The organism is Streptomyces sp. NPDC051563 (genome assembly GCF_044454225.1).
Lineage (GTDB): Bacteria > Actinomycetota > Actinomycetes > Streptomycetales > Streptomycetaceae > Streptomyces.
The window spans coordinates 110,371-211,146 of record NZ_JBITDL010000005.1 but is presented as its reverse complement, the minus strand read 5'-3'; the positions used below and the strand labels follow the sequence as shown (position 1 = coordinate 211,146).

Here is a 100,776-nt window from a genome sequence, read left to right as displayed (position 1 = left end):
CCCCCTCACCCCCGCCCGCCGCCCCCCCCCCCCCCCCACCCCCCCGCCCCCCCCCCCCCCCCCCCCGGGCCCCCGGGGGCCGGGCCCCCCCCGGGGGGCCCCCGGCGGTTGTCCGGGCCGACCGGGGAGGTCGGCCGGTCAGGCCCGGCCGCGGATCGGGCGCCGGCGGCGCATCACGTGGGCGCCGGCACCGAGGGCCGCCGCACCGACGAGGCTCGCGCCGATGGCGGTCTCGGTGGTGGACGGGCCGAGGGAGCCGCCGATGCCTCCCTGCGCGCCGCGGCCGTCCAGGATCGTGAAGCGGTGCGTGGCGACCAGGCTGTTGTCGTGGCACTTGACCGACAGCGTGTGGTGCCCGGGCGAGGCGTGGTTGAAGATCCGGACCGTCGCGAAGCCGATGGAGCCGGCGGACAGGTTCGTCTGCGGAAAGTTGTCGTGCGAGAAGACGATGCCGCCGTGGCCGCAGCCGGCCGCGCTGACCTGCATCGTGGAGCCCTGGTGCACGGAGTACGGGTTGACCGTGACATTGCTGGGCCCGCCGTTTCCTCCCGAGGGCGGTCCGCCCGCGGGCGGACCGCCCGCAGGGTTCGCGGAGGCGAAGGGGGCACTGAGGGCGATGGCGGCGCAAGTGGCCGCCGCGGTCACGGTAAGAGCGCGGAGAACACGCATGGTGGAACCTCCAGCGGGAAGCGCCCCGGAGCGGTGGCCCGGGCAGATCGACGAGAACGCCTCCCATCACGAACCCTCGGCCCGGTCCGCAACCAGCGCATTTCCGCCTTTGGGCCGCAAGGTTGAGCGACACGCCGATGCGTCGCCGCGTTCGCTGACGGATCCGCAGGTCACGACCCGTCAGGCTTTTATATGACGATTACCTGGATGGGCGCACCCCTTCCGGCCCCACCACCCGTTCGCCCTTCCCCGATCGCCGTCCCGGACGGACCGCCTTAGCGTGCGTGAAGTAGGGCGTGAAGGGGTGGGACAAGAACGCGGGTCGGGACCCCCGCGTCGGGAAGGGAGAACCATGCTCGAGGACGAGAGTGAGAGGCCACCGAGGAGACGCTCCCCCTGGGGGGCGATCGCGCTGGTCATGCTCACCGGCCTCGCCATGATGCGCAACGGAGCCGAGGCCGGCGGCGGACCCCCGCAGCCGGCCGCGGCGGCCGCGGTCAGTGCGCCGGCCGGGGCGACGGTCGGGTCACAGGCCGACCGGGCGCCCACCGAGCCGCCCGCGCCGCCGCCGGACATGGAGGTGCTGGACCACTCGTCGGTCCAGCGCATCCGGATCCCGTCGATCAGCGTGGACGCACCGGTGATGACGGTCGGGCTGGACGCGCAGGGATGGATCGACGCGCCGCCGCCCCAGGACAAGAACCTGGCCGGCTGGTACCTCAACGGCATCTCGCCGGGCCAGCAGGGTTCGGCGGTGATCGTGGGCCACGTGGACAACGCGCAGGGCCCCGCGGTCTTCTACGGGCTGGGCTCGGTCCAGAAGGGCAGCCGCATCGAGGTGGCGCGCTACGACGGCCGCACGGCGGTGTTCGAGGTGTACGGCGTGGAGGTCTTCTCCAAGAGCACCTTCCCCGGCTCCCGGGTGTACGGGGACACCGGACAGCCGGAGCTCCGGGTGATCACCTGCGGAGGCGGCTACTCGAAGGGGCACGGCTACGACGGCAACGTCGTGGTGTTCGCGCGGATGGTGGAGGCCCGCTGACCGCCCCGTGCGCGGCGGCGGACCTCGCCGCCGCGCACGGGGCACGGGCCTCCCGGAGGGGTACGGCGCCTCAGCGTGCCGGGAGCTCCGGCAGGGTCATCCGGAATCCCCGCCCCAGGAGTTGCGGCAGGTAGCTCACCAGCGCCTGCACGCTCTGCGCGCGGTTGCCGCCCGCGTCGTGGTTCAGCACGATCACCCCGGGCGCGGCCTGCTTGAGGACCCGCGACACGATCGCGGTGGTGCCCGGCTCCGTCCAGTCCAGGGTGTCCACGGTCCAGGCGAGCGGTTCCATGCCGAGCTCCGCGCCGATCTCGAAGGAGGCCCGGTTCCACGCCCCGTAGGGTGCCCGGAACCACGACGGTGCGCTGCCGACGGCCTGTTGGACGACCTCGCTCGTGCGGCCGATCTCGGAGGCCATCGCCGGGCGGCTGATCTTGGTGAGCTGGGGATGGGTCCAGGTGTGGTTGCCGATGACGTGGCCCTCGGCCACCATCCGGCGCAGCAGGTCCTGGTTGTCCACCGCCATCTCCCCGCAGACGAAGAACATGGCCCGGACGCCGTGGCGCGCGAGGGTGTCCAGGATGCCCGGGGTGTAGCGGGGGTCGGGGCCGTCGTCGAAGGTGAGGGTCATGGCGCTCGCCGTGTGCGCACCGGCGGGCAGTTCCAGGATCGGCCGGGTCCGTACGGCGGGCTTCGCCGCGGGCGGGCGCTCCGGGGCCCCTTCGGAGGTCATCGGTTCGAGCCGGTACGGCGCTCCGCGCGGGAACTGCTGCAGTCCGGCGGGGGCTCCGGTGATCGGCCCGGGCCCGGCGGCGCCGCCGGGCGCCGTCCCGGGGCCGGCGGCGGGGGTTCCCGCGCCCGGTGTCGGCAGATCGGTTTCGCCGCCCGTCAGCAGCCCTGCGGCGGCGGCGACCCCGAGGAAGACGGCGGAGCGCAGGAGCACGCGTCGCCCTACTGTCGGCTCGTCATTTTTCATTACTACTACGTATCAACGACATCGCCACAGATGTCGAGAGGCACGGACAGGACCCCCGCCGCTCACCCGCCCGGCGTAGTACCGCCCGTCGGCCCGTGCCCGCCGGGCCCCGTCAGCCCCGCCTCACCAGCGGGAACGGCAGGGTCTCGCGGATCGTCAGACCCGTGAGGAACATGACGAGGCGGTCGACTCCGATGCCCAGCCCGCCGGTCGGCGGCATCGCGTACTCCAGGGCGTCCAGGAAGTCGTTGTCGAGTTCCATCGCCTCCGGGTCCCCGCCCGCGGCCAGCAGGGACTGCGCCGTCAGTCTGCGCCGCTGTTCGACGGGGTCGGTCAGTTCCGAGTAGGCGGTGCCCAGTTCGGTGCCGAAGGCCACCAGGTCCCAGCGCTCGGCGAGCCTGGGGTCCTTGCGGTGCTGCCGGGTGAGCGGGGAGACGTCGGTCGGGAAGTCCTTGTAGAAGGTGGGCAGCTTGGTCCGCTCCTCGACCAGCCGCTCGTACATCTCCAGGACCACGTCGCCCCGGGTGTTGTCGGGCGTGTGCGGTACGGCCGCGCGGTCGCACAGCCGCCGCAGGACGTGCTCCTCGGTGTCGGCGTCGACCTCTTCGCCCAGTGCCTCGCTGATCGCCCCGTACATCGTCTTGACCGGCCAGGTCCCGGAGATGTCGTGGACGACGAGCTTTCCGTCCGGTCCGGCCTTGTGCGCGACCGGCGAGCCGAAGGCTGCCGTGGCGGCGCCCTGGATGAGCTCGCGCGTCAGGTCGAGCATGACGTCGTAGTCGGCGAAGGCCTGGTAGGCCTCCAGCATCGTGAACTCGGGGTTGTGCTTGTAGGAGACGCCCTCGTTGCGGAAGGTGCGGCCCATCTCGAAGACCTTCTCCATGCCGCCCACGCACAGCCGCTTCAGGTACAGCTCGGGTGCGATGCGCAGGTACAGGTCGAGGTCGTAGGCGTTGATGTGGGTGCGGAACGGCCGGGCGTTGGCGCCGCCGTGGATCTGCTGGAGCATCGGGGTCTCGACCTCCAGGTAGCCCCGGTCCAGCAGCCCCTGCCGCAGGGCCTGGACGGCGCTGGAGCGGGCCCGTACGACGTCGCGCGCCTCGGGGCTGGCGACCAGGTCGAGGTAGCGCCGGCGGACCTTGGCCTCCGGGTCGGCGAGGCCCTTGCGCTTGTCGGGCAGCGGGCGCAGGCACTTGCCGGTGAGCTGCCAGGAGGCGACGACCACGGACAGTTCGCCGCTCTTGCTGGCGCCCACCTCTCCGCTCGCGACGACGTGGTCGCCGAAGTCCACCTGGGAGGTGAAGGTGTCGAGCACGGAGGCGCCGGCCTCGTCGCGGGTGAGCATCAGCTGGACGTCGCCGGACCAGTCCCGCAGGACCGCGAACACCACGCCGCCGAGGTCGCGCACGACCATCACGCGTCCGGCCACGGTGACGGGCGAGCCGCTGCGCGTGCCGGGCGGGTAGCCGGGGTGCGCGGCCTTCAGCTCGGCGACGGTGTGGGTGCGCTGCGGGATGCCGACGGGGTACGGGTCGGTGCCGGCGGCCCGGATCCGCTCCAGCTTGTCGTGCCGGACGCGGACCTGCTCGGGCAGCCGCTCGGCCCGCGCGCCCTCGGCGTCCTCCCCCACGGCGTCGAGCCCGAGGTCTTCGATGGGCGGCAGCCCGGCGGTGGTGGCGGGTGCGATGAGCCCGCGCGGGTGGCCGTTGCCCCACAGGGTGCGCATGCGCGGCACGGAGACGAACCCCTCGGCGATGCCGGAGGCGAGGCTGACGCGGGCGAGCGAGCCGGCGTCCTGGAAGCAGAGGAACCGCGGGTACCACTCGGGGCCGTACTTGACGTTCGAGCGGTACAGCGCCTCCAGCTGCCACCAGCGGGAGAAGAACAGCAGCAGCTTGCGCCACACCTTCAGGACGGGACCGGCACCGATCCGGCCGCCCTCCTCGAAGGCGGAGCGGAAGACGGCGAAGTTGAGGGAGATGCGGCGCACGCCCAGGCCCGGGGCGGCCGCGCAGAGTTCCGCGACCACGAACTCCATGACCCCGTTGGGGGCGGCCCGGTCCCGGCGCATCAGGTCGAGGGAGATGCCGTCCTTGCCCCAGGGCACGAAGGAGAGCAGCGCGATCAGCTCGCCCTTGTCGTCGAAGGCCTCCACGAGCAGGCAGTCGCCGTCGGCGGAGTCCCCGAGCCGGTCGAGGGCCATGGAGAAGCCGCGTTCGGTCTCGGTGTCGCGCCATTTGTCGGCCCGGTCCACGATCGTGTGCATCTCGTCCTCGGAGAGGGCGGAGTGGCGGCGGATGACGGTGCTGGCTCCGGTGCGCTTGACGCGGTTGACGGCCTGGCGGGTGACGCGCATGTCGCGGCCGTCGAGGTCGAAGTGGGCGACGTGCAGGATGGCCTCGTCGCCGAGCTGGAGCGCGCCGAGCCCGGAGCGGGCGTACGCGGTCGCGCCGTCCTCGGAGGCGCCCATGACGGCGGGCTGCCAGCCGTAGCGGCGGGCGACGGCGAGCCAGGCGTCGATGGCCGGGGTCCACGCGGCGGGGTCGCCGACGGGGTCGCCGCTGCCGAGGCAGACGCCGGCCTCGACCCGGTAGGTGACGGCGGCCTTGCCGTTGGGGGCGAACACGACGGCCTTGTCCCGCCGGGTGGCGAAGTAGCCGAGGGAGTCGTTGCGCCCGTAGGCGCCCAGCAGCGCCCGGATCCGGGGCTCCTCGTCCCCGTGCAGGGCGGCGGTCAGCCGCTGGGAGCGGAAGAGGGTGGCGGCGGCGTTCAGCAGGGCGAGGGCGCCGAAGAGGCCGAGCAGGAAGTACAGGGGCCGCGCCGGGCGGCCGTCGAACTGCCGGGCCGAGAACAGTCCGCCGAAGACCTGCTTGGCGGACCAGTCCAACCACTGCCCCTTGGGCAGGGTCCCCGGGAACAGCGCGACCAGGCCCCAGCCGAGGAGGACGGCGGCGAGCAGGCCGAGGCCGAGCACGAGCATGGCCCGCCACAGGGCCCCCGGCCGGGAGGCGGCGTTGAACTCCTTGCGCGCGGCGATCAGGACCACGAGGGCGGCGACGGCGAGGGCCATGGAGGAGAAGCCCACCCAGTAGTCCTCGGCGGCCACGGTCAGCACGTCGACCAGGAGCAGCAGGGCCAAATAGGTGACGACGATCCACCAGGCGACCTTCTTGCGCATGCCGAGTGCGGCGGCGAGGAGGAAGAGGAAGACGGCGTAGGCGAGGTTCGCGCTGACCGGTACGACGATGGCGTCGAGGAAGCGCACGACGGGCCGCAGCAGGCGGCGCAGCGTCGGGGAGAGCGCCAGCAGGGCGCAGAACAGCCCGAGCGTTCCGAAGAACGCCCCGAAGGCGTCGGGCACCCGGTTCAGGAAGCGGCTGCGGCTGCCGCGCGTCCCGCGCGTCTCCTCCACGGTGGCACTCATGGTTCGCACTGTAGGGAGGGCTGCGCGCGTCCGCGCGGTGAGCGGGTTTAGCCTCGTAAGGGTGACAGAGCATGTGAGTACGGGATTCGAACGCGGTACGGACGGTCCGAAGGTGATCCTCGCCGGGGTGGACGGTTCGCAGTCCTCGCTCCGGGCGGCATCCTACGCGGCGGGGCTGGCCCGGCGGCAGAACGCGCTGCTGGCGCTGGTGTACGTCCAGCCGGTGATGCCGGCCGGGGCCTCGCTGGGGGTGCCGGTGTCGGAGGCCACGGAGGAGATCGCGGAGGGGCTGGTGACCGAGATCCGGGAGTCGGCGGAGCGGCTGAAGGGCGTCTACGACGTCCGCTGGCAGTTCCACACCTTCCGCGGGGACGCGTACGCCGGGCTGGTGAGCGCGGCCGAGGAGCTGATGGCGGACGCGGTGGTGGTCGGCGCCTCGGAGCAGGCCGGGCACCGGATCGTGGGCTCGGTGGCGATCCGCCTGGTGAAGGCGGGGCGCTGGCCGGTCACGGTGGTTCCGTAGCGGTGGGCGGCATCGGGCGGCCTACTTCGCCATCGTCAGGCCGTCCTTCGCCGCGCCGCGGCCGAGGACGGCTTCGGTGATCTCGTCGCGGGCGTTCTCGTAGTCCTCGCGGCCGGGCGACCGGTCGAGGGCGGCGGGCAGGTTGACGACCCGGCCCGCGCCGAGGTCCATCATCTGGGGGACGAACTCGGCCTTGGTGACCTGCCAGCGCTGCCCGGGGGCGGCCGGCGGGGCGAAGGTGAAGCGGCCGATGGAACCGTAGTTGCCGCGCATGTCGCGCGCACCGCTGTAGTTGAACATCTCGCCGGCGACCTGGTCGCCCATGCCGTAGACGATCCAGGTCCCGTTGACCTTCTCGTACGCCTGCGGGATGTGGGCGTGCGTACCGAGGATCATGTCCACGTCGGGGCGGCCGCCGGTCTGCGAGGCGGTCAGCGCCTTGCCGAGCGCGAGCTGCTTCTCGTCCGGTTCGGTCTGCCATTCGGTGCCCCAGTGGAGGCTGACGAGGACCACGTCGGCGCCCGCCTTCCGGGCCGCCCGGGAGTCCGCGACGATCTTCTCCTGCTCCATCAGGTTGACCGCCCAGGGCTGGCCCTCGGGCATCGGGTAGCCGTTGGTGTCGTACGTGTACGCGAGGTGCGCGACCTTCGCGGAGCCCGCGGTGTACATCGTCACGGTGCCCGCCTCGGCCGCCGTACGGGCCGACCCCGCGTGCTTCAGGCCGACCTTGTCGAACCGGTCGAGGGTGCGCTTGAGACCGGCGGCGCCGCCGTCCAGGGTGTGGTTCGAGGCCGTGGAACAGCCGTCGTACCCGGCGTCCTTGAGGCCGTCGGCGACCTCGGGCGGGGACTGGAAGGCGGGGTAGCCGGTGAACGGGCCGCCGTCCGGTCCGTAGATGGTCTCCATGTGGCAGAGGGCCAGGTCGGCGGCCGAGACGATCGGCTTGACCGCGGAGAACATGGGCCGGAAGTCGTGGCCGTCGCCGTCCGCGTCGGAGGCCGCCCGCCGGATCACCGACTCGTGGGGCAGCACGTCCCCGCTGGCGACCAGGGTGAAACCCTTCCCCGCCGGGGCCGTGGTGGACCCGGGGGCGCCCGAGGGCCCTTGGGCGGACGGGGAGCCGGCGAGGCGGGCCGGCGCTCGGTCCCCGCCGGCGGAGCAGCCGGCCACGGCCGCCAGCACGACGGCGGTCAGGAGGGCGAGGGCGTTGCGGGTGCGCGCGGTCATGTGTCCCGGCTCTCCTTGGTGAGCTCGATGAACGTGATGAGCTCGATGAGCTCCATAAGTACGACTACCTGATCTTCAGTCAATCCATAGAAAGAGACGCCTGAAGTCAAGAAACGGCTCCGTCGTCCGGCCGCCCGCTCACTCCAATGGCCGTTCGGCGTGCCGTTCGACCGTTCACCGCCCCGCGCGGCCGCCCACCGGATGACCCGGGTGCTTGGGCGCACCATCCGGGCGGGACGGTTCCCGGGCGGCCCGGTGCAGGTCAGGGTGGATCCGTCGACCCCGACCGCCCCCGCACCGACCCCCGGAAGGAGCCTCCCGTGCCCCTTGCCCCCACCCTCCGACGCACCGACCCCGAGGCGCTGGCCGAACTCCAGCGCGAACACGGACGGGCCCTGTTCGGTTTCCTGCTGGGCCTCACGGCCGGGGACGCACAGCGCGCGGAGGACCTCGTGCAGGAGACCCTCCTGCGGCTCTGGCAGCACCCGGAGGTCCTGGCCGGCTCCTACGCGTCCCTGCGGCCCTGGCTGTTCACGGTGGCCCGGCGGCTCGCCATCGACGCCCGGCGGGCCCGCCTGGCCAGGCCCCTCGAGGTGGACCCCGAGGGGCTGGACCAGGCGCCCGCGCCCGGGGACGCGGTGGCGGGCTCGGTGACGGCCATCGACGTACGGCGGGCCGTGGGATCACTGGGCCCGGAGCACCGGGACGTCCTGGTGCAGGTCTACTTCCAGGACCGCTCGGTGGCCGAGGCCGCGGCCGAGCTCGGCATTCCGGCGGGGACGGTCAAGTCCCGCACGTACTACGCCCTGCGCGCCCTGCGAAAGGGCCTCCAGGGCTACGGGTACGGGCTCGGCGCCTGAGGGACGGACGGGCGGGGGCCGGTGTCCGGCCGCGTGGTGAGTGCCGGGTGCGATGCCCGTGCCGGGTGCGTTGTCAGTTCCAGGTGCGTTGTCTGTGCCGGGTGCGTTGTCAGTGCCGGGTGCGAGGCTCGTGCGATGCCGAACTCCACGAACCCCGCCGCCATCACCGCCTATTGGGACACCGCCGCATCCCGGTTCGACGAGGAGCCGGACCACGGCCTGCGTTCCCCGCAGACCCGTGACGCCTGGGCCGGGCTCCTCGGCTCCTGGCTGCCGGCCGGACCGCTGGACGTCCTCGACGTGGGCTGCGGCACCGGATCGCTGTCCCTGCTGGCCGCCGGGGCCGGGCACCGGGTCACCGGGGTGGACCTCTCCCCGCAGATGGTCGGGCACGCCCGCGCCAAGCTGGCCGCCGCCGGCCTGAGCGGCAGGTTCCTGGTCGGCGACGCCGCCACACCGCCCACCGGTAAGCAGCGGTTCGACGTCCTGCTCTCCCGCCACCTGCTGTGGACCCTCCCCGACCCGGAGGCGGCGCTCGGCGCGTGGACCGGCCGGCTGCGCCCCGGCGGCACCCTCGTCCTCGTCGAGGGCCGCTGGCGCGAAGCAGCGGAGGGTGCGGCGGCGTACGTACCGGGCGCCGACGCCCTGCCCTGGGCGGGCGGCGTCACCGCCGCGGACCTCACCGCCGCCGTAGGACCGCTCGTGACCGCCCTGCGCGTCGAACCCCTCAGCGGCCGTGCGGACTTGTGGGGGCGTGCGGTGACCGACGAACGCTACGCCGTGATCGCCACGGTCTGACCGGCCCGGTCCGCGAAGGGACCCTCGGCCCGAGGGGCGACGAACGCGTCAAAGAATGGCCTGAACACCCCCGAAGCGGACACGAACCGCATCGAAACCGGCATCGGACCGTTCAAGTTGAGTAAACATGCCCCACTCTGCGAGCCGCGCACGGAAGGCTCGGCGCTGACGGTGGGACGACTCGACGCATGCGGGAGAAGGTGGAACGGTGCAGCCCGAGGGTACGAACGGCACCAGTGACGGTGGGCTCGCGGTGCCCATGGCGTGGCTCTACGCGGAGTACATCGCCGACGAACTGCTGCGCACGGGCCGGCTGATCCCGGTCAGCACCCTGGAGTTCCGCGCCGGACGCGACACGCTCGCGCTGACCATCTACCTCTCGGACGCCGCCGGCGAACTCTCCGGGATCCGGGTCGTCTCGCAGCTCGACGAGTGGATGTCGCTGACGGCGTACGGACACCCCTGGCGCGACTGGGTCCACACCCGGTTCCTCGCCCTGGGCGAGGAGGCCCGCGAGCGCGGGCAGGGGGAGGACCCCGACCTGGAACTGGCCCGGGCCGCGTGGCGCTGGCTCGACCACACGGAACTGTTCGCCACCAACCTCGACCCGGGACGGCACGGCCACGCCGACACCCCGCCGGGCCTGGACGAGAACGCCCGGGTCTGGACCCCGGCCTGGCAACTCGGCCTGCCCCTGGGACACTTGGCGATGCACCTGTTCTGAGCCCGAGCGGCCGGAACGGTCGCACCCCGGTCCGCTACTCCGGCCGGCGCGGACCCGGCAGACCCTGCGGACCCGGCAGACCCTGCGCGCCTTGCGGCTCCGTCGGGTCGGTGACCAGCCCGGTGAAATCCGCCTCGTTGCGCTCGGCCCGGATCACGTAGGCACGGGCGACGCACCACAGCACCGGGTACACCAGCACCCCGAGCGCGATCCAGACCAGCGGGCCCGACGCGACCCGCGGGATGAGGAACAGCAGCGGCAGCAGCCCCACCAGGAGGACGAGCGCGGCCAGGGCGGCGAGTGCGGCGCGCAACTGGCTGCGCATGAGGGCCCGTACGTAGGTGGCGCCCAGGGTGGTCTGCTCGGAGATCTCGGACCGGGCCGGCGTGTGCGCGGGGGGCCTCCTGCGGCTGCCGCGCGGGACCCCGGTGACGACCTCCCGCCGGGGCGCCTGCGGGTGCTGCTCCTCGGCCATGGCCCGGAGTCTAACCGGAGGCGCTCCGGCCCGGCCCTTCCCGGGCGGGGACCCCGCCTACTTCAGGAGCTTCGACAGCCTGCGGTCGGCGAGCGGTTTCCCGCCGGTCTGGCAGGTCGCGCAGTACTGGAGCGAGGAGTCGGCGAAGGAGACCGAGCGGACGGTGTCCCCGCACACCGGGCAGGGCTCGCCCGCGCGGCCGTGGACCCGCATCCCGCTCTTCTTCTCGGCCTTGAGCCGTCCGGCGGCCACCCCGCGGGCCCGCTCGACGGCGGTGCGCAGGGTCTCCTCGACGGCCTCGTACAGCTGGTCCACCTGTGCCTCGTCGAAGGAGGCCGCCAGTTTGAAGGGCGAGACCTTGGCATGGTGGAGGATTTCGTCGCTGTAGGCGTTGCCGATCCCCGCGATGACGCCCTGGTCGCGCAACACCCCCTTGATCTGCCGCCGTTCCCCGGCGAGCAGCGCCCCGAAGGCCTCGCGGCCGAAGTCCTCGGCGAGCGGGTCCGGGCCGAGCCGGGCGATGCCGGGGACCTCCTGCGGATCGCGGACCACGTACACGGCGAGTCGCTTCTGCGTCCCGGCCTCGGTGAGGTCGAACCCGCCGCCGCCCTCCAGGACGAGGCGCAGCGCGAGCGGCCCCTTGCCGGGGCGCGGCGGCTGGGCGGGCACGTTGTCGATCCAGCGCAGCCAGCCGGCCCGGGCGAGGTGGGTGACGAGGTGCAGTTCGCCGATCCGCAGGGCGAGGTACTTGCCGTACCGGGCCGTGGCCCCGGCCCGCTGTCCTTCGAGGGCGGTGAGCGGCGGATCGTACGTCTTGAGCACGCTCACGGCGAGCGGGAGGACGCGCTCGACCACCCGCCCGGCGAGGTGTTCGTCGAGGAACCCCCTCAGGGCCTCGACTTCGGGCAGCTCGGGCATGCCCCCAGCCTGCCGCGGCCTCAGGCGAAGCGCGAGCTGGGGACCGGGCCCGGGGAGCCGATCCGGTCCCGGGGGCCGGTCAGCCAGCCGGGTGCGAGGGCCGCGGCGTAGGCCCGGAAGGCCTCGTCGGTATCGGGCGGGGTCGCCCCGTCGCCCTCGTCCGCGGCGGGGTCGGCGGCGGCGATGTCGCGGGCGATCTCCTCCTCGGGACGGGTGTCGTCCTTCCACGGTTCCGTGACGAGCTGCGCCTGCAGTGCGCTGAAGTCGGCGCTGACCGGTGGCGGGCTGGTCCACCGGGTGGCGTGCTCGTACAGGATCTGCCCGTCGGCGCGCTCCGCGAGCCCGGGGTCCGCCTCGCCGAGGTCGTACGCGACGACGAGGGTGTCGGGCCGGCCGGGCTCGTACGGTACGGCGGGCAGCCCGAGTACGGTCGCGGCGGCGAGCCCCAGGATGCGGTCGGAGCGGCCGGGCAGCAGCGAGACCGTGGCGGGCCGGCGGCCGGCGGCGTCCAGGGCCAGTGCGAGGCGGGCGAGGCCGCGGCGGCAGGTCGCGTGGGTGTCCCCGAGGAAGGCGTACCGACCGGTCATGCCGGCGTCGTAGCCGTACGGGGAGAGGGTGCCGAGCAGGGTTCCGGTGAGCGCGAACTGCCAGCCGCGCAGGTCCGTGGAGTCCAGTGGCCCCGCGGTGGCGGCGAGTTCGGCGCGGGTGAGCATCCGGCGCTGGCGTGCATGGGCCCAGGCCCACGCCTCGTCCTCGGGGGCGGGCAGCCGGCCGGCGGCGGCGCGGGCGCCGGGCAGGTCCCCGGCGAGGAGGGTGTGGTGGACGAGCAGGTACGTCTCAGGCCAGGCGGGGAGCCGGTCTCCTCGGGCGGCGAGCAGGGCCGCGGCCTCGGCGTGCCGTTCCTCGTCCTCCAGGGCGGAGACGAGCTCGGTGAGCAGGGGTCGAGCGTCCGGGACCAGCGCGAGGGCAGCGCGCAGGGGGGCGGTGCCGAGGAAGGCGATGCCGTGTTCGACGCAGCCGTAGCCCAGGTCGTAGAGGGCCTGGGGATCCTCCGGCCGCTTGGCGGCGGCCTTGGCCGCCTTGGCCAGATCCCTGAAACCGGCGGCTTCGGCCAGTGCCCTTACGGCCCGGGCGAGTTCGGCGAGGGGAAGGGTCTCGGCGCGCGGGCGCAGCGACCGTACGGCGCCGGGCAGATCGCCGGACTTCAGCAGGGTGCGGACTTCGTCCAGGGTGTCAGTCATCGCCACCGATCATCGGCGCGTCCCCTGCGGCCCCGCAACGGACTTTCGGCCCGACCGGTGCGCCGTGGGGCCCCGACCGGTGCGCCGTGGGGCCCCTGATCGTGTGCCGTGGGGCCCCTGACGTTGCGCCGTGGGGCCCCTGACGGTGTGCCGGGAACCGTTTCCGGGAACCCGCAGCGGCTCACGGCATGGCGAACTCGCACCACACGCACTTGCCGCTGCCCCGCGATTCCACGCCCCAGACGTCCGCCAGCCGGTCCACCAGCATCAGACCGCGTCCCGAGACCCCGGAGTCGCCCGCCTCCCTGCGCCGGGGCAGGGCGCTGGAGCGGTCCTCGACCTCCACGCGGAGCCGGCGCTGGGGGCCGGCCAGGATCCGCAGGGTCACGATGGCGGGGCCGTCGGTGTGCATGAGGGCGTTGACGATGAGCTCGTCGGCGATCAGCTCGATCTCGTCGGCCCGGTCCCGTGCGCCCCACGCCCGTACCGCCGCGCCGATCATGTGGCGGGCCGATACGAGGGCCTCCGGGTCACCGGGGGCCACGTGCTGCTGGAGCCGGCCGCCGGCCTGCTGGACCTCTTCGGCGTCGCGGCGGAGCAGGAGCAGCGCCATGTCGTCGTCGCCGCCGCGGTCGTCCACGACCTCGCACAGCCGGTCCGCGAGCAGGGCCAGGTCGGCCGGTCCGGTGCGGACGAGGGAGGCGAGGAGCCGGATTCCGTCGTCGAGGTCGGCTCCGGGCTGTTCCACCAGGCCGTCCGTGCACAGCAGAAGCGTTTCCCCCGGTCCCAGCTCGACCGCGGTCACCGGATACTCCAGCACCCCGAACTCCGCGGACAGCCCCAGCGGCATCCCGCCCTCCAGCGCGAGCCTCTCACAGCCTCCGTCCCGGGTGCGCAGGAGGGGGTCGATGTGGCCGGCCCGGACCAGTTGCAGCACCCCGGTCGAGAGGTCGGCCTCGGCGTACGTGCAGGTGGCGAAGCGGTCGGTGTCCAGCTCGTGCAGGAAGACCGAGGCCCGGGCCATGACGGTGGCGGGCGAGTGCCCTTCGGCGGCGTAGGCGCGCAGCACGATGCGCAGCTGGCCCATGACGGCCGCGGCGTGGGTGTCGTGGCCCTGGACGTCGCCGATGACCGCGCCGACCCGGCCGCCGGGCAGCGGGATGACGTCGTACCAGTCGCCTCCGATGTCCTGGCCCATCTTGGCGGAGCGGTACCGTACGGCGATCTCGGCGCCCGGCACCGAGGGGATCCGGCGCGGCAGCATCGCCTGCTGGAGCCCTTCGGCCAGATCGTGCTCCTGTTCCAGCAGCATCGCCCGCTGGAGGCTCTGGGCGATGCTGCTGCCGAGGGCGACGAGCAGGTTCCGCTCCTCCTGGGTGAAGCCGTCCTTGTCCTGGTAGAGCAGGCCGATCGCGCCGATCGGGCGGGCCTGGGCGATCAGCGGCAGGTAGGCGGCCGCCGAGATGTGCATGGACGAGATCTTGGCCCAGAGCCCCGGGTACCCGGCGGCGAACTCGGCCGCGGAGTCCAGGAAGCGGGGCTGGAGGGAGCGCACCACCTCGCTCATCGGGTACTGCTCGTCGATGCGGGTGTAGCGGGTGCCGGGGACGAAGCTGCCCGCGGGGCCCTCGGCGACGAGGTGGATCCGGCCCGCTTCGACCAGCCCCATCACCATGCCCATGGATCCGAGCCGTTCCAGGCCGTGGGCGTCGCCGAGGGCGTCGATGACGTCCTGGACGGTCCGGGCGTGCGCGAGCGCGGCGGTGGTGCTCTCGACCACGGACGTCTGGCGGCGCCGCTCCTCGTCCAGCCCGAGGCGTTCCGCCGAGTGGCTGAGCTCCTCGGTGGCGTCGCGGACGATGCCGATGATCCGGTACGGGCGGCCGTCCGGGCCGCGCATGACCCGGCCCTGGGTGTGCGTCCAGCGCAGCGTGCCGTCGTGGCAGCGGATACGGAAGTAGGCGCCGTAGCTGTCGACCCCGCTCTTGAGGGCCGAGGAGACCAGTGCGTCCAGCCGGGCGCTCTCGGCGGGCGGGACGCGCGGCGCGAGGGAGGCGGGCCGGCCGTCGTACTCCCCGGCGGTGGTGTCGAAGACGTCGAGGGCCGCCGCGTCCATGTGCATGAGACCGGTGACCAAGTCCCAGTCGAAACTGCCCATGCGGTTCAGCGAGAGCGACCGGTCCGGATGTGCGGGCCAGTCCTCAGGCAGGGATACGGCGGTCGGCACCGGTCCACCATGACACACGGGCCGGTCAGGCGCTCTCCAGGTACTGGCCGTCGTACGGGGCCGGGGGCTGCTGCTCGGGGACGGAGTAGGGGTCGGCGTACGGGTCGGCGTACGGGTCCGCATGGGGATCGCTCGGCTGCGGCGACACCCCGTCGGGGCCCACCAGGGTGCCCGGGTCGCCCGGGGTCTGCCCGGGCAGGTCGGAGGGGATGTCGGTGGGGACCTCGGAGGGCTGGTCGGTGGCCGGCGGCGGGGCCGTGGGCGGGCCCGAGGGGATGCCGGACGAGGGCTGGTCGGGGGTCACCGGCGCGTTCGGGGTGTCGGGGGTGTCCGGGGCCGTCTGCGGGGAGCTCGGCGGGCAGTCGGCCGCCTTCGGTGCGGGGCTGCTCGGTGCGGGGCTGCTGCCGGAGCCGGGCGGGGCGGTGGAGGGCGGTTCGGTGCGGGCGAGGCTGTTGCTCTCCGGGGTCCGGCAGGGCTCCCCCGGCTCGGTGCCGGGCGGGGTCGCGGGCCCGGCGGGGATCCCGTCGGCCGGGTCGTAGGGGGGCGGCGTCTGCGGGACGCGGTCCTGTGCTCCGTCGTCCCCGGCCGTGCGCTCGATCCAGGTGTTGTCGGCGATGTTGACGATGACCAGGTTGTTGATCACCTGGATGGTCGGTTCGATGACCACGACCTGGGCGGGCTGGTATCCGCTCCAGGGCTCTCCCTTGAGCACCGGTGCGCCCCTGGCGGCGCGCGGAGCGAGCAGCGGGTTCCCGCAGGCGCAGCGGACGCGGGGCATTCCGTGGTCGTCCACGAGGACGGCGGTGCCGGCCTGGAGGACGGACTGGAAGGCGTTGGGCTGACCGCCGACGAAGCCGTGGTTGGTCACGCGGGTGTCGGCGCGCAGCACCACCGGGGTGAGGCCGCGCAGGAAGTCGGGGATCTGCGCCTGCTCCACCCGGGAGGCCTCGGCGAAGGCCCGGGCCTTGGCGTCGTCGGCGGTGAGGGACTGGACCTGCGCCTCCACGTCGCAGCTGCCGAGCCGCTGGGTTCCGCCGTACAGGCCGGGGGTGGCCGCGTTGACGGTGCGGATGCCCTGGCCGGTCGCGTTGGGCAGCGGGGGCTGGACGGGGGCCGATTCGGCGGTGGCGGAGGACGAGGTGAAGGGGTCCGGGCCCGCGGAGGCCACGGGCTGGAGGTGGACGTCCTGGCTCTCGGCGGCGGGGCCCTGGGTCCGTCCTTCCTCGGCGGTGGCTCCGCAGGCCGCGGCGAGGAGGCCGAGGACGGTGAAGAGGGCCGCCCGGGCCGGTGCGTGACGACGCGGCGCCTGACGGGGTGTCGGTGCGTACACGATGCATCTCCCTTTTCGCCCCGGTTGCTGCCTCTTGTCTGCCGTATGTACGGGGTGGCCGCAACCGGAGATCGCGCACCTGGGCCCTCTCTTGAACATGTTCAAGAGAGGGTCTAGGCTCACGAGCATGAATTGAACGCGTTCAATGCGTTCGTTCCGGAGGGGGTTCCGCTGTGACCGCGCTCGTGAATCTGATCGTCGCCCTGGGCATGCTCTACGTCGTCCCGGCCGGCCTGCGCCTGATCGATCCGGTCCGGTTCGGGCGGACGGCCCGGCTCTGGCCGCTGTTCGCGGCCCCCGGAGCGGTCTGCCTGTGGCTGCCCCGGGGAGCCCCGGCCACGGCCCTCGCCGCGGTCTACGCGGCAGCCACGCTGGCCCTCGCGGCACGGGCCGTCGTCCCGGCGGTACGCACCGCCGCCCCGGCGGTACGGGCCCTGCGCCCGGCGGTGCGGGGCGCGCCCGGGCGGGGTCCCGGACCCGCCGGGGTCGCCGTCCTCACCGCGCTGGTGGCGCCGTCGGTCGCCGGGACGGCCCTGGTCGCCGAACGCGCCGGACACCGGCTCTTCGGCTTCGACCTCGACATCCTGGCCCTGACCGTGCCGCACTTCCACTTCGCCGGTTTCACCGCGGCCCTGGTCGCCGGGCTGGTGTGCCGGGCCCGCGCCGACGGAGCCCTCGCGCGCTGGGCGGCGTACAGCGTCCCGGCCGGGACGGCGCTCGTGCTCCTCGGCTACTTCATCGACGACTGGGCCGAGCTGGTGGGCGCGGTGACGCTGACCGGCGGCATGTGGGCGGTGGCCCTGCTGACCTGGCGGGACCTGCGCCCGGGCGCGGGGGCCCGGGACCGGGTCACCGGTGCGCTGCTCGGGTGCTCGGCGGTCGTTCTGGTGGCCACCATGCTGCTCGCCCTGTGGTGGGCGCTCGGCGAGGCCACCGGGATCGTGCACCCGACCCTGACCTGGATGGCCGCGACCCACGGCCTCGGCAACGCCCTCGGCTTCGGCCTGTGCTCGCTGCTCGCCTGGCGCCGCCTGACCGCTGCGGCCGCAGCCGCTGCGCCGGGGGCGGGAGCAGCCGCGGCCGAACCCGTAGCCGCTGAACCCGTAGCCGCCGCACCCGTCACCGTCCTGCCCGACCGAACGGAGATCCCGGCATGACCCGCCTCATCAGCGAAGGCCGCAGCACCCTCAACTACCCCGACCGGGGCGCCACGGCCCGGCGGCCGCTGCCCGCCGGGTACAACATCACCCACCACCGCACCCGGATCGGGCACGGCCGGGCCGTCCTCGACGCCGCCGCCATCGCCGTCACCACCTTCCGCGCGCACCGCGACTCGGGGATGCTCGTCACCGCAGGACCGGCCCCCGTCCGGCAGGGCGACCGGGTGGTGGTCGGGATGGGCTTCGGCCCGCTGCGGATCGACGCCCCGTGCGAGGTGATCTGGGCGGTGTACGAGCCCCGGCGGACCGGTTTCGCCTACGGGACGCTGAGCGGGCATCCCGCCCGCGGCGAGGAGTCCTTCGAGGTGGAGATGGAGGCGGACGGTTCGGTCTGGTTCGAGGTCAACGCCTTCAGCCGCCCGGAACGCTGGTACGCCCGGCTGGGCGGCCCGGCCCTCCCCTTCCTCCAGCAGGCCTACGCCCGGCGGCTCGGGCGGTACGTGCGGCAGATCGCCACGGGCGGCCGGCCGGCCCGATACTGGAAGGGATGGACTGGTTCACGGCGCCCGGATACTGGCTGGGGCGGCTGATCTTCCAGCGGGCCCTGGCCGGTGTGTACCTCGTCGCCTTCGCCGGGGCCGCCCTGCAGTTCCGGGCACTGATCGGGGTGCACGGCATGCTGCCCGTGCCGCGCCACCTGCGGCACGTGCCCTTCCGGCGCGCCCCCAGTCTGTTCCACCTGCACTACTCCGACCGGTTCTTCGCCTGCTGCGCCTGGACCGGTGCCGCCCTGGCGGCGGCGCTCGCCGCGGGGGCCGGGGACGCGGTGCCGCTGGGTGCGGCGATGGCGATGTGGACGCTGCTGTGGGCGCTGTACCTGTCGATCGTGAACGTGGGGCAGACCTGGTACTCCTTCGGCTGGGAGTCCCTGCTGCTGGAGGTCGGCTTCCTGGCCGTCTTCCTCGGCAACGCGCGGGCCGGGCCGCCGGTGCTGGTGCTGTGGCTGCTGCGCTGGGTGGTCTTCCGGGTGGAGTTCGGCGCGGGGCTCATCAAGATGCGGGGCGACCCCTGCTGGCGGCGGCTCACCTGCCTGTACTTCCATCACGAGACGCAGCCGATGCCCGGCCCCCTGAGCTGGTTCTTCCACCATCTGCCGAAGCCGCTGCACCGGGTGGAGTGCGCCGCCAACCACGTGACCCAACTGCTCGTGCCCGTCCTGCTGTTCACGCCACAGCCGGTGGCCTCGTACGCCGCCGGGATCATCGTGGCGACCCAGCTGTGGCTGGTGCTGTCGGGGAACTTCGCCTGGCTGAACTGGATCACGATCACGGCGGCCCTGCCCGCCTTCGACTTCGGCGCGTTCGCGGGCGGCCCGCCGGCGGCCGCCTCCCGGCAGGGACCGCTCTGGTACGCGGTGCTGGTGTGCGCGACGACCGTGCTGGTGCTCGTGCTGAGCCGGCATCCGGTGGCCAACATGGTCTCGCGCGGCCAGGTCATGAACCGGTCCTTCGATCCCCTCCACCTGGTCAACACCTACGGGGCGTTCGGCACGGTGGGCCGGATCCGCGAGGAGGTGGTGGTGGAGGGCACCGCGGACCTCCGTCCCCGGGAGGGCGGCGGGTGGCGGGAGTACGGGTTCCGCGGCAAGCCGGGTGACGCGCGCCGGATCCCGCGCCAGTTCGCCCCGTACCACCTGCGCCTCGACTGGCTCATGTGGTTCGCGGCGCTCTCCCCCGGCTACGCCCGCGACTGGTTCGGGCCGTTCGTGGAACGGCTGCTGGCGGGCGACCGGGACACCCTGAAGCTCCTGCGGCACAACCCCTTCCCGGACGCGCCGCCGCGCTACGTCCGGGCGCGGCTGTACCGCTACCGGTTCACGACGTGGCGGGAGCTGCGCGAGACCGGGGCCTGGTGGCACCGCACGCTGGTGCGCGAGTACCTGCCGCCGACCCGGCTCGCGGAGGCAGCCCGGTCAGAGCCCGAGTAGCGCGGCCTCCTGCTCGGCGCTCATGCCCGGGGCGGGCCGGTCGGGGCGCTGCGGGGCGACCCTGCCCAGCTCCTGCAGCCAGGCCCAGGTGTCGGCGACGGTCTCCTCGACCGGGCGGCACTTCAGGCCCGCCGCGAGCGCCTTGGTGACGTCCGCTCCGTACATGTGGTCGTGCATCTCCCCCTCCGACATCCAGGCGGGCAGCTCCGTCCAGGGCTGTACGCCCACCTCCTCGATCCGGGCCGGATCGGTCCAGCGGAGCTCGGCGACGCCGCCGGTCACCGTCGCGCAGGCTTCCAGGAGGCTGCCGATCGTGGCGTGGCCGACCGGGGACACCAGGTTGTACGGGCCGCCGCGACCGGCCTCGGCGGCGTCCAGGGTCCAGTGCGCGAGGTCGCGCACGTCCACGTACTGGAGCGGGAGGCCGTGCGGTCCGGGGGCGGGCACCGGGCCGCCCCGGGCCGTGCGGTTCAGCCACCAGGGCAGCCGGCCGACGTTCTCGTACGGGCCGAGGATGAGCCCGGCGCGGACCAGCAGGGCCCGGTCGCCGAAGGCGTCCACGGCGGCGATCTCGGAGCCGCGCTTGTCCTCGGCGTAGGCCACGGAGGCGGCGTCGGGCGAGCCCTCGACCAGCGGGCCGTCCTCGTCCAGCCCCGCCGCGGCCGGGTAGGCGTGCACCGAGCGGCTGGATATGTACACGTACCGGCCGACCCGGTCCGCGAGCAGCCGGGCGCTGTCGCGCACGGCCGTGGGGGCGCCGCCCCAGGTGTCGACGACGAGGTCCCACTCCCCCTCGGCGAGGGCGGCCAGACCTCCGGGGGCGGTGCGGTCCCCGTGCACGGCCGTGGTCCCGGGCGGAGGCGCGTGGTGTCCGCGGTGGAACACGGTCACGTCCCAGCCGCGGTCCAGGGCGTCTTCGGTGATCGCGCGCCCGACGAATTCGGTTCCACCCAGCATCAGCAGCTTCATGCAGGTCAGCCTGCCCGCGAGCCGGGGTGCGCAGAACCCTTGATCGCCGACAGCGATGACGCCCACGGCGTACCGGTACGGGGAACTTCCCGGCACCGTCCGTCCAGGACGCCGCCCGCCGCCCCGGGCTGTACACCGGGGCGGCGGGCGGCGGTACCCGCGCGTCTAGTCGATGCCGGGCAGGATGTGCGGCTCCGCGAGGTCGTCCTCGTAGCCGGCGAGACGGATGGGGGCGGACCGGGCCCAGACCTCCAGGTTGCCGAGCGTCTCGGGGCGCTTGCTGCTCCGCGACCCCGCCCTGTCCTTCGGCGCCTGTTCGGTCTTCGTCATTTCAGGTGTCACCGCGCACTCCTTTGTGTCGCGTAACCCGGCGGGCGAACCGCGCCGGTGCGGGAGAAGAGAAGGTTTCCGGACGCGGTGGCGCCTTGGTGGAGCGAGGGCCCGTGTGGGGCTCTCATGGCGATCAGAGTACACATATGAGCGCACCCCCGCTCGATGGAATAGTAAAATCCACTCCGGACAGCTTGTTTTCGCCACGAGTTCATCACCTCGCACGTCGGCGCGTCGCGTACGCCTGATCTGCTCGACGGCGCCATACGGGTGATACGCGGTCGGGCGACGGAAGGAACGACAGTGGCGAAGTCCGAGGTGCCGGTGGTCGTCGGGAGCGTCGGAGAACTGATGGACCTGCTACGGAACGGGCCCGGCGACGGCCACGGCCTGCGGGTCGCCGCGCTGCTGCGCCGCTCGCACCCCTTCGACAAGGAACTGCAGGTCGCGGGCCTGCTGATCGGCCACCCCGCGGAGACGGTCCGCCCCCTGCTGGGCGAGCGGGTGGCCCGGCTCCTCCGGCACCACGGGTCCGGCGCACCGGACCCCGGGCCCGGCCCCGACGCGGAGTCCCTCGGCCACGCCGCCGAGGCGGGCCGGGTCGCCGTCCTGGACGCGGGCGTGCTGGAGGACTGGCGCCCGGTGCTGGAACTGGTCGCGGCGGGGGCCTACGGCCGCACCGCCTGAACGCGGAGCGCCCCCGGCCCCTCTCGGAAGAGGGGCCGGGGGCGCTCGGTTGACGCGGGGCGGGCGTGCGGCGCGTCGGCGGGGCGGCCCTGCGGCGCGCGCGTGCGGCCTACCAGTTGGCGGGCGCGTAGTCCTTGAGGAAGACCCCGTACAGGTCCTCGCCGAGCTCGCCGCGGACGATCGGGTCGTAGACCCGGGCCGCGCCGTCGACCAGGTCGAGCGGGGCGTGGAAGCCCTCTTCGGCGAGGCGGAGCTTGTCGAAGTGCGGGCGCTCGTCCGTGATCCAGCCGGTGTCGACCGAGGTCATCAGGATCCGGTCGGTCTGGAACATCTCCTGGCCGCTGGTCCGGGTCACCATGTTCATCGCGGCCTTGGCGGCGTTGGTGTTCGGGTGCCCCGCACCCTTGTAACCGCGGCTGAACACGCCCTCCATCGCCGAGACGTTCACTACGTACGCCCGTCCACCCGGCGCCTTGCGGGCGGCCTCGGCCATGGCCGGCCTGAGGGCACTGATCAGGATGAACGGCGACGTGTAGTTGCACAGCTGGGTTTCGAGCAGCTCCACCGGGGAGATCTGGTCGATGGTCTGCACCCACGTGTTGCTGTCGACGACGTCGGGCAGCAGGCCGCCCGCGTCGATGGCGGTTCCGGCCAGGTGCCGCTCCAGGCTGGCATTGCCCGCGACCAGCGCGAGGTCGGCGACCTTCTGCGCCTCGAGGCCGCTCACGCCGACGGGCAGCGCCGCCAGGCCGTCGACCGCACCGGAGTTGAAGGCCCCGATGACGTGGTGGGCCGGGAGCTCGCCGGCCGGAAGCGGGGCGCTCTCCCCCTCGACCAGCGCCGCGTAGGCACTGGGCAGGCGGCGCACGGTCTGCGTCGCGTTGTTGATCAGGATGTCGAGCGGGCCGGCCTCGGCCACCTGCTCGGCGAGGGCCACCGACTGGGCCGGGTCGCGCAGGTCGATGCCGACGACCTCCAGTCGGTGCATCCAGTCCGCGGAGTCGTCCATCGCCTTGAAGCGGCGGATGGCGTCCTTGGGGAAGCGCGTGGTGATCGTGGTGTGGGCGCCGTCGCGCAGCAGCCGCAGGGCGATGTACATGCCGATCTTGGCCCGGCCGCCGGTGAGCAGCGCACGCTTGCCGGTCAGGTCGGCGCGGGCCTCCCGCCTGGCCCGGTTCTCGACGGCGCAGCTCGGGCAGAGCTGGTGGTAGAAGTAGTCGACCTCGACGTACCGCGTCTTGCAGACGTAGCAAGAGCGCGGGCGCTGGAGCACCCCGGCGATCCGGCCGGTCTCCGTGACCGAGGAGGGCAGCAGGCCCTCGGTCTCGTCGTCGATGCGCTCGGCGGAGCCGGTCGCGGTCGCCTCGGTGACGGCCTTGTCGTTGGCGGTCTTGGCGGCGCGGCGGTCCTGGCGGCGGCGCTGCTTGACCGTCCGGTACAGCCCGGCGGTGGCGCGGCGCACGGTGATCGCGTCCGGGTGGTCGACGTCGATCTTGTCGAGTTCGTCGAGCACGCTGAGGCAGAGGGCCAGGCGGTCGGGGTCGATGCCCGGCCCGAAGGCGTGGCCCTGCTCCTGGCTGTCTTCGGTCACCGTCATACCCGCTGCGTTCCTTGATCAGTCGTCCGCGTCCGCCGGATGCGGAAGTCCCCAAAAGGGCTAGTGTACGGATCCTCCGGGTGGGAAGACAAACGCACTCCTGCCCTTCCGGCTACTGCGTTCGGAGTACGCCGCAGGACGTATGCGTCCCCGCCTCCAGGGGGAGGAATAGCTCTCCGGACTCGGGCATTGTGACTTTTATGAGCGCCCTAGCCTTTTCGGTCCTGCTGTGCCTGGTGTCCGCCGTGGCGTACGCGGCCGGTGCGATCGTCCAGGAGCGGGTCGCGGCTGCCGCCACCGGCCGGTCGTACGCCCCGGTGCGCCGGCCCGCCTGGTACGGCGCGATCGCGCTGAACGGCCTCGGGGCCCTGCTGCACGTGGTGGCGCTCGCCTACGGGCCGCTGAGTCTGGTGCAGCCGCTCGGGGCCCTGACCATCGTCTTCGCGCTCCCGATGGCGGCCGTGTTCGTACGGCGGCGGGCGGGGGCCGCCGCTTGGCGCGGGGCCGTCCTGGCCACGGCCGGGCTGGCCGGGCTGCTGGCCCTGACGGGCGGGGGCGGGCGGGACGAGCAGTCCCTGTCGGGCGGGGAGCAGAGCCTGCTCCTGGCGGCGACCGGGGCCCTGGTGTCCGTGCTGTTCCTGGCCGCGCGGCGGGTGCGGCGGGTCACCGCGCACAGCGTGCTGCTGGCCACGGCGGCCGGGGCCGCCTTCGGGATGGCCTCGGTGTTCACGAAGTCGGTGGCGGAGGGCTTCGCCCCGGACGCCCTGGTCACGCTGTGGCCGGAGCTGACCGCGATCGCCGCACTGGCCGCCACGGGGCTGTTGCTGTCGCAGGCCGCCTACCGGGGTGCCGGGCTGACCGCCCCGCTGGCCACGGTGACCGTGGCCAATCCGGTGGTCGCGGCGGCGGTCGGCATCGCCCTGTTCGACGAGGGCTTCCGCTACGGGGCGCTCGGCGTGGCCGCGGCGCTGGTGAGCGCGGCCACGGCGGCGACCGGGCTGGTCCTGCTCACCCTCGCGCCCCGGAACGCGCGGGTGCTCGTACCGTCAGGGCCGGCGCAGGGTCCGGCACCGGCCGCGGCTCCCACCGCGGCCCGGGTCCCGGCCGGGACCCGGACTGCCGCCTCGGCTTCGGCCCCGTTCTCGGCTTCGGCTTCGGCTTCGGTTTCAGATGGAGACTCCGTGGGCGCGCAAGTACCGCAGCGGGTCGATGTCGGTGCCGTAGCCGGGTCCCGTGCGCATCTCGAAGTGCAGGTGCGGCCCGGTCACGTTGCCCGTCGCACCGGAACGGCCGATCCGCTGCCCGCCGGAGACCGACGCGCCGGCTTTGACCGAGAGCGCCGAGAGGTGCGCGTACTGGGAGTACCGGCCGTCGGCGTGCCGGATGACCACCTGGTACCCGTACGCACCGGCCCAGCCCGCTGAGACGACCTCGCCGTTGCCGACGGCCTTGACGGTGGTGCCGGTGGCCACCGGGAAGTCGACCCCCGTGTGGTAGCCGCTGGACCAGGACGAGCCCGCGACGTGGTAGGCGGTGCCCAGGCCCGCGTCGACCGGGGCGCTGAAGCCTCCGGAGGGGGCCTGCGGCTTTTCCGCGGGCTTCCCGGCAGGTTTTTCGGCCGGTTTCGTACCGGCCTGCTCGGCGGGCGCCGCCGGCGCCACGGGCTTCACGGGTTCGGCCGTGCGCGGCGGCTTCTCCGGATTCGGCGCGGGCGGTGCGGGCGGTGCGGCCGTCACGCGCAGGGTGAGCCGCTGGCCGGGGAAGATCAGGTCCGGATCGCCGCCCACGACGGCCCGGTTGGTCGCGTACAGCGACTGCCAGCCGCCCTCGACGTGCTGCTCGGTGGCGATCGCCGACAGCGAGTCGCCGGGAGCGACGACGTACGGGTTGGGCAGGACCGAAGTCCCGGTCGGCCGGGGCGTCGTGCCCTGGGGCGCGGCCTGCGGGGCCGCCTTGGGGGCGGCCGCCGTCACGATCTTCGGGGCCGCGGCCTTCGCGGGAGCCGTCGCCCTGCCCTGCGCGCCGAGCGCGGGCGTCGGCCCGCTGCGGCTGAGTCCGGCCTGCTTCCCGCAGACCGGCCAGGCCTGCGGACCCTGCCCCTTCAGCACCTTCTCGGCCACGGCGATCTGCTGCGCCTTGGTGGCCAGGTCGGCGCGGGCGGCGTACGCGGTTCCGCCGAAGGCGCGCCAGGTGCTCTGGCTGAACTGGAGTCCGCCGTAGTAGCCGTTGCCGGTGTTGATGCTCCAGTTGCTGGTGGATTCGCAGGTGGCGACCTTGTTCCAGGTGTCCACCGAAGCGGCGTGCGCCGCTCCCGCTCCGATCAGCGGCAGCGCGATCCCGGCTCCGCCCGCGGTGACGACGAGCGAAGCACGGTTGATGCTGCTCGGCTGATACCGGCGGTGCCGGCCCCGTACACCCATGGGAGCCCCCATCGAAGACATCAGGAGTCTCGCAACTTAACGCCACGACCGGAGCATGACAAGGCGCACAACACAACGCATTCGAGCGGAAGTTGGTTTCCCGCCGAATGTAGGACGCCGTTAAGGATCTCCGTCGGGGTAGCGTCGGTGTTCCTGCATTCCTCCGCACATCGAATGCACTGTCGACGCACTCAGGAGCGCACGCACATGACCAGCAGCACGGCCCAGATCGGAGTCACCGGACTCGCGGTGATGGGCAGCAACCTCGCCCGCAACTTCGCCCGCAACGGCTTCACCGTCGCCGTCCACAACCGGACCGCCGCCAAGACCACGGCGCTCGTGGAGGAGTTCGGCCACGAGGGCTCCTTCGTGGCCGCCGGGAGCGCGAAGGAGTTCGTGGACGCGCTGGAGCGCCCGCGCCGCCTGATCATCATGGTGAAGGCCGGCGAGCCGACCGACGCGGTGATCCGCGAGTTCGCGCCGCTGCTGGAGCCCGGCGACGTGATCATCGACGGCGGGAACGCCCACTTCGAGGACACCCGCCGCCGGGAGAAGGAGCTGCGCGAGCAGGGCCTGCACTTCGTGGGCGTCGGCATCTCGGGCGGCGAGGAGGGCGCGCTGCTCGGCCCCAGCATCATGCCCGGCGGCTCCGAGGAGTCGTACGCCTCGCTCGGCCCGCTGCTGGAGAAGATCTCCGCCAAGGCCGCCGACGGCACGCCCTGCACCTCGCACGTGGGCCCCGACGGCGCCGGGCACTTCGTGAAGATGGTGCACAACGGCATCGAGTACGCCGACATGCAGCTGATCGCGGAGGCCTACCACCTGCTGCGCGAGGTGGCCGGCTACTCCCCCGCGAAGATCGCCGAGACCTTCCGCGCCTGGAACGAGGGCCGGCTGGACTCGTACCTGATCGAGATCACCGCCGAGGTGCTCGCGCACACGGACGCCGCGACCGGTCTGCCGTTCGTGGACGTGGTCGCCGACGCCGCCGAGCAGAAGGGCACCGGCCGCTGGACCGTGCAGATCGCCCTCGACCTCGGGGTGCCGGTGTCCGGGATCGCCGAGGCGGTCTTCGCCCGCGCGGTTTCGGGCCACGGCGAGCTGCGTACGGCCGCGCGGGGTCTCGCGGGACCGCAGGCCTCGCCGCTGTCCGCCGCCGAGGCGGACGCCTTCGCGGCCCGGGTCGAGCAGGCCCTGTACGCCTCGAAGATCGTCTCCTACACGCAGGGCTTCCACCAGATCCAGGCAGGCAGCGAGGAGTACGGCTGGGGCGTGGACCCGGGCGCCGTGGCCTCCCTGTGGCGCGGCGGCTGCATCATCCGTGCCGCGTTCCTGGACCGGATCCGGGCCGCGTACGACGCCCGGCCGGAGCTGCCGAGCCTGCTGGCGGACGCCGGCTTCGCCGAGGAGATCGGCGCCGCGCAGGAGGACTGGCGCGAGGTGCTGGTGGCGGCGGTCCGCCAGGGCATTCCCGTACCGGCCTTCGCGGCCTCGCTGGCGTACTACGACGCCCTGCGCTCGGAGCGGCTCCCGGCGGCCCTGACCCAGGGCCAGCGCGACTTCTTCGGGGCGCACACCTACCGGCGCACCGACCGCGAGGGCTCGTACCACACCCTGTGGAGCGCGGACCGCTCCGAAGTCCGTACGGACTGACGCGCGCGGCCGGGCCGGCCGGCGCTCCGGCCCGGGGCTTCCGGGGCGGGCTCCGCATCGGGACGTCCGGGTCAGGGTGCCCCGGTCAGGGCGTCCCGGTCAGCTCCACGGCTCGGGCGCGGGGGGCTGTGCGGGGCCGGGCGGCGGCGGGACCGGGTCGGGTTCGGGCACCGGACCCGGTGTCGGCGGCTCGGGCCGGGGCATCGGAGCCGGGTCGGGGAACGGACTGGGTGCCGGGACCGGCCCGGGGACGGGAGGCTGTGTCATACCTCCACCCTCCCCCTCCCCCGGTCCCGGCGCCCGCCGGACTACTGCCCCAGGGCGGCCGCGAGGCCGGTGGCGGGGCTGGACAGGACCGGCACGGCCGTGGTGGCCAGATCCTGCGCGCCCGCCATGGACACCTGGGCGAGCACGATGACGTCCGCGTCCGCGGCGGTGACCGCGTCCGCCGCGTCGGCCACGAGCCGGAGGCAGCCGGCCGGATCGCCCGCCGCGAAGCGGTCCCAGGCCCCGTCGACCAGCCGGGTACGGACCGACACCGGCCGGCCCGCCCGCCCGGCCTCCTGCGCCAGCAGCTCCGCCGTCGGGGCCAGCGTCGATTCCACCGTGGCCAGTACGAGGATCCGCTCCCCGGTACGGACCGCGGCGGCCGCCAGCGGACGGTCGACGCGCAGCACCGGGACCCCGAGCTCCGGCCCCAGGGACTCGGCGACGGCCCCGATCGAGGAACAGGTGACCAGGACGGGCCCGCCGGAGCCCGCCAGCAGCTCCCGCACGGCGGGAGCCTGCGACGCGGGCCCCCGTTCCCGGGCCCGCTCCAGCAGCTCCGGCACCACCAGGTGGCGCAGGACGGCGCCCGGGTGGTGCCGGTCGCGCAGGGCGTCGAAGACCGGCACGTGCACGGACGAGGTGTGCAGCAGCGTCAGCCCCGGCGCGGAAACGCATCACCACAAGTCGGAATCGGAGGCGAGCTGCGCCTTGGCCGCGGCCACCACCCCGGCCGGAGCCTCGGGCGCCTGCTCGGGGTGTTTGGCGGCCCAGCTCGCGGCATACGGGCACAGCGGGACGACGGGCACGCCCTCGTCGGCCGCGATCCCGTAGAAGGTCTTCACCAGGTTCCCGGCGATCCCGCGGCCCTCGTGGCCCGGCTCGACGATGGTGTGGACCGCCACGAGGGCGTGCGGGGCCTCGGCGAGCACGAAGTAGGCGATGTAGCCCACCACCGCCCCGTCCTCGACGGCCAGCAGCCGCCCGGCCGCGCGGTCGTCCACGAGCTTGATCGCTTCACTCGACCCGGTCTGCGACATCGTCCCGACTCCCCTCAGACAGCCACCGCGTGGGGGCTGCGCTCCTGGTCCGTTCCCGGAACCGGGGCGGAAGGATCCACACCCAGTTCGATGATGCGATTGTCGCCGTCGACGTGGACGACCCGCGGCTCGAACACGCGCGCCTCGGCGTCTTCCATCTGCCCGTAGCTGATCAGGATGACCAGATCGCCGGGGTGCACGAGATGGGCCGCGGCCCCGTTGATCCCGATGACCCCCGAGCCGCGCTCGCCCTTGATGACGTACGTCTCCAGCCGGGCCCCGTTGGTGATGTCCACGATGTGCACGAGCTCACCGGGCAGCAGGTCCGCCGCGTCGAGGAGGTCGGCGTCGATGGTCACGGACCCGACGTAGTGCAGGTCGGCCTGGGTGACGGTGGCCCGGTGGATCTTGGACTTGAACATGGTGCGAAGCATGCGAATACTCCCGATGTGTCTGCTCCCTGCCTGCTTCACGCAGGTCAAGGGCGGTCTGCGGAGCCTACAACGATTCGCACCTCCGGTCAGCTGTCCGCGGGGCTTCCGCGCACCGACGGACTCGGCTCCGGGTGTGAGGTCAGCCGACTCCCAGGAGGCGTCCGAGGTCTTCGGGGCGGGAGGTGAACTCCGTGCCGGTCGAGCTGTGGACGATGACTCCCTTCTGCATCACGGCCACGCTCCGGGCGGTGGAGCGGGCCAGGGACAGGTTCTGTTCGACGAGGACGACCGACATGCCCTGCGCGATCGCCGCGTTCCGGGAACCGGCGCGGCGCACCCCGGCGAGCAGCACGTTCTCCAGCACGGTCTCGGGCAGGAAGAGGCTGGAGTGCTGGAAGGCCGCCGCGACCCCGAGCCCGACCCGGCGGTGCACCGACCGGATCACCGACGACCTGTTCCGCATGCCCGCCGTGGCGCCGGCCGAACGCCGCGTGGCCCGCGGACGCCCGGTCTGGGCCTACCAGTTCAACCTGCCGGCGCCCGCGCACGACGGCCGGCCCGCGGCCGCGCACTGCCTGGAACTGCCCTTCGCGTTCGACAACTTCGACCAGTGGTCGCAGGCACCCTTACTGGCGGGGCTGAACCCCCAGGTCCGTGACGGCCTCGCCTCGACGATGCACGCGGCCTGGATCTCCTTCGTCCGCACCGGCGACCCCAACCACCGCCCCAAGCCGCAGTGGGGCCGCTACGAAGAGGGCACCCGCACGACGATGGCCCTCGACTCGGTCACCACCACCAACGTCGTCGGCGACCTCGCAGGCTACCGGCGGCGCCCGCACCATCCGGCAGGGCGGTAACCGGTCATCCCTCGGGGGGTCACCTCGGCGAGCCGGTGACCCCGCGCACGCACCGCACGCCCGGGGCGGCGCGCACCTCGCCCAACGGCCGAAAGGCCCGGCTCCCAGCTCGTAGCCCCGGGCAACGGTGCTGTCCAGCTGGTGAGTTACTGGCCGGAAGCCATAGGACGCTGCGCACTGCTCCGGTACCTTTCCGTCACGTCGCCGCCACACCCGGGGCACAGGGCCCCATGGGACTTGCGGCGCGAAGGACCCGACACCTGTTGACGACATTGACCGAAGTCTTCACAGTCCGGCCGTTCACCCCGCACTGCCAGGTGATCCACACCGAAGGCGATCACGCCGTGATCGGCATCTCGCCCGGAAACAGCTACTTCTCCGCCCAGCGCGTCCTCGACCTCGCTCAGTGGGGCATGCGCACCTTCGCACAGGTCGATCTCATCTACACCGACCTGCACGTGGCCGAGATGTACGAGGCCCTCGGCTACGATCCCGACGAAGCCCGCCGCAAGGCGGTCAAGAACCTGCGGGGCGTCCGCGCCAAGGTCAACAACGCAGCGGCCGAGGCCGATCCCACCGGCACCCGTCTCCGTGCGCGGCCCATGTCGGCCCTCACGGAGATACCCGCGTACCGCGCGCTCCACGCCCACCTGTACAACCTGCTGGACACCGACCCGGACTTCCGCAGCACCTGCAATTCCCTGGTCGACGCGTTCCTCTCCTCCAAGGTGCTGGGCGGCAAGACCGCCACCACCCGACAGCGCGAGGTCTGCCTGCAGTACGTCTGCGCCGAAGCGCCGCTCTTCCTCGACACCCCCGCGATCCTCGGGGTGCCGTCCTCCCTCAACTGCTACCACCAGCTCCTGCCGATGGCGGAACTGCTCTACTCACGCGGCTCCGGCCTGCGCGCCTCGCGCAATCAGGGACACGCCGTCATCACCCCCGCCGAAGGAGCACCCGATGTCCACTGAGACCCTTCTCGACTTCCCGTTCTCCGCGCGCGGCGACCAGCTCCCCCGCGAGGTCGAGGAGCTGCGCGCCGAGCCCGTCAAGCGGGTCCGCACGATCGCCGGGGACGAAGCCTGGCTCGTCTCCTCCTACGAGCTGTGCAAGCAGGTCCTCGAGGATCCCAGATTCAGCCTGAAGGACACCTCCGCCCCCGGGGCGCCGCGCCAGTACGCGCTGACGATCCCGCCCGAGGTCGTCAACAACATGGGCAACATCACCGGCGCCGGCCTGCGCAAGGCCGTCCTCAAGGCGATCAACCCCAAGACCGACGGTCTCACCGACTGGATGCGCGGCCACGCCTCCGAGCTCGTCGACGGCCTCCTCACCCACGGGGCGCCGGTCGACCTGCGCGGCCAGTTCACCAACCCGTACGCAGAGAACCTGCACTGCCGCATCCTCGGCATCCCGCAGGCCGACGCCCCGCGCCTGGCATCGAGCCTCGACATCGCGTTCATGAACTCGGCCTGCCCGGTCACCGGTGCCAAGCTCAACTGGGACCGGGACATCGCCTACATGGTCGAGCGCCTCGACGATCCCTCCACCACCGGGCTCGTCGCCGAGCTGGCGGCCCTGCGCCCGGACCCCCAGTACGCCCACCTGACCGACGAGATGCTCGCCACGGTCGGGGTCACCCTGTTCGGCGCCGGGGTCATCTCCACCATGGGCTTCCTGACGATGGCGGTCTTCTCCCTCCTCCAGAACCCGGACGTGTGGGAGCAGTTGCGCAAGGCGCCGGAGAAGATCCCGGCCGCCGTGGACGAACTCCTGCGCGTCAACCTCTCCATCGGTGACGGCCTGCCCCGCCTCGCCCTCGAAGACGTCACCCTCGGGGACGTCGAGGTGAAGAAGGGGGAGCTCCTGCTCGTACTGGTCGAGGCCGCCAACACGGACCCGGCCGTCTTCAGCGATCCCCACGTCGTCGACATCGACCGGCAGAACGCGGCCACGCACCTCTCCTTCGGTGGCGGAGCGCACTACTGCCCCGCCACCGCCCTCGGCAAGCGGCACACCGAGATCGCCCTCGAGGTGCTCCTGGAGAAGATGCCCCGTCTCCAGCTCGCCGTGCCGGTCGATCAGCTCGTCTGGCGCACCCGGTTCATGAAGCGCCTCCCCGAGCGGCTGCCCGTCCTCTGGTAGCCGCCCGGTGCGACGAGGGGCGCCGGCCGGGTCTTCCGGGCGGGCTCCCGTCGTGCGGGTACGAGTGCTGCGCCGCTACGGCAGTGCCGCCGCGGCCGGGCTCGGCGGGAACAGTGCCCGGACCGCCACCGCGGCGGCTCCGCGGGCCCACTCCTCCCAGGGGAGCGGGCGCAGGGACAGGGGGCACTTGACCGCGGCCCCGAAGGCGTGTGCCGCGTAGGCCTCCCTGATGTGCTGTCCGAACAGGTCGTACGTACCGGCTCCCTCGCCGCTGACCACCACGCGCTCCGGACCCACGAGGTTGACCAGGGTGGCGATGCCGACGCCGATCGCGCGTCCCGCCCGGGCGAAGGGCTCGCGGGCCGCGGGGTCCCCGCCCCGGGCCATCTCCACGGCCCGGTCGAAGCCGAGGCCGGGCATGCCGGTCCCGCGGCGGACCGCTTCCAGGATCGCGCCGGTCGAGGCGATGGCCTCGACGCAGCCGACCGCGCCGCACCGGCAGCGCGGACCGGCCGGGTCGACGGGGACGTGGCCGATCTCCCCGGCCACTCCGTAGGCGCCGGTCACCAGTTCTCCGTTGACCACGAGCGCGGAGCCGATCCCCGCGCCGATCGTGACCAGGGCGAAGTAGCCGGTGCCGACGCCCTCCCCGAACCAGTGCTCGGCGATGGTCAGCGCCTTGACGTCGTTCTCGACGGTCACCGTCAGCCCCGTGCTGCCGGCCAGGGTCTCGGCGAGCGGTACGTCGCGCCAGCCGAGGCGGCCAGAGAAGCGGACCCGGCCCCCGCCGCGGTCCACGTCCCCCGAGACCGCGATGCCGAGGTGCCGGGTGCGGTCCCGGAACGCGGGATCGGTGGCGAGCAGTTCGTCGACCAGAGCGGCCAACAGCCCGGTGACCTCACCGGGTTCGTGACTGTCGAGGGCCCGTTCGGCGGTGGCGCGCACCGTGGCGCGCAGGTCGCAGACCACGCCGAACAGCCGGTCGTCGCTGATCTTCACGCCGGCGAAGAACTCCCGGTCGGGGGTGACGGCCAGCGGGTTGACCGGACGGCCGGCTCCGGGGGCGGTACGCTCCGGCGGGAGTTCGTGCAGGTACCCGTCGTCGATGAGCGGTCGTGCGGCCTTGGTGACGGCCGTCGAGGAGAGCCCGGTCCGGCGCGCGAGCTCCACCCGGCTCAGCGGGCCCTCGGTCAGGAGCAGCGCGAGGACCGCCGTTTCGGCCGGTGCGCTGACCAGGGGCGGCTGGGGGTGGTTTCGGAACACGGGTGCACCGTAGAGCGAATAAATAACTTCGTCCAGTATTGATTTCAACCCGGGGTCCGTCCTAACCTCTGGCCAACTCCCGGCCCGCACGAGGGCCTTCGACCTCGGGGGATTCCTCCGTGCCGGCCGCGCTCCCGCTCGCGACCGGCACCCTGGCGGCCCTGCTGCTCCCCTTCACAGACACCTTGGACCGGACCATGCACACTCATCACGTTCTGGTCGTCGGCATCGACGGCGTACGGCTCGACCTGCTGCCGCAGTTGGACACCCCGCACCTCGACGAGATAGCCGACGCGGGATTCCTCGCTCCCGTCGAGATCGACGAGGCCACGCCGACGATGTCCGGGCCGTGCTGGTCCACCATCGCCACCGGAGTCACCGTCGCCAAGCACGGGGTGTGGGGCAACCGGCTCGACGGCAACCGGCTCGACGTCTTCCCCGACTTCACCACGCGCCTGGCGCTCGAATGCGGGCGGCGGACCTTCGCCGCCGGCGGCTGGGCCCCCTTGTTCCTCGCCCAGCAGGGCGGTCCGCTCTTCACCGCCCCCAGCCGGCTGAGCTACATCGCCCCGCGCGCGGACACCCCGGAGGCCTGGGAGGAGGCCGACGAGGCCGTGGCCGCCGAAGCGGCGCACGTGCTGGGCTCCGGGGAGGAACTGCACGCCTCCTTCGTCTACTTCGGGGCCGTCGACGAGACCGCCCACTTCCTCGGCTGCGGCGAGGAGTACCGCCGCTCGATCGAGACGGCGGACCAGCGCCTGGGCCGCCTCGTCAAGGCCGTCCGCGACCGCCCGGGCCACTCCGGGGAGCAGTGGACGGTGATCGTGGTGACCGACCACGGGCACCGTGACGAGGGGGGCCACGGAGGACGCAGCGAGCTGGAGCGCACGGCCTGGGTGGCCGCGTGCGGGCCAGGCCTGGCCGCCGGCGTGACTCCGCCGGTGGTCCGCCACACCGATGTGGCCGCCCACGTCTACGCCGCGCTGGGCATCGGCCTGGACTGGCACTGGACCCTGGACGGGACCCCCTTCACCACCTGAGGCGCAGCCGGGGCCCCGGCTACGGCGCCAGCAGGGGCTCCGGCCGCGGCACCAGCAGGGGCTCCGGCCGCGGCACCAGCCGGCGGGCGCCCGCCGCGGGGACGGCGGTGAGGAGGCGCGGGAGCCGGTGGCCGGCCGCGCCGAAGGCCGCCGTGACGGACCCGCCCACCGCCTCCTCGCGGCCCGCCTCCACCAGTGCGATGACGGAGCCGCCGAAGCCGCCGCCCGTCATCCGGGCGCCGAGGGCCCCGGCGCCCAGCGCGGCCGTCACGGCGAGGTCGGCCTCCGGGCAGGAGACCCGGTAGTCGTCGCGGAGCGATGCGTGACCGGCCGTCAGGATCGGTCCGAGGGCGGCCGCTTCGCCTTCCCCGAGCCGGGCGACGGCCTCGGCGACCCGGTCGTTCTCGGTCACCACGTGGCGGACCAACGGCGCCAGTTCCGCCGGGAGTTCGTCCAGCGCCGCCGCGAGGTCCCCGGCGGGCAGGTCCCGCAGGGCGCGCAGGCCCAGAAGCCCGGCAGCCCGTTCACAGCCCGCGCGCAGAGCCGCGTACGCCCCGTCGCCCAGGTCGTGGGAGACCCGGGTGTCGATCACGAGCAGTCCGAGCCCCTGCCCCGGGAGGTCGAGCGGTACCTGCCCGTGGTGTTCCGGGGTGCGGGCGTCGAGGTGGAGGGCGGCCCCCGTGGTGCAGCACACGGAGGCCATCTGGTCCATGATCCCGCAGGGGACGCCGGCGAAGGCGTTCTCCGCCCGCTGGGCGATCCGGGCCAGTTCGGGTCCGGCCAGCTCCAGGCCGTACAGCCCGTCGTAGGCGACGGCGACCGCGCACTCCAGGGCGGCGGAGGAGGAGAGGCCCGCTCCGGTGGGCACCGTGCTGTCGAAGTGGAGGTCCGCCCCGCCGACCCGGTGCCCCGCCCCGGCGAGGGCCCAGACCACTCCGGCCGGGTACGCGGCCCAGCCCGGCACCGCCCCGGGGGCCAGGTCCGCCACGGCCAGCTCGGTGATCCGGCCGTCGCCCTGCGCGCTGTGCAGCAGCAGCCGGCCGTCCGTACGGGCCCGGGCGGCGAGCAGGGTGGTCTGCGGGAGGGCGATGGGCAGGGCGAACCCGTCGTTGTAGTCGGTGTGTTCACCGATCAGGTTGACCCGGCCGGGCGCCGCCCAGATCCCGTCGGGGGAACCGCCGAAGAGCTTCGCGAAGGCGTCCGCGGCCCGCTCGGTCCGGTCGCTCATGCCAGGGCCTCCCGCAGGCGTCGCGCGGCCGTCTCGGGGGCCACGTCATTGATGAAGGCTTCCGTACCGGACTCCGTCCCGGCAAGGAACTTGAGCTTGTCGGCGGTCCTGCGAACGGTGAACAGCTCCAGGTGCAGGGCCAGTTCCCCGCCGCCGGTGCGGGGCGCCTGGTGCCATGCGGAGATGTACGGGGTGGGGGCGGGCCGCTGCGACGGCTCCGCCTGCGGTACGGGGAACAGCCGGTCGAAGCGGCGCAGCAGGTCGAGGTAGACGTGGGGGAACTCGGCACGCTCGGCTTCGGTGAGGCGGGTCAGGTCGGGGACCCGGCGGTGCGGATAGAGGTGGACCTCGTACGGCCAGCGGGCGGCGTAGGGCACGAAGGCGGTCCAGTGCTCCCCGGCCGTGACCACCCGTTCGGTGGCTGCCCGGGCCCGGGAGAGGAGGTCCTCGAAGAGGTTGCGGCCGGTGGCGGCGCGGTGCGCCTCCGCGGTGGCCGTCATCTTGGCGGTGCGCGGCGTGACGAAGGGGAAGGCGTAGATCTGGCCGTGCGGGTGGGCGAGGGTGACCCCGATCTCGGCTCCCCGGTTCTCGAAGCAGTAGACCTGCTCGACGCCGGGGAGTCCGGAGAGCGCGGCGGTGCGGTCGGTCCACGCGTCCAGGACCAGGCGGGCGGCGGCCGGGGTGAGGTCGGCGAACCCGGCGTCGTGCTCGGGGGTGAAGCAGACGACTTCGCAGCGCCCGGCCTCACCGGCGAGGGAGGGGAAGCGGTTCTCGAAGACCGCCACCTCGTAGTCGGCGGCCGGGATCTCACTGAGCCGGCCGTCGCGGGACGGGCAGAGCGGGCATTCGCCCGCGGGCGGATGGTAGGTCCGGTTCTGGCGGTGGGAGGCGATGGTGATCCAGTCACCGGTGGCCTCGTCCCGCCGCAGTTCCGGCCGGCTGTCCACCGGATCCAGTGGGCGCAGGTCGGGCGCGTCGCGCACGGCACCTTCGTCGGTGTCGAAGTAGATCAGTTCGCGGCCGTCCGCGAGTTTCGCCAGGGTCTTCTTCACCTAGCGAGAATAAACACTCTCGAACATTTTCCACCAGCCCACGCCGAGAATTCCCCCAGACTCCAACATCACAGCCGTGTTACCTTGCTGCCTTCTGACCGGTTTCACCGATTCCCGGGAGTGACCCGTGGCCGAGCAGGCTGCCCAACTGGCCCATCAGCGCCGCGCCCTCATCCTGGACGCGGTCCGGCGCGAGGGCGCGGTACGGGTGGCGGACCTGGTCGGGCAGCTCGGCGTCTCGGACATGACCGTGCGGCGCGACCTGGACGCCCTCGCCCGGCGCGGCCTCGTGGAGAAGGTCCACGGCGGAGCCGTGGCCCCGGCCGGCGCGAGCGGGCACGAGCCCGGCTTCGAGGCCAAGTCGGACCTGGAGGGCGAGGCCAAGGCCGCCATCGCGGACACGGCCGCGACCCTGGTGGAGCCGGGCAGCGTGGTCGCCGTCTCGGGCGGCACCACCGCACACGCCGTCGCCGCCCGGCTCCTCGGCGTCCCGCGGCTCACCATCGTCACCAACTCCCTCCCGGTGGCGGAGCTGGTGTGGGCCGAAGGCCGGGACCGCGGAGCCGACGCCCCGGCCCTGCTCCTCACCGGCGGCTCCCCCACCCCCTCGGCCGCCCTGGTCGGCCCGCTCGCCGACCTGGCGATCGGCTCCCTCCACGTGGACCTGCTGTTCCTCGGCGCGCACGGGGTGGCGCAGGGCGCCGGCCTGACCACGCCCAACCTCATGGAGGCCCAGACCAACCGCGCCCTGGTCGCCTCGGCACGCCGGGTCGCCGTCGTGGCGGACCACAGCAAATGGGGCGTCGTGGGGCTCAGCGGCTTCGCCGCCCTCCACCAGGCCGACTGGTTCATCACGGACACCGGCCTGCCCGCCCCGGCCCGCGCCGCCCTCACGGAGGAGGTCGGCGAACTCCTCATCGCGGGCGAGGACGGCCCCGCCGCCCCCGGCCGATCGCACCGCACCGCACCGGGGACGGCCGGCTGACGCCGGATCGCACTCCGTCGGCGGTCCGGGGCCGGCCCTGGGCGCTGTCGCGCGGGCAGGGCCCTTCGGCGTCGGCACCTACATGGCGGACCGCAGCATCCCCGCCGTCTTGGCCATGGCGGCCTTCGCCGACTCGTCGACCGCGGACCGCGCGGCATCCTCCAACAGGAGGGCGGCCGCCTGGAGGAGCCCGATGTGCACGGGCACGGTCTCCAGTCCGGTGAGCGCGGCCATGGCCTGATCGGCGGCGCTCTGCGGGATGAGGGTGCTGACGCCGCGTCCGACGACCCGCTGGTGTTGCGTTGGTGTACTCACGAGGTGATTCTCGCGGGTCCGCACACCAAACCACCCACGAACGCGCACCCTCTCACCCCCACAGGCCCCGGCCGCCACCCGGTCCACCTGATCCACCCGATCCAGGCGCAGGCGACGCGGACTTGGGCGAGGCCCGCCAGGCGCTCCAGAAGAGCACCGAAGCCCGCAGCCAGGCCGAGAGCGTCGCCTCGGGCCTGCGGTCCGCCGCGGAGGCGCAGCGGGTGATCGTCGAGCTGAACGAGGAGAGCAACCGGCTCCGCACGACAGCGTCCCCCGCGGACGGACCCGCGGCTGCCACCGCCGTCGCACTGCCCGCCGCTCCGTTCGACTTCTCCGGCTACGACGCCGACTTGGAGCAGTCCGATGCCGCGCCCAGCACGGCCCAGGCGCTGCTGGAGCACGGGCGTAAAGCTGTCGAGGAGGTCGGCCGGAGCATGGGCTACGAGCACGAACTCGATCCCGGTGTCATCGCCGGCCAGGTCCACCTTCCTCGAGGCGAGGCCGCCCAGGTTGCTCTCCTGCCACGCAAGACCGTCCATCCGCAGGGGCGCCCGCTGACACCCTGTTGGGCGGCAGGGGGATGTCAGCAGCCGGGGCGACCTGGCCCGTACACGTGATCTGACCGTGCAATTTCGCGGACCAGCCCTCCCCCTTCGTGGACGACCTCGTTGACGAGCACCCCAGGTTCTGCCCGAGTGGCGGCCGGGTAGTGAGCGGCCATGAGACGTTTCGAGAGGTACGGCGTACTGATCACCGGCGCCGGCCGCGGCATCGGCGAGGCCACTGCCCGCCGGCTGGCCGGCGAGGGCGCGCACGTGCTGGTCACCGACCTGGACGGCGATCGCGCCGAAAAGGCGGCGGCCGGCATCCGGGAGTCGGGAGGGGACGCCGAGGCGCTGTCCTGCGACGTGGCCGACCGCGCGTCGGTCGAGGCGGCCGTCGCGTACGCGGTCCGGCGCTGCGGCACCCTGGACGTGCTGGTCAACAACGCCTACGACTGCCACCCGGACGCCCCGCTCTTCGAAGACGAGACCGACGAGATCTGGCACCGGGACCTCGACATCACCCTCACCGGCGCCTACCGCTGCGCCCGCGCAGCCCTCCCGTACCTCGCGGCCGCCCCCGACCGACGGGGTGCCATCGTCAGCATCGGCTCGGTCAACGGCGAGCAGGACTTCGGCAACCACGCCTACAGCGCGGCCAAGGCGGGGCTCGCCAGCCTGACCCGCACCCTCGCCGGCCATGCGGCCCCCCGCGGCGTCCGCGTGAACCTGGTCGCCCCCGGCACGGTCCACACGGACGCGTGGGCGGGTCGCGAGTCCTGCCTGGAAGCCGTTGCCGCCCACTACCCGCTCGGCAGGGTCGGCCTACCCGACGACATCGCGGCCGCGGTCGCCTTCCTCGCCTCCAAAGACGCCGCCTGGATCACGGGCACGACCCTCCCGGTGGACGGCGGCATCCTCATCAGCCAGCCGGCCTTCCGCCGCGCCCTGCGCGGGGAGTGAGAGCGATGACAGAGAGGTCGCTGAGAAGTCCGTAGAACCAGGAGTGGTTGTCGAACGTGATCGGCACCGTGGAATGGAAGCGTCCGGTGTCGGGGACGGCATTGGCATGCGTGGCCCACGATCGCGCGACGCGGACGAGCCGTTCTGCGCAGCCGGTACATCATCAAGATCGCCGTCCTGCATGAGGAATTCGCGGACGGGGCAGGCGCCCAGGTTGTCGGAGGCGCCCGCCCTGAACACCGCGTCGAGCCGCTCAGGGCGTTCCCGGTAGTGGTTCACCAGCACATGTGCCGCGTAGGCCGCGAGGTCATACCGCCGGCTGCCGGGCTGGGAGGCGAGACGCACGAACTCGCCCACGTGCTCCGGAGCCGCCCCGATGAGGAAATCCAGGAGGGTGCGAGTCCAGTGTTCGCCGAACTTGGACCGAACCGACTGTCCGGTGACCGGGTGGATCCGAGGCTGTGCGGCCGTTTCCGGCGGCGCCTCGTGGTGGCCGGTCAGGTGAACGGCGTAGGCACGGCCCTCCCGGACCCAGACCGTCCCGATGGGGCGCTCGCCCCGTACGGCGCTGGTCTCCGCGTCGAGCTCGCGGCGAGGGCGTGCAAGTGAAGCGCTGAGCAGCGACGCACGCCGGCACCGAGGTCCTGACGAGAGAGAGGACGTATCGGGCGGTCATGGACGGGGCCGGTCCGACCACGGTCCGCAGCGCCGTCCGACGGCCCGAGGGAGCGAAGACCGACCAGTTGCTGGACGTGTCGATGGTGGGTAGCGCGGTGCCCGTGACGGTATCGAAGGCGGGGAAATGAGGGCTTTCCGGCGTTCGATGGAGATGTTGCAATCCACACCGAAACCGGAAGGCCCTCACTCGCCTGTACTCCCCTGAGGCATTCTGGCTATTGCCTGGCCAAAACCACAATCAGGCAGATGACAAAGAAGGTCGCTGCGCAGACTTCCGGGAGAACGCTAACCCTTTTGTGCTGGATCTGATTCACAATCTTGACGGAACGCGCTCCCTTCAAGGCCTCAATGTCGGCCAAGAACTGCATCCTCGCCTCGGCCCCCCAAGACACCTTCCCAAAGGCGTACGGGTGGATCACCCCTTCGCTCGTCAGTATGCGAAGGCGGTGGCTTGCCAGGGACTTCTGCCATCCGATTTCGGAAATTTGAGACCATGGCACCCGAGTCGTCCTGTAGGGGTTCTGGACGATCAGACCTTCTTCTCCCACTCTCAGCTGTGGAGAAAAGTTGAATCTCCACAACAGGCACATGAAGGAGGGGCACGCCATAGCCGCCGAGGCTAGCGTCCTATACGCGACAGGCGTCGATCCCACAACTTCGACAATTACCGCCACCGGAAGGGCGAGGAACAGTATGGCATAAGCAAAGCCTTTCGCCAGGCTTGCCGAATTCCGCTTCCTCATCGCCACTGCCCCCGGAATCCAAGACCGACGACAATTCGATCGGCGATATAACCTGCTATGACTCCTTCACCGACAAACCCTGTGCCCACTGAAATCAGATCCGAAACTAGGCCGATAGATTGCTCCGTGCATCCGGTATTACCTTCAGAGAAGGCGCCGCACGCGTTGATGACCAGAGGCACTCGGGTTGCCGCCTTGGCCGTGAAAGACCACTTCGTCACAGATGCTGCGGCGCCTACGCAAGGCAGATTTCCCCATGCGGTACACCCTGCCGCAGTAAAGAGGCCGAGTGTCGCAGTGTCTCCGGCCAGTTGGTTCGTTATGGAAATTCCATCCTTGTGTTTGTTGATGAACACTTCAATTTCGGTGGCATTCTTCTTTGCGTCGCTCTGCTTCCTGCAGGCTTCGATTTTACTACCATCCTCCACGCAGCCGAGAATCGCAGTCCATTCCTTTGCTTCGTCCGCAGTGTAGTTCTGCGATCCTTGATACCCCTGCTTCGTCATGGCGTCGTACTGCACGGAGGTCAACGGGGCTCCGAGGAAGAACTTCTTCGAGGCGACATCGCCAGTACCCGTAGTGCTGCCCACCGGGGTGGATCCACCAGTGCCGGGGCTGCCGCTGCTGCCGCCGTTGGTTCCGAGGTTCTTGGGAGGGGCGCAAGGAGCACCGCAGGGAGGAGGCGGGGTCGGCGTGCAGGAGTTTCCGTATGCGCTGCACATTTCGCGCATGCCGGTGGGGTCGGATGAGGTGATGGGGCTGTTGTTGGCGTAGTTGTAGCCGTTGAGGGATTGGGGGAGGTCGGTGCTGAGGAGTGGGTCGACGCTGATGAATTGGCCAGTGGTGGGGTCGTAGTCGCGGGCTCCGATGTGGGTGAAGCCGGTGGTGGAGTCTATGTCTCCGCCGACGAATCCCTTCTGGCCGGGCCAGGAGAAGGGGGCTGTGCCGCGTTGGGCGCCGTAGGGGAGGGATTTGCGCCGGTTGTAGGCGAGGGTGGAGGCGCTGATGGACAGGGTGTTGGTGCCGTGGTGGTCGGCGATGAGGAAGCGGACGAGACCGTCGCTGCTGGAGCGGATGGCGCTGCCGCCGGGGAAGGTGTAGTAGCGGTTGCCGGTGACCGTGTTGGTGGCCTTCGTCAGGATGAGTTCCTGGCCGCCGGGGAGGTAGAGCGTGGTGGTGGCCGGCTCGCGCTTGAGGATCCGCGTGCCGGCGGTGTCGTACAGGAACGACGTCGTGGCGCTGCCGACCGTGGACGAGGCGAGTTTGCCCTCGTCGTCCCACGTCATGGTCTGCGCGGCGGTCGCCGCGGTGTCCTTGGTGCGGAGATTGCCGGTCTGGTCGTAGGTGAAGGTGTCGGTCCCGGGGCTGCCGCCGGTGGCGGTGACCTTCAGGAGTTCATGCCCGGCCGTGGTGCCGGTCGGGTAGGCGTGCGTGCGCAGGGTGTCTGCGGTGACGGGGCCGGCCTTGTGCTGCTTCTCGGTCGCGCGCTGGCCGGTGTCGGTGAAGGTCCAGCTGGTCCAGTACGGGTCGACGCTGCCCAGGTCGGGGGTGCCGGCGCCGTTGACGGGCTTGGTGGTGCAGCTGTCCCCCGAGGTCCAGGCCTCGGTCATGCGGCGTGCCCAGTCGTAGGTGAAGCACTGGTCGTCGGTGACCGTGGCGTCGTTCTGCTTGTCGTTGATCCGGGTGATGTTGCCGGCGGGGTCGTAGGTGTAGGTGCTGTCCGAAAGGACGCTGGGCCCGGAGCGGTCACGCTCGGTGGCTGTGTTCTCGACCCGACGGGTCAGGTTGTCGTATTGCACCGTGTTGGTGATGACGGTGTTGATGTTGCCGTGGGTGGTCTTGGCGAGCTCGCCGAAGGGGGTGTATCGGGCGCCGGCGAGGTAGACGTCCCCGAGGGAGCTTTCGACGATGTTGAGGTTGTCCTGCGCGCCGTAGTCGTTGGTGACCGTCTCGGCGGGCAGGGCGGTGGCGGCCTTGGCGTTGGTGGTGCTGTAGGCGGTGGTGGCGGGCATGCCGCTGACCGGGGTAGAGGTTCCGGAGACGGTATAGGTGCCGGCGAGTTCTTCCTCGCCCGTGACGCTGGGAACGGTGACCTTGGTGCCGGTCGGCCGTCCGCCGGTGTCGTAGCCGATGACGGTGCTGGTGTAGGCGGTGGTGCCGTCGTAGCGGATCGTGGTGGCGGGCAGGCCCTTGCCGCCGGTGGCGGTGTCGTAGCTCCAGGCGGCGAGCTTGGTGCCGGTGACCGTGTCCTTGCGCAGGCTGGTCTTGCGGCCGAGCTCGTCGTAGGTGGTGGCGAGGGTGATGCCGCGAGCGTCGGTTGAGCTCTGGGGGCGGCCGTCGGTCCCGTAGATGGTGGTGGTCTTGCCCTTGTCGGGGTCGGTGGCCTGGGTCTGACGACCTTGCAGGTCGTAGCTGTAGGTCCAGTTGTTGCGGCCGGAGTTGTCGGTGATCTTCGCCAGCTTGCCGGCGCGGTCGTAGACGTAGGTGTGCTTGTCGTACAGGGTGGCCGCGTCCCCGATGCCGGGGGTGCGGTCCTTGTAGTCACGCCGCTCGACGACCCGGCCGCGGGCGTCGGAGACGGCCAGGGTGGCGGTCCCGCCTTGGGGCGGAACGACCGCTTGCCAGTCGGGCCCGTAGGTCGTGGTGGTGCGCCACTTCTCGGTGCCATCGCCCTTCAGGACGGACGCGGTAACACGGCCGCGGGCGTCGTAGAGGGTTTCCGTTGCGCTGGAGACGTCCTTTTCGAGGGTCACGAACAGCGTCCGGCTGACCGCCGAGTCGTTGTGGTACGGCGCGCTTGACCACCGGACGCGTCCGTAGCCGTCGTAATGCGTGTCGGTGATGGTCCGCCCAGGGGTGCCGATGGCATGGTCTGGGTCTGGCGGGGGCCCAGCAGGGAGTCGTAGATGACTACCGAGGTACCCCAGGTGCCGTCCTCGTAGAGCTTCTTGGTCGTGACGGTCGGGGCAGCGGTGGCCGACAGGGTGTAGGTGTTGGTGACGTTCGGCTGTGCGCTGGTGGGACGGCCGGCGGCCCAGCCCTTGACGAGGCGCCCGAGCGCGTCGTACTGGGAGGTGGTCGTCCGGTCGTTCGCGTCGGTGGAGGTGAGGAGCAGGCCGCGCAGGCCGTCGTAGGTGCTGGTGGCCTTGTGGCCCTTGGGGTTGGTGATGGTGATGCCGGTCGGCTGGGCGCCGGTCGCCGGGGTGTAGGCGGTGGCGGTGGTTTCCCCGTCCTGGCCCTTGGAGGTCAGAGGCCGGCCGTACTGGTCGTGCGTGACCTGACCCTGGGCTTCCCAGACGAGCTGGCTGCTCGCGTCCAGCTTGGACGCCTTCTCGGTTTTGGTGAGGTTGCCCAGACCCGGCTTGGGGGCGGTGCCGACGGCCTGGCCGTCGTAGGACATCCGGCCGGCGCCGGTCACGGACGTCGCCGAGATGGTGGTGCTGCACGGTTTGGCGGTCGTGGTGGTGACCTGGCTCGGGTAGGCGATCAGCCAGTTCACCGTGTCCGGGGCTGCGTATGCGGTCACCGAGCAGTTCGCCTCGGTGGTGCCCGCCCCGTCGTTGCCCTCGCTCCGGAGCATGCCGTCTGCGGTGTCGTACTGCCGGGTCGTGGTCAAGGCCTGCCAGGTGCCGTCGGCCAGCAGCTTGCTGTCGACGGTGATCTCGGTCCCGGCGAACCGGGCGGCCTTGGAAGGCAGGGTGGGTGCGACGAGCACCTTCCCGGTGACCGGGTCCGGGTCCGGGTCCGTGATGCCCTTGACCGCTTGGGAGGCATTCTCCGGAGACTCCCACGGGGTGTGGGTGGTCTTCTCGACCACGGGGCCGGCTTCGCCGTCGAGGGTGCGGGTCTCGGAGACCTTCCCGGCGAAGTCACGCCGGTCGGCGACTCCGTTGATCACCGTGCCCGTGCCGAGGTAGTAGTCGCTTTCGGTCCGGAGCCGGTTGGGCGCGTTACCGGTCAGGGTGCGAACGGTGCGGTAGCCGCGGAAGTCGTTCCAGGTGCGGTGCTTGTCGAGGGTGAACTCGCCCTCGTCGTGCGCCCAGTTCGCGGCGCCGATGTAGACATACTTGGTGGTTTTCGGGGGAGAGTCGCTGTTGGTGGTGGTGTCGGCCTCCTGGACGGTCTCGACGAGGTATTTATGGAAATAGTCCTTGACCGGATCCTGGCCGCCGTCGCGGGTCCACCAGGAGGGGTAGCAGCGCCTGGTGTTGGTCTTGTCGACGGCGGGAAGGCTGGTGGGGGTGCAGTCCTTGTCGGTGTAGCTGACCAGCGTGTTCCCGCCGGTCTCGCCGGCGATCAGGGTGATGCGCCGCTTGTTGATCGGCGGTCGGCCCTCGTCCGAGTTGACCCGATTGGCCATGAGGGCACCGGTGAACGTGGTCGTCAGCGTGTCGCTGTCGCCCAGCGCGCCGGCCTTGCCGGTGCGCGTGACGGAGTTCAGCCACAGCGCCGGCTTGGTCTCGTCGCCGGTGGGCAGGTAGATCTGGTTGAGCGTCCAGTTGTCCACGGGCACGTGCGCACTGCCCGACAGCGCGACGGTGTCGATGCTCTTCAGCCGCTTCGTCGACCAGAACGACGGCGATGCCTGCAGGCACTGCGTAGCGGCCTTGCAATCGAGGTAGACCGGGACGTCGGGCCAGTCGAGGGCGTGGGCCTTGTCCAGGGTGCAGGTGGCCGCGTCGCAACGGTTGTCCACGGTGAAGTTGACCTGGGCGGGGGCGAGGGCCGGGGTGTAGACCTGGCCGGCGCGCAGGCCGTAGGAGATCTTCTTCAGGGTGCTGTCACGCGTGTAGGCGGCGGGGTCGTCGAGCTTCCCGTTCTTCGCGTAGTAGGCGCCGTACTTGGTGTAGTAAAGGGCCATGGCGTTGTTGTGCGGGTCGACGACGTAGTCGAGGTTCCACCGCCAGCCCTGGTTCTCGCTGGAGGAGGCGAAGTCGGTTTCGTGGCCCTCCTCGCCGGCGTGGTTGCCGAACACGGGGACCCAGTTGACCGAATTGGTCACTTCGTCGTCGGTGGTCCAGCCGGGCAGGCGGTTCTTGCCGAACCAGTACTGCGTGCCGTCGCCGGTGGTGACCCGCCAGTACTCGGAGTCCTCGTCCCCCGAACCATTGCCGGCGGGGTCGTAGATCCGCTCGACCCGGGAGCCGTCGTCGTTCGACAGCTTCCACACCTTCTTGCCGGCGTCATAGAGCAGCTCGGAGCTGGAGCCGTTCAGCGACATCGTCGCGTTCTCCGACTTCCAGCACAGGTCACCGCTCTTGACGGAGCTGTTGTTGCCGCCCTGCTTGTCGTTCTCACACGATGCGTACTTGCGTTCGATGAACCCGGGGCTGTACTCCCAGCCCTCACCGACCCACGAGGTCTGGTTATTGGTGGAACCGGTACGCCCGTCCACGGAGGACGAGCTGTACACGAGGCCTACCTTCGGGGCCAGCCCGCCCGGAACCGGAGGAACACCGATAGGGATGTTCCAGCCGAACGAGCCGGAGTTCCCGCCGGCCAACCACGCACTGGACGGCGCCAGCGAGGTGGCCTTGAAGGATCCTTCGGCGCTCTCCGGTGAGGGATCCACGAGAAGGACCGCCGTACCGCCCGCGGGCGCGGCCAGCGTTGAGGGCGCCGACTTCAGGAGCGAGGACGGCTCCGCGGTCGCGGGCAGATCCACCGCGGCGCTGAGCGTGGAAGTCTTCGCATCATTGCGCGTGACCAGGGGTGTGCCCTTGAGGCACTCCGGCTTCGAGGGCGTCGCCTGCGCGCAGGCGGGCAGCAGGCTCAGTCTCAGGGACGAGGACCAGGTGGCGCCGTAGGCATCCTTGATCTTCGAGTAGTCGACCTCGACCTGGGCGGTGCCGGCCTTCGCGGAGCCGTCGGTGCGCTGAACCGACAGCAGCAGGCCGGCGATCCCGGCCTGCTCGGTGGTCTTGGGGTCCGCGAGGGTGACCCTGACTCGTGACGGAGCGTCCGGAGCAGCCTTGTCGGGAGCTTCGGATACGGCCCGTGCGTCCTGGCCGGACGGCTGCGCGACGCGCACTGGCAACGATCCTGCGCGCACTGCACTCTTTGCCTTCGCCACAGGTGAAGTGGCGGGCAGCGCAACCTCGACGCTGCCGCCCGCAGGCCAAGTAATCGGCGAGGGCTTCCACTTAGAGGCCTTGTCCGCGGCCTTCTTCGTGGGCGGCTTGAGGTCCTTGCCCGGCACGGACTTGGTCTTCTGCGCATCGCGGGGCTTGACGGCAGTGGGGCCCGCCCAGGCGGGCCCGATAAGGAGGGAAACAGTCAATGCGGCTGATGTCGCACCGATGATTCCAGCCCGAAGTCTGCGTTTTCTGCGAAAACGATCACCTCCGAACAATTCGGACACCAGGTCCGTATCGTTGAGCACAGCAAACCCCCACGGGAATTAAGAGACAGATAAACCCGCAGCAAACACGCCCTGAACGGCGAGCGCAAGACCCATTTCAACCGTGGTTGACCTGCTAAAACGCGCCGATGCGGGCTGAAGTGGATCATTCTGGATGACCGGCTTCGGCCGACTTCGGATTCACGCTCATGTGCTGCTATGCCAATGCGAACCATCTCGCCTACTCTGCGAGGGCCCATGCCCTGGCGTTCCCAGAAAGACTGAAATCTCCATGACCCAACGAAGAGCCGGCGCACTCGCGCCCCGCTCACTCGCAGCCCTGCTCGCCCTCGTGCTGCCCCTCACCGCGGCAACCCTGCTTGCCGAGCCCGAAACGGCGGCGGCGGCCGAACCGAGCGCGACCGACAACCCCGCCGGGGGCGCTGGCACGCCGAAGTCCGCCTCTGAGGCGCAGGCTTTCGGCCTGGCCCGAGAATCCGGGCAGCCGGTCGAGATCATCGACCGCCGCACAGAGACCACCGAGACGTTCGCGAAGCCGGACGGGAGCCTGACGCAGAAGCAGTACGCGCTGCCCGTCTGGACACGCCACGACGGTCTCTGGCGAAAAGCCGATGACACCGTCATCAGGCGCGAGGACGGTACGATCGGCCCGACGGCCACGTTCGGCATCACGTTCTCCGCCGGCGGGGACGGACCGCTGGTCGCCATGGACCAAGACGGCAAGAAGCTCGCGCTGAGCTGGCCCGGCAAGCTTCCTGCGCCGGTGGTGGGGGAGAACACCGCGCTCTACGAGTCCGTGCTTCCCGGAGTCGACCTCAAGCTGATCGCCAAGGTCAACGGCTTCGCCCAGCACCTCATCATCAAAACTCCGGAAGCGGCTGCCAACCCGGCGCTGAAGACCATCAAGCTCGGCATCACCACCGCAGGGGTCACACTCGACGACACCGCGAGCGACGAGTTGCTGGCCAAGGACGGCAACGGCCAGGTCGTCTTCAAGGCTCCCAAGGCCAAGATGTGGGAGCAGCCCGCCGCAGAGCAGACCGCACCGCTCGCCAAGGCCACCTCGCAGCCCCGCAGCGTCCTGCTCAAGGAGGCGCCGGAGCCGGCTCTTCCCCAGCAGGCACCGGTCGGCGTCGACGTCACCGGCAACACCCTCACCCTGAGTCCGGACCCCGGGCTCCTGGCTTCGGCCAAGCAGTTCCCGTTGGTCATCGACCCCCCGTTCGAGGGCGGCAAAACCGGCATCTGGGCCACCGTGTACTCGGCGACCCCCGACGACGACTACAAGTGGGGTGACGGCTGGAACTCCCAGGACACCCCGGGTGATGAGCCTCGCGTCGGCTACAACGGGAAGGGCGACACCCAGGCCTTCTTCTCCATGAAGATGGACGGACTTCACGGCGCCAACATCCGTGACGCCTCCTTCGGCGTCGTGCAAACCCACTCGTGGGGCTGCGATCCCGCCGCGGCAGGACCCACCGAACTCTGGGCGTCCAAGAGCATCGAGGCCACCACGCCCACCTGGAACACCCGTAACAACTTCTGGACCTACAAGTTGGACGAGCGCAAGTTCGCCCACGGCAACGCCGAATTCTGCCCCGGTGCGGAGGGCGCAGACTTCTACTCTCCGGCGCTGATCGCCTACATCCAGGAGTCGGCGAACGCCAGCGCGAATCAAGTCGCGCTGGGCCTGCGTGTCCCCAACTCCTACCTCGGCAACCGCAACAGTTTCAAGCGTCTGCGGAACAACCCCGTCCTCGAGGTCGACTACAACTTCGCGCCCGAGGTCCTCAGCAGCGGAGCCTTCGAAGGCAGCTGGGGAGAGAACGTCGACGGCAACAAGCCCGTCCCCTGTGGCGGCCTGATCGGCAACAGCGGTCTGGTCCTGACCGCCACCATGCGGGACCGCGACGGCGGAACCACCACTCCCGGCTTCGAGGTCATCAACGCTGCCGGAGAATACATACCGGTCACCAATCTCAGCACAGTCCCCTACGGCGGCACGGGAACCGGCACCGTTCTCTCCGAGAACCTCCCCACCGGCACCTACAAGTGGAGGGCCCTGGCCAAGGACGAGGAGAGCTCGTACAGCCCCTGGACCAACTTCTGCGCCTTCAGCTCGACAAGACCGGACCAGCGCAGCGCGTCACCGTCACCAAGGACGACGGCACTGCCAACGGTGCCCCCATCACCAGGCAGCAGGCGCGCACGGAGATGCGTCTCAAGCTCAAGAACCCGGCCACCGACCTCGCCGGCTTCTGCTGGAGCATGGACCGCCCGATCTCCCTCTCCACCACACCGTGCTCCGGCACCGGAAGCCACTGGGTGCCCCTCGCCGCCGGCGCGAAGGAAGCCGTCATCAAGGTCGTCCCCATCCTCTACCCCCAAAGCACCCTGACCGTCATAGCCTTCGACAAGGCAGGCAACCACTCACCGACCGACAGCACGAAGGAATCCACGGTCCTTCCGACCACGCGGGCATCCTTCGTCTACCCGACTGGCAAGACCCCGCTGTCGCCCGCCGCCGAGAGGCCCATCATGGACCGCCGGGGCGACCTCAACGGTGACGGCTACCCCGACATGCTCGCCACCGAACCCGGTGGCGGCCTGCGCAGCTACACCAGCGACGGAACCGGACACGTCACGTCATCCATCATCGGAGCCTCGGGCTGGGGCAAAGCACTCATCGCCCACGGCGGCGACTACACCAACGCCTCCAGCTCCACCGACGTCCCCGACGGCTATGAGGACGCCATCGTCCGCCTCGACGCCACCCCCTACCCCAACGAACCCAACAGAAAGAACCTCTATCTCTACCCCGGCAACGGACAAGGCGCACTCGCGGGCGCATACCGCCGCGTCCTGCCCGCACCATCCCGGCTCGGCAAAGAGGGCTGGGCGCGACTTCAGCAGATCATTGCCCCCGGAGACATCGACCAGCGCACCGACGCAGGCCACCTACGAGGAAACGACCTCCTCGCACTCGAATGCGTCTATGACGAAGGCGAGTGCACGGGGAACGTCTCCCTACGCATCTACTCCGGCAGGACGAAGGTCGACGGCAGCCCCAACCAGAACGATCCCTTCGGCCTCCTGGCCGATGCCAACGAGCCCTTCGAACTCCAGGCCAACCCGGCTGACCTTGACGGACCCATCGGCGGCTGGGGCAGGATGACGGTCCTGGCTGTCGGCGACCAGAACAACGACAAGATCATGGACATCGTCGCCCGCGACAAACTCAATAACGATCTCCATCTCTACCGCGGCAAGATGACCAACGGCGTCTACAGCCTCGAAAGTGGAACCGCCGGTCAGGGCGACCTGTACGGCGCCAGCGGCTGGGGCGATGGCACGCGCCCCCTCCTGGCCACCAGTGGCAACGCCCAAGGCGCCGTCGTTGACAAGACCGTCACAGATGACGACGGCACCAAACTGCCGTACCAGGAATTCCAGACCAAGGCCGGCGACGAACCCGGCGACCTGTGGGCCACCACACCGAACGACCCTGACAGAAACTACACAGTCAAATACGTCGACAGCGCAGGGAACCCACAAACAACCACCTGCCCCACCGGCTGCCTGCTCTTCTATCCAGGCGGTGCCACGAGCAACAAGTCGCCGCTCCTTGTAGGGGCAAGCGGCTGGTCCACCAGCATCAGCGGCATCTTCTGACCCACAGCACAACCACCTCCTGTGGCCCCCGGCAATCAGGCTGGGGGCCACAGGCCTCCCTGACGGATTGATTCAAAGCCCCGGCGTCGCACGTCGAGAAACCAGCTGGACGGTGGCGCCGGAACAGGCCGGACTCTGCTGGTGTGGACCCGGCCGGAGGCCGCGGTCATCTCCGAGCTCGTAACACGGCTGAACTTCCCGGGCCTTCTCGTCCCAGCACGCGGGCGTTGCTCCACCTGACGACCACACCGCTGGGCGGCGGCTCCGTGGTCCGGGGCGTACTGCCCCTGCGGCCTCATCGGCACCTCGTACGCGTCGTCGTGGGGGACGGTGCCGCCCCGACGGCGTACGACCTCCCCCTGCTGGACCGCAACGGGAATGAGCTCCCCGCCGCCGGGCTGCCGGCCGCCGTACGGCAGCTCGTACGGCACGCGTCGGATGACCGCAACCCCACCTTGGACGAGCCGTCGGACGAGACAGACCCCTACTGCGTTCAGGTGTTCGACGTCACCCACTGGACCGGCGGGCGGCGGAAGCTGCGGGGCGGCCATTCGGCCGCCCCGTGGGGGTTTCAGCCCAGCAGGGCGTAGACCGTGGAGGCCTTCGCGGCCGGTTCGTCGGTGCCTTCGGGGGTCATGGTGATGTCGGCGAAGGCCATGCGCTTGCCGAGTTTGGTGATCCGCACGTCGATGAGGACGTCGGCGCCGACCACCGGGCGCTGGAAGCTGGTGGACTGCTGGACGGTGGTCATCGGGCCGTAGGCACCGCGGGCGGCGGAGATGGCGATCACGGTGGCGGTGTCCGCGGCGGCCATCAGCGCCTGGCCGCTGAGGCCCCCGCCGTCCCGGGCGAGGGTGTCGGACCAGGGCAGCCGCAGGACGGCGTGCCGTTCGCCCGTCTCCTGGACGGTGAGTCCGAGGGCGAGCACCCAGGGGGCGAAGTTGTCGTGGAGGATCTTGTCCGCGTCTGCCGGAGTCAGCGTCGTCACCGGGTGATTGTGGCGGCCCGGGCGAGGCCGCCACAACTCCCCTGCGCCGGACACCCCCTAGAGGGCGGCGGCGAGTTCCGTGCCCTGGCGGATGGCCCGCTTGGCGTCCAGTTCGGCGGCCACGTCGGCGCCGCCGATCAGGTGCGCCTCGATGCCGGCCGCGCGCAGGGCCTCGTACAGGTCGCGGCGCGGTTCCTGGCCGGTGCACAGGACCACCGTGTCGGCGGGTACGAGGCGCTGCTCGCCGTCCACCGTGATGTGCAGGCCTTCGCCGTCGATGCGGTCGTACGAGGCCCCCGCGACGGAGACGACACCGCGGTGCTTGAGCTCCGCCCGGTGGATCCAGCCGGTGGTGGTGCCGAGCCCGGCGCCGACCTTGGTGGTCTTGCGCTGGAGCAGGTGGACCCGGCGCGGCGGGGCGGGGCGCTCGGGGGCGGTGAGGCCGCCGGGGCCGGTGTAGGCGGTGTCCACGCCCCAGTGGCGGAAGTAGACCTCGGGGTCCTGGGAGGCGCCTTCGCCGCTGTCCGTGAGGAACTCCGCGACGTCGAAGCCGATTCCGCCGGCGCCGAGGACGGCGACGCGCTCTCCGACGGGGGCGCCGTCGCGCAGGACGTCGAGGTAGCTGACGACGTTGGGGCCGTCGACGCCTTCGATGTCGGGGGTGCGGGGGGTGACTCCGGTGGCGACGACGACCTCGTCGTAGCCGCGCAGGGTCTCGACGTCGGCGCGGGTGTTCAGCTTGACCTCGACCGCGTGCTCGGCGAGTTGGGTGCCGTAGTAGCGGATGGTCTCCTCGAACTCCTCCTTGCCGGGGATGCGGCGGGCGATGTCGAGCTGGCCGCCGATGTGGCCGGAGGCTTCGTAGAGGGTGACGGCGTGGCCGCGCCCGGCCGCGGACACGGCGCAGGCCAGGCCGGCCGGGCCGGCTCCGACGACGGCGACGCGCTTCTTCAACTGCGTCGGGGACAGGACGAGTTCCGTCTCGTTGCAGGCGCGCGGGTTGACCAGGCAGGTGGTGAGCTTGCCACTGAAGGTGTGGTCCAGGCAGGCCTGGTTGCAGCCGATGCAGGTGTTGATGGTCTCGGAGCGGCCGGCGGCGGCCTTGGCGACGAAATCGGCGTCGGCGAGGAAGGGGCGGGCGAGCGAGACCAGGTCGGCGCGGCCGTCGGCCAGCAACTCTTCGGCGATCTCGGGGGTGTTGATGCGGTTGCTGGTGACGAGGGGGACGGAGACCGCGCCCATCAGCCGCTTGGTGACCCAGGTGTAGGCGCCGCGCGGGACGGAGGTGGCGATGGTGGGGATGCGGGCCTCGTGCCAGCCGATGCCGGTGTTGATGATGGTGGCGCCGGCGGCCTCGATCTCCTTGGCGAGGTGGACGACCTCGTCGAGGGTGGAGCCGCCGGGGACCAGGTCGAGCATCGAGAGGCGGTAGACGAGGATGAACTCCTCGCCGACGGCCGCGCGGGTGCGCCGGACGATCTCCAGCGGGAAGCGGACGCGGTTCTCGTAGGCGCCGCCCCAGCGGTCGGTGCGCTTGTTGGTGGCGGCGGCGATGAACTCGTTGACCAGGTAGCCCTCGGAGCCCATGATCTCGACGCCGTCGTAACCGGCCAGCTTGGCGAGGCGCGCGGCGCGCACGAAGTCCTCGATGGTGCGCTCGACTTCGGCGTCGGTGAGCGCGTTCGGGACGAAGGGGCTGATGGGGGCCTGGAGGGCGCTGGGGGCGACCAGGTCCTTGTGGTAGGCGTAGCGGCCGAAGTGGAGGATCTGCATCGCGATCTTCCCGCCCTCGGCGTGCACCGCGTCGGTGACCACCCGGTGCTCGGCGGCCTCTTCCTCGGTGGTGAGGCGGGCGCCCCCTTCGAAGGGGCGGCCGGCGTCGTTCGGGGCTATGCCGCCGGTGACGATGAGGCCGGCGCCGCCGCGGGCGCGCTCGGCGTAGAAGGCGGCGAGGCGTTCGAAGCCCCGCTCGTGCTCTTCGAGGCCGGTGTGCATGGATCCCATGATCACGCGGTTCGGCAGGGTGGTGAAGCCGAGGTCCAGGGGGCTCAGCAGGTGCGGGTACCGGCTCTGGGAACTCATGGAGGCGCCTCCTCGCGCGGGGGTGGTGCTCCTGTTCTAGCTGAGCGGCCGCTTATTATGCAACTAGGTGCACAATCGGGCGAGGGGCCGCGCGTACCCGGCAGCCGGGAAACAGCGGGACCAACGGCCCTCGCCGCCGGGACCTGTGGCGCAGTTCACGGCCCGGGAGATCACCAAGGATGGGGCGATGCCCGCTTTCCCCGCCCCCGCACTCCGCTCCGCCCTGGCGGCCGCCGCCCCGACGGCGGCGCTGCTCACCGGCTGCGGCGTCGCCGAGTCCGACACGGACCGGCTCGGCCGCAAGGTCGCCACGGATGCCCTGGACGGCACGGATGCCCTGGACGCCGTGGACGCCGTGGACGGCGCCGACTCGCAGCCGCTGGCCGCGCCCGCCACCCCCGCTCCGCCCGCATCCACTCCCGCCCCGGACCCGACCGCCTCCCCCGCGCCCCAGGCCCAGCTCCTGCGGAACCCGGCCCGCCAGGTGCGCCCGTCGATCGCCCCGGCCGACGGCACGACGGTGGGCATCGGACAGCCCGTCTCGCTGGTCTTCAAGGGCCAGAAGGTGGACCCGGCGCTGCGGGCCGGTATCGAGGGCCGGGTCGCGGTCAGGACCTCCACCGGGGTCGTCGGCGCCTGGCACTGGGCGGAGGACAAGGGGGACACGTACCTCCACTTCCGGCCTCGGGAGTACTGGCCCGCGGGTACCGAGGTGACTCTGGACGCCCGGCTCGCGGGAGTGAAGCTCGACGCCCGCACCGCCGCCGCCGGGAACCGGAAGCTGGCCTTCAAGGTGGGCCCCGCGATGGTCGGCAAGGTGGACCTCGCCGCGCACACGCTCACCCTGGTCAAGGACGGCACGCCGCTGCGGACGATTCCGGTCAGCGGCGGCGAGGAACGGTTCAAGACCCGCGAGGGCATCAAGACGATCCTCAGCAAGGACGGCACGGTGCTGATGGGCTCCCGGACCATCGGCATCCCGCGCGACAGCCCCGACGGGTTCTACGGCCGCTACGAGTGGAGCATGCGCGAGACGGTCAGCGGCGAGTACGTCCACGCGGCGCCCGACAACGCCGAGTCCTTCGGCAAGGCCAACGTCAGCCACGGCTGCATCGGCATGTCCGTCGCCGACGCGAAGTGGCTGTACGAACGCTCCAGCATCGGCGATGTCATCGAGGTGACCGGCACCACCGGCAAGCCCATGGACCGCTTCGGCAACGGCTACGGCGACTGGAACCTGAGCTGGGACGAGTGGCTGCGGGGCAGCGCGCTGGGCGCCTTCAAGGCCTGAGGCCGGTACCCCCTGGGCTCCCTCCACTCCGCGAGGTCGCGCGCCCGGGCGGCCCGGACTCCGCTCAGCCGGCCGACTGCAGCGCCGACAGGCGGCGTACGAACAGGACGGCGAACACCGCCGCCACGACGTAGACCAGGTCCGAGGCCGCATAGACCAACAGGGCGGTATCCACCGCGTCCTGGGTCGCGGCTGCGCCGGCGAACCAGCTCGCACCACCGGAGGCCAGCATCGCTGCGGCGAACGCCCCGGCCCAGGCGAAGACGGGCGCGGGTGAGGTCCGCGCGGCCTTGCCGGGCAGCCTCGCCGCGCTGGCCGCCCACACCTTCAGGGCGATCAGGCAGGGCAGGACGGTCCAGCCCACCACGGGGACGAACCAGACCCCGACCGCCCAGCCGGGGCCGCCCCGGAGGGCGCCCCGCGCGTACACGCCGGCGTTGACCCGGACCCGGTGGAACCAGACGATGAAGACCACCGCCGTGGGGAGCATGGCCATCATGACCAGGCTCATCGAGATCGAGAGCAGTGTCCCCGGATGCCCGAACCCCGTGCTCAGCGTGAGGCTGTCCCGCATCCGGTACCGGTTGACCTCAGCGGCCGCCGCGAGCAGCCGGGTCGCGGCGCACAGGCCGAGCAGCACGGTCAGCGCCGTCGCCAGTCCCTTCGGCGAGCGGAGCAGCGAGCGCGGCGGCGGTGCGCCGAGCGGTGACAGTCTTGCGGTACCGGCGGACATGACGAGGGACCCCCCACGGGTGCGTTGACATGCGGAAACCCGCCGACGGGGGCGGGCAGGCAGAACATACGGCACGGGTGACCCGCGCCGCGGGGCGCCCCGGTGTCCGGGGTGCCCCGGGTGCCCCGCGGGTGGGGTGTCGACCCCGCGAGCCCGGCCTGAGCGGCAAGGCACCCCCTACCCCCGTACGGGAACCACCGCCACCGGGCACAGGGCGTGCAGGAGGACCGCGTTGGACACCGAGCCCATCAGGAGGGAGTCGGCGCGCAGGCGGCGGCGGTGGCGGCCCACCACGATGAGGTCGGCCCGCTGGGAGGCGGTGACCAGGCGGCCGGCCGGGTCGCCGGGGGCGACCACCGCTTCGACGGTGACGTCGGGGTAGTGCCGGGTCAGGTACGGCTGGAGCCGGGTGCGCTGGGCCTCGGCGAGTTCCCGGGCCGTTTCGGTGGCCTCGGCGCCCGCGGTGCCCGGCGGGTAGCCGCCGCCGCGCTCCGCGACGAGGGAGCCGACCAGGGTGAGCGAGGACAGCGGGACCAGGTGCGTGGAGACGACCTGGAGGACCGCGTCCCGGCGGCGGGCTTCCGCGAAGGCGAACTCGATGACGTCTTCGGAGGTCTCGCCGGGTGCCAGGCCCAGGACGATCCGGCGTTCGCCGCCGGGGGCCGGCGCCGCGGGGTCCTGCGTGACGAGCCGCGCGCTGTGCGGGACGACCACGACGGGGCAGGGCGACTGGGCCGCGCACACCCGGCTGTTGGAGCCGAGCAGCAGGCTGGCGAAGCCGCCGAGTCCGCGGGAGCCCATGACCAGGAGCTGCGCTCCCGCGGCGAGTTCGGTCAGGGTGGCGGCGGGGGTGCCGTCGCGGGAGACGTAGCTGACGGGCGGCAGGTCCTCCCGCCCGGCCAGCCGGTCCCGCGCCGCCCCCAGCACAGGATCGGTGTCCCAGTCGGGCGGCGGTACGAAGGCCTCACCGGCGGCGTGGACCCGCGGGGCGTCCGGCCGTACGTGGGCCACGTGGAGCTCCGCTCCGCGCGTGCGGGCGGTGTCCAGGGCCCAGTCCAGGGTCCTCAGGCTGTGTTCCGAGCCGTCCACCGCGGCCAGGACGGGCCTGGCGGGGGTGGAACCGGCCGAGTTGGTCTGCATGCCTCCACCCTCCGGCGGGGCGGGCCCGGCGGGCAGGGGCCGAAGGCCCTACTTCACGCGGTAGTCGGCCTTCTCGGCGAGCTTGCCGTCCTTGTAGCAGAAGCGCAGCACCGTGTCGCCGTTGCCGGAGTCGGACAGGTACCAGGAGCACCGGCTGCCCGCGGGTACGGCGGGGCCGCCCTCCTTGAGGGCGGAGGTGACGAAGGTGTCGCCGGACGGCAGCTTGGCGCGGACGTCCGCTTCGGAATCGCCGACGCTCACGGCCTCGTAGACCTTCTGGTCGACGAGGGTCTTGCCGGCGACGTCGATGACCTTGCCCAGCCCGAACAGCAGCGCCACGAGCAGTCCGATCCCCAGCACCCCGGCCACCGCGCAGCCGATCAGACATCCCTTGCGTTGCGCCACGTCGAACTCCTCGTTCCCTTGCGTTCCTCTGCCTGCCGGCTCGTCCTCCCGACTCTCGCAAGCAGGGGCGTCCCCTGCTGTTCTCCAAAGTCTCGGGTCCGCGCAACGATCGTCGTTCGAGGTCGGACCGGGTGCGGCGTGTATACAGGGATGAGAACGATCATTCGGATGAAACGTGAGGAACCACCGTGAGCGAGAACACCGAGCCCCTGATCGTCGTCGGCGTGGACGGTTCGAACCACTCGAAGCAGGCTCTGCGCTGGGCCGTGGCCCAGGCCAAGGCCATCGGCGGCCGCGTGCACGCCGTGATGAGCTGGGAGTGGAACACCAACCCCTTCGCCGTGAGCGCGTCCGAGCAGGCCGAGCTGGTCCACGCCGAGGACGCGGCCCGGCAGAAGCTCGCCGACACCGTGGCGGAGGCGGTCGGTACCTCGCCGGGCGTTCCGGTCTTCCGCCGCGTGGAGCAGGGTTCGCCCGCGCAGGTGCTGGTGGAGGCCTCGAAGGAAGCGGCGCTGACGGTCGTCGGCACCCGCGGCTACGGCGGCATCAAGGGCGCGCTGCTGGGCTCGGTGAGCCAGCAGGTGGTGCAGTACGCGGCCAGTACGGTCGTCGTGGTCCGCGAGGACGGCTCCGTCTGAGGGGCGACTCCGCCTGAGGGACGACTCCGCCCGAGGCCCGGGCCGGCCCCCGGGCGAGCCCGGGGGAAGACCGCGGGATGGCCGCGGGCCCGCTGCGGCCCGGCCGGTCAGGACGGCGCGGCGCCCAGGTCGGCCGGGTCGGTGTTGGCCCCGCAGAGCACCACGGCCACCCGCTCGCCGAACGGTCCGGACGCGGTGCGTACGGCCGCCAGGGCGGTGGCCGCGCCGGCTTCGACCACGATGCGGTGCTCGTCCCAGAGCGCGCGCCGGGCGGCGGTGATCGCCGCGTCGGGGACCAGGACCGATGCGGCGTTCGCCGCCCGTACGGCGGTCAGCGCGTCCGCGGAGACCCGGGTGGCCCCGAGCGAGTCGGCGGCCACCGAGTCCACCGGGACGTCCACCGGCCGGCCGGCTTCGAGGGCCGCGTTCAGGGCGCGGCAGTTCTCCGGCTCGGCCGCGACGACCCGTACGCCGTGTTCCCGGGCGGCGGTCGCGATGCCCGCGAACAACCCGCCTCCGCCGACCGCGACGACGACCGCGTCCAGGCCGGGCAGGGCGGTGCGGATCTCGTCGAACAGGGTCCCGGCGCCGGCCGCGATGAGCGGGTGGTCGTACGCGTGGCTGCTGAGCGCCCCGCTCCCCGCGGCGAACTCCCGGCAGGCCGCGAGCGCTTCGGCGTACCGGTCGCCGACGAGCCGTACGTCGGCCCCGTAGCCGCGCAGCCGCTCCACCTTCACGCGCGGGGCCGTGGCCGGCAGGAACACGGTGGCGGGCACGCCCTCGGCGCGGGCCGACCAGGCGCAGGCGAGCCCGGCGTTGCCGCCGGAGGCGATGGTGACCCCGGCGCCGGGAAGGGTGCCGGCCGCACGGTGGGCGGCGAGGAAGTTGCGGGCGCCGCGCGCCTTGAAGGAGCCGGTGTGCTGGAGGTACTCCAGGGCGTACGAGATCCCGCCGCCCGCCGGTATCACCGTGACGGGCCGCACGGCCCCGGCGATCCGGCCGGCGGCGGCGCGCACCGCTGCGTAGTCGAGGGGCACCGCATCGAGGGGTACCGCGTCGAGCTGCTGTTCCATGGACCCGTACTCCTGTCGTTCGAAACTCTTGGCTGTGGCTGTGGCCGTGACTCAGGCTCCGGCGGGGCGGTTCGCCTCGATCAGCTGGCGCAGGGCGCCGTAGTACACCTCGTGGTCGGTCAGGGCGGGCAGTACGTCGGCCAGCCCGCCCGAGAGAACCGGGAACTCGGCGGGGTCCAGGGCGGCCAGCGCCCCGCGCGAGGCGGCGGTGGCGGCGGCCGGGTCCCGGTGGTCGACGAAGGCCGCGCTGCCCAGGGTCAGCAGGTACATCCGGCGGTAGACGGTCATCGCCTCGGCGGGGGTCATCCCGGCGGCCACGCTGTCGGCGAGTGCCGGTTCCACGAGCCGGGCGAGCAGCTGCCGGCCGAGCCAGGGGCGGCCGCCGCGCAGGATCATCAGCCCGGGGTGCGCCGAGAGCAGCCGGTAGAGGGCGGTGAACCGCTGCTCGGCGGCTTCGGCCCAGCCCGCCGCGGCCGGAATCTCGGGGAGCTGCGCGGCGAGGTGTTCGGTGCAGAGGTCGAGCAGGCCGGCGAGGTCGGTGCACCGGCGCTGGACGGTGGCGTGCGAGACGTCGAGCTGCTCGGCGAGCGACCGGAAGCTGAGCGCGGCGGGGCCCAGCTCGTCGAGGATCCGCAGGGCGGCGGCGGCGATCGCCTCGGGTGTGGCACGGTCCAGGGCGGCTGATCTTCTCGGCATGAGATACACCGTATCAGCCATCGTCACATCCGCTGTCACATCCGCTGTCACATCCGCCGTAACGGTCAGCGTCACATCCGCCGTACCGTACGGCGCATCCACCCCTTCGCGCGGGTGTGACTACACCCATATTGCTGGTCATTGATCAATAACCCCCGACTTATGTTGACAGCGGGTAGTCACACCGCTGCACTGAGCCCTCGACAGCCCCCACGTCAAGGAGACTCCGTGCCGCCTCGCCTGCGTGCGTCGCTCCCCTGTCTGACCGCGGCCGCCCTGCTCGCCCTCGCGCTCTGCCCCGCTCCGGCCGCGGCCGAGCCCACCGCGACGTCGGACACCCCGCTCGCGCTCACCCCGCCCATGGGCTGGAACAACTGGGCGCACTACATGTGCGACATCGACGAGGCCAAGGTCGTGGCGAACGCGGACGCGCTCGTGGCCACCGGCCTGGCCGCCAAGGGCTACGACACCGTCACCATCGACGACTGCTGGATGACCAAGAGCCGTGACGCGGACGGCAATCTGGTCGTGGACACGGAGAAGTTCCCGCACGGCATGGCCTGGCTCGGCGCGTACCTGCACGCGAGGAAGCTGAAGTTCGGCATCTACCAGGACGCCGGCTCCCTCACCTGCGAGCGCTACCCCGGCAGCGGTTCACCGGAGGGCGGCGGCCCCGACCACTACGCCCGCGACGCCCGGCAGTTCGCCTCCTGGAAGGTGGACTACGTCAAGATGGACGGCTGCAACCTCTGGGTGCCGGAAGGCCGGACCAAGGAGCAGGCCTACCGGGACGCATACAACTCCGTCGCGAAGGCGCTGCGCGACAGCGGCCGGGACATGGCGCTGTCCGCCTCTGCGCCCGCCTACTTCCAGCAGGGCGAATGGGGCGGATCCGACTGGCACAAGGTGATCGACTGGGTCGGCGAGACCGGCCAGCTGTGGCGCGAGGGCCGGGACATCAAGGTCTACAAGCCGACCGCCCCGGACACCTCGCGGTGGAGCTCGGTCATGGGCAACTACGGCTACAACCGCTGGCTCGGCCGGTTCGCCGGCCCCGGCAACTGGAACGACCCCGACTTCCTCATCGCGGGCGCCCCCGGGCTCACCGCGGCGGAGAGCCGCAGCCAGGTCGGCCTGTGGGCCATGATGGCCGCGCCGTTCATCCTGTCCTCGGAGGTCTCCGAGCTCGCTCCGGACGGGCTCGCCGCCCTGGGCAACACCGATCTGATCGCGCTGGACCAGGACCCGATGGGCCGTCAGGGTGCGGTGGTCTCCTCGAACGCCACCTTCGACATCCTGGTGCGGCCGCTGGCGAACGGGGACCGTGCGGTCGCCGTGCTCAACCGGTCCGGCGCCGCCCGCGACATCCGCGTACCGCTCGACGAGCTCGGGCTGGACTCCTGCACGGTCGAGGCGAAGAACCTGTGGAACGGTGAAAGCCGGGAACTGTCCGACACGTTGACCGGAACCCTGGCCGCGCACGACACCGGCGTCTGGCGGCTCACCCCGCGCGCCGGCTGCTCCGAGGCGGTGCCCACCGGGCAGATCGCCGGCCGGGGCCCCGGCACGAGCGCCGCCTGCGCCGACGGGGCGAACACCACCGGCGTCGGCGCCGTCGTCATGGCGGCCTGTACGGGCGCACCCGACCAGCGCTGGACCCTCGGCCGGGACGGCAGCGTACTGCTGGCCGGGGCATGCCTGTCGGCGGGCGAGGAGGGCCTCGTGGAGCTGGCCGACTGCTCGGGCGACCGGCGGCACCGCGAGCCGGGGCAGAGCTGGACCCCGCGCCGCGACGGGGCCCTGGTCGAGGAGGCGAGCGGGCTCTGCCTGACGGCGCCCGAGCCCGCGGCGGCCACCGTCGAGCCGGGCACCCCCGCCGAGCGGCTGCGGCTGACGCCCTGCGGCGACCACCAGGTCGACCAGGCGTGGGCCCTGCCGGTCTGACGGCCCGCCCCATGGGGAAGCCGACGAGGCACCAGACGAGGAAGCACCCACCCACCGAGCCGAGCGATCCGGCCGCAGCGCCTGAGCCGGCGGAGCCGACAGAAGCAAGGACGACGCGCATGCCGGTCCCTCTCCCACGACGCGGCCGGGCCGCCGCCCGGCGGGCGCGCCGCCGGGTCACCCTGGCCGCACTCCCCGCTGCCCTGCTCACCCTGACGGTCGCCGGGGCGGCTCCCGGAGCGACCTCCGGCGGCGGAGCGAAGGCGCCCGCCGCCCGGCCCTCCGCACCCTCCGCACCCTCCCCCGCGGCGGCTCCCCCGGCCCGGCCGCGGGTCTTCGACGCCGCCCCGGCGCGTGCCTCGCTGCAGCGGCTGCTGCCGCGCCACGCCGGGCAGTTCACCCTGGTGCCGGACACGGGAGCCGGGCCCGACAGCTTCACCGTGTCCGGCACGGCCGGTGCGGTCACCGTGCGGGGCTCCACCGGCGCCACCCTGCTCACCGGGGTCGGCTGGTACCTCCAGCACGTGGCCGGAGCCGACATCGGCTGGCCCGGCGACAGCATCGGGCTGCTGCCGGCCACGCTGCCGGCGGTGCCCGCCCCGGTCACCCGCAGCGCCCAAGTGGCCCACCGGTACGCGCTGAACGACACCGACGACGGGTACTCCGGCCCGTACCGCACCTTCGAGGAGCACCAGCGTCAGATCGACCTGCTCGCGCTGCACGGCATCAACGAGGTGTTCGTGCAGGTCGGCGCCGAGTACCCGTACTACCGGGCGCTCCAGCAGTTCGGCTACACCGCCGCGGAGCTGCGGGAGTGGATCCCGGGCCCCGGTCACCAGAGCTGGTGGCTGCTGCAGAACCTGAGCGGCTTCGGCGGCCCGGTGACCGAGGACCTCATGCGCGGGCGCGCGGAGATGGGCGGCAAGATCACCGAGCAGCTGCGCGGCCTCGGCATGACCCCGGTCCTGCCGGGCTACTTCGGGACGGTGCCGCCGGCCTTCGCGGGGCACAATCCGGGTGCGGTGACGGTTCCGCAGGGCGACTGGGCGGGCTTCGAGCGGCCCGACTGGCTGGACCCGATGTCGCCGCCCTTCGCCCGGCTGGCCGCCGCGTACTACGCGGAGCAGCGCGCGGTGTTCGGGGACAGCACCATGTACCGGATGAGCCCGCTGCACGAGGGCGGCCAGACCGGTTCGGTGGACGTGAAGGCGGCGGCCGGGGCGGTGCAGCAGGCCCTGTGGGCGGCGCATCCGGGCGCGCTGTGGGCGGTGCTGGGCTGGCAGGACGACCCCACCAAGGAGCTGCTGGCCGGGGTGGACACCTCGAAGCTGCTGATCCTGGACGGGCTGTCCGACCGCTACAACCGGCTGGACCGCGAGACCCGTTGGGGCGGGACCTCGTACGCCATCGGCTCGATCTACAACTTCGGCGGGCACACGACGGTCGGCGCCAACACCTCGGTGTGGATCGACCGGTTCCAGGCCTGGCGTGCGAAGCCCGACAGTGCGCTGACCGGCATCGCCTACCTGCCGGAGGCCACCGGCACCAATCCGGCGGCCTTCGACCTCTTCACCGACCTGGCCTGGGAGCCGGGCCCCGTCGACCAGCGGAAATGGTTCGCGGACTTCGCGGCCCGGCGGTACGGGGCCCCGGACGCCCGGGCCGCCGCGGCCTGGGAGGAGCTGCGCACGGGCCCGTACAGCACCTCCTCGGGCCTGTGGTCGGAGTCCCAGGACAGCCTGTTCACCGCCCGGCCGAGCCTGACGGCGGCGGGGTCGGCCTACTGGAGCCCCAAGGCGATGCGGTATCCGGCGGGTTCGGTGCGCCGGGCCCTGGACCACCTGCTCAAGGTGGACCCGCGGCTGCGCGGCTCCAGCGCCTACCGCTTCGACCTGGTGGACACCGCCCGGCAGGCCCTCGCCAACCACTCGCGGGTGCTGCTGCCCCGGATCAAGGCGGCCTACGAGGCCCAGGACCTGCCGCTGTTCCGCGAGCTGACCGCCGACTGGGCGCACCGGGAGGGGCAGTTGGACGCTCTCGTCGGCTCCGATCCGAACTTCCTGCTCGGCACCTGGCTGTCGGCGGCCCGCTCGCACGGCGCGGACCGGGCCGAACAGGACCGGTACGAGTACGACGCCCGCTCGATCCTCAGCGTGTGGGGGCGGCAGAGCACCAGCGAGGGCGGCTTCCTGCACGACTACGCGAACCGCGAATGGAGCGGCCTGATCAGCGAGTTGTACGCCCGGCGCTGGTCCTCCTACTTCGCCTCGCTGGAGGAGGCGCTGGTCCGGCGGGCCGCACCGAGGGCGATCGACTGGCACGCCTTCGAGGACGACTGGGCCAAGCTCACCACCCGCCATCCGGCGCGGCCGAGCGGTGACCCGTACACCTTGGCGGCCGGCATCGCCGCCACTCTTCCCCAGGTCAACTGACGTACACGACAAGGGAGGTGAGGGTCTCCCGATGAGGATCCCCTCACCCTTCGGGGGGAGGCTCCCCACCCGCCCGGGGGACAACCGGGCCGGACGGCCGCCGCTCTAGCGCGGCACCGGGTTCACTGAAAACACTGCCGGAAACGGATCAGGGGGCGGCCGCCGGAGCACTCCGGCGGCCGCCCCTTTCCGGCGCCGCCAACGCCGGAAGGACGCCCGCCATGTCCGAGACCGACCCGCTCCGCAGCTCAGCGGCGCTGGAACTGCTCACGCTCTTCACCGGCGGGACCACGGCGCCGCCCGCCCCGGCCTCCGCCTCCGCCGGCCCGGCCGCCGGGCTGGCCGTCTCCGCCCGGTTACGGACCTCCGCGGACCGGGAGCAGCAGCTGCGGCAGCGTTCCGATCTGCGGGACCGGCTCACCGACGGGATCGTGGAACTGCGCAAGCGCCGGCAGGTCGCCACCCAGCGGGCGGCGGGCCCGGCGGATCCGGAGAGCCGCCTCGCGGCCATGGCCCGGCGGGCCGCGGAGCGGGCCGGGCACCCGCTCGCCTGAGGCGCGGCCCCCCTGTTCGGGGGCACCCTGGTACGTGGGGGGCCCATCCCACCGAGCGGGGCGGACGGTGACTCCGCATGATCCGTACGAGAGCGAGAGCGAGAGGGCCCGGACCCGGCGGGCCGCGGGGCCGGTACGCGCTCGGCGCCGTCAGCGGACTGCTCGCCGCCTTCGCCGGGCTCGCCCTGGCCCGGCTCGCCGCGGCGGCCGTCCGGCCCGAGGCCGCCCCGCTCACCGCGGTCGGCGGGGCCGTGGTCGACGGGACCCCGGCCGCGGTCAAGGAATGGGCGGTCCGCCGGTTCGGTACGGACGACAAGCCGGTGCTGACCCTGGGCATCGGCGCCGTGCTGGCCGCCGTGGCGATCGCGGCCGGGCTGCTCGCCGTACGCCGACCGGCCCTGGGCACGGCCCTCGCGGCCGCCTTCGGCGCGCTCGGCGCGGCCGCCGCGCTCGGCCGGCCGGAGGCCTCCTGGCAGGACGCACTGCCCTCGCTGGTGGCCGGGGGCACGGCCGCCGGAGTGCTGTACCTGCTGATCAGAGCCATCCCGCGGCCCCGCCCGCAGCCTTCCGGCGCCGGCCCGCCCGGCGGCATGGACCGGCGCGGATTCGGCCGCCTCGCCCTCGTCACCCTGGCCCTCTCGGCCGGCGCCGGGTACGCCGGGCGGCGGCTCGGCGCGTTCGGGGACGCGGGAGCCACCGCCTCGCGGGCCGGGCTCGTCCTTCCCAGGCCGGCCGCGCCGGCCCCGCCCGTACCGGCCGGATCGGAGCTGGGGATCCCCGGGGCCACCCGCTTCGTCACCCCGAACCGGACGTTCTACCGGGTGGACACGGCGCTGGTCGTCCCGCGGGTGGACGCGGACACCTGGCGGCTGACCGTGCACGGGGAGGGGGTCTCCAGACCCCTCACGCTCGGCCTGCGGGAGCTGCTCGCCCGGCCCCTGGTGGAGCACGACGCCACCCTCACCTGCGTGTCGAACGAGGTCGGCGGCCCGTACGCGGGCAATGCCCGCTGGCTGGGCGTGCGCCTCGCCGATCTGCTCCGCGAGGCGGGGGTGCGACCGCCTTCGCAGGGCGGCCGGGCCGACCAGCTCGTGGCGCGCTCCGTGGACGGAATGACCCTCGGCACTCCGGTCGAGGCCGTCATGGACGGCCGGGAAGCACTGCTGGCGGTGGGGATGAACGGCGAACCGCTGCCCTTCCGGCACGGCTTCCCCGTCCGGATGATCGTGCCGGGGCTGTACGGGTACGTCTCCGCGTGCAAGTGGCTGCGCGAGCTCCGGCTGACCACCTTCGCCGCGTACGACGCGTACTGGGTGCGCAGGTCCTGGGCGCAGCAGGCCGCGGTCAAGACCCAGTCGCGCATCGACACCCCGCGCGCCTTCGCCGAGGTCGCGGCGGGCCGGGTGCCGGTCGCCGGGGTGGCGTGGGCGCAGCACCGGGGCATCGCGCGGGTCGAGGTACGGGTGGACGCCGGCCCGTGGCGGGAGGCCCGGCTCCGGACGGCGGACGGGGACGACACCTGGCGCCAGTGGGTGTGGCTCTGGGAGGCGGCTCCCGGCGGTCACACCCTGGAGGTCCGCGCCACGGACCGCACCGGCGCGGTGCAGACGGGGCAACGCACCGGAACCGTCCCCGACGGGGCCACCGGCCGGCACACGGTGACGGTCCGGGTCCGGGGCTGAAGGCCAGACGGGCCGGACGGCGGCCACGCACGTGCGGGGCTCCCCAGCGGGTCGGTTCTGCTGCTCCGGTGCTACTTCAGTGCCTTGGCGATCTCGGGAACGACCTGGTCCAGGGTGTACGAGACGGAGAGGACGGAGTCGGTCGCGAAGGCCGAGCTGAGGGTCGACTCGGGCTCGAAGACGAGGTCGTGGCCGGCCTTGACCACGGGGATCTCCTTGTAGAGGGCGTCGCCTTCGGCCTTGGCGGCGGGCACGCCGATCGGGACCATAATCATGAGGTCGGCATCGAGCAGGTCCAGGTCCTCGCGGGAAATCTCGGTGAAGAAGGAGCCGCCGGCCTTGGCGTCGACCTTCGGGTTGTTCTTGAAGCCGAGGCGCTCCAGGAAGTCGACGCGGCCGCTGCCGTGCACGTAGGCCCCGTAGCCGACGCTCGTGAGGGAGCCGGCGGTAACGGTCTTGCCCTGGAACTCGGGGTGTTGCGCCACGGCGGTCCTGAACTTCGCCTCCACGCCGTCGACCAGCTCCTTGCCCTTGTCATGCAGGCCGAGTGCGTCGGCGACCATCCCGGTCTGGGTCTCCCAGTTGGTCAGGTACTGGTCACCGCCCTTCGGGACGCCGATGGTCGGGGCGATCTTGCTGAGGGTGTCGTAACGCTTCTGGTCGCCGCTGGACTTGGTGTCGAGGATCAGGTCGGGCTTGAGGGCCGCGATCTTCTCGTACTCGGGCTCCATCGTGCCGATCTTCTCGGGGCTCTTGGCGTAGAGGCCCTTGGCCCAGGGGCCGGTGCCGTCACCGCCGAAGGCGAGCCAGTCGCTGGCACCGACGGGCTGTACGCCCAGGGCCAGCGCGGTCTCGGCATCGCCCCAGCCGAGGGCGACGACCCGCTGCGGCTTCTTGTCGACGGTGATCTCGCCGAACTTGGTGGCGACCTTGGCGGGGAACCCGGCGCCGGCCACCGGACCGGCGGCCTTGTCGTCCTTGGAGCCTGCGGAGCACGCGCCGAGGGTGGTGGCCAGGGCCATCGCGGCGGCGAGTGCGATCACGGTCGTCGTACGGCGGGTTCGGGGCGCGGTGGTGCGGGTCATGCGGGGTTCAACCTCGTTCGGATCGTGAGAAGGGGAGGGAGTCGTGCAGTACGGGGCGTGCGGGGACGGGAGACCGCCGAAGGACCGGTCAGGGGCTGGTCCGGCCGGTGCGGTGGCGGCCGATGGGAACGATGAGCGGGGTGCCGGAGACCGGGTCGGGGACGAGCGTGCAGCTCATGCCGAAGGCGCGGGTCACCAGTTCCTCCGTGACCACTTCGGCGGGCGGCCCCTCGGCGATGACCCGCCCGTCGCGCAGCGCGACGATGTGGTCGGCGTAGCGGCAGGCGAGGTTCAGGTCGTGGAGGACGACCGCGATGGTGGTGCCGTGGTCCTGGTTGAGGTCGACGAGGAGGTCGAGGACGTCGAGCTGGTGGCTCACGTCGAGGTAGGTGGTGGGCTCGTCGAGCAGGAGGATCTCGGTGCGCTGGGCGAGGGCCATGGCGATCCAGACGCGCTGGCGCTGGCCGCCGGAGAGCTCGTCGACGGAGCGGTCGGCGAGTTCGAGCACGTCGGTGGCCAGCAGGGCGTCGGCGACGGCGGTGTCGTCCTCGGAGGTCCACCGCCGGAACCAGCCCTGGTGCGGATAGCGGCCGCGGCCGACGAGGTCGGCCACGGTGATTCCGTCGGGGGCGACGGGGCTCTGGGGCAGGATGCCGAGGCGCGCGGCGACCTCGCGCGTGGCCAGGGAGTGGATGTCCCGGCCGTCGAGCAGGACGCTCCCGGAGAGCGGGGGCAGCAGCCGGGCCATGGAGCGCAGCAGCGTGGACTTCCCGCAGGCATTGGGACCGACGATCATCGTGATCCGGCCCGGCGGGATGTCGAGCGTGAGGCCGTGGACGATTTCGCGGCCGTCGTAGCCGAGGCGGATGTCACGCGTTCCCAGGGTGGGTCCGCCGCAGGGCATGTCTGTTTCCTCGTCGTCCGTGTAGTCGGTGTAATCGGTGTAGTCGGCGTACTCGGCGTACTCGGTGTACTTCGTGCAGTCCGCGTCGTGAGGGGTCGCGGTCGGCGGTGTGGAGGCCCTACGGGTCATCCGAGGCGCCCCGTCCTGTTGGCGCGGGCCAGCAGCCACAGCAGGTACGGGGCCCCGATGAGGCTGGTGACGACGCCGACGGGGAACTGGCTCGACCAGAGCAGGTGCTGCGCGGCGAAATCGGCGGCGGCCACCAGCAGCGCTCCGGTGAGCGCGGCCGGGACCAGGGCCGCGCCGGAGGCCGGGGCGAGCCTGCGGGCGATCGGGGCGCAGACGAAGGCGACGAACGCCACGGGACCCGCGGCGGCCGTGGCGACGCCCGCGAGGGCCACCGCGCAGCCCAGCAGGGCCAGGCGCGAGCGGGCCACCGGGGTGCCGAGGCCGGCGGCGGTGTCCTCGCCGAGGCGGAGCGCCTCCAGGTCCCGGGCGGCCACGGCGGTGAGCGGCAGCAGCACCAGGAGGGCCCCGAGGAGCGGCCACAGCTGCGCAAGGGTGCTTCCGTTCAGGCTCCCCGTGAGCCAGAGGAAGGCGTTCTGGGCAGCGGTCACCTGGGAGCTGGTCAGCAGGTAGGAGGTGATGCTCGACAGGGCGGCGCCGATGCCGACCCCGACGAGGACGAAGCGTGCCCCGGAGACGTGCCCGCGGCGGGCGAGGGCATGGATGAGGGCGGCGCTGAGCAGGGCTCCGGCCAGCGCGGCCGCCGACAGCGCGATGCCGCTGAGCGCGAACCCGAGGGAGGCCAGGACGGCCGCCGCGCTCGCGCCCTGGCTGATCCCGATGACGTCGGGGCTGGCGAGGGGGTTGCGCAGCAGAGCCTGGAACAGGGCTCCGGACAGGCCGAACGCGGCGCCCACGAGGAGGCCGAGCAGCACCCGCGGCAGGCGCAGCTCGACCACGATGAAGTGGGTCCCGGGGTCCGCCGTACCCGTGAGGGCGGCGATGACCTCGCGCAGCGGTACGGCGAGGTCGCCCACGCAGAGGGCCGCGCAGAACACGGCGATGACCGCGGCCGTCAGCGCGAGCGTGACGGTGCGGCCGCGGGTGCGCCGTGCCCGGCGGAGCGTACGCAGCGTGGCGGCGGCCCCGGCCCGCGACCCCGCGTCGGCGCGGGGGGCGGGGGTGTCCGTCGGAAGGTTCGGGGAGGCGGTCACAGCCCGGCCGCCTTCCGTCGGCGGACCAGCAGGACGAAGGGGACGGCGCCGATCGCGGCCGTCAGGATGCCGGCCTGGACCTCGCCGGGCCGGGCGATGAGGCGGCCGGCGATGTCGGCCACCAGCAGCAGCACCGGAGCCGCGAGAGCGCTGTACGGGAGGATCCAGCGGTGGTCGGGGCCGGTGCACAGGCGCACGGCGTGCGGGACGACGAGGCCGAGGAAGGCGATGGGGCCGGCGACGACGGTGGCCGCTCCGCAGAGCAGGACCACGACCACCGCGCAGAGCGCCCGGGTCGGGCCGACGCGCTGACCGAGGGCCCGGGCGATGTCGTCGCCGAGGGCGAGGGCGTTCAGCCGCGATCCGAGCGCCAGCGCGATGAGGGCGCCGACGGCGATGAACGGCAGGGCCTGCCACAGGACGGCGGGGTCGCGTCCGGTCAGCGAGCCGACCTGCCAGAACCGGTACTGGTCGAAGGACTTGGAGTCGGTGAGCAGCATGGACGTGGTCAGCGACAGCAGGGCCGCGCCGGTCGCGGCGCCGGCCAGGGTCAGCTTGACGGGGGTGGCTCCGTCGCGGCCCATGGAGCCGATGGTGAAGACGAGGAGGGAAGCGACGAGGGCCCCGAGGAACCCGAACCAGATGTAGTGGGCGGGGTCCGTCATGCCCAGGACGCTGAGGGCGAAGACGACGGCCGCGGAAGCACCCGCGTTGACGCCGAGGATGCCCGGGTCCGCCAGGGGGTTGCGCGCGATGCCCTGCATGACCGTGCCGGCCAGGCCGAGGGCGGCCCCGGCGAGGAGCCCGGCGGCCGTACGCGGAATCCTGACCTCCAGCAGGATCAGCTGGGCCTTGTCCGTCCGGTCGGGGTGGAGGAGCGCGGGCAGCAGGTCGGCGGCCGCGACGCGTCCGGAGCCGGTCATCAGGCTCGCCCAGACCGCGCCGAGGAGCAGGGCCGCCAGGACGAGGAGGCCCAGCGACCGCAGGAGCGTCGTGCGGTGCCCGGGACGGGCCGCCCCCGCGGCGGGAGCGTTGCCCGCCGTGGGGGCGTTGCCCGCGGTGGGGGCGGGAATGAGCCGGCCCAGGGCGCGGCGGTGTCCGCGCATGCCTCACCTGTCCCTTTGCTCGGGCAGGCAGCGGCCGACCACTTTGCGTTCGAATGGAGTAAGGCGACCCTAACAATGCGTGGTGAGAGGCTTCGTGGGCTTTGGTCCCGTATTTCCGGCCGTTGTGCCCTGCCCGTTCAGCAGGAGGCGGGCAGCCCCTCGGCCAGGCAGATCATTCCGCCGGGCAGACCATCGCGCCCGGGCCGGCCAGGGCGCGGGCCTCGTGGAGCAGGGCGGGCGGGGTGGCGGCGCTGAGGGTCCATACGACCGCGCCGCCGGGTGAGGGCTCCGGGACCGAGGAGAAACGGTCCTTCAGATCGGCTTCGGCGGTCTCCGCGTACGGAAGGTGGAGCGTCTCGTAGCGCACGGGTGCCGTGTCCACCGGGAGGATCCCGATCCGGCGGCCGTGGCCGCCCGGGCCCCGGTCGGGGCCCGCCGAGGGGGGTCCCTCGATCAGCAGCTCCGTGAAACCGCGCCCGCCCGCCTCGGCGGGGCCGCGGGCGTGCGTGTTGCCCGGGTAGGCAGCGAAGGGGCCGGCGGCGGGGACCAGCCGGTGGTGGACGTGGCCCAGGGCCCAGTAGTCGTACCCGGCTCGGGCCAGCGTCCGCGGGTCGGCCGGTGCGCAGGTCCGGCGGCTCCAGGCACCGTGCAGGCTGGTGTGCAGCAGCCCTATGTTGACGGCGCCGGGGATCGCGCGCGGGAAGCCGGCCGCGAGGTCGCGGTGTTCGTCGGGCTCCCCCACCGACTGGCCGTGGACCGTGACGCCGAGGTCGGGCCAGGTCACCGACTCGGGGGCGTCGGCGCCGAGCCAGCGCACCGAGGGCGGGAGGTGCAGCTTGTGCGGCAGCGGGGTCTCGGCGTCGTGGTTGCCCGAGACCACCACCGTGCGCAGGCCCGCCTCGTGGAAGGCGCCGAGCGCGTCCTGGCAGGCGGCCAGGGACCGGGCGTCGCAGTGGCGGCGGTCGAAGACGTCCCCGGCGATGAGCACCGCGTGGTAGCCGCCCCCGACGATGCGGCGCACGGCCGCGCGCAGGGCCTCGTAGGGGGCTTCGCGCCGGTCTATCGCGGGCGCCCCGGGGTAGTCCGCCAGCCCGCGCAGGGCGGAGCCTATGTGCAGGTCGGCCAGGTGGGCCACGCGTATCGGCGCGGCCTGTGCGGTGTTCACCGGCCGAGGATGAGGTCGGTCTTGAAGGCGTCCCGCTCCAGCAGCCAGCCCTCGGCGCGGAGTTTGCCCATGAGGTCGGCACGCAGCTCGACTGCGTCCCGCAGGGTGCGCCCCTTGGCGGTGATCTCGGCGAACCAGGCCAGCTCGCCGGAGGCGGTCCGCAGCCGGCTGACTTGCGTCTCCATCGCGTGATCGAGCATCCGGCCAGGGTAGTTGGCCTGCCTTACGGGGCCGTGGAGTCGGGATGAAGCGGTGACCGACTCTGCCCAACCAGCAGGTTTCGCGGCCCACTTGGCGAGCTTTCCGGGGAGCCGGTCCAGCACGAGGGCGCGCGAGGCGTCGAGCCCGGGCAGCTCGCCGGGCGGGAGGCCGGGGACCGGCCGGCACTTCTTGTTGGTGAAATCGAGGGTGGCGCGGGTGTGGCTGAGGTTGACCTGGACGGAGTAATTGCCGCCTTCCGCACAGAAGTTGTGGACGGATGCCCGGTCCATCACCCGCCGCACCTCGGCCGGGTCCGTGCCGTCGCCCTCGATGTCGAAGCGGGCCTTGTAGGCCAGGCGGATCCGGTTCTCGTCGTCGTGGCGGCGGATGCGGACGATCCAGCCCTGCCCGTTCAGGCTGCGCCCGGCGTCGTCCATGTACTGGGCGACCTCGAAGCGTCCGGGCGCGCCGAGGGAGAGCGCCGCGGCCGCGGCGGCCGTGGGCCGGCCGTCGGCGTCGAGCACCCGGTCCGGGTCGACCAGCAGTTTGACCTGGTAGCCCGCGCGCGCCGGAGCCACCGGCGGCATCCTGGTGCGCACCCCGGAACGAATCCGCCGGCTTGCCGCCTTCTGGATCTTCTGCGCGTTCTGCGTGTTCTGTGTTTTCTGCGGTTTCCGCATATCCCCGTCGATCATGCCTCATACGGCACCAGTCCGCCCGAAAGCCCCGGAACCGTGCAGGTGAACAGGCGGTGAATCTACCCCAGGACCAAGGTCCCGACCTGCGGGGTCTCACGACCCTGCCGGCTCGGGATCTTCGCCGTACGTTCACGCCGGATGAAGATCGTAGATTGTGAATGCATTCACAAGATCCTGGCAACGGACAAAGGTGCACGTCATGGCCACTCTGCTCACCCCTTCCCGCAAGATCACCGCCCCGGGACCGACCACGGAGGCGCCCGGAGGTGAGAGCGGTCCCCCGCCCGCGCTGCCGGCCCGCATCGCCCTCGCCGCCCTCCGCGTCCTGGTCGCCTGGACCTTCATCTGGCCCTTCCTGGACAAGCTGTTCGGGCTCGGATTCAGCACACCGTCGGCCAAGTCCGTCATCAACGGCGGCTCGCCGACCGAAGGGTTCCTGCTGCACGGGACCAAGGGCCCCTTCGCGCACACCTTCGACTCGGTAGCCGGAGCCGGCTGGCTTGACCTGCTCTTCATGACGGGCCTGCTCGGCATCGGCCTGGCGTTCCTGCTGGGCATCGGCACCCGGATCGCCGCCGTGTCCTGCGCGATGATGATGGGCTTCATGTGGCTCGTCACGATGCTGCCCGCCACCAACCCCCTCACCGACGACCACTGGATCCTCGCGGTGGCCGGAGCCGTGGTGGCCACGACCGCCGCGGGCGACCACTTCGGCCTCGGCCGGGCCTGGCGCCGGACCGCGCTGGTGCGCCGGTACCGCTTCCTCATCTGAGACGGCACCACCGGCTCCGACACGATGCGCACCGCCCTCCCCGGGCCGGTGCGCATCGTAGATTTGGTGTCATGTCCGGAATCCCCCATGATTCCGTCGCACGTCAGGAGCCGGCGCAGTGGAGCTGACCAGTACGTCGTTCCTCGTCACGCTGATCGTCGTCACCGGGCTCGCCATGCTCGCCGCGCTGCTCCTGTGGAACCGGATCCCCGGCCCCGGCTGGTTGCGCTGGCCGGCCCGGCTGCTGATGATCGGGCTGTGCCAGCTCACCGCCATCTGCGTGGTGGCCACCTGGATCAACGGGAGCTACGGCCTCTACTCCTCGTGGGACGACCTGCTGGGCACGGAGGCCGGCCAGAACGACTCCGTCATGACCGGGCCGCCGCTCGGGCGGGCCAAGTTCACCCTCGGCGGCGACGGCACCCGCACCACGTACTTCCGCGGCTCCCACTCGAAGCTCGCCGGCCAGGTCATCGTGTGGACTCCCCCGGAGTACGACGCCCCGGGCGCGGAGAAGACCCGGTTCCCCGTGCTGATGCTGCTGCACGGCTATCCGGGCTCGCCGCGTTCCTGGCTCGACATCGGCGACATGCCCGGCGCGCTGGAGCAGCTCGTCAAGCTCGGCGCGGCGCACCCCTTCATCCTCGTGATCCCCGACCTGTACCCCGGCGGCGTGAACACCGACTGCACGAACACCCCGCAGCGCAAGGTGGCGAGCTGGCTCGCGGAGGACGTGCCGGACCTGGTCGCCAAGAACTTCCGCACGCTCCCCGAGCCCAAGGGCTGGGGGCTGATGGGCATTTCCACCGGGGCCTTCTGCGCGGCCAAGCTGCCGCTCCAGTACCCGAAGGCGTTCCGGGCGGGCGCGGCCCTGGACCCGGATCCGCTGACGGGCGACCCGGACGTGCTGTCCGATCCGGTGCTGCGCGAGCGCAACAGCCCGATGTGGCTGATCGAGCAGGCCGGGCACGACAAGAACACCGATGTCGGGCTGTTCCTGGCCACCTCGGCCCAGGACAAGGACAGCCCGCCGCAGCAGCTGACCGAATTCGCCGAGGCGGCCCGGAACTCCGGGGTCCGGGTCAAGACGCTGGTCCGCCCTCAGGGCGGGCACAACTTCCAGACCTGGATCGCGATGTACCCCGACGCCCTCGGCTGGCTGAGCACGGAGGTCTCAGCGCCCTCCGAGGCCCCGTAGGCGCACCGGCAGGGACTCGACGCTGTTTCCTATGAAGCTGCGCTGGTAAGGGAGTTCGGCATCGGGGACGGCCAGGTCCAGGTCGGGGAAGCGGGTGAAGAGGGCTTCCAGGGCGATGGTGGCCTCCAGCCGGGCGAGCGGGGCCCCCACGCAGTAGTGGGCGCCGTGTCCGAAGGAGAGGTTCCGGGCCGCGGTGGGGCGGGTCAGGTCGAAGCGGCCGGCGTCCGGGCCGTGGAAGGCCTCGTCGCGGCCGGCCGCCGAGTAGCCGGCGAGGACCGGGGTGCCCTGCGGGATCACGGTCCCGTCGATGGTCAGGTCGCGCGTCGGGTAGCGGAACGGGAACCAGCTGACCGGGGCGTCGAAGCGCAGGGTCTCGTCGACCACGTCCGACCACGTGGCCTTGCCCTCCAGTACCAGGGCGAGCTGGTCGCGGTGGGTGCACAGGGCGCGCACCGCGTTGCTGATCAGGTTGAGCGTGGTCTCGTGGCCCGCGACCAGCATCAGCCGCATGGTGCCGGTGAGTTCGGCCTCGCTGAGCCGGTCGCCGTCGTCGTCCCGGGCGGCGATCAGCGCGCTCGTCAGGTCCTCGCCCGGATCGGCCCGGCGGAGGGCGGCGATGGCGGCAATCAGCTCGACGAGCTCGCGCAGGGCCGCCATGACCTCGGCCGGGGGCGTGTCCGTGGCGACGATGACCGTGTTGGACAACGCGTGCAGCCGCCCCTGGTGTTCGGGATCCACACCGAGGAGCTCGCAGATCACGCTCATCGGGAGCGGGAGGGCGACGTGGGTGCGCAGGTCCGCCACCCCGTCCGGGGAGGCCTCGGCCGCCCGCTCCAGGTCGGTCAGCAGCCCGGCCGTCAGTTCCTCGATGCGGGGGCGCAGCCGCTCCACCTGCCGGACGGTGAAGGCGTTGCCCACCAGGGAGCGCAGCCGGCGGTGGTCGGCGTCGTCGGCGGTGTGCATGCCCTGGGCGTCGGCGAAGACGCGCAGCGGCCAGTCGGCTGCGACGGTGCCGTCGCGCAGGGCCGGGAAGTGCCGGGCGGCCTTGGCCACATCGGGGTGCGCGAGGAACTCCTTCAGCGCCTCGTGACCGAGTACGACCGCACCGGGAACGCCGCCGGGAAGCACCACCCCGGCCACGGCGCCCTGCGCACGCAGCCGGGCGTTGAGCGCGTGCGGGCAGCCGCCGGCGGGGTCGATGACGTACGGGAGTGCGGACGGGGGCGTCGACTCGGACGGGGGCGTCGGCCCGGGCGGGGGCGTCGGCTCGGATGCCTGCGCGGCGGGGTCGGTGGACAAGCCTGTCTCCTGACAATACGAACGGATCTGGGCCAACAGTGCGGCCTCGGGGGCCGGTTGTTCAAGGGCGCGCCCGCTCCGTCTCACGGAGCCGCAGGCGCGCCGCACTGCCGCCGCCGCGCGCGGGCATCGTAGGGTCGTGTTCATGGCGGAGGCAGAGCGGACTCTCGAAGGCAAGGTGGCCCTGGTGGCCGGGGCGACCCGCGGCGCGGGCCGGGGCATCGCGGTCGCCCTGGGGGCCGAGGGCGCGACGGTGTACGTGAGCGGGCGCAGTACGCGGGGCAGCCGCTCGGAGTACGACCGGCCCGAGACGATCGAGGAGACGGCCGAGCTGGTCACGGCGGCGGGCGGACACGGAATCCCGGTGGTGGCGGACCACTTGGTCCCCGCACAGGTCGAGGCCCTGGTCGGGCGGATCGACGCCGAGCAGGGCCGGCTCGACGTGCTGGTGAACGACATCTGGGGCGGCGAGCGGCTCTTCGAGTGGGAGAGCACGGTCTGGGAGCACGACCTGGACAACGGACTGCGGCTGCTGCGCCTGGCGGTCGAAACCCACGCCGTCACCAGCCACTACGCGCTCCCGCTGCTGCTGCGCCGACCGGGCGGGCTGGTGGTGGAGATGACGGACGGCACGGCGGAGTACAACGCGACCCGCTACCGGAACTCCTTCTTCTACGACATCGCCAAATCGGCCGTGCTGCGCATGGCGTTCGCCCTCGGCCACGAGGTGGGCCCGCGCGGGGCGACGGCCGTGGCGCTGACCCCGGGCTGGCTCCGGTCGGAGATGATGCTGGACGCCTTCGGCGTCACCGAGGCGACGTGGCGGGACGCGCTGAAGACGGTCCCGCACTTCGGCATCTCGGAGACCCCGCTCTACGTCGGCCGGGCGGTCGCGGCCCTGGTGGCCGACCCCCAACTGTCGCGCTGGAACGGGAAGTCGCTCTCCAGCGGGCAGCTCGCCCGGGTCTACGGCTTCACGGACGTGGACGGCAGCCGGCCGGACGCCTGGCGGTACATGGTCGAGGTGCAGGACCCGGACCTCCCGGCGGACCCCACCGGGTACCGGTAGGCAGGCCCGCGCGGGCGGCCTCGGGGTGATCGGTCTTGCGGGTGATCCGGTCTTGCGGGTGAGCGGGACTTACGTGTGACCGGGACTTCCGGGTGACCGGCTCCACGGCGTGATCGCCGAGCTGGTTGACTGGGCGCAGAGCCCAACCGGAACGGCGGCCGGGACGACGGCCGAACCGGCCGCCGCCGAAGCTGCCGCCGCCACCGCCGAGGACAAGAGCACGCTCCGGTGACCCCACCCCGCCTGACCCCCCTGCTGGACCAGTTCGACTTCGCGCGCACCCGCCTCTCCGACCGCATGGCCGGGCCCGTCGTGGACAGCGGCGACGGGACGGACACCGAGGTCGGCGGCCCGCTGACGGACGAGGAGTACCTCTGGGAGCCGGTGCCGGACTGCTGGTCGGTGCGGCGCCGCGCGGACGGGCCGGGACCGCGGGCCACCGCGCTGGCCGGCGCGGGCGACTGGGGGCGCGATGCGGCGGCCTATCCGCATCCCTGGCCGCCGCCGTTCACCACGATCGCGTGGCGGCTGAGCCACCTCACCGAGATGCTCGCCCTGCGCGCCGACCACACCGCCGGGACCCGCACGCTGACCCGGGCCGACCACCGCGTCGAAGCCGGGGCCGCGGGCGCGCTCGCGGGCTTCGACTCCGCCGCGGGGGCCTGGCACGACGCGCTGCTGAGCGTCGACGAGGCGGCCCTGGACACCGTCGGGTACTGCAGCTACCCGCACGGCAGCGACGCGGAGGAGCCGTTCCTCGACATCGTCTGGTGGGTCAACCAGGAACTGCTGCACCACGGGGCCGAGATCGCCCTGCTCCGCGATATGTACCGCGCGCGGCGGCCCTGACCCGGCGCCGACGCGCAGCGGCGCGGTTCACCCCTCGGCGATCCCGGGGCCGTCCCCGGCGAGCGGGGCGAAGAAGCCGGCCACGTCCCGCTCGGTGACCTCGCCGAGGGTGGCCGGGGACCAGCGCGGGCTGCGGTCCTTGTCGACGACCTGCGCCCGGATGCCCTCCACCAGGTCGGGCGCGGTCAGCGCATGGCAGGAGACCAGGAACTCCTGTTCCAGCACCGGCTCCAGCGCGCCGAGGACGGCGGCCCGGCGCACGGACTCGAGGGTCACCTTGAGGGCGGTCGGGGACTTGGCGAGGATCGTCTCGGCGGCCTCCTTCGCCTCCGGGTCCCCGTAAGCGAGCAGCCGGTCCACGATCTCCTCGACGGTGCCGGCCGCGTAGCAGTGGTCGATCCACTCCCGTGCCCGGGCCAGCGCTCCCGGCCCGGGCTCGGCGGCGTACCGCCCCAGCACCTCCCCGGCCGGGGCCCCGGCGAGTTCGGCGGTCAGCTCCGGCAGCCGGCCGGAGGGGACGAAGTGGTCGGCGAGCCCGCACAGCAGGGCGTCGGCGGCGCCCACCGCGGAGCCGGTGAGGGCGAGATGGGTGCCGAGCAGGCCGGGCGCGCGGGCCAGCAGGTGGGTGCCGCCGACGTCGGGGACGAAGCCGATGCCGGTTTCGGGCATGGCGACGCGGGAGCGTTCGGTGACCACGCGGACGCTGCCGTGCGCGGACACGCCGACTCCGCCGCCCATCACGATGCCGTCCATGAGGGCGACGTAGGGCTTGGGGTAGCGGGCGATGGCCGCGTTCAGCCGGTACTCGTCGCGCCAGAAGGCGGCCGAGGCCCGCGTGCCGGCCTTTGCGTCGTCGTGGATGGCCCGGATGTCCCCGCCGGCGCACAGCCCCCGGTCACCCGCACCGCGGACGAGCACCTGCGCCACGTCCGGATCCCGCTCCCAGCCGGCCAGGGCCGCGGCGATGCGCAGCACCATGGGGTGGGTGAGGGCGTTGAGGGCCCTGGGGCGGTTGAGGGTGATCACCCCGGTGCGGCCCTCGACGGTGCACAGGACGGTGTCGGCGGCTGCGGAGCCGGAAGCGACAGGGGCATCGGGGGTGTCGGGGGTGTCGGCTTTGGCGGTCACGCCGTCCAGTATGGAGGGCGCGTAGCCTGGTTCGTCATGCGAAAGATCATCCTGATGTCGCAGGTCTCCCTCGACGGCTACTACGAGGGCCCGGAGCGGCAGATCGACTGGCACCGCGTCGACGAAGAGCTGCACCAGCACATGAACGACGCACTGCGGTCCGTCGGCGGCATGCTGATGGGCCGGGTCACCTACGAGCTGATGGACGCCTACTGGCCCACCGCCGATGCCGATCCGGCCGCGAGCGCGGCGGAGGCGGACTTCGCGGGCATCTGGCGTTCGGCACGGAAGTACGTGTACTCGCGCACCCTGGAGGCCCGGCAGGCCGACCCGAACGCGACCGTGCTCCGCGAGGTCGTCCCGGAGGAGGTCCTCGCCCTCAAGGCCGCCCCGGGCGGCGACCTGACCCTGAGCGGGGCGGACCTCGCCGCCTCCTTCCTGCGCCACGGCCTGGTGGACGAGTACCGGATCTACGTGCAGCCCGTGCGCATCGGCCGCGGCCGCTCCCTCTTCCCGCCCTCCGACGGCCTGGTCCCGCTCCGGCTGGAGGAGACCCGCGCGTTCGGCAACGGGGTGGTGCTGCTGCGGTACGCACGCGCCTAGGGGGTGTCCGGCGCCTCTGTCGGGGCGGACAGCGAGGCGAGGTAGCCGGACAGGGCCGCCGCCGTGCCGGACAGCGGGAAGCGGGCGCCGAGGTACCCGTCGGGGCGTACCAGGAATCCGGTCGGGCCGTCGGCGCCGTACAGCCGGGCGAACTCCCCGGCGGCGTCCCGGTATCCGGGGACGGCGGCCGGGAGTCCGGCGGCCGCGTCCGGCGCGGCCTCGCGGGCGAGGACGGCCACGGTGAGCAGGCCGGTGGCACCGCTCTGCTCGGCGGCCTCGGCCAGGGCCGCGCCGTCGGCCCCGTACAGGAGCACCACGTGGCCGGCCCGGCCGCGCAGGGCGTCGAGCAGCCGTACGGGGTACGCGGCGACGGGCAGGGACAACCCGCCGCAGTCCGGGGCCCGTTCACCGGGCTGCGGGGCGTCGGCCGGGCCGAAGGGACGGCCGGCGAGCGGTCCGTCGGGGTAGCCGACGAGCAGTTGGGCCTCACGGAGCATCACGGTCCGCATGCCGTCCTGTTCGTTCTCCATGCCCCGGGTCGCGTGCCGCACGGTCCGGCCGACGACCTCCTCGCCCACGGGGCGGCGTTCGGCGTCGTAGCTCGCGAGCAGGGCGGGACCGCCCGCCCCGCGGAGGGTGAGCGCGAGCTTCCAGGCCAGGTTGCAGGCGTCCTGGATGCCGGTGTTCATGCCCTGGGCGCCGGTGGGCGGGTGGATGTGGGCGGCGTCGCCCGCGACGAAGACGCGACCGTCGCCGTAGCGGTCGACGATGCGGTGGCTGATGCGGAACACCGAGGACCAGCGCATGCCCGTGACCGTGGCCGGGGACGGCGCGAGGCGGTCCACGACGGCCTGGATGTGGGACAGCTCGGGGACCCGGCCGCCCTCCAGCCCGTGCCGCACTCCGTCGCCCGCTCCGGGGCCGCCCGCCGAGCCCGCCGCCGGTCCGCCGGGCGGCTGCGCGGAGAGTTCGGGCGGTACCAGCATCGACATGCGGTAGCGGCCCCGGCCGGGCAGCGGGATGCACACCAGCACGTCGTCGGCGCTCCCGTCGGCGCCCTGGCGCGTGGACCGCAGCCCGTACCCTTCGGGCAGGTCCCAGTCGCTGACCACGTCGGCCAGCATGTACTCCTCGGCGAAGGCCCCGCCCTCGTAGGAGAGTCCCAGACCCTTGCGGACCGTGCTGTGCGCTCCGTCGCAGCCGATGAGGTAGCGGGTGCGCAGCTCCTCCTCGCCGCCGGACGCGGTGCGCAGCAGGCTGGTCACTCCGGCCGCGGGCCCGTCCGCGTCCCCGGCGCCGTCCCCGTCCTGGGTGAACGACAGCAGCTCGGTGCCGCGTTCGATCACGGTGCCCAGTGAGGCGAGGTGCTCCTCGAGGATCCGCTCGGTCTCGTACTGCGGCAACGCGGCGAATCCGTACGGGACTTCGGGAGGCAGCACGAGCTCGATGCGGGCCTGCTCGGCGCCGTTGACGTAGATCAGCTGACCGCGCAGCGGCGCGGCGGCTTCCAGGACGGTGCGGACCAGGCCCATCCGGTCCCAGATCTCCAGCGTGCGCGGCTGGATGCCGACCGCCTTCGCGTACGGCAGGCGGGCCGGCAGCCGGTCGACGAGGCGGCAGCTCGCGCCGTGCCGGCGCAGCTCGGCGGCCGCGCTGAGGCCGACCGGACCGGCGCCCACGATCAGCACGTCGGTCGTCGGGGTGTGCGCCATGGGGGAATCCTCCCGTCGCCCGGCCCCGAACCGGTCCTCTCCCTCCATGCTGGCCCGGTGCGGCGCGGACGGCGAGACGGGCGGATGGCCGGATTGCCGGATGGCCGGATTGGCGGTTTGGCGGTTTGGCGGTTTGGCGGGTCAGCCCGCCTTGGCGTGCGCGCCCGGGGTGTGTCCGAAGGCGCGCCGGAACACGTCGATGAACGCGCTCGCCGAGGACCAGCCGCAGCGGTGCGCCACCGCGGTCACGGGGGTGTCCACGGCGAGCAGCCGCAGCGCCTGGTGCAGGCGCAGCTGGGTCCGCCATTGGGGGAAGGTCATGCCCAGCTCGGCGCGGAACAGCCTGCTCAGGGTCCGCTCCCCCGCCCCGGCCCCGGCCTGCGCGGAGAGTTCCGCCAGCCCGCGCGGATCCGCCGGGTCGGCGTGCAGCAGCGCGCACACCGCGGCCAGCCGGGGATCGCAGGGAGCGGGCAGGTGCAGCGGCTGGAGCGGCGAGGCCCGCAGCTGGTCGAGCAGCACCGCCAGCATCCGGCGGCGTTCGGCGCTGTCGTCCTGCGGGGCCCGGGTGTAGGCCAGGATCAGCTCGCGCAGCAGGGGGCCCACGGCGAGCACCGCGGGGGCGGAGAGCGAGAGCGGGTTGAGGTGCGTGGACAGGCCCACGCAGTGCAGGTCGACGCGGCCGAAGGCCCGGTGCTCGTGCACGGTCCCGGCGGGGATCCACAGGGCGCGGGTGGTCGGCGCCACCCAGGTACCGGCATCGGTGGTGACGGACAGCACCCCGGAACCGGCGTAACAGATCTGGTGGTCGTCGTGCCGGTGCGGATCGATGCCGTGGTGGGTGTCGAGCTCGCGGATGCTCGTCGCTGCGCGCGGGGTGTGGCGGATTTTCTGCATCACCCGGCAATTTATCGGAAGCGGGCCGCCCCCGGCGAGAGCGATTCTCGACCGGTGACCTCCATGCGACCGCCCCAGACCCAGTCCCAGTCCCAGACCCTTGCTCCCCCTTCCGCCCCGGCGTCCCGCCCCGCACGGCTCCGTACGGCCGCCTTCTCCGCGGGCCACTCCTGCGTGGACGTCTACCAGGGCGCCGTCGCCGCCCTCGTGCCCTTCCTCGTATCGGAGCGCGCCTACGGCTACGCCGCCGCGTCCGGCATCGTGCTGGCCGCCTCGCTGCTCTCCTTGGTGGTCCAGCCGCTGTTCGGGGTGCTCACCGACCGGTGGCCGATGCCCTGGCTGATCCCGCTGGCCACGGCCGCCGCGGGGCTGGGCGTGGCGCTGGTCGGACTCGACGCCGGGTACGCGGCCACCCTGGCCGCCGTCTCCCTGTCCGGGCTGGGCGTCGCCGCCTACCATCCGGCGGCCGCCCGGCTGGTCCGTACGGTGGGCGGGCCCGGGCACGGCGCGATGAGCTGGTTCGCGCTCGGCGGCAACATCGGCTTCGCGTGCGCCCCGCTGCTGGTGGTCGGCGCGCTGGCGCTGCCGGGCCCGGCGGGGTGGTGGCTGCTGGCCCTCCCGGCGGCGCTGGGCGTGTTCCTCAACCGGCCGCCGTCCGCGAAGCGTTCGGCCGCGGACCGGGCGGCCGCGAGCCCGGTTCCGGCCCCCGTCCGGCTCCCCGCCGACGACTGGCGGGCCTTCCTGCGGCTCTCCCTGGTGGTCGTCGTGCGCTCGGTGGTCTTCACCGGCCTGAGCACCTTCATCGCGCTGTACGTCCGCGAGCGCGGCGGCGGCGAAACCGCCGGCGCCGTCGCCCTGTTCGCCCTCTTCGCCGGAAGCGCCGGCGGCACCCTCCTCGGCGGCCGGCTGGCCGCCCGCTGGGGGCGCGTCACCACCGTCCACCGCGCCTACGCGGCCGTGGTGCCGGCCGTCGCGGGGATCCTCTTCCTGCCGCTGCCGCTGGTGTACGTCTGCTCGGCGCTGGCCGCCACCGCCCTGTACGTGCCGTTCTCCCTCCAGGTCACCCTGGGCCAGGACTACCTGCCGACCCGCATGGGCACCGCGAGCGGGGTCACCCTCGGCCTGACCGTCAGCGTGGGCGGCCTCGCGAGTCCCCTGATCGGCGCGGCGGCCGACGCGGCCTCCCTGCGCACGGCCCTGCTTCCGCTGGCCGCGCTCCCCCTGCTGGCCTGGGCCCTGGCCCGGGGCCTGCCGGAGCCCGCGGAGCCGGAGCCCTCAGAGCCGGAGCCCTCAGCGGCCCGGGGCTGACGGCGGCCCGCCGGGGCCGGGAGCGAGGGGCCCGCGGGCGAGGCCGCCCGCCCCGCCCCCGCCCGCCCGGGGTCAGCGGACGCCGGCCTCGCGGCGTTCGCGGCCGCGCCGGACGTCGAGGGCGAAGAACCTCGGGACCGCCGCGCCCAGCCCCTCCGCGCCGGTGAAGCCGCGGCGGGCCATCTCGATGTCCGGGGAGGTCCCGCGCCCCTGCCAGTGGCGCAGGAAGAGCTTCGCGCACATCTGCGGCGGCGGGACCACCAGCCTGGGCCCGGCCTCCTCCGCGGCCTCGTCGGCCCGGACCACGAGGGCGCACCACTCCTCCCAGCGCTCGGAGTCCCGCAGCCGCGCCAGGACCGCCGGTCGCCAGTCGACCGACTGCCACACGGGCCACACCCGCACCATGAGCAACCTGATCCGGTCGGCGTCGGGGAGCGCGGCCCGTTCCCGTTCCGTGAACCAGCGGGCGAGGGACTCGGGCAGCGGCGACCGGCCGTCGAGTCCGAGTTTGGCCCGTGCGTACCCTTCGAGCGTCATGCCCCGGGCGCCGGCGAGCTCCTCCAGCAGCCCGGTCAGCACCTCCTCGTGCAGCACGGGGTAGCCCTCGTCGAACAGCCGGGCGGCGTCCAGTACGTCGAGGTCCGACATCCACCGGCCGGGAGCGTGCTCCCGGCGGGTCCGGCGGACCAGGGACCTGGCCCGGCTGATGCCGGTGAAGGGCACCTCGGGCGCGACCGGACCGGGGGGCACCGCGCCCCGGCTCGCGAGCGTGCGCAGCGCCGCCATGGCGTCGAGCCGTTTGAGGTCCCAGACTCCGGAGTGGATCATCTCCTCCAGCGTTCCGAGGGCCTCGTGGTCCTCCTCGTCCAGCGCCCGCTCGATGTCCTTCCAGCCGCGGTGGGTGAAGGGCAGCGCCGCGGCCGCGGCCACGATCCGCCGGCCGGCCTCGGGCGCGATGAGCTCGGTCTCGGCGCCCTCCCTGCAGCCGTAGCGGAGGTTCACCAGGGCCACGGTCTGTGCCGGGTACCCCATCTCGGCCGGACCGTGCAGGACCCCCACCTCGTCGTCCCCGTCGATCTCGCCCGAGGCGTACATGGTGAAGACGGTGCCGAGGCCCCGCATGCCGCAGGGGGCGAGTTCGGCGGCCCGCAGCGCGCCCATGCTCGCGGCGCCGATCACCTCCGCGCCCTCGGTGAGCACCTGGAGGATCTCCTTGTGGCCGACGGAGCGCCGTTCCCGGAAGTAGCCGTCGACGACCACGACCACGTCTCCGGGGTGCCACTGCTCGGCGAGGAGGTCGCCCCGGCCGGCGGGCGGGCGCACCTGCGCCTCCGGGAGCACCGCGTGGACGTCGGCGGCGGACAGGGTCGGCCCCGCGTAGACGACAACCCTGGAACCGTTCACTACAGCACCTCCGGGCATACGCGGCTCCCCGGAGCCACGACCTTGACGACCGGGACCCCGATCTCCTCGCGCGTCAGGTCGACGAGGAGGGGCGGATGGGAGAAGGCGGCGGCCGCCCGGCGCACCACGTGGGCGAGGGCGCCGGCCAGGCTGTCGTGCGGGACGGGGTCCTCCACGAGGCCCCTGATGTCGGCGGCGGCCGGGCCGGAGCGCGCGCTGCGCAGCCGGCCGGCGTCGACGTGTCCGAAGTCCTCCCGGAGGTCGTCCCGGGCCCCCGAGATGTACGCGAGCCGGGCCTGGGCCGCTTCGGAGACGGCGCGGGTGAGGGCGATCTCCGGGCTGAGGTGGCAGCCGAAGCCGAACATCGGCGCCGGGTACTCCTCGCTCGCGACCCAGGACAGGAAGCAGGGCAGGCCGGTGGGTGACGGGACGAGGCGGACCTCCAGGGTGACGTCGGCCCGTTCGATCAGCGTGCACAGCTCGTCGGCCACCGGCGACCCGAGGGAGCGCGGGTCGACGCGTACGCCCATCTCCCCGCCCGCGGCGACCGCTGCGGTCAGCGCGTCGCGCTCGATGACCTCGCAGAGCGCGTGCAGGGCGGCTTCGATCCGGGTGTTGCCGCCGGCCAGCCCGTTCGTCGACTCGAAGAACACCGGCGGGTTCCAGTCGGTGCGCTCCTCCAGCGTCAGGCGGACGGCGTTCAGGGGGACGAGGGTGCGCGCTCCGTCGACCAGGGACCTGGCCGCCACCCACTCCAACGGCAGGCCGTCGTGCAGCAGGCTCGGCGCGGCCGGAGCCAACGCTCCTACGTCATAGCCCAGTTGCGTACCGAGTTTGCGCGGGGTGGCGGTCAGCACGGGCAGGGAGGGCTGTTCCACGTGCCAGGTCTCGACCGACTCCATCACCGCGGAGAGCCGGGCCAGTTCGGGCGTCATGCCCTTGCCCTGGGAGACGGCGAGCGTTCTGGAGAGCGGCCGGATCGCCTGGAAGGTCGGGATGCCGATGGAGTCGAGGCGGGTGATGTCGGCGACCCGGGTGACGCCCACCTTGGCCGCGGCGCGGGTCACCATCTCGCAGGTGTCCTTGGGCGGTCGGGCCCGGTCCGTGCCGGGCAGTCGGTGCACGGAGCGGTCGGCCGGCGTGGCGAGCCAGGCCAGGGGCGCATGGTCGGTCTGCACGGTGGGAGCTCCTGGGGTCAGAGGTTCCGGGTGCGCCGCAACAGCGCCCGGCCGGCGACGAAGTTGGCGACGACCGCGACGACGGCGAGCACCAGCAGGGAGGGCCAGGCCTTGCCCAGGCCGAAGATCGCGGCGTCGCGCATCCCGGTGACGGCGTAGGAGACCGGGTTCACTGTCGAGATCCACCGCAGCACGGTGGGGAGTTGCTGCGAGGTGGACAGCGAGGGTGCGGCGAAGACGAGGACGGGCACCGACACGCTGGTGAGCACCATGAAGGTGCGGTAGTCGCTGATGAGCACGGCCGCCGCGAGGTACAGCCCGTTGAACGCCACCGAGGAGAGCACCAGCGCCAGGAGCAGCCAGATCCAGTGGGAGGCGTGGAACGGGTAGTCGAAGATGACCGCGGCGACGGCCAGGGCCAGCAGGCTCTGGGCCAGGACGAGCGAGACCCCGGCCAGCAGTTTGCCGGCCAGGAAGCGCGACCGGCGCAGCGGCCAGCTCCAGAGCTGGGTCGAGACCCCGCTCATCTCCTCCTGGAACATGGCCATGCCGGTCGTCCCGGAGGCGCTGACCACCGACATGGACAGCACCATGGGGAGGAGGAAGACGGCGAAGGGGAGGGTCTCGCCGCGGTAGGTGATGTTCCCGACGACGTTGCCCAGCGAGGTGTTCACCAGGAGCAGGTACACGAGCATGGGGGTCAGTCCGAGGATGAGGTTGACCCTGTTGCGGGCGAGGAGCGCGTACTCGCGGTAGAACACGGCGGTGAAGTCGGCCGGCTTGCCCGACGCGACCGGTGCGGTGGTCTTGAATCCCAGGTCGGCCACGGTGTCAGCCCTCGTTCCCGGTCATGCGCAGGAAGACCTGCTCCAGCGAGTCGGTGACGGTGGAGATTCCGCAGATCGCGACTCCGGAGTCGTGGCAGTGCCGGGACAGTTGCGGCAGCACGTCCCGGACCTGCGCGTTCTCGATGCGGACCTCGGCGTCCTGGGCCGTGGCGGTCAGTCCGGCCGTGGCCGCCCACTCCTTGACCACCTTGGCGGCCACCGCGTCGTCCACGCTGACCAGCAGGTGTGCGCCGCCGAACTCCCGGACGAGCTCGCTCGGCTGGGCGAAGCGGACCACCTTGCCCTGGTTGATGACCAGGACCCGCTGGGCGTTGCGTTCCAGCTCCTGGATGATGTGGCTGGTCCAGATCACGGTCATGCCGTACTCCTCGCGGAGCCAGCGCACGAAGCGCTCGATCTGGTGCCGGCCGGCCACGTCCAGTCCGGCCGAGGGTTCGTCGAGGATGAGGAGTTCGGGGATGGTCAGCAGGGCCCGGACGAGCTGGAGCCGCTGGCGCTGTCCGCCGGACAGCTGGAAGACGAGCCGGGACAGGTGGTCGGCGAGGCCGAGGTACTCGGCCACCTCCATCGCCCAGGGGCGGGTGGTGCGCCAGGACAGGCCCTTGAAGCGGGTGGCGATCAGCAGGTTGTCCAGGGCCGAGAGCATCTCGTCGTAGGGGGCGGACTGGTGCATCGCGCCGATGCCGGTCTTGGCGGCGACGGGGTCGCGGGCGGGGTCCACGCCGAACACCCGGATCCGGCCGGTGGTGGGCGGGGTGACGCCGCAGATCATCTTCATCAGGGTGGTCTTTCCGGCCCCGTTGGGTCCCAGCAGCCCGATGGTCTCGCCCTTGGCGATGTCGAATGAAATTCGGTCGACTGCCGGTGTCTCTTTCCCGCGATAACGCTTGGTCAGTTCCTCGGCGCTCACCACACCATTCGCCACGGTCCGCCCTCCACAATGTGATCGATGGTCCTCTTGGATTTTCTCCGGCCGGTATTTTCCGGGATGGCCGATCGCGTTGCTGCGGCAGGACGTTACGCCCGCGGGACGGCGCGCAAGCGCGGCCACGACCCAAGTTGCCTGGGAACTGCCTCCGTTCTGCCGCCTCTTGCGCCGCCCCCGCTGGTTAGCATTCGCAGCATGAGCCGTTCAGGACGGGCGGAAGACCGCGACGCCCAATCCGTTGTGGTTCTGGTGAATTGCGCGGGCGGCCGTGAATTGGAGGTCGTGCGCGACGCTTTGACGGGGCCGCTGGAAACTCCGGCGATACTGATCCGCCAGGACGAACTCATGTCGACGTCCCTGGCCCTGGACGTGGACACCGGTCTGCTGGACGTCTCCGGGCGCCGGGTCAGACCGGCCGTGGTGTGGGTGCGGCACGGTTCGGCCTGTGCGCTGATGGCGCAGGCGAGACCAGCCGGTTCGGTGAATCCGCTGCGGGCGGAGTCCTGGTCCGGTTTCCTCCGCCAGGTGGCGGCCACGGCGGACGCCGCGCTGCCCGGCGGCACGCTCGTCGGTCCGGGCCAGCTGGTGGAGGCCCGCAGGCTCGGTGTGCGCACGCCCCGTACGGTCGTCACCAACGACGTGCCCGCGGGTGCGCGCGAGGTGGGGGCTCCGGTCCTCGTCGTCAAGACCCCGGACTTCCGGCTGTTCGAGCCGGACCGGCACACCTGGAAGGACTGCCTGCCCTCGGTCGTGGGCCCGGAGGCGGCGGAGCGGGACCCCGGACCGGCCCCGGGCGTCGCGGGAGAACGCCCGGTCGTCGTCCAGGAGTACGTGGCGCACGTGCGCGAGCTGCGCGTCTACCACCTCGACGGCGGGATCTGCGCCTTCGAGGTCGGCAAGCCCGGTCCGTCGAGCCCGATGACGGATCCCGACAGCGTCACCGTGACGCGCGTCGACTGCCCGCGCCCCGCGGCCGAGGCCGTACGCACCCTGTGCACCGCCTGGAACCTGCGCTACGGGGCGTTCGACCTGCTCGTGTCCGACACCGGGGAGGCGGTGTTCCTGGAGGCCAACCCCGACGGGGACTGGCTCTGGTTCGAACGCAAGGCGCGCTGGCACGGGGTCTCGTTCATGGCCGCCGTCATGGTCCGCGAGTTGTTCGTCCGCAGTACGTCGTGAGGGAGAGCGTGAGGAGTGCGTCGTGAGGAGTCCGTCGTGTCGTGAGGAGTCCGCCGTGAGGAGCCCGCGCCGGTGACGGCGATACGGGGTGCCGAGATCTCCAGCCGGGGCCTGGTGCTCGTGGCCCTGGTGGCGCGGGGTCACACGACCGACCGCGTGGCCCGTGCGCTGTGCCTGAGCAGGCACACGGTGGGCGAGGAGATCAGTGTGCTGCTCGACCGGTTCAACTGCCGGAACAGGGCGGAGCTGGTGGCCTACTGCTACGTCCACCGGCTGCTGCCGATCGATGTCTGGCCGCCGCCGTGCGGCCCCGTGAAAGGGGTGGGTGACGTGTTCGACCCTCTGATCGCTCTGCGCGAGGCCGGACTTCCGGTCGACCAGCTGAGCACCGCTCAGCGCGAGGTGCTGGCGGGCCTGACCGAGGAGGAGACGTCGGTCGTCGTATCGGTGCAGCTGCGGCTGGTCGAGGCGGATTCCGGTGCGGATGCCGAGGTGTGGGCGCACGACCTGAAGCTGCTCTGAGCACGCATGAGCCGCAGACTGGTGGTCGTCCTCTTCCTCGATCTGGTCGGGTGGACCCGGCTCGCCGAGCGCGTGGACCCGGAGCCGCTGCAGCGGCTGCTCGACGAGTACTACGAGATCTGCTCGGACGCGGTGGAGGAGCACGGCGGGGTCGTGGAGAAGTTCATCGGCGACGCCGTGATGGCGGTCTTCGGGGCCGACACCTCCCAGGAGGACGATGCTCCGCGGGCGCTGCGCGCCGCCGCGCGGATCCGCGCGGAGGTGCGTGACCTGCGCACGCCCGCCACCGGTGCCGCCCCGGTCGAGGTCCACTGCGGGATCGCGGCCGGCGAGGCGCTGGTGACTCGTTCGGCCCGGGCCGGCATCCGGGTCGTCGGCGACGTGGTGAACCTGGCCGCACGCCTCCAGGCGCTGGCGGTCGCCGGGGAGATCATCGTGAACGAGACCGTGGCGCACCTGGCGCGTCCGCACTACACCATGGTCCCGGTGCCGCCGGTGACCCTGAAGGGCAAGGCCGAGCCGGTGCCCGTCCTCCTGGTCACCGGTGAGGCGGCGGCCGGCGCGGACGGCGCGGACGGCGCGGACTGCCTCATGGTGGACCGCGCCGCCGAACGCCACCGGCTGCGCGGGATCTACCACCGGGTGGCCCGGGAGCGACGCGCGGAACTGGTGACCGTGCTCGGACCGCCCGGGATCGGCAAGACCCGCCTGGTCCGGGAGGCCGTGGACGACCTCGTCGCGGCGGGGGCGCGTCCCGTCGCGGTGTTCGGCAGCTGCCAGGCCTACGGGACGGCCGGCAACTACGGGGCGCTCGTCGACATGCTCGACGCGCTGGCCCGGCGGGTCCCGTCCTGCGCCGAGCTGCTGCGGTCGGACGAGCGGATCGCCGGCGTTCTCGCGGCGCTGCGCGAGGCCTCGCTCCCCCGGCGGGCCGGTACGGTTCCGGGCCCGGGCGTGGAGGAGGTGTCCTGGGCGGCCCGCGAGCTGCTCACCGCCGCGGCCGCCGGCGGCCCGCTCGTCGTGGTGTGGGACGACCTCGCGTGGGCCGGGCAGTCACTCCTGCGGCTGATCGGCGAGCTGATGGACGGCCTGCGGGACCTTCCGCTCCTGATGGTCTGCGTGTCCAGGGCGGAGCTCGCGGGCCGGGAGGGGCCCTGGGCTCCGGGGGCGGACGGGACCCGGGAAGCGGACGTGATCGAGGTCGGGGCGCTGGTCCCGGCCGACGGTGCGCGCCTGGCGGTCTCGCTGGCCGCCGCCGGGAGCGGCGCCGAGGTGGAACCGCACGGGCTCGATCTGGCCGAGCAGGTCGACCGGGTCGCCGTCTACGGCGCGGGCAATCCGCTGTACATCCGGCTGATGATGGACTGGCTGCGGAACGGCCGGACCGTCGACGAGGTACCGCCGAGCATCACGGCCATGGTGGGGGCGATGATCGACCGGCTGCCCGCGCCGGGCCGCCGGCTGCTGGGCGCGGCCTCCGTGATCGGCCCCTCGTTCACCCTGGAGCAGCTCGCGCTGCTGGGCGAGCCCGCTCCGCAGGATGCGGTGGCGGAGCTCGTCGGCCTGCGGCTGTTCCGGTCCGCGCAGGAGGCGGGGGGCTACTGCTTCGTCCAGCAGCCGGTGCACGAAGTGGCGTACGGCAGGCTGGAGAAGGAGCAGCGAGTCGCCTGGCACCGGCGGCTGGCCGGGCACGGTTTCAGTCCGGGCTTCCACCTCGAAGCCGCGGCCCGGCTCCTCGCGGGGCTGCGCCCGGACGATGCGGGACTGGCGGAACTGGCGCGGGAGGCGGCCGGGGCGCTGCTCGGAGAGGGCACCCTGGCGCTGCGGCAGCGTGACGTGCCCACGGCGATCGGACTGCTCGGACGGGCGCTCGTCCTGGCGCGGGGCGGGCCGGGCCGGTGCCGGTCGGTCGCGGCCGTCCGGCTGAGCGATGCGCTCATGCTCTCCGGGGACACCCGGGGTGCGCTGGAGGTGGTGGCGGAGGGCGAGTGGCCCGCCACCGGCTCCGGTCCGGCCCCCGCCCTGGTCCGGGTGCAGCGGCACCTGCTGGCGGCCCGGCTCGGCAAGGTGGCGGAGGCCGATGTGGCGGGGCTGCGGGCCGCGCTCGACGGCGAGGAGCCCGACCGGTCCGCCCGGTGCCGGTTCGAGCAGCTGCTGATGCTGATCCACCTGGACCGCGGCCGGTTCGGGGCGGCCGAGGAGGCGGCCGTCGCCGCGCTCGGCCACGCCCGGGACGCCGCTGACGCGTACGAGGAGGACCGCCTGCTGGTGGCCCTGTGCGAGATCCGGCAGTGGTCGCCGAGTCCGATGGCGCAGAAGCTCGCGGGGTGCGCGGAGCTCCTGGAGCGGTTCGCGGCCGACCGGTTCCTGGCGCTGCCCGCGCTGGCCGCCCGCGCGCGCTGCCTGGCGCTGACCGGGGACCGGTCCGGTGCGCGTTCGGCGCTGACCGAGGCCGAGTCCGTCGTGCTGCAGCTCCGGCTGACCATGGGGCGGGTCCTGGTCGATCAAGTGGCGGCGCTCGCAGCCTCGTTGGAGGGGGAACACGCGGAGGCGGAGCGGCGCTTTTGCCGCGCGGCGGACGCTCTCGAACAGGCCGGCTACGTACCGGTCGCGCTGACCATGCGGGTGCAGGCGGCCCGCGAGTGCGCCCGCCGGGACCGGCCGGACGAGGCGGCCCGGCGGATCGCCGAACTGCTGGCGCGGCGCGAGGAGATGGACGTGCGGGGGCGGATCCTGTGCCTGACGGCCGCCGTACTGGGCGCCGCGGAGCGGGGCCGCGCCGAACCGATGCATGCCGCGCGGATGGATACCGAGCCGGCGCCTGCCGAGCCGATGCGGGCCGACGTGCTGCGCGCCGAGGTGCTGCGGCTGCTCCGGGACCTGGACGACCCGTGTCTGCGCGGCGAGGTCTGTTTCGATCTGGCCCGGGCCCACCGGTGCCTGGGCGAGGAGGCCGAGGCCCGTGCGATGGCCGGGCGGGCCGCCGACAGCTATGCGGCCGTCGGCGCGGCGAAACCGCTGGAGGCGGTACGGGCATGGAGGTGAACGGTGCGCCCTGGCGGCGCGAGCGGCGGCCGCACGCGTCGGGGATGCCCGCGTGGAGCATGCCGGCGGGCGGGGACCCCGGCGAGCCCCTGCCGACGGCCCTGTTCCAGGGGATCGGTCCGCGCTGGGCGTGGGAGGGGGCCGACGGAGAGGGCGTACGGGTCTGCGTGCTCGACAGCGGGGTCCAGGCGGGGCATCCACTGGTCGGCCCTGTGGAGCGGGCCTGGCAGGTGGTGAGCACCGAGGGCCGGGCTCCGCGCGTCGAGGAGTGCGAGCCGCTGGACAGCGCCGGGCACGGGACCGCGTGCGCGGGGATCATCCGCTCCCTCGCGCCCCGGGTGTCGCTCAGTTCGCTCAAGGTGCTCGGTGACGGGAGGGCCGGCAGCGCCTCCGCGCTGATCGCCGGGCTCGCCTTCGCCATCGAGGAGGGGTTCGACGTGGTCAGCATGAGCCTGTCGACGACCAGGGTCGAATTCCGGGACCGGCTGGGCGAGTTGTGCGACCGCGCCTACTTCCGCCGGACCGCGGTGGTGGCGGCGGCGCACAACCTGCCCATCGAGAGCTTCCCCTGGAACTTCGCCTCGGTGATCTCCGTCGCCAGTCATGCCGAGCCGGACGGCATGCGCTTCTACTACAACGCCGCTCCCCCGGTCGAGTTCCGCGCCCGCGGGGTGCGCGTGCCGGTGGCGAGCCTGGGCGGCGGCACGGTCCGCAACACGGGCAACAGCTTCGCGGCGCCGCACATGGCGGGGATCGCGGCGCTCGTCCTGAGCAAGCACCCCTGGCTCACCCCGTTCCAGCTCAAGAGCGTCCTGTACCACTGCGCCGCGAACGTCCGAGGAGAAGGAGGCGGGGAATGAAACCCTGGCCGCACGATCTGATGGCCACCGAACGCCGGCTCCTGCAGTCCGTCGTCACGGTGGCCCGGTACATCTACGGGGCCGCCGCGTCCTCGGTGTTCATGGTGAGCCCCGACACCGGCGAGCTGATCTTCGCGGCGGTGGCCGGCGAGGGCGAACAGGGCCTGGTGGGAAGGAGGTTCGAGCCCGGTACGGGCATCGCCGGCTGGGTGGCGGCCAGCGGGCAGCCGCTGATCACGGACGACGTCGGCGCGACCGACCGGTTCGCCCGCGACGCCGCGGCCTCCACCGGGTACGTGCCCGCGAGCATCATGGCCGCCCCGCTCATCGCGGACGGGGAGTGCATCGGGGTGATCGAGGTACTGGACCGCCACGTCCACGACGGGCACGCTCCCGGCCGGGAGCTCGACGACATCGAACTGCTGGGGCTGCTCGCCACGCAGGCCGCGCTGAGCCTCGCGCTGCTGCGGCGCAGCGAACAGGCCGCGGAGGCCTCGCCGCGCATGGGCGAGCTGCTGGCCCGGCTGTCCCAGCACGCGGTCATGGACGCCTCCGACCCCCTGGCCGTCTCGCTGCTGACCCTCACGCTGGACCTGCTGGACCGGGGTGCGCACCCCGGTTCGAAGGTGGTCTGACGGCCGACGGAGACGGACCGCAGACGGCGCACAGACGCGCCGCAGACGGATCGCAGACGGATCGCAGACGCGGCGGAGACGCGTACGGAACGGGCCCCTCCTACCCTCCTGGCCTATGGTCCACCCTGCCGAGGCCCAGGCTCCGTCGTTTCCCGAGCTGCTCCGCTTCAAGCGGGTGCAGGCCGGGCTGACCCAGCGGACGCTGGCCGATCTGTCGACGATCAGCCCGAGGACGATCCGCGCCCTGGAATCGGGCCGGGTGAACGCGCGGATGCAGACCGTCCGGCTGCTCGCCGACGCCCTGGGGCTGGAGGGCCTGGCCCGGGAGCTCTTCGTGACCGCGGGGCTGGGCAGCGCGGGGCCGGCTCCGGCCGGAGCCGATCCCTGTCTGGCGGTGCCCCGGTCCGTCAACGCCCTTCTCGGGCGGGAGGTCGAGGTCCGGGCGATGGCGGGCGCCCTGGAGTCGGATCACCGCCGGATGATCTCCCTCTCGGGGCTCGCGGGCGTGGGGAAGTCGCGGGTGGCCGCGGAGACGGCGGCGCGGCTGAGCTCCCGGCGCGGCTGGCCGGTGCTGTGGATCGGATCGGGAGCGGCGGCCCTCGACGGGCACGGGACGGCCTTCGGCCCCCTGCTGCGGTCCTTGCGCCGGCTCGTCGAATCGGGTGCGCAGGACGTGGCCGCGGTCTGCCGGCTCATCGGCCGGCACGAGGTGCTGATCGTGCTCGACGGGGTCGCCGACGCCCGGGATCCGGTCGGCGTGGAGGAGCTGCTGGCCTACTGTCCGGGCATCCGGGTGATCAGTACGTCACGGGCCCCGTGGAACGCGGCCGGCGTCCAGGGCACGGTGCTCGCGCCGCTGACCGTCCCCGGACCGGAGTGGGAGGCGGCCGGGTCGCTGGACGTCCTGGCCGCCGTGCCGTCGGTGCGGCTGCTCGTGGACCGGCTCGCGGAGATCCGGCCGGGATTCGTGCTCGGCCGGGGGGACGCGGCTGCCGCCGTGCGGCTGTGCCGGACCCTGGACGGCCTGCCGGCCGCACTGGAAGCGGCGGCGGCGGGGTGCGGGGTGCTGAGCCTGCGCCGGCTCGCGGACATGCCCGCCGCCCAGCTGCTCGAACTGCCGGCGGCCGCCCGGCCCGCCGGTGTTCCCCGGACCATCGGCTGCCCGATCCGGTCCGGGGTCGAGCGGCTGGAACCAGCACCGCGCACCCTTCTCGGGGAACTGGCCCGCTTCGAAGCGGCGTTGACCGTGTGCGAGGCCGCCGAGGCCCTGTGCCTGCCGCTGAACCGGGTGATGGCGGCACTGGGCGCGCTGACGGGCGGCGGGTTCGTCCGGGCCGCGCACGAGGAGGCCGAGACCCGCCTGCACCTGCCGAACCTGGTGCGGGCCGCGTTGGCCTGATGCCGGTCCGGGTCCCGATTCAGCCCAGGTGCGCCGCGAGGAACCGCTCGACCGCGGCGTAGTAGGCCTGCCGGTTGGCGGGACGGGCCAGACCGTGGCCCTCGTCGGGGAACAGCAGGTACTCGTGCGGCAGTTCCTTGGCAGCCAGGGCCGCGACGATCTGCTCGGCCTCCGCCTGCGGCACGCGGACGTCGTTGGCGCCCTGGACGACGAGGACGGGGATGCGGATCGCGTCGACCCGCGACAGCGGGGAGCGTTCCCACAGCATGGCGCGCTCCGTCTGCGGATCCCCGACCTGGGCGTGCATGAAGGAGCGCAGCGCGGTGCGGTAGGGCGCCCCGGCCGCCAGCAGGGTCAGCAGGTTCGACGGACCGCAGAGGTCGATCGCGCACGTGAACACCTCCGGGGTGAAGGCCGCGCCGACCAGAGCCGCGTAACCCCCGTACGAGCAGCCCATGATGGCGATCCGTGCGGGGTCGATCCCGCCGCCCGCGACGAGGTGGGCGACCGCGTCGAGCAGGTCGGTCTGCATCGCGGCGCCCCACTGTTTGGCGCCCAGGTTGCGGAACTCCTTGCCGTAGCCCGTGGAACCGCGGAAGTTGACCTGGATGCAGGCGTAGCCGCGGTTGGCCAGGAGCTGGGCCTCCTCGTCGAACGCGAAGGTGTGCCGGGCCCAGGGTCCGCCGTGCACGTTCACCACCGCGGGCAGGCCGGTGCGTTCGGCGCCGGGCGGCCAGGTGACGTAGCCGTGGACGGTGATCCCGTCGCGTGCGGGGAACGCGAAGGGCTCCATCCTGGCCAGCGTGTACGCCTCCAGCTCCCGCTGGTGGCTGAAGAGGTGGCGCAGCGTGCCGGCCGGCCGGTCGTAGACGTAGTAGAGGACGGGGCCGGCCCCGGTCACCACCGAGACGGTCCAGAGCCGTTCGGCGCGGTCGGTGCGGTCCACGTAGATCTCGCCGTCGACCGACAGGAGCGCGAGCTCGCCGCGGATCCGGTCGAGGTCCTTGGCGAACTCCCCGTCGAGGAAGACCCATTCGTCGCGGTCCTTCGCGAAGAGCACTGCTTGCGGCAGGCGGCTCACCGGGTCGAACTCGACCTGTTTGACGTCGTACACCGGGTCCTCGGCGAGCAGCGTCCGCCGCCCGGTCGCGAGGTCGACGGCGAGCAGGCGGCTCGCGTTGGCTCCGATGGAGGACAGGAGGTGGCAGGTGGCGCCGTCGCGCGAGAAACCGATGACCCGCGTCCCCATGGCGTCCTCGTAGGGCACGTCGAGCCAGGGCGGGTGCGGGGCGCCGTGCGGGCCCTCCGGTCCCTCCTGTCCGTCCTGTCCGTGCTGTCCGTCCGACGGGTCGAGGTGTACGGACAGGCCGCCGTCGGGTTTCATGACCGTGCCGCCGCGCACCCGCAGGTCGGTGTCGACGATCCAGCTCAGGTATCCGGGATTCTCCGCGACCTTCGTGAGCCGGTCCGTCCGCAGGTCGAGGGCGTAGACGTCGTGCAGCCCGGGCCGGTCCTTGTTCAGCCCGATCAGCAGGGTCGTCGGGTGCCACCGGTTGTGCGCCAGCACCCGTGCCTGGACGCCGTCGAAGGGCGTGGCGCAGCGCTCCCGGCCGGTGACCAGGTCGACGAGGTGGATCCGCCAGCTCTCGTCGCCGTCGCGGTCGCGCAGGTAGAAGAGGGTCCGGTCGTCGTGGCACAGGCCGTACGTGCGGATGCCGCGGCCCCGGTCGTGCGTGACGGGCCTCGCGTCCTCGGGCCGGTCCACGGGCGCCGTCCACACGTTCAGCACGCCGTCGTCCGGGGCCAGGTAGACGAGGCGGGTGCCGTCGGGGGAGATCTCGGGGACGAGGTGGGTGGGGTTGCCGAAGAGGACGGAGTGCGGGATCAGCGGTACGGCTTCGGTGGTCACGGTTACGGTTCCCTTCCCGGAGCGGGTGGTCGGGGGCCGCGTTCCGAGAACCACCAGTCGCGGAGCCCGGGGAACTGTGCGACCGCCTCGTCGGTGTCGAGCGGAGGGGCTGCGGAGAGGCCGGCGGAGGGACCGGGCAAGGCCGCCCGGGACGGGACCAGGGTCTGGGCCCGGAACAGCCGGGTCATCAACACCGGGCTGCTGAGCACCGCTTGGGAGACCAGGGCCCGCATGCGCTGCCCGGAGGCGGATCCGGGGCCCCGGGCGGACGTGGTACCCGCGGCGGCGGCGATGCCTTCGGCAGGGGCGACGCCTTCGGGGCGTGCGGAGTCCTCCGCGGATGCATGGCCCTCCGCGAGGGCCCGTACCCGGTCCTGTTCGGTCGCCATGCGCCAGGATTCGGCGGCCACTTCGGCCACCGCGGCCTGGACCGCGGGCAGCACGGAGGGCCGGGCGCCGCGCTCCGCCAGCTCCCGGTCCAGCCGCAGGGCGCCGAGCAGCGCGACGGACATCCCGTGCGAGTAGACCGGGTTCACCGCCGTCAGCGCGTCCCCGATGACGAGGAATCCCTCGGGCAGGGGCAGTCGCTCGAAGTACCTGCGGCGGTTCGCGGTGGTCCTGAACGGCCTTACGCCGCCAAGGGGTTCGGCCGCGGCCAGCAGCTCAGCCGCGAGCGGCGAGCGCAGCGAGCGCGCGCAGTCCGTGAATCCCGGCTCGTCCACCGGCGGCCGGGCGACGCGGGTGCCGGTCAGGGTGAAGATCCACCGGCCGCCCTCGATGGGGAACAGCGTCGCCCCGTACCCAGGAAGGCCGTTCGAAGGCCTCGGATGCAGCATGATCGCCGGGAGGTCGGCGGCGAGGCCGGGGGGCGCCCGGTAGATCCGGGTGGAGTACGCCAGCCCCGGATCGACCGCCTCCTCCTCGACCGCGGGTCCGCCGATCGCGGTCAGCCACCGTCCGGCCCGTGAACGACGGCCGGTCGCGTCCACCACGAGGTCGGCGCGGAGGGTCTCGCCGGAGCCGTCCTCACCCGCGACCAGGACACCGGTCACGCGCGCCGCGTCCCCTGCGAGTCCCAGGACGCGGGTGCGCTCCCGTACGGTGACCGTCCCCTCGGCCAGGGCCCGCTGCCGAATGACGTGGTCCATCAGCCAGCGGCTGCACGAGACCATGAAGGCCCCGGTGTCGTGGCGGCGGAACCAGCCGTCCGCGCTCAGGATCAGCGCCCCGTCCGGCAGCCCCCGGCGGTGCGCCCCCTGCGCGAGGAGCGCCTCCAGCGTTCCGGGGAGCAGCGCGTCCAGGGCCTCGGCGCCGGCGGTCACCAGCACGTGGCTGTGGAACGCCTGGGGCAGACCCGGCCGGACGCCCGGCCCGGCCGGGTAGCGGCCGCCCTCGACGACGGTGACCTCGTCGACGTGCCGGGCGAGCACGGTGGCCGCCAGCACCCCCGCGAAGCCCCCGCCGAGGACGACGGCCCTGGTCATGACCGCGCGGCCGGCTCGCTCCGGGTGGCCTGCGGTGCGGCTTCCGGCCCGTCCTGCGGTGCGGGTTCCGTCTCCTCCAGGAGGTCGGCCTCGATCATGGAGCTGATGAAGGCGTCCACTTCCGCGCGGATGCGGGCCGTCATCACCGGGTTGTGCCCCGCGAACAGCAGGGACAGGTTCCTGATGACCGTCTCGCGGTCCCCGTCGCTCTCCACGAGCGCCCAGATCTGGGCGGCCGTCGCGTTCAGGGTGCGGAAGTCTCCGGACTCGCTGTGGTAGAGCGAGATGCCGTCCCCGCTCTCCTGCCAGATCACCGCGTCACTGATGCGCAGGGACATCGCCCAGCCTCCTGTTCACCGGCATGATCGGAATCAGTTCGCCCACCTTGATCGCGGGCACGGGCGCCGGCGGGCGGACGTAGGTCTTCCACTGTTCGTGGGCCTCGTGCACCTCCCCGGTGGCAACCAGCCGGGGGACGGTCATTTCGGCGCCGTCCAGCGCCAGTTCGGCCCGGGTCACCCCGGTCTCCTGCCACAGCTGCGTGGTGACCCCGTGCCGCAGGATCCGGCACAGGTGGCGGCTGTTGCGCCGCAGGTCCCCGGACTCCGACATGTGCGCGGCCCGGCAGCCGCCGCCGCAGTTCGCCTTGATGTAGCACTTCTCGCAGTCGGCGTGGAACTCCCCGCCGTACACGGTGCTCCTGCGCATCGAGGTCAGCACCGGGCCGGCGAAGATCTCCGACAGCCGCTGCTTCCTGATGTTCCCGGCGAACTCCCCCTTGCCCGTGACGAGTTTGCACGGATAGACGTCGCCGAGGGAGTTGACGTAGATCTCGTGCCCGCCCATGCCGCAGTTTCCCTTGACCGAGCAGGCGGTGACCGGCCTCGGGCCGTCCGGCTTGAGCTTGCCCGCGACCGGCGAGGTCCAGACGAGCTGCTGTACGTCCAGGTGGTCCTGCCACCCGAAGTCGTAGGCGTCGTCGGCGCCCCGGCCCAGGTCGTTGTGGTTCATCAGGCGGACGCTGTGGATCTCGATCCCGTCGAGGAAGGAGGCGAAGTCCTCCAGCTCGTGGATGTTGTCCGAGGTGACGATGTGGTTGATGGCCGGCGCCACCCCGGCCTCGTTCAGCAGCTGGATCGCCCGGTGGGTCTTGGCGAACGCACCTTTGCCGCGCGTGCGGTCGTGGGTCTCGGCCGTGCCTCCGTCGAGGCTCACGGTGACGGCGTCGAAAAGCTCCGCGAACCGCCGGGCCTTCTCCGCGGTCCGGATCATCGTCGCATTGGTGATGATGTTGACCTTCAGGCCGCTGTCCTTGGCGTGCTCGACGATCTGGAACAGGTCCTTGCGGAGCATCGGCTCGCCGCCGGTGAAGATGACGGTCCCGGCGCCGAAGTCGGCGATCTGCGAGACCAGGTCCAGGGACTCGGCGGTGTCGAGCTCGCCCGGAAGGCACTTCTCGGAGGACGCGTAACAGTAGGGACAGCGGAGGTTGCAGCCGTCGGTGATGGCGTAGTACGCGACGCCCAGGGGCGGTTCGCTCAGCCTGACCTTGGGCTTGTTGCCGTTGAAGTACACGATCCAGTTCAGGATCAGCTTCGCGAGGACGCGTTCCGTCGCGTCGTTCTGCTCCAGCCCCGGCAGCTCCCCGCGGGCCCGGGCGGCCGCCAGGGCTTCGAGGACCCGAAATTCACGTC

General features: G+C 72.6%; 88 protein-coding genes and 1 pseudogene (1 of these 89 only partly in view). 40 read left to right on the top strand and 49 right to left on the bottom strand.

The genetic code is table 11. The annotated features are described in order from the left end of the window. Positions 1 to 138: 138 nt before the first annotated feature. Positions 139 to 669 (bottom strand): hypothetical protein, encoded by a 531-nt coding sequence (locus ACIA8F_RS08680; RefSeq protein WP_399377525.1) that lies wholly within the window; start codon positions 667 to 669, stop codon positions 139 to 141. Between the two features lie 352 nt (positions 670 to 1,021). On the opposite strand from ACIA8F_RS08680, the gene ACIA8F_RS08675 reads away from it, so the two are divergent. After that, entirely contained in the window at positions 1,022 to 1,711 is a 690-nt protein-coding gene (locus tag ACIA8F_RS08675) for a class F sortase (RefSeq protein WP_399377524.1), read from the top strand. A 70-nt stretch (positions 1,712 to 1,781) separates the two neighbouring features. Here the strand turns inward: ACIA8F_RS08675 and ACIA8F_RS08670 are convergent, their stop codons facing one another. Then, the gene (locus tag ACIA8F_RS08670) at positions 1,782 to 2,687 is read right to left on the bottom strand and encodes a polysaccharide deacetylase family protein (protein WP_399377523.1); all 906 of its coding nucleotides are present in this window, start codon (positions 2,685 to 2,687) and stop codon (positions 1,782 to 1,784) included. 112 nt (positions 2,688 to 2,799) lie between these two features. Then, the gene (gene lysX, locus ACIA8F_RS08665; RefSeq protein WP_399377522.1) at positions 2,800 to 6,111 is read right to left on the bottom strand and encodes a bifunctional lysylphosphatidylglycerol synthetase/lysine--tRNA ligase LysX; all 3,312 of its coding nucleotides are present in this window, start codon (positions 6,109 to 6,111) and stop codon (positions 2,800 to 2,802) included. 61 nt (positions 6,112 to 6,172) lie between these two features. On the opposite strand from lysX, the gene ACIA8F_RS08660 reads away from it, so the two are divergent. Then, positions 6,173 to 6,634, top strand: a complete 462-nt coding sequence (locus ACIA8F_RS08660; protein WP_399377521.1) for a universal stress protein — start codon at positions 6,173 to 6,175, stop codon at positions 6,632 to 6,634. Between the two features lie 21 nt (positions 6,635 to 6,655). Here ACIA8F_RS08660 and ACIA8F_RS08655 read toward each other — a convergent pair whose 3' ends face one another. Beyond that, positions 6,656 to 7,861, bottom strand: coding sequence for a CapA family protein (locus ACIA8F_RS08655; protein ID WP_399377520.1), 1,206 nt, complete (start codon positions 7,859 to 7,861; stop codon positions 6,656 to 6,658). 320 nt (positions 7,862 to 8,181) lie between these two features. Here ACIA8F_RS08655 and ACIA8F_RS08650 point away from each other — a divergent pair, with 320 nt between their 5' ends. From ACIA8F_RS08650 to ACIA8F_RS08640, 3 genes are all read left to right on the top strand, one after another. Next, on the top strand, positions 8,182 to 8,721 hold the full coding sequence (locus ACIA8F_RS08650; protein WP_399377519.1) for a sigma-70 family RNA polymerase sigma factor: 540 nt from the start codon (positions 8,182 to 8,184) through the stop codon (positions 8,719 to 8,721). Positions 8,722 to 8,856: 135 nt separating this feature from the next. Continuing rightward, positions 8,857 to 9,519 (top strand): class I SAM-dependent methyltransferase, encoded by a 663-nt coding sequence (locus ACIA8F_RS08645; RefSeq protein ID WP_399377518.1) that lies wholly within the window; start codon positions 8,857 to 8,859, stop codon positions 9,517 to 9,519. A gap of 259 nt (positions 9,520 to 9,778) precedes the next feature. Continuing rightward, the gene (locus ACIA8F_RS08640) at positions 9,779 to 10,243 is read left to right on the top strand and encodes a hypothetical protein (protein WP_266962692.1); all 465 of its coding nucleotides are present in this window, start codon (positions 9,779 to 9,781) and stop codon (positions 10,241 to 10,243) included. Positions 10,244 to 10,277: 34 nt separating this feature from the next. Here ACIA8F_RS08640 and ACIA8F_RS08635 read toward each other — a convergent pair whose 3' ends face one another. The 5 genes from ACIA8F_RS08635 to ACIA8F_RS08615 form a co-directional block, all read right to left on the bottom strand. Then, positions 10,278 to 10,718: a hypothetical protein gene (locus ACIA8F_RS08635; RefSeq protein ID WP_399377517.1), complete on the bottom strand. Its 441-nt coding sequence runs from the start codon at positions 10,716 to 10,718 to the stop codon at positions 10,278 to 10,280. Positions 10,719 to 10,775: 57 nt separating this feature from the next. Further along, positions 10,776 to 11,636, bottom strand: coding sequence for an Fpg/Nei family DNA glycosylase (locus ACIA8F_RS08630; RefSeq protein WP_399377516.1), 861 nt, complete (start codon positions 11,634 to 11,636; stop codon positions 10,776 to 10,778). Between the two features lie 20 nt (positions 11,637 to 11,656). After that, entirely contained in the window at positions 11,657 to 12,877 is a 1,221-nt protein-coding gene (locus tag ACIA8F_RS08625; protein WP_399377515.1) for a hypothetical protein, read from the bottom strand. Positions 12,878 to 13,058: 181 nt separating this feature from the next. Then, positions 13,059 to 15,122, bottom strand: coding sequence for a SpoIIE family protein phosphatase (locus tag ACIA8F_RS08620; RefSeq protein WP_399377514.1), 2,064 nt, complete (start codon positions 15,120 to 15,122; stop codon positions 13,059 to 13,061). 7 nt (positions 15,123 to 15,129) lie between these two features. Continuing rightward, positions 15,130 to 16,434 carry a DUF6777 domain-containing protein gene (locus ACIA8F_RS08615; RefSeq protein WP_399377513.1) on the bottom strand — a complete coding sequence of 435 codons (1,305 nt, stop codon included), beginning with the start codon at positions 16,432 to 16,434 and terminating at the stop codon, positions 15,130 to 15,132. A 173-nt stretch (positions 16,435 to 16,607) separates the two neighbouring features. On the opposite strand from ACIA8F_RS08615, the gene ACIA8F_RS08610 reads away from it, so the two are divergent. The 3 genes from ACIA8F_RS08610 to ACIA8F_RS08600 are packed head-to-tail and all read left to right on the top strand — an operon-like array spanning position 16,608 to position 19,581. Then, positions 16,608 to 17,591, top strand: a complete 984-nt coding sequence (locus tag ACIA8F_RS08610) for a YndJ family protein (protein WP_399377512.1) — start codon at positions 16,608 to 16,610, stop codon at positions 17,589 to 17,591. Continuing rightward, on the top strand, positions 17,588 to 18,184 hold the full coding sequence (locus ACIA8F_RS08605; protein WP_399377511.1) for a DUF1990 family protein: 597 nt from the start codon (positions 17,588 to 17,590) through the stop codon (positions 18,182 to 18,184). The genes ACIA8F_RS08610 and ACIA8F_RS08605 overlap by 4 nt, the downstream gene beginning before the upstream one ends. Further along, a complete protein-coding gene (locus tag ACIA8F_RS08600) occupies positions 18,142 to 19,581 on the top strand; it encodes a lipase maturation factor family protein (RefSeq protein WP_399377510.1) in 1,440 nt (479 codons plus the stop codon). Before ACIA8F_RS08605 ends, ACIA8F_RS08600 begins: the two co-directional genes overlap by 43 nt. Here ACIA8F_RS08600 and ACIA8F_RS08595 read toward each other — a convergent pair. Beyond that, positions 19,567 to 20,550, bottom strand: coding sequence for an NAD-dependent epimerase/dehydratase family protein (locus ACIA8F_RS08595; RefSeq protein ID WP_399377677.1), 984 nt, complete (start codon positions 20,548 to 20,550; stop codon positions 19,567 to 19,569). The genes ACIA8F_RS08600 and ACIA8F_RS08595 overlap by 15 nt on opposite strands. A gap of 165 nt (positions 20,551 to 20,715) precedes the next feature. Beyond that, positions 20,716 to 20,892 carry a hypothetical protein gene (locus ACIA8F_RS08590; protein WP_399377509.1) on the bottom strand — a complete coding sequence of 59 codons (177 nt, stop codon included), beginning with the start codon at positions 20,890 to 20,892 and terminating at the stop codon, positions 20,716 to 20,718. A 312-nt stretch (positions 20,893 to 21,204) separates the two neighbouring features. Between ACIA8F_RS08590 and ACIA8F_RS08585 the strand changes: the two genes are divergently transcribed. Then, complete coding sequence (locus ACIA8F_RS08585; protein ID WP_399377676.1) at positions 21,205 to 21,567, top strand: hypothetical protein; 363 nt, start codon at positions 21,205 to 21,207, stop codon at positions 21,565 to 21,567. Positions 21,568 to 21,676: 109 nt separating this feature from the next. Here the strand turns inward: ACIA8F_RS08585 and ACIA8F_RS08580 are convergent, their stop codons facing one another. Then, positions 21,677 to 23,164, bottom strand: a complete 1,488-nt coding sequence (locus ACIA8F_RS08580; RefSeq protein WP_399377508.1) for an SDR family NAD(P)-dependent oxidoreductase — start codon at positions 23,162 to 23,164, stop codon at positions 21,677 to 21,679. Positions 23,165 to 23,364: 200 nt separating this feature from the next. On the opposite strand from ACIA8F_RS08580, the pseudogene ACIA8F_RS08575 reads away from it, so the two are divergent. Then, positions 23,365 to 24,138 (top strand): annotated as a pseudogene (locus tag ACIA8F_RS08575) (DMT family transporter); the annotation flags it as partial. Positions 24,139 to 24,330: 192 nt separating this feature from the next. Here the strand turns inward: ACIA8F_RS08575 and ACIA8F_RS08570 are convergent. Continuing rightward, entirely contained in the window at positions 24,331 to 25,584 is a 1,254-nt protein-coding gene (locus tag ACIA8F_RS08570) for a transglycosylase family protein (RefSeq protein WP_399377507.1), read from the bottom strand. A 207-nt stretch (positions 25,585 to 25,791) separates the two neighbouring features. Between ACIA8F_RS08570 and gndA the strand changes: the two genes are divergently transcribed. Further along, positions 25,792 to 27,237: an NADP-dependent phosphogluconate dehydrogenase gene (gene gndA / locus ACIA8F_RS08565; protein WP_399377506.1), complete on the top strand. Its 1,446-nt coding sequence runs from the start codon at positions 25,792 to 25,794 to the stop codon at positions 27,235 to 27,237. Between the two features lie 308 nt (positions 27,238 to 27,545). Here the strand turns inward: gndA and ACIA8F_RS08560 are convergent, their stop codons facing one another. The 4 genes from ACIA8F_RS08560 to ACIA8F_RS08545 all read right to left on the bottom strand — a co-directional run bounded on the left by ACIA8F_RS08560 (position 27,546) and on the right by ACIA8F_RS08545 (position 29,441). Then, positions 27,546 to 28,139, bottom strand: a complete 594-nt coding sequence (locus tag ACIA8F_RS08560) for an aspartate/glutamate racemase family protein (RefSeq protein WP_399377505.1) — start codon at positions 28,137 to 28,139, stop codon at positions 27,546 to 27,548. A gap of 42 nt (positions 28,140 to 28,181) precedes the next feature. Beyond that, entirely contained in the window at positions 28,182 to 28,544 is a 363-nt protein-coding gene (locus ACIA8F_RS08555) for a GNAT family N-acetyltransferase (RefSeq protein WP_383948975.1), read from the bottom strand. Positions 28,545 to 28,558: 14 nt separating this feature from the next. Further along, on the bottom strand, positions 28,559 to 28,978 hold the full coding sequence (gene panD / locus ACIA8F_RS08550) for an aspartate 1-decarboxylase (protein WP_383948972.1): 420 nt from the start codon (positions 28,976 to 28,978) through the stop codon (positions 28,559 to 28,561). A 139-nt stretch (positions 28,979 to 29,117) separates the two neighbouring features. Beyond that, complete coding sequence (locus ACIA8F_RS08545) at positions 29,118 to 29,441, bottom strand: hypothetical protein (RefSeq protein ID WP_399377504.1); 324 nt, start codon at positions 29,439 to 29,441, stop codon at positions 29,118 to 29,120. On the opposite strand from ACIA8F_RS08545, the gene ACIA8F_RS08540 reads away from it, so the two are divergent. The 3 genes from ACIA8F_RS08540 to ACIA8F_RS08530 all read left to right on the top strand — a co-directional run bounded on the left by ACIA8F_RS08540 (position 29,440) and on the right by ACIA8F_RS08530 (position 31,980). Beyond that, entirely contained in the window at positions 29,440 to 29,835 is a 396-nt protein-coding gene (locus ACIA8F_RS08540) for a carboxylesterase family protein (protein ID WP_399377503.1), read from the top strand. The genes ACIA8F_RS08545 and ACIA8F_RS08540 overlap by 2 nt on opposite strands. Before the next feature lie 263 nt (positions 29,836 to 30,098). Next, positions 30,099 to 30,806, top strand: a complete 708-nt coding sequence (locus ACIA8F_RS08535; RefSeq protein WP_399377502.1) for a tRNA-dependent cyclodipeptide synthase — start codon at positions 30,099 to 30,101, stop codon at positions 30,804 to 30,806. Next, on the top strand, positions 30,796 to 31,980 hold the full coding sequence (locus ACIA8F_RS08530) for a cytochrome P450 (RefSeq protein ID WP_399377501.1): 1,185 nt from the start codon (positions 30,796 to 30,798) through the stop codon (positions 31,978 to 31,980). Before ACIA8F_RS08535 ends, ACIA8F_RS08530 begins: the two co-directional genes overlap by 11 nt. A gap of 75 nt (positions 31,981 to 32,055) precedes the next feature. Here the strand turns inward: ACIA8F_RS08530 and ACIA8F_RS08525 are convergent, their stop codons facing one another. Then, a complete protein-coding gene (locus ACIA8F_RS08525; protein ID WP_399377500.1) occupies positions 32,056 to 33,243 on the bottom strand; it encodes an ROK family protein in 1,188 nt (395 codons plus the stop codon). 119 nt (positions 33,244 to 33,362) lie between these two features. Here ACIA8F_RS08525 and ACIA8F_RS08520 point away from each other — a divergent pair, with 119 nt between their 5' ends. Continuing rightward, a complete protein-coding gene (locus ACIA8F_RS08520; RefSeq protein ID WP_399377499.1) occupies positions 33,363 to 34,283 on the top strand; it encodes an alkaline phosphatase family protein in 921 nt (306 codons plus the stop codon). A gap of 19 nt (positions 34,284 to 34,302) precedes the next feature. Here the strand turns inward: ACIA8F_RS08520 and galK are convergent, their stop codons facing one another. After that, on the bottom strand, positions 34,303 to 35,511 hold the full coding sequence (gene galK / locus ACIA8F_RS08515) for a galactokinase (RefSeq protein ID WP_399377498.1): 1,209 nt from the start codon (positions 35,509 to 35,511) through the stop codon (positions 34,303 to 34,305). Next, on the bottom strand, positions 35,508 to 36,563 hold the full coding sequence (gene galT / locus ACIA8F_RS08510) for a galactose-1-phosphate uridylyltransferase (protein ID WP_399377497.1): 1,056 nt from the start codon (positions 36,561 to 36,563) through the stop codon (positions 35,508 to 35,510). The genes galK and galT overlap by 4 nt, the downstream gene beginning before the upstream one ends. A gap of 127 nt (positions 36,564 to 36,690) precedes the next feature. On the opposite strand from galT, the gene ACIA8F_RS08505 reads away from it, so the two are divergent. Further along, positions 36,691 to 37,548, top strand: coding sequence for a DeoR/GlpR family DNA-binding transcription regulator (locus ACIA8F_RS08505; protein WP_399377496.1), 858 nt, complete (start codon positions 36,691 to 36,693; stop codon positions 37,546 to 37,548). Between the two features lie 78 nt (positions 37,549 to 37,626). Here ACIA8F_RS08505 and ACIA8F_RS08500 read toward each other — a convergent pair whose 3' ends face one another. After that, positions 37,627 to 37,863 (bottom strand): hypothetical protein, encoded by a 237-nt coding sequence (locus ACIA8F_RS08500; RefSeq protein ID WP_399377495.1) that lies wholly within the window; start codon positions 37,861 to 37,863, stop codon positions 37,627 to 37,629. Positions 37,864 to 37,985: 122 nt separating this feature from the next. Between ACIA8F_RS08500 and ACIA8F_RS08495 the strand changes: the two genes are divergently transcribed. Together ACIA8F_RS08495 and ACIA8F_RS08490 are read left to right on the top strand one after the other, a co-directional pair. Beyond that, on the top strand, positions 37,986 to 38,480 hold the full coding sequence (locus ACIA8F_RS08495) for a hypothetical protein (protein WP_399377494.1): 495 nt from the start codon (positions 37,986 to 37,988) through the stop codon (positions 38,478 to 38,480). A gap of 102 nt (positions 38,481 to 38,582) precedes the next feature. Next, complete coding sequence (locus ACIA8F_RS08490; protein ID WP_399377493.1) at positions 38,583 to 39,368, top strand: SDR family NAD(P)-dependent oxidoreductase; 786 nt, start codon at positions 38,583 to 38,585, stop codon at positions 39,366 to 39,368. An 893-nt stretch (positions 39,369 to 40,261) separates the two neighbouring features. Here ACIA8F_RS08490 and ACIA8F_RS08485 read toward each other — a convergent pair. Genes ACIA8F_RS08485 through ACIA8F_RS08475 form a run of 3 tightly spaced genes read right to left on the bottom strand, consistent with a single transcriptional unit; the run spans position 40,262 to position 46,820 of the window. Then, positions 40,262 to 40,789, bottom strand: coding sequence for a PH domain-containing protein (locus tag ACIA8F_RS08485; protein ID WP_399377675.1), 528 nt, complete (start codon positions 40,787 to 40,789; stop codon positions 40,262 to 40,264). Next, complete coding sequence (locus tag ACIA8F_RS08480) at positions 40,786 to 43,542, bottom strand: RHS repeat-associated core domain-containing protein (protein ID WP_399377492.1); 2,757 nt, start codon at positions 43,540 to 43,542, stop codon at positions 40,786 to 40,788. The genes ACIA8F_RS08485 and ACIA8F_RS08480 overlap by 4 nt, the downstream gene beginning before the upstream one ends. Further along, the gene (locus tag ACIA8F_RS08475) at positions 43,539 to 46,820 is read right to left on the bottom strand and encodes a hypothetical protein (RefSeq protein WP_399377491.1); all 3,282 of its coding nucleotides are present in this window, start codon (positions 46,818 to 46,820) and stop codon (positions 43,539 to 43,541) included. The genes ACIA8F_RS08480 and ACIA8F_RS08475 overlap by 4 nt, the downstream gene beginning before the upstream one ends. A 661-nt stretch (positions 46,821 to 47,481) precedes the next feature. Here ACIA8F_RS08475 and ACIA8F_RS08470 point away from each other — a divergent pair. The 3 genes from ACIA8F_RS08470 to ACIA8F_RS08460 all read left to right on the top strand — a co-directional run bounded on the left by ACIA8F_RS08470 (position 47,482) and on the right by ACIA8F_RS08460 (position 51,412). After that, positions 47,482 to 49,548, top strand: coding sequence for a hypothetical protein (locus tag ACIA8F_RS08470; protein ID WP_399377490.1), 2,067 nt, complete (start codon positions 47,482 to 47,484; stop codon positions 49,546 to 49,548). Next, positions 49,476 to 50,822: an FG-GAP repeat domain-containing protein gene (locus ACIA8F_RS08465; RefSeq protein ID WP_399377489.1), complete on the top strand. Its 1,347-nt coding sequence runs from the start codon at positions 49,476 to 49,478 to the stop codon at positions 50,820 to 50,822. The genes ACIA8F_RS08470 and ACIA8F_RS08465 overlap by 73 nt, the downstream gene beginning before the upstream one ends. A 227-nt stretch (positions 50,823 to 51,049) precedes the next feature. Next, positions 51,050 to 51,412, top strand: coding sequence for a hypothetical protein (locus ACIA8F_RS08460; RefSeq protein ID WP_399377488.1), 363 nt, complete (start codon positions 51,050 to 51,052; stop codon positions 51,410 to 51,412). On the opposite strand, the gene ACIA8F_RS08455 is transcribed toward ACIA8F_RS08460, so the two are convergent. Together ACIA8F_RS08455 and ACIA8F_RS08450 are read right to left on the bottom strand one after the other, a co-directional pair. Then, positions 51,394 to 51,810: a PaaI family thioesterase gene (locus ACIA8F_RS08455; protein WP_399377487.1), complete on the bottom strand. Its 417-nt coding sequence runs from the start codon at positions 51,808 to 51,810 to the stop codon at positions 51,394 to 51,396. The genes ACIA8F_RS08460 and ACIA8F_RS08455 overlap by 19 nt on opposite strands. Before the next feature lie 57 nt (positions 51,811 to 51,867). Further along, positions 51,868 to 53,892, bottom strand: coding sequence for an FAD-dependent oxidoreductase (locus tag ACIA8F_RS08450; RefSeq protein ID WP_399377486.1), 2,025 nt, complete (start codon positions 53,890 to 53,892; stop codon positions 51,868 to 51,870). 187 nt (positions 53,893 to 54,079) lie between these two features. Between ACIA8F_RS08450 and ACIA8F_RS08445 the strand changes: the two genes are divergently transcribed. After that, complete coding sequence (locus tag ACIA8F_RS08445) at positions 54,080 to 55,183, top strand: L,D-transpeptidase (RefSeq protein ID WP_399377485.1); 1,104 nt, start codon at positions 54,080 to 54,082, stop codon at positions 55,181 to 55,183. A 64-nt stretch (positions 55,184 to 55,247) separates the two neighbouring features. Here ACIA8F_RS08445 and ACIA8F_RS08440 read toward each other — a convergent pair whose 3' ends face one another. From ACIA8F_RS08440 to ACIA8F_RS08430, 3 genes are all read right to left on the bottom strand, one after another. Further along, positions 55,248 to 55,916, bottom strand: coding sequence for a DUF4328 domain-containing protein (locus ACIA8F_RS08440; protein WP_399377484.1), 669 nt, complete (start codon positions 55,914 to 55,916; stop codon positions 55,248 to 55,250). A 177-nt stretch (positions 55,917 to 56,093) separates the two neighbouring features. Beyond that, entirely contained in the window at positions 56,094 to 57,056 is a 963-nt protein-coding gene (locus tag ACIA8F_RS08435; protein ID WP_399377483.1) for a universal stress protein, read from the bottom strand. Positions 57,057 to 57,104: 48 nt separating this feature from the next. Continuing rightward, positions 57,105 to 57,461: a hypothetical protein gene (locus ACIA8F_RS08430; protein ID WP_399377482.1), complete on the bottom strand. Its 357-nt coding sequence runs from the start codon at positions 57,459 to 57,461 to the stop codon at positions 57,105 to 57,107. Between the two features lie 188 nt (positions 57,462 to 57,649). Between ACIA8F_RS08430 and ACIA8F_RS08425 the strand changes: the two genes are divergently transcribed. After that, positions 57,650 to 58,099 carry a universal stress protein gene (locus ACIA8F_RS08425; RefSeq protein WP_399377481.1) on the top strand — a complete coding sequence of 150 codons (450 nt, stop codon included), beginning with the start codon at positions 57,650 to 57,652 and terminating at the stop codon, positions 58,097 to 58,099. 107 nt (positions 58,100 to 58,206) lie between these two features. On the opposite strand, the gene ACIA8F_RS08420 is transcribed toward ACIA8F_RS08425, so the two are convergent. Both ACIA8F_RS08420 and ACIA8F_RS08415 read right to left on the bottom strand, forming a co-directional pair. After that, positions 58,207 to 59,172, bottom strand: coding sequence for a serine/threonine dehydratase (locus ACIA8F_RS08420; RefSeq protein ID WP_399377480.1), 966 nt, complete (start codon positions 59,170 to 59,172; stop codon positions 58,207 to 58,209). Positions 59,173 to 59,223: 51 nt separating this feature from the next. Continuing rightward, positions 59,224 to 59,868 (bottom strand): TetR/AcrR family transcriptional regulator, encoded by a 645-nt coding sequence (locus tag ACIA8F_RS08415; protein WP_399377479.1) that lies wholly within the window; start codon positions 59,866 to 59,868, stop codon positions 59,224 to 59,226. A 228-nt stretch (positions 59,869 to 60,096) separates the two neighbouring features. Between ACIA8F_RS08415 and ACIA8F_RS08410 the strand changes: the two genes are divergently transcribed. The 4 genes from ACIA8F_RS08410 to ACIA8F_RS08395 all read left to right on the top strand — a co-directional run bounded on the left by ACIA8F_RS08410 (position 60,097) and on the right by ACIA8F_RS08395 (position 66,480). After that, a complete protein-coding gene (locus ACIA8F_RS08410) occupies positions 60,097 to 61,812 on the top strand; it encodes a ricin-type beta-trefoil lectin domain protein (protein ID WP_399377478.1) in 1,716 nt (571 codons plus the stop codon). A gap of 119 nt (positions 61,813 to 61,931) precedes the next feature. Next, the gene (locus tag ACIA8F_RS08405; protein WP_399377477.1) at positions 61,932 to 64,244 is read left to right on the top strand and encodes an alpha-N-acetylglucosaminidase; all 2,313 of its coding nucleotides are present in this window, start codon (positions 61,932 to 61,934) and stop codon (positions 64,242 to 64,244) included. 221 nt (positions 64,245 to 64,465) lie between these two features. Continuing rightward, positions 64,466 to 64,798 (top strand): hypothetical protein, encoded by a 333-nt coding sequence (locus tag ACIA8F_RS08400; protein ID WP_399377476.1) that lies wholly within the window; start codon positions 64,466 to 64,468, stop codon positions 64,796 to 64,798. A 77-nt stretch (positions 64,799 to 64,875) separates the two neighbouring features. Beyond that, positions 64,876 to 66,480 carry a molybdopterin-dependent oxidoreductase gene (locus ACIA8F_RS08395; protein WP_399377475.1) on the top strand — a complete coding sequence of 535 codons (1,605 nt, stop codon included), beginning with the start codon at positions 64,876 to 64,878 and terminating at the stop codon, positions 66,478 to 66,480. Positions 66,481 to 66,551: 71 nt separating this feature from the next. Here ACIA8F_RS08395 and ACIA8F_RS08390 read toward each other — a convergent pair whose 3' ends face one another. The 6 genes from ACIA8F_RS08390 to ACIA8F_RS08365 form a co-directional block, all read right to left on the bottom strand. Continuing rightward, complete coding sequence (locus tag ACIA8F_RS08390; protein ID WP_399377474.1) at positions 66,552 to 67,565, bottom strand: iron-siderophore ABC transporter substrate-binding protein; 1,014 nt, start codon at positions 67,563 to 67,565, stop codon at positions 66,552 to 66,554. An 88-nt stretch (positions 67,566 to 67,653) separates the two neighbouring features. Beyond that, positions 67,654 to 68,469, bottom strand: coding sequence for an ABC transporter ATP-binding protein (locus ACIA8F_RS08385; protein ID WP_399377674.1), 816 nt, complete (start codon positions 68,467 to 68,469; stop codon positions 67,654 to 67,656). Between the two features lie 125 nt (positions 68,470 to 68,594). Then, on the bottom strand, positions 68,595 to 69,689 hold the full coding sequence (locus ACIA8F_RS08380) for a FecCD family ABC transporter permease (RefSeq protein ID WP_399377473.1): 1,095 nt from the start codon (positions 69,687 to 69,689) through the stop codon (positions 68,595 to 68,597). Then, positions 69,686 to 70,795 (bottom strand): FecCD family ABC transporter permease, encoded by a 1,110-nt coding sequence (locus ACIA8F_RS08375; protein ID WP_399377472.1) that lies wholly within the window; start codon positions 70,793 to 70,795, stop codon positions 69,686 to 69,688. The genes ACIA8F_RS08380 and ACIA8F_RS08375 overlap by 4 nt, the downstream gene beginning before the upstream one ends. 172 nt (positions 70,796 to 70,967) lie before the next feature. Continuing rightward, a complete protein-coding gene (locus ACIA8F_RS08370) occupies positions 70,968 to 71,960 on the bottom strand; it encodes an exonuclease SbcCD subunit D (RefSeq protein WP_399377471.1) in 993 nt (330 codons plus the stop codon). Further along, entirely contained in the window at positions 71,957 to 72,739 is a 783-nt protein-coding gene (locus tag ACIA8F_RS08365; RefSeq protein ID WP_399377470.1) for a hypothetical protein, read from the bottom strand. Before ACIA8F_RS08365 ends, ACIA8F_RS08370 begins: the two co-directional genes overlap by 4 nt. Before the next feature lie 319 nt (positions 72,740 to 73,058). Here ACIA8F_RS08365 and ACIA8F_RS08360 point away from each other — a divergent pair, with 319 nt between their 5' ends. Together ACIA8F_RS08360 and ACIA8F_RS08355 are read left to right on the top strand one after the other, a co-directional pair. Further along, complete coding sequence (locus tag ACIA8F_RS08360) at positions 73,059 to 73,631, top strand: DoxX family membrane protein (protein WP_399377469.1); 573 nt, start codon at positions 73,059 to 73,061, stop codon at positions 73,629 to 73,631. Between the two features lie 118 nt (positions 73,632 to 73,749). Then, on the top strand, positions 73,750 to 74,829 hold the full coding sequence (locus ACIA8F_RS08355) for an alpha/beta hydrolase (RefSeq protein ID WP_399377468.1): 1,080 nt from the start codon (positions 73,750 to 73,752) through the stop codon (positions 74,827 to 74,829). Here ACIA8F_RS08355 and ACIA8F_RS08350 read toward each other — a convergent pair. Continuing rightward, positions 74,806 to 76,128 carry a cytochrome P450 gene (locus ACIA8F_RS08350; protein WP_399377467.1) on the bottom strand — a complete coding sequence of 441 codons (1,323 nt, stop codon included), beginning with the start codon at positions 76,126 to 76,128 and terminating at the stop codon, positions 74,806 to 74,808. The genes ACIA8F_RS08355 and ACIA8F_RS08350 overlap by 24 nt on opposite strands. A gap of 145 nt (positions 76,129 to 76,273) precedes the next feature. Between ACIA8F_RS08350 and ACIA8F_RS08345 the strand changes: the two genes are divergently transcribed. The 3 genes from ACIA8F_RS08345 (at position 76,274) to ACIA8F_RS08335 (ending at position 78,046) form a co-directional block, all read left to right on the top strand. Beyond that, the gene (locus ACIA8F_RS08345) at positions 76,274 to 77,197 is read left to right on the top strand and encodes an SDR family oxidoreductase (protein ID WP_399377466.1); all 924 of its coding nucleotides are present in this window, start codon (positions 76,274 to 76,276) and stop codon (positions 77,195 to 77,197) included. Between the two features lie 109 nt (positions 77,198 to 77,306). Then, positions 77,307 to 77,429, top strand: coding sequence for a hypothetical protein (locus tag ACIA8F_RS08340; RefSeq protein WP_399377465.1), 123 nt, complete (start codon positions 77,307 to 77,309; stop codon positions 77,427 to 77,429). Next, positions 77,426 to 78,046, top strand: a complete 621-nt coding sequence (locus ACIA8F_RS08335) for a DinB family protein (protein ID WP_399377464.1) — start codon at positions 77,426 to 77,428, stop codon at positions 78,044 to 78,046. The genes ACIA8F_RS08340 and ACIA8F_RS08335 overlap by 4 nt, the downstream gene beginning before the upstream one ends. Positions 78,047 to 78,073: 27 nt before the next feature. Here ACIA8F_RS08335 and ACIA8F_RS08330 read toward each other — a convergent pair whose 3' ends face one another. Next, positions 78,074 to 79,099: an enoyl-CoA hydratase/isomerase family protein gene (locus tag ACIA8F_RS08330; protein ID WP_399377673.1), complete on the bottom strand. Its 1,026-nt coding sequence runs from the start codon at positions 79,097 to 79,099 to the stop codon at positions 78,074 to 78,076. A 111-nt stretch (positions 79,100 to 79,210) separates the two neighbouring features. Between ACIA8F_RS08330 and ACIA8F_RS08325 the strand changes: the two genes are divergently transcribed. Then, positions 79,211 to 79,777: a dihydrofolate reductase family protein gene (locus ACIA8F_RS08325; protein WP_399377463.1), complete on the top strand. Its 567-nt coding sequence runs from the start codon at positions 79,211 to 79,213 to the stop codon at positions 79,775 to 79,777. Here ACIA8F_RS08325 and ACIA8F_RS08320 read toward each other — a convergent pair. Next, the gene (locus tag ACIA8F_RS08320; RefSeq protein ID WP_399377462.1) at positions 79,774 to 81,489 is read right to left on the bottom strand and encodes an FAD-dependent monooxygenase; all 1,716 of its coding nucleotides are present in this window, start codon (positions 81,487 to 81,489) and stop codon (positions 79,774 to 79,776) included. The genes ACIA8F_RS08325 and ACIA8F_RS08320 overlap by 4 nt on opposite strands. 141 nt (positions 81,490 to 81,630) lie before the next feature. Next, the gene (locus ACIA8F_RS08315) at positions 81,631 to 82,383 is read right to left on the bottom strand and encodes an AraC family transcriptional regulator (protein WP_399377461.1); all 753 of its coding nucleotides are present in this window, start codon (positions 82,381 to 82,383) and stop codon (positions 81,631 to 81,633) included. Between the two features lie 63 nt (positions 82,384 to 82,446). On the opposite strand from ACIA8F_RS08315, the gene ACIA8F_RS08310 reads away from it, so the two are divergent. After that, entirely contained in the window at positions 82,447 to 83,691 is a 1,245-nt protein-coding gene (locus ACIA8F_RS08310) for an MFS transporter (protein WP_399377672.1), read from the top strand. 72 nt (positions 83,692 to 83,763) lie between these two features. Here ACIA8F_RS08310 and ACIA8F_RS08305 read toward each other — a convergent pair whose 3' ends face one another. From ACIA8F_RS08305 to ACIA8F_RS08290, 4 genes are read right to left on the bottom strand one after another with little or no spacing between them, the layout of a single operon-like run. Further along, positions 83,764 to 85,095 carry a TfuA-like protein gene (locus ACIA8F_RS08305; protein ID WP_399377460.1) on the bottom strand — a complete coding sequence of 444 codons (1,332 nt, stop codon included), beginning with the start codon at positions 85,093 to 85,095 and terminating at the stop codon, positions 83,764 to 83,766. Further along, positions 85,095 to 86,273, bottom strand: a complete 1,179-nt coding sequence (locus tag ACIA8F_RS08300) for a YcaO-like family protein (protein WP_399377459.1) — start codon at positions 86,271 to 86,273, stop codon at positions 85,095 to 85,097. Before ACIA8F_RS08300 ends, ACIA8F_RS08305 begins: the two co-directional genes overlap by 1 nt. A gap of 17 nt (positions 86,274 to 86,290) precedes the next feature. After that, a complete protein-coding gene (locus tag ACIA8F_RS08295) occupies positions 86,291 to 87,100 on the bottom strand; it encodes an ABC transporter permease (RefSeq protein ID WP_399377458.1) in 810 nt (269 codons plus the stop codon). Between the two features lie 4 nt (positions 87,101 to 87,104). Further along, positions 87,105 to 88,046 (bottom strand): ABC transporter ATP-binding protein, encoded by a 942-nt coding sequence (locus tag ACIA8F_RS08290; RefSeq protein WP_399377457.1) that lies wholly within the window; start codon positions 88,044 to 88,046, stop codon positions 87,105 to 87,107. Between the two features lie 348 nt (positions 88,047 to 88,394). Here ACIA8F_RS08290 and ACIA8F_RS08285 point away from each other — a divergent pair, with 348 nt between their 5' ends. The 6 genes from ACIA8F_RS08285 (at position 88,395) to ACIA8F_RS08260 (ending at position 95,689) form a co-directional block, all read left to right on the top strand. Next, positions 88,395 to 89,228, top strand: a complete 834-nt coding sequence (locus ACIA8F_RS08285; RefSeq protein WP_399377456.1) for a hypothetical protein — start codon at positions 88,395 to 88,397, stop codon at positions 89,226 to 89,228. 72 nt (positions 89,229 to 89,300) lie between these two features. After that, positions 89,301 to 89,750 carry an aroma-sacti cluster domain-containing protein gene (locus ACIA8F_RS08280; RefSeq protein WP_399377455.1) on the top strand — a complete coding sequence of 150 codons (450 nt, stop codon included), beginning with the start codon at positions 89,301 to 89,303 and terminating at the stop codon, positions 89,748 to 89,750. 6 nt (positions 89,751 to 89,756) lie between these two features. Next, on the top strand, positions 89,757 to 92,795 hold the full coding sequence (locus ACIA8F_RS08275) for an AAA family ATPase (RefSeq protein ID WP_399377454.1): 3,039 nt from the start codon (positions 89,757 to 89,759) through the stop codon (positions 92,793 to 92,795). Continuing rightward, positions 92,786 to 93,655 (top strand): S8 family serine peptidase, encoded by an 870-nt coding sequence (locus tag ACIA8F_RS08270; RefSeq protein ID WP_399377453.1) that lies wholly within the window; start codon positions 92,786 to 92,788, stop codon positions 93,653 to 93,655. The genes ACIA8F_RS08275 and ACIA8F_RS08270 overlap by 10 nt, the downstream gene beginning before the upstream one ends. After that, positions 93,652 to 94,290, top strand: a complete 639-nt coding sequence (locus ACIA8F_RS08265) for a GAF domain-containing protein (protein ID WP_399377452.1) — start codon at positions 93,652 to 93,654, stop codon at positions 94,288 to 94,290. The genes ACIA8F_RS08270 and ACIA8F_RS08265 overlap by 4 nt, the downstream gene beginning before the upstream one ends. A gap of 115 nt (positions 94,291 to 94,405) precedes the next feature. Continuing rightward, positions 94,406 to 95,689: a helix-turn-helix domain-containing protein gene (locus tag ACIA8F_RS08260; RefSeq protein ID WP_399377451.1), complete on the top strand. Its 1,284-nt coding sequence runs from the start codon at positions 94,406 to 94,408 to the stop codon at positions 95,687 to 95,689. A 19-nt stretch (positions 95,690 to 95,708) separates the two neighbouring features. On the opposite strand, the gene ACIA8F_RS08255 is transcribed toward ACIA8F_RS08260, so the two are convergent. The 4 genes in view from ACIA8F_RS08255 to stsB are tightly spaced (at most 2 nt apart) and all read right to left on the bottom strand, a layout consistent with a single transcriptional unit that may run on beyond the window. Continuing rightward, positions 95,709 to 97,598 carry a S9 family peptidase gene (locus tag ACIA8F_RS08255; protein WP_399377450.1) on the bottom strand — a complete coding sequence of 630 codons (1,890 nt, stop codon included), beginning with the start codon at positions 97,596 to 97,598 and terminating at the stop codon, positions 95,709 to 95,711. A gap of 2 nt (positions 97,599 to 97,600) precedes the next feature. Beyond that, positions 97,601 to 99,082: an NAD(P)/FAD-dependent oxidoreductase gene (locus tag ACIA8F_RS08250; protein WP_399377449.1), complete on the bottom strand. Its 1,482-nt coding sequence runs from the start codon at positions 99,080 to 99,082 to the stop codon at positions 97,601 to 97,603. After that, on the bottom strand, positions 99,079 to 99,420 hold the full coding sequence (locus tag ACIA8F_RS08245) for a PqqD family protein (protein WP_399377448.1): 342 nt from the start codon (positions 99,418 to 99,420) through the stop codon (positions 99,079 to 99,081). The genes ACIA8F_RS08250 and ACIA8F_RS08245 overlap by 4 nt, the downstream gene beginning before the upstream one ends. Next, positions 99,401 to 100,776, bottom strand: the 3' portion of a protein-coding gene (gene stsB / locus ACIA8F_RS08240; protein ID WP_399377447.1) for a StsB family radical SAM/SPASM domain sactipeptide maturase. 124 nt of this gene lie beyond the right edge of the window; the window shows 1,376 of its 1,500 coding nt (coding positions 125-1,500); its start codon lies off the right edge, out of view; its stop codon occupies positions 99,401 to 99,403. The genes ACIA8F_RS08245 and stsB overlap by 20 nt, the downstream gene beginning before the upstream one ends.

Coding starts and splice junctions, on each gene's coding strand:
- ACIA8F_RS08385 (WP_399377674.1), bottom strand. CDS start 68,469: ATGCCCTGCGGCGGACCCACCCTGGGAACGCGTGACATCCGCCTCGGC.
- gndA (WP_399377506.1), top strand. CDS start 25,792: ATGACCAGCAGCACGGCCCAGATCGGAGTCACCGGACTCGCGGTGATG.
- ACIA8F_RS08605 (WP_399377511.1), top strand. CDS start 17,588: ATGACCCGCCTCATCAGCGAAGGCCGCAGCACCCTCAACTACCCCGAC.
- ACIA8F_RS08285 (WP_399377456.1), top strand. CDS start 88,395: ATGTCGACGTCCCTGGCCCTGGACGTGGACACCGGTCTGCTGGACGTC.
- ACIA8F_RS08645 (WP_399377518.1), top strand. CDS start 8,857: ATGCCGAACTCCACGAACCCCGCCGCCATCACCGCCTATTGGGACACC.
- ACIA8F_RS08345 (WP_399377466.1), top strand. CDS start 76,274: ATGGCGGAGGCAGAGCGGACTCTCGAAGGCAAGGTGGCCCTGGTGGCC.
- ACIA8F_RS08555 (WP_383948975.1), bottom strand. CDS start 28,544: ATGTCGCAGACCGGGTCGAGTGAAGCGATCAAGCTCGTGGACGACCGC.
- ACIA8F_RS08630 (WP_399377516.1), bottom strand. CDS start 11,636: ATGCCCGAGCTGCCCGAAGTCGAGGCCCTGAGGGGGTTCCTCGACGAA.
- ACIA8F_RS08270 (WP_399377453.1), top strand. CDS start 92,786: ATGGAGGTGAACGGTGCGCCCTGGCGGCGCGAGCGGCGGCCGCACGCG.
- ACIA8F_RS08485 (WP_399377675.1), bottom strand. CDS start 40,789: ATGAGGAAGCGGAATTCGGCAAGCCTGGCGAAAGGCTTTGCTTATGCC.
- ACIA8F_RS08275 (WP_399377454.1), top strand. CDS start 89,757: ATGAGCCGCAGACTGGTGGTCGTCCTCTTCCTCGATCTGGTCGGGTGG.
- ACIA8F_RS08245 (WP_399377448.1), bottom strand. CDS start 99,420: ATGTCCCTGCGCATCAGTGACGCGGTGATCTGGCAGGAGAGCGGGGAC.
- galK (WP_399377498.1), bottom strand. CDS start 35,511: ATGAGCGACCGGACCGAGCGGGCCGCGGACGCCTTCGCGAAGCTCTTC.
- ACIA8F_RS08440 (WP_399377484.1), bottom strand. CDS start 55,916: ATGTCCGCCGGTACCGCAAGACTGTCACCGCTCGGCGCACCGCCGCCG.
- ACIA8F_RS08445 (WP_399377485.1), top strand. CDS start 54,080: ATGCCCGCTTTCCCCGCCCCCGCACTCCGCTCCGCCCTGGCGGCCGCC.
- ACIA8F_RS08320 (WP_399377462.1), bottom strand. CDS start 81,489: ATGGCGCACACCCCGACGACCGACGTGCTGATCGTGGGCGCCGGTCCG.
- ACIA8F_RS08545 (WP_399377504.1), bottom strand. CDS start 29,441: ATGCGGAACAGGTCGTCGGTGATCCGGTCGGTGCACCGCCGGGTCGGG.
- ACIA8F_RS08540 (WP_399377503.1), top strand. CDS start 29,440: ATGCCCGCCGTGGCGCCGGCCGAACGCCGCGTGGCCCGCGGACGCCCG.
- ACIA8F_RS08600 (WP_399377510.1), top strand. CDS start 18,142: ATGGACTGGTTCACGGCGCCCGGATACTGGCTGGGGCGGCTGATCTTC.
- ACIA8F_RS08405 (WP_399377477.1), top strand. CDS start 61,932: ATGCCGGTCCCTCTCCCACGACGCGGCCGGGCCGCCGCCCGGCGGGCG.
- ACIA8F_RS08635 (WP_399377517.1), bottom strand. CDS start 10,718: ATGGCCGAGGAGCAGCACCCGCAGGCGCCCCGGCGGGAGGTCGTCACC.
- ACIA8F_RS08670 (WP_399377523.1), bottom strand. CDS start 2,687: ATGAAAAATGACGAGCCGACAGTAGGGCGACGCGTGCTCCTGCGCTCC.
- ACIA8F_RS08265 (WP_399377452.1), top strand. CDS start 93,652: ATGAAACCCTGGCCGCACGATCTGATGGCCACCGAACGCCGGCTCCTG.
- ACIA8F_RS08450 (WP_399377486.1), bottom strand. CDS start 53,892: ATGAGTTCCCAGAGCCGGTACCCGCACCTGCTGAGCCCCCTGGACCTC.
- ACIA8F_RS08435 (WP_399377483.1), bottom strand. CDS start 57,056: ATGCAGACCAACTCGGCCGGTTCCACCCCCGCCAGGCCCGTCCTGGCC.
- ACIA8F_RS08395 (WP_399377475.1), top strand. CDS start 64,876: ATGATCCGTACGAGAGCGAGAGCGAGAGGGCCCGGACCCGGCGGGCCG.
- ACIA8F_RS08400 (WP_399377476.1), top strand. CDS start 64,466: ATGTCCGAGACCGACCCGCTCCGCAGCTCAGCGGCGCTGGAACTGCTC.
- ACIA8F_RS08680 (WP_399377525.1), bottom strand. CDS start 669: ATGCGTGTTCTCCGCGCTCTTACCGTGACCGCGGCGGCCACTTGCGCC.
- ACIA8F_RS08375 (WP_399377472.1), bottom strand. CDS start 70,795: ATGCGCGGACACCGCCGCGCCCTGGGCCGGCTCATTCCCGCCCCCACC.
- ACIA8F_RS08250 (WP_399377449.1), bottom strand. CDS start 99,082: ATGACCAGGGCCGTCGTCCTCGGCGGGGGCTTCGCGGGGGTGCTGGCG.
- ACIA8F_RS08310 (WP_399377672.1), top strand. CDS start 82,447: ATGCGACCGCCCCAGACCCAGTCCCAGTCCCAGACCCTTGCTCCCCCT.
- ACIA8F_RS08640 (WP_266962692.1), top strand. CDS start 9,779: ATGGCGTGGCTCTACGCGGAGTACATCGCCGACGAACTGCTGCGCACG.
- ACIA8F_RS08260 (WP_399377451.1), top strand. CDS start 94,406: ATGGTCCACCCTGCCGAGGCCCAGGCTCCGTCGTTTCCCGAGCTGCTC.
- ACIA8F_RS08530 (WP_399377501.1), top strand. CDS start 30,796: ATGTCCACTGAGACCCTTCTCGACTTCCCGTTCTCCGCGCGCGGCGAC.
- panD (WP_383948972.1), bottom strand. CDS start 28,978: ATGCTTCGCACCATGTTCAAGTCCAAGATCCACCGGGCCACCGTCACC.
- ACIA8F_RS08490 (WP_399377493.1), top strand. CDS start 38,583: ATGAGACGTTTCGAGAGGTACGGCGTACTGATCACCGGCGCCGGCCGC.
- ACIA8F_RS08415 (WP_399377479.1), bottom strand. CDS start 59,868: ATGCCGAGAAGATCAGCCGCCCTGGACCGTGCCACACCCGAGGCGATC.
- ACIA8F_RS08360 (WP_399377469.1), top strand. CDS start 73,059: ATGGCCACTCTGCTCACCCCTTCCCGCAAGATCACCGCCCCGGGACCG.
- ACIA8F_RS08570 (WP_399377507.1), bottom strand. CDS start 25,584: ATGGGTGTACGGGGCCGGCACCGCCGGTATCAGCCGAGCAGCATCAAC.
- ACIA8F_RS08315 (WP_399377461.1), bottom strand. CDS start 82,383: ATGCAGAAAATCCGCCACACCCCGCGCGCAGCGACGAGCATCCGCGAG.
- lysX (WP_399377522.1), bottom strand. CDS start 6,111: ATGAGTGCCACCGTGGAGGAGACGCGCGGGACGCGCGGCAGCCGCAGC.
- ACIA8F_RS08675 (WP_399377524.1), top strand. CDS start 1,022: ATGCTCGAGGACGAGAGTGAGAGGCCACCGAGGAGACGCTCCCCCTGG.
- ACIA8F_RS08325 (WP_399377463.1), top strand. CDS start 79,211: ATGCGAAAGATCATCCTGATGTCGCAGGTCTCCCTCGACGGCTACTAC.
- ACIA8F_RS08580 (WP_399377508.1), bottom strand. CDS start 23,164: ATGACGGTGACCGAAGACAGCCAGGAGCAGGGCCACGCCTTCGGGCCG.
- ACIA8F_RS08420 (WP_399377480.1), bottom strand. CDS start 59,172: ATGGAACAGCAGCTCGACGCGGTACCCCTCGATGCGGTGCCCCTCGAC.
- ACIA8F_RS08655 (WP_399377520.1), bottom strand. CDS start 7,861: ATGACCGCGCGCACCCGCAACGCCCTCGCCCTCCTGACCGCCGTCGTG.
- ACIA8F_RS08625 (WP_399377515.1), bottom strand. CDS start 12,877: ATGACTGACACCCTGGACGAAGTCCGCACCCTGCTGAAGTCCGGCGAT.
- ACIA8F_RS08390 (WP_399377474.1), bottom strand. CDS start 67,565: ATGACCCGCACCACCGCGCCCCGAACCCGCCGTACGACGACCGTGATC.
- ACIA8F_RS08595 (WP_399377677.1), bottom strand. CDS start 20,550: ATGAAGCTGCTGATGCTGGGTGGAACCGAATTCGTCGGGCGCGCGATC.